We start from the raw sequence: 111,308 nt of genomic DNA, 5'->3' as shown, positions 1-111,308 counted from the left end.
CGTTGAAGCGCACGCCGAACTGGTTCTCGGCGCCGAATCGACGGCTGATGTCCAGGTGTCCCCCCACTTGGGAGTCCGACGCATAGCTGGTGGTAAAGCGGGTCAGGCTTTCGGCCAGCGGCCGCTTGGGAACGATATTGATCACCCCGCCGACACCGCTGTTGGGCGAAATCCCGTACATCAGGGCACCCGGTCCCTTGAGCACTTCGACACGTTCGGCGTATTCGGTGAACACCCGGTAATTGGGCGCCACGCCATACACGCCATCGTAGGCCAGTTCGCCAAGGTTGCCCTCGCCTACCGCAAATCCGCGAATGAAAAACGAGTCGACGATGCCACCTGTCTGGCCGGTGGAGCGCACGGAAGGGTCTCGCTCCAGGGCATCGGCCACGGTTACCGTTTGCAGGTCGGCCAAGGTTTTGGCGGTGTAGCTGGTGACACTGAAAGGTGTGTCCATTACGTCCTTGTTGCCCAACATTCCCAAGCGGGCGCCACGGGCAACCTGACCACCGGCCAGCACGGGCGGGAGTGCGGTCGGGCCATTGTAGACACCGTCAATGTTGGTCACACCGAGGGTCAACCCGGCAGCAGTGTCATCGGCCAGCGGCACCGCCGAACTGTTCGAGGTCTTGTCGGCGGGAGCCTCCTGCTCGGGGGCGGCGGCCCAGGCGTTGGCGCTTCCTGCGACCAAAACGAAACTCAGCGTGGCGGTGCGGATTGCGAGCGATAACGCGCACTCACCGCAAGGTCGACTTGCAACAGACATGACGTAAGGATCCTTTTCAGCAAGGGAAAATGGTAATCACTCCTATTGCCAGTCGACCTGCGAAAAAGTATCACCCCCCTGAGTTTTATTTTTTCCAGATCTTATCTGTCGTGCGATATCGGGTTGGAAATCCGTCAGCGAAATACCAGGGAGCTGTTTTCCCCTGATCACAAAGCACGTAGTCTGCTGATCCGCGATTGCGGCGATGGCGCCCTGCACCGAGGGCATTTTGAACCTCACGCCTGATGCCGTTTAACCACCGAGACTGACTCATGTCCCATGCAGGTGTCATCCAGGGTTCGAATGTAAGAATCCTGATTTATCTTCTGTTCGCGATCCAGCTCATCTCCATGGGCGCGATGGAAATGAGCGGGCCGTTCTGGCCCGTCCACCTGCGTGGGCTGACGTCCTCGGAGTCGGTTTTCAGCTTCGCCAGCATCGCCGTGTACGTCGGGCCGATGCTGGGCATCATTCTGACCAGCGCATTCTGGGGCCGTATCGGTGATCGCTACGGCCACAAGCTGATGATGATCCGTGCCCTTGCCGGCTTGTCGTTGACCCAGCTTGGGCTGGCACTGTCCGGTGACATTTGGGTCATCCTGGTCCTGCGATTCCTGCAAGGTGCCTTCGCCGGGTATATCGCCCCGGCACAGGCTTACGGTGTGAGTATCGAAGCGCCTTCGCGGCGGGCGCGGCTGTTTGCGATCCTGCAGATATCGACCAACGTCGGTTCGTTGCTGGGCGCGGTGGTCGGCGGGTTGATCCTCGATTACGCGACGTTCTTCTGGATCAACATCATCGCTTCGGCACTGTGCGCGATTTGCACCGTGGTGGCCGCCGTGACATTGCCGGATGTGCCGCCGGTGAAGAAAACACCGGCCGCCCAGACCCCGGCCAAGGCTGATCGGACAGGCAGCGTCTGGCAAGGATCACCGTTATTGTCGTTGCTGTGCGTCATGGGCATTCTGCTGTTGGCGCGGATGCTGCCCCAGACAGCGTTCTCGTTGTACGTCAGCTCGATATTCGAGGTCAGCAATTCGGTCGTCGGCCTGTGCTACGGCTTGCTGGCACTGGGTTTCATTCTTTCGGCGACGGCCTGGTCACGCTACTTTGAACACCGCAGCCAGCAAGACACCCTGCAGCGCATCAGTTACATCGTCATCGGCTGCATTGCCCTGACCGCGGTGGCCGGTGTCACACGCAACGCCATGGTGTTTGTCGCTGCCTATTTCATCTGGGGGGTGCTGCTGGGGGCCACCACACCGGTACTGATGTCCCTGATCTCGAAAACCGCCGACAGCTCACGACAGGGCCACGTGCTGGGGATTGCCCAGGGCACCGCGCAATTCGCTTCGATTGCGGGCATTTCGGCCGGTGGACTGCTCAGCCAGGTCTATGGCTTGCAGTACACCTATCTGTTCGTTTGTCTGGCTTATGCGGTGGCACTGCTTCCCATTGTCGCCTTGCGATACCGGCCCGTGGGCGCGCACCCCAATCGCGACCCATGCGGGGATTGATCAAGGCGCCTGGATTGAATACGGGATACCGAATCCCGCTTGCTTCACAGGCGAGTTGTCAATTAGCATTGGGAATACTTCTCAATTGCAAAAAAAACTGCAGCCATGAGCGAAATCCTGCCCGCGAACAACGATAATCATCTGCGCGTGATCGAGGCCCTGTACAACGGTCATCATGGCTGGCTGTATGCCACGCTGAAGAAAAAGCTGGGTAACGCCATGGATGCGGCGGATCTGGCGCAGGACACCTTCACTCGCATACTCGCCTCCCAGGTCACCGCCATCGAGCAGCCCCGAGCCTACCTGAGCTGCGTGGCCAAGGGCATTCTGGTCAACTGGTATCAGCGCAAGGCACTGGAACGCGCCTACCTGGATGCACTCACGCACCTGCCCGCCCCGCAAGTGCCATCGCCTGAATTACGTTTCATGGTGCTGGAGACCCTGCACGAAATCGACGCGATGCTCGACACCCTTCCTCCGCTGGTCAAGCGCGCATTTCTGCTGTCGCAGATCGGTGGCCTGAAATACGACGATATCGCCAAACAGCTGAACGTCTCGCTGATCACGGTCAAGCGCTACATGAAACAGGCTTTCGTGCAGTGCCTGATGCTGGTGGAATGAATGTTCACCCGCCGCAATGAACCGCCGCTCGACCCCGAAGTTCTCGAAGAGGCCGCCGAGTGGTTGATGCGGCTGAGTGAAAACGACCTCAGCGATACCGAACGCGCCGAATGGGAATGCTGGAAGGTCAGCAGCCCTGAACGTGATCGGGCCTGGGCCCGCGCGCAGTTACTGCAAAGCAAGCTCGACGGGTTGCCTCCCTCACTGGCGATGTCGGCACTGGATCGCCCGAGCAGTCCCGAACGTCGCGCGGCCCTGGGCAAACTGGCCCTGCTGCTGGCGGCGGTCCCTGCCGGTTGGGGCAGCTGGCACCTGGCGCAATCGCAGCAATGGTCGGCGGACTACCGCACCGCCGTGGGTCAGCGCCGCGAGTTGACCCTGGCCGACGGCTCGCAGATCACCCTCAATACCGACACGGCCATCGACGTGCTGTTCGACGCCAATCAGCGACTCATCAACTTGCGCGCAGGTGAAATACTGGTACAGACCGCGCCGGATGTTTCACCGCTGGCCCGCCCCTTTCTGGTCACCACCCGCCAGGGCCGGATGCAGGCCCTGGGCACACGATTCACCGTTCGCGAACTGATGCCCCGCACCCAGCTCGCCGTACTGGAAGGTGCTGTGCGGGTTGAATTGGCACAGAGCAGCCATGCAGCGCCGATGATCATCAACGCGGGACAGCGTACGGATTTCTCATCACAGGCCTTTGGCCAGGTCATGGCGACAGATCGCCACGTGGGTGCCTGGACCCAAGGCATGCTGATGGCCGACAAGATGCGGCTGGCGGATTTCGTTGCCGAATTGGCGCGCTATCGCAGAGGCTTCGTGCGCTGCGATCCGGCCATTGCCGATGTGCGCATTTCCGGCGCATTTCCCATCAACGATACCCAGCGCACGCTGAACATGCTGGCGCAAACCTACCCGGTGCTCGTCACCGGCCACTTGAGTGGTTACTGGGTGACGCTTTCTCCCGCCTGACCTCAGGCAAAAAAAATCGCCGCGCAGGTGATACTTTTTTTGATCTCGGCTGGCAAAGAAAGGAACAACCTTTACTACCTCGTCCATAGGGTCATCCATTCATGCTCGTTGCACGGCCCCTGCGTCCGGATCATCCGCTCAAGCCAGTTTTTCGCAGTGTGTTGTTAAGCCTTGCCCTGAGCGTTGCCACTTGCCCGCTGGCCCTGGTCGCTGCTGCCATGCAACTGGACGCTGTCGCCATCCATGCCTACAACATTGCGCCCGGACCGCTCGGCGCGACCTTGTCGAGTTTTGCCGTGGACGCCGGCATTGCCCTGTCGTTCGAGCCCGCCTTGACCGAAGGCTTGATCAGCCCGGGACTTTCCGGCTCTTACTCCACACAGGAAGCCGTCACCCGCTTGCTGGCCGGCAGTGGCCTGGACATGGTGGCGCGCGACGACGGCAGCTATACGTTGGTGGCACGCCGGGTGACGCTGGAGGAAACCACCGTCGACGGCATCGACCGACGCAGCGGCAGCTTGCCACCCGTGTACCCGGGCGGTCAGGTCGCCAGCGGAGCGCGCCTGGGCATGCTGGGCAATACGGATGTGATGGACGCGCCCTTCAGCATCAGCAGCTACACCTCGGCGATGATCAAGGATCAACAGGCGGTTACCGTGGGCGATGTGCTGGAGCGTGACTCTTCCGTGCGCTCCACGGGCCAGACTGGCGGCATTGTCGATTCATTCTTCATCCGCGGCTTTCCCGTCGGCGAAGGCAATCTCGGTGAACTGGCGTTCGACGGTGTGTACGGCGTGGCTTCCAACTACCGGGTGTTCACCGAGTACGCCGAACGCATCGAAGTGGTCAAAGGCCCCGGGGGCCTGCTCTATGGCATGTCGCCCAACAGTGCTGTCGGCGGCGTCATCAACGTGGTACCCAAGCGCTCTCTGGACGAGGATTTGACCCGATTCACCGCCAGTTACGCCATGGATTCGCAACTCGGCGGTCACATCGACGTCAGTCGGCGCTTCGGTGAGGAGCGCCGCTTCGGTGTGCGGATCAACGGCAGCGTCCAGCAAGGCGATACGCCCATCGACGATCAATCCCGGGAGGTCGGCATCGGCGCCCTCTCCCTGGACTATCAGGGTGATCGCCTGCGGACCACCCTGGACCTGATCAACCAGAAAGAACAATTCGACGCCGCGTCCCGACCGTTTCTGATCGCGCCCGGCGTGCAGATTCCCTCCGCCGCCAATGGCCGCAGCAACGTGAGCCAGGACTGGGGCTGGTCCGAAACCCGTGACAAATCGGCGCTGCTCGGTGGTGAATACGACGTCAACGATGCCCTGACCCTATTCGCCCACGCCGGTGGCGGCAAATCGGATGTAGCGCGCATGTCCGATCAAACCCCGACCATCATCAACGCCGCCGGCTACACCTCTTCAACCCCCGGCTACTACAAGTTCGAAGTGCAGCGTTACACGGTCGACGCCGGTGCCCGCCTGCGCTTCGACACCGGGCCGGTCAGTCACAGTACCGCCCTGCAAGTCACCCGTTATCGCGATGAGTTGTCCCGAGGCATCATTTCCGGCCCGGCCATACTGTCGAACATCTACCATCCGGTCCATCGCCCCAAGCCCTCTATCGCCAAACCGGATACGCCGACAATCTCCGAGAGCGAACTGTCCGGTGTGGCATTGGCCGATACCCTTTCGGTGCTGGACGAGCGCTTGCAAGTCACCGTCGGTTTGCGCCAACAGAACATCAAGTCCGACAACTACAATGCGGCCGGGGCCGTCACCACCTCCTACGACAAAAGCGATACCACGCCGCTGTTCGGTATCGTCGCCAAACCCTGGGACCACGTGTCGTTCTACTACAACTACATCGAAGGCTTGAGCAAGGGCGATGTCGCACCGTCCGCCGCTTCGAACGCGGGGGAGATTTTTTCACCTTACGTCTCCCGGCAACAGGAAGTCGGGGTCAAGGTCGACTACGGCAACCTCATGTCCACACTGGCCCTGTTCCAGATCAAGAAACCCAGCGGTGAGCTGTCGTCCGGGGTGTTCTCGGTACAGGGCGAGCAGCGCAACCGTGGCGTAGAGCTGAACATGTCCGGCCAGATGACCCCGCGCACGCGCCTGATCGGTGGTGTGACCCTGCTCGATGGGGAACTGACCAGCACCGGCGTTGCCGCCAACCGTGGCAATAAACCCGTCGGTGTCCCGGAGGTTCAGGCCAACCTTTGGGCCGAGTGGGATACCCCGGCTGTCGAAGGGCTGACACTGACCAGTGGTGCGATCTATACCGGCAGCCAGTACGTGAACCAGGCCAATACCCAGGAACTCGATGCCTGGACCCGCTTCGATGTCGGCGCGCGCTATGCCACTCGCATCGCGGATCGACCGACCACATTCCGCGCCACCGTGCAGAACGTGCTCGACCGCGAATATTGGTCGGGCGTCGCCTCCTACGGGGCGTTCTCCCAAGGTTCACCACGCACCCTGCTGCTGTCGGCCACCATCGATTTCTGAAACGTCCGGTCCGGCGCGGCGAACTGAGCCGTTATCCGGTCCGGCTTCTGCAAAGGCATACAACATGGTTTCGATTTTTAGACGCAGCCACACTGTCGCTGCACTGCTGTTCACCGGACTGCTGGGTTTGTCGCTATTGTCGCTGACGCCGCGCAATGCCCACGCCGCCGATCCGGACCCCGCCCTCGGCACAGTCACCGACTTGCTGGGCCGCAAGGTCAAGGTTCATCTGCCGGTCAGGCGGGTCATCCTCGGCGAGGGTCGCCAGTTGTACCTGGTCGCCGCGCTGGATACGCAAAACCCCATTGAACGCATCGTCGGCTGGCGCAAGGACTTGATCCAGTCCGACCCGGATACCTACGGCGCCTACCTGCGCAAATTTCCCGATATCGCCAAGATACCGACCTTCGGCGGTTTTGAGGACGGCACCTTCGACATCGAGCAAGCGATCTCACAGCGACCGGATGTGATCATCCTGAACATCGAGGCCCAACATGCCACCGACGATGCGCGTTACATCGAGAAACTCGATGCCCTCGGCATCCCGGTGGTCTACGTCGACTTTCGCAATAACCCGATGCAAAACACCGAGCCGACCATGCGCCTGTTCGGCCAGCTGTTTGGCAAGGAAGCTCGCGCCGAAGCGTTCATCGACTTTCGCAACCAGCAGATCCGCCGTGTCACCGATGTCATTGAAGCGAAGCACCCTGCCCGCCCCAGCGTGTTCATCGAACGTATCGGTGGCTACACCGATGATTGCTGCCTGAGTTTCGGCAACGAGAACTTTGGTCTTTTTGTCGATTTGGCCGGTGGCAACAACATTGCCGGACGCATCATTCCCAACACCTTCGGCCAGTTGAACCCCGAGCAGGTCATCGTCGCCAACCCGGCCCACATCGTCGTCACCAGCGCCAACTGGGAAGCCTTCGCGCCCGGCGGTCATTGGGTCGGCGTCGGCCCCGGCGCGGACATGGCACAAGCCAGGCACAAACTGGCGTGGTACACCCAGCGTCCGGCCTACACCGGCATCAAGGCTCAGGACGATCAAGCCTTCCATGCGATCTGGCATCAGTTCTACAACAGCCCCTACCAGTTCGCGGCCATCCAGCAACTGGCGAAGTGGATTCATCCGACGCTGTTTGCCGATCTGGATCCGGACGCGTCGTTTCGCGAACTGCATGAGCGGTTCCTGCCAGTCCCTTATGAACCTGGCTACTTTGTCAGCTTGCGCACGCCGGAGGTCAAACCATGAGCTCACTGAACGAAGCACGGGTTGTCCAGGGCGAGACTTACCGTCGCCTGGTACTGCGCAAACGCCTGATCCTGAGCGGACTCGTGGTGTTGCTGATTTGCAGTGTGCTGCTCGATCTGGCCCTCGGTCCGGCACGCTATAGCCTTACCGAAGTGCTGGGTGCGCTGTTTTCGCCGGATAGCGCTTCGCCGCAGGTCCGGGTGGTGATGTGGGATATCCGCCTGCCGGTGGCGCTGATGGCCGTCGCGGTCGGTGCGGCGTTGTCGCTGGCCGGTGCACAGATGCAGACGATCCTCAATAACCCGCTGGCCAGCCCGTTCACCTTGGGTATTTCCGCCGCTGCCAGCTTCGGCGCGGCGATGGGGCTGGCGTTTGGTGTCGCGCTGTTTCCGTTGGCCGCGCAGTACATGGTGCCGGTGAACGCCTTCATCATGGCCATGCTCTCAGCGTTGTTGATCCACTTCCTGAGCATGCGTCGCGGCGTAACGGCCGAAACCATCGTGCTGCTCGGCATTGCCCTGGTGTTCACCTTCAATGCGCTGTTGGCCCTGGTGCAGTTTTTTGCCACCGAGCAAGCCGTGGCGGCCGTGGTGTTCTGGACAATGGGTAGCCTGACCAAAGCCACCTGGCCCAAGCTCGGCGTGATTTGCCTGGTGATCCTCATCACCCTGCCGATCTTCGCCAAACGCGCCTGGGCCTTGACCGCGCTGCGCCTGGGCGATGACAAGGCCGCGAGTTTCGGCATCAACGTGCGCAGCCTGCGTTTCCAGACGCTGATCATGGTCAGCCTGCTGGCCTCTTTTCCGGTGGCGTTTGTCGGCACCATCGGCTTTATCGGGCTGGTCGGTCCCCACATTGCCCGGATGCTGATCGGTGAAGATCAACGCTTCTTCCTGCCGGCCTCACTGCTGACCGGCGCACTGATTTTGTCCGCCAGTTCGGTGGTCAGCAAAACCCTGATCCCCGGGGCAATTTTCCCCATCGGCGTGGTCACGTCGCTGATCGGCGTACCGTTCTTCATATCTCTGATTCTCAGCGGGAAGAAAAACTCATGGTAAAGATCCGGCTTGAGAATCTCGGTGCCTGCTACGACCAGCGCACGATCATCAGTGGTGTCACAACGGCAACCTTTGCCGGCGGCCAGGTGGTCGCGGTGGTCGGCCCCAACGCGGCGGGCAAGTCCACCCTGTTCAAACGGATGGCGGGGCTGATCGACGGTCCCGGACAGGTTGTCTTGCAGGACTCGATAAAGGGCACGCCGGGCATCTGCTACATGCCCCAGGGCCTGAATGCCAGCGCCCGGCTGACGGTGTACGAATCGGTACTGCTGGCCCGCAAACAACTGACACCGGGCTGGGTCGTCCACGATGATGAGTTGAAGTTGGTGGACGAGATACTCAGTGCGCTCGGCATCACCGAATTGTCCTTCCGCAACCTCGGTGAACTCAGCGGCGGTCAGCAACAACTGGTGTCAATCGCCCAGACATTGGTGCGCGAACCGGAAATCCTGCTGATGGACGAACCGACCAGCGCCCTCGACATGCATCGCCAGGTACAGGTGCTGAATTTCATGCGCGCACTGGCGCGCAAGCGCGAGGTCATTGTGTTCATCGCCATCCATGACTTGAATCAGGCACTACGCTTTGCCGATCAAGTGCTGGTCATCGCCGACGGCACCGCGCAAGGCAGCGGCCCGAGCAGTGAAGTGATCACCGAGCTCATGCTGCGCAACGTCTACAAGGTCGAGGCTCGGATCGAGCAATGCAGCCGCGGGCAACACCATATCCTGATCGACGATATCGTTGGTTAGCACGATCTCCCGCCTGACAAAAAACAACTGTGGGAGCGAGCCTGCTCGCGAAGGCGGCCTGACATCCGCCCTTGATGTCGACTGACACGGCCCCTTCGCGAGCAGGCTCGCTCCCACAGGGGGGATTGGGGACGTCTGCAAAAGTCAGGTCGGCTGTCAGGCCGCCTCGGTTTGGCTGTTCGCGGTACATGCCCCTCCACGCCCTGAGCCTGTCCCTCAACCTGTGACGCCCCCCATTGCGCTGATTCCGCTGAACTGCGCCAAGGACAGACGCAACAGCGACTAATCTGAACAGAACACGATCAGCAATACGTCTCCAGCCTCTTGCTCCGGGGGAAACGGGATGACCGGAATAACAGCGCGTCAATGCTCGTCATGGGTCCTGCCTTCGTTGCTCGCGATCAACCTGGCGCTGATGGCGGGATGCGCAGACAAGCCTCCCCCTCAATATGCAAGCCCGAGCATAGGCTCCAACTGCTACGCAAAAGCCCTGCCCACGGTTGGCGAAGGTGGCCTGGCGTGGGGCGTCACCTTGAGCATCGCCCGGCAAAAGTCCCTGAACAATTGCATACGCTATGCCGGCCGATCCGGCGGCACGCCCGATACCTGCCAAGTGGTGTTGGCGGAGTGCAGAAACTGATAGTGACGTCGGGAAGCTTATTCCAACAGCGAAACCAGGCGCGGCTCGATCGTGTGTTCATGCACTTCGAGCAGCGCCAGTGTCACCGGCAATTTGAATCGCCGCGGACCCGCGCTGCCCGGATTGAGGTAGAGCCGTTCGCCGCGCCATTCCACGCAGGGCTTATGGGAATGGCCGGTGATCACCAGCCGGGTGCCCGTCTCCAGCAACGCCGGGACATCCGCCATGTCATGAACCAGCAGGGTCGGCCATCCGTTGAGGTCGAAGCGTTGGTGGTCGGCCAGATGCCCAGCCCATGCAGCCTGCAGATCATTGTTCCCGCGCACCACATGCAGCACGGCAATGGCGGCCAGTTGATCGAGGATTTGCGGTTTACCGATGTCGCCGGCGTGGATGATCCGTTCACAACCCGCCAGAGCGGCAAGGGCTTCGGCACGGAGCACACCGTGGGTATCGGAGATCACGCCGACTTTCATGCAAGACTCCTGACCGAACTCGGGTACTCGTAGATAGGAGAAATTACGCCCAGGGAGCGCCCACGGAAAACCGCTCTTCAATCCACTGCTTGAACGCAGCGGTCGCCGCCGTGCTGTACCTGGCCGATGGACGCACCAGATACACACCCCCTTCGGCATCCAGTTGCCACTGCGGGAGCACCCGCTGCAGAACACCGGAATCGATCTCCCTTTTCATCAACCACTCACCGCCAGCGAGAATGCCCAGACCGGATCGAGCGGCGACCAGCAGTGCTTCATTATCGTTACTGACCATGCTCCCACGCACCCGGACAGACTTCTGCTCGCCCTCTCGCGTCAGTTTCCATTCCGGCCAGGCGTGCAGTCCGGTGAAGCCCAGACAGTTGTGAGCAGCGAGGTCTGCCGGCGTGCGCGGCGTGCCCTTGCTATGCAGATAGCCTGGCGTGGCGCAGAGGATTCGACGGTGGTCACTCAGTTTTTTGGCCACCAGCCGACTGTCGGCCAGCTCACCGATGCGGATGGCCGCATCGAAGCCCTCGGCGACGATGTCCACGAATCGCTCCGCGTATTCGACCTCCAGTGAAATTTCGGGATAGGCCAGTGCGAATTCCGACACCATGGCGCTGAGCCATAGCCGTCCCATGGCCGCCGGCAAGGCTATCCGCAATCGGCCTCTGACCACGGCCGCACCTTGCGCAGCATCCTGTTCCGCCTGGTTGATCAGGTTGACCGCATGACGCAACTGGGTGACCAGGCGCTCCCCCTCGTCGGTGAAGCGCAGTTGCCGTGTGGTGCGTTCGACCAGGCGGATACCCAGTCGCAGCTCAAGGGCGTTCAGTCGTTTGGAAAGGACTGAAGGGTGGCGTTGCAGTACCCGTCCCGCCGCCGCGAATGAGCCATGCTCGGACAACGCCATCAGCGTCGCAAGCTCATCCGCCTGGCGGCTATCGAAAAGATCCATGCAAGCAACTACCTCACGGGGCCAAACAACTCAAGTCTCCAGCACGATCGCGCCTTGCGAGCGGCCACTCTCCAGATCGGCATGCGCAAGCGCTACATCGGCCAATGGATAGCGACGCCAGATTCGTGGCTGGATGATACCCGCTGCGAAAGCCTGCAACACCTCTCTGGCACGCGCTTGATACTCATCCACCGTGGCGGTGTGGACAGCGAGCGATGGCCGGGTCAGGAACAGCGAGCCCTTGGCATTCAAGACGCTGATTTCCATCGCGGGCACCGGACCCGAGGCCATGCCAAAGGACACCAGCAGGCCACGGGGGCGCAAGCTATCCAGGGACGCCTCGAAGGTCGCCCGGCCGATCGGATCATAGACGACATCGACCTTTTCGCCTTGGGTCAATTGCGCCACCTGATCGGCCAGCGTGGTGGCATCGAACACCAGCACTTCGTCACAACCGGCCGCCCTGGCGCGCTCGATACTTTGCGCTTTTGACACCACACCGATCACGAAAGCCCCCAGGTGCTTGGCCCACGACACCATGATTTGCCCCAACGCCCCCGCCGCCCCATACAACAACACCCGAGTGCCAGGCCCCACCGGATACGTGGTCTTGAGCAGATACTGGGCGGTGATGCCTTTGAACATCACCGCAGCCGCTTCGGCGAAGCCCAGTTCATCGGGAATCCGCACCAGCCGGTTGGCCGGATAGAGACGCCCACTGGCGTAGGCACCCAGCGGCCCTGTGGCATAGGCAACCCTGTCACCTACCGCGACTTCACTGACACCCGCTCCAATCGCCGCCACCCGCCCGGCGCCTTCAAGACCGAGCGCAGACGGCAAGGCCATACGCACCGCACCGGATCGCTGACTCAGATCCAGAGGGTTGACGCCGATCGCCACCTGTTCCAGCCAGACTTCGCCGGCACCCGGCGGCTGAGTGGTGGTTTGCTCCAGACTCAAGACTTGGGGCCCGCCGACATCATGAATCCTGACGTTGTTGATCATCTTGCACTCCTCGATTGGTGTTGCCGAAGAGTGTAATCAGGCAAGTGACAGAGACTAGACGGGTAAATTGAAGTTCATACGTGCACAGGATGCAGCAATAAATCCAAGGGCTCCGTATAACACTCTGGTTTACCTGGTGGCTGAAGGTTGGCAGCAGATCAATTTCGACACCTCCAGCACGGCACGATTGATTCGTTTTTCAACTAGATGCCATTAAGATTATGCGTTTGTCCTCTGAGTAGCGATCACTGAGTATCGTGCCCTTCACGAACCCAGTCGCCAGCTATTCAAGGCTTCCCGATGATCAAAGCGGTACGGTTTTTTCCCGTCGCCAAAGTGGCCCCCTCCAGAATCAATCAGTTACGGCTGGCGTCAGCGTTGATAGCCGGTTTTATTGTTCAGCCCAGTATGGCTGCCCGCTACGAACTGCCTTCCGATGGAAGTTCAGTGGTGGGTAGCAAGCAATTCGTTATCGCGCGTTTTGAAGACACCTTTGCTGATTTGGCCGAGCGCTACAATCTTGGGTATCAAGAAATGCTGGATGCCAATCCCGGTGTGGATGCCTGGTTGCCAAAGGTCGGTACGAGCATTCAGATCCCTACGCAATTCACCTTGCCTGAGGGTCCGAGGGCGGGTGTGGTTATCAACCTGGCTGAACTTCGCCTGTACTACTTTCCTGCCGGAACCCGGTACGTTTACACCTATCCGGTAGGAATTGGCCGTGAAGGCTGGTCGTCCCCTTCAGGCACGACTCGCATTACCGAGAAAGTCGCCAACCCTTCGTGGTTTCCTACCCCTTCCATTCGTGCCGAACATGCGGCGGACGGGGATCCATTGCCGAGCCGTGTCCCCCCCGGGCCAGACAACCCACTTGGTCCCTATAAAATACGTTTGGGACAGTCGACATACCTTATCCATGGTTCAAACAAGAAATTCGGCATCGGCACACGTACCAGTCATGGTTGCTTTCGCATGTACAACCACGATATCGAAGAGTTCTTTTCGAGAGTACCGGCAGGTACGACTGTGCGAATCATCAATTAAAGCCAAAGGCTCAGTAACTGAAATCATGCCCCAGCTCTTTCTGCATCCACTCCAGGAAACGCCTTACCCGAGGGAAGTTCGAATGGGCACGGGGAAACACCAGGTGGTGGGCGGTGATCGGCGCGCTCAACTCGGGCGCCACCTCGACCAACGCACCGCGTGCCAGATAGTCCTGCGCCAGCAGCGTGCTTTCGAGGGCAAAGCCGAGCCCGTGACTGGCGGCCTCCAGCGTCATGTAGGAACGATCGAAGCTGAGGGTGTAGGGCTTTTCGGGGCGTGACACGCCATGTTGGGCAAACAACTGCGGCCACTTGATCAATGTGGCTTCCGACAGGATCAGGTTGTTGTCCAGCAAATCCGTGACCGTGCGGATCGGGCGCTTCTCCAGCAGTTTCGGCGAGGCCATGACTGCGATCTGCTCATTGCGAATCGTCCGTACTTCATAGCTGGGCCAATTGGGCATGCCATGGCGGATGTCGACATCGATCTTGTCGCGACTGAAGTGCAGCGACTCATAAGAGCACGAGAGATTGAGCTGGATATCCGGGTGACTCTCGCGAAACTGCTCCAGGCGCGGCATCAACCACAGCAGCCCGAAACTGGGCGATGAGTGCAGGCGCAGGCAATCGAGACTGACATCGCTGGAGGCGCGTTCGGTGGCCACGGCGAGGCTGTGCAGGATGCCGGAAACCTCCGTCAGGTACTGCTCGCCGACCGGCGTCAAGGTCACGCCTCGGGCCGTTCGGAAAAACAACTGTCGCCCGATCATCGCCTCCAGCTTGGCCAACTGGTGACTGACTGCCGAGGGGGTCAGGTCGAGCAATTCGGCGGCGCGCGCGACATTGCCGAAGCGGGCGGTCTGCTCGAAGGCCTGAATGGCTTTCAGCGGTGGCAGTGTTGCAGGTGCGTCGTCATTTGAACCCATGATGATTGTTGTTCCGCTGCAAGTGGCATGAAACGGGGGTTAAGCCATTCAAGCATCCGGACAGGCCGTTGGCGAGTGCTGAATTTTTTTCAGCATCCAGTGAAGTTCGCGTTATTGCTCAGGGTCGGTGTGGAGAACAAGCTGAGTCATCGATTCGATTTGAGTCGAACCCATAAAAACAATCTCAGAGGTACTCCTCCATGCTTCTTCAAGGCAAAGTCGCGATCATCACCGGTGCAGCTTCCGCACGGGGCATTGGCCGCGCTACCGCGACCACCTTCGCGCAACACGGCGCCCGTGTGGTGATCCTCGATCTGGATGAATCCGCTGCACGCGATGCCGCTGCGACCCTGGGTGAAGGCCATCTCGGTCTCGCGGCCAACGTCGCAGACGAATCCCAGGTTCAGCAAGCTGTCGCGAAAATCATCGAGCACTTCGGTCGCATCGACATTCTCGTCAACAACGCCGGCATCACCCAACCCCTCAAGACCCTGGACATCCGCCCTTCGGATTACGACAAGGTGCTGGATGTCAGCCTGCGTGGCACTTTGCTGATGTCCCAGGCGGTGATTCCGGTCATGCGTGAGCAGTCATCCGGCAGCATCGTGTGCATGTCCTCCGTTTCCGCTCAACGCGGTGGCGGCATTTTCGGTGGCCCTCATTACAGCGCGGCCAAGGCCGGCGTGCTGGGTCTGGCCAAAGCCATGGCCCGGGAACTGGGGCCGGACAAGGTCCGCGTGAACTCCATCGCCCCCGGCCTGATCCATACCGATATCACCGGTGGCCTGATGCAGGACGAACGCCGTCACGCCATCATCGACGGCATCCCGCTGGGTCGTCTAGGCGAGGCGCAGGATGTGGCCAACGCGGCCCTGTTCCTGGCCAGCGACCTATCCTCTTACCTGACCGGCATCACCCTGGATGTGAACGGCGGCATGCTGATTCACTGATGACACCTGACGGGCCTGGCGGCCCGTGCGGATCTGGATCGACGACACAGCCGGGCCTCATCGCCTGGCGGTCAATAAAAACAAGAGATCAGACCATCATGACTACCCTGTCGCTCGAAGCGGTTTCGACCGTGCGCTCCAACGCCTACCGCAAGACCGCGTGGCGCCTGATGCCCTTTTTGATGCTGTGCTACCTGTGCGCCTACCTGGATCGGGTCAACGTCGGCTTTGCCAAGCTGCAAATGATGAACGACCTGGCGCTCAGCGAAACCGTCTACGGACTGGGCGCCGGCATGTTCTTCATCGGCTACTTCCTCTGCGAAGTCCCCAGCAACATCATCCTGCACAGGGTCGGTGCACGTGTGTGGATCGCCCGCATCATGATCACCTGGGGCATCGTCTCCGCCCTGTTCGCCTTCGTCGAAACCGCCTGGCAGTTCTACGCGCTGCGCTTTCTGCTCGGGGTTGCCGAAGCCGGCCTGGCACCGGGGCTGTTGCTGTATCTGACCTACTGGTTTCCGTCCTACCGGCGTGCGCGCATGACCGTATTGTGGTTCATCGCCATTCCGCTGTCGGGCATGGTCGGTGGCCCGCTCTCGGGCTGGATCATGAACCACTTCGCCGGCATGCACGGCTGGGCCGGCTGGCAATGGATGTTCGTCCTGGAGGCGGTGCCGACGGTGGTTATCGGCCTGCTGGTGCTGAGTTATCTGAAGGACGGCGTGCATCAGGCCACCTGGCTCGACGAGGACGAAAAAGCCTTGATCAGCCGTGAGCTGGCCGAGGACGACCAGCAGAAAGTGACTCATGCCTCGGTAGGCGAATTCATCCGTGACCGGCGTCTGTGGTTGCTGGCCGGCATCTACTTCTGCGTGGTGATGGGGCAGTACGCAATCACCTTCTGGCTGCCGACCCTGGTGCGTAACGCGGGGGTTTCCGATCCGCTGCACATCGGCTTCCTGTCCAGCCTGCCCTATCTCTGCGCGATTGTGGCCATGCTGTATGCCGGACGCAGCGGTGACAAACATCGTGAGCGTCGCTGGCACCTCATCGTACCGATGATCGCGGGTGCTTTCGGGTTGAGCCTGGCTGCCCTGATGGGTGGAAATGTACTGCTCTCCATTCTCAGTCTTTGCCTGGCCGCTTCCGGAATCCTGTCCGCGACGTCGATGTTCTGGATGTTGCCCACCACGTTGCTGGGTGGGGTGTCTGCCGCCGCCGGCATCGCGGCGGTCAACAGCTTCGCCAACCTCGCCGGCTTCTGTTCGCCTTACCTGATCGGCTGGGTCACCACACAGACCGGTTCCAGCGCCATCGGCATGTATCTGATCACCGGCGTACTGCTGTTCGGTGCCACGTTGGTACTGCGCATCCCCGCCGCCTCGGTCAATCGTTGATTCATTGGAGTTTCACCATGACTGCTCATCCTGCATTCACGTCATCTACGACGCTGGCGCAACGCGCTCATAACATTCGCCGCCATGCCTTGCGCATGGGCCAGGTTCAGGGGCAAGGCTACGTCGGCCAGGCCCTCGGCGCCGCCGACCTGCTGGCTGTGTCTTACTTTCACGCCCTGAGCTATCGGCCCGAAGACCCGGAATGGGAAGGACGCGACCGCTTCTATCTGTCGATCGGTCACTACGCCATTGCCCTGTACGCAGCCTTGATCGAAGCCGAAATCATCCCGTTGGACGAATTGGAAACCTACGGCGCGGACGACAGCCGCCTGCCGATGTCGGGCATGGCCGCCTACACCCCGGGCATGGAGATCACCGGTGGTTCGCTCGGCCAGGGTCTGGGCATCGCCGTCGGAGCCTGCCTGGGACTCAAGCGCAAAGGCTCACCCGCCTTCGTCTACAACCTGTTGTCGGACGGCGAGCTGAATGAGGGCTCGACCTGGGAAGCGGTGATGTCGGCGTCGCACTGGAAGCTCGACAACCTGATCGCCATTGTCGACGTCAACAACCAGCAAGCCGATGGCCATTCCAGTGAAATTCTTTCGTTCGAACCCATCGTCGATCGTTGGCAGGCCTTCGGCTGGTTCACCCAACGCGTCGATGGCAACGATCTGGAAGCTCTGGTCACCGCGTTCGATGCCGCACGCAACCATCCCGGCACTCAACCACGGGTGATCATTTGCGACACCAAAATGGGCAAAGGCGTGCCCTTCCTCGAAACCCGCGAAAAAACCCACTTCATCCGCGTCGAAGAACACGAATGGGATCTGGCACTCAGCAACCTTGAAGAAGGAAACAACCAATGAGCAACGCAGCCCACACGCCGACTTCCACGGTTACGCCTGCCAAAAAACGCCTGACGACTTCGGCGATGATTGCCTCAATCGCCTCTGAGGGCCAGGCCGCGAAATCCGCACCGTTCGGCCATGCGTTGGCCGCATTGGCGGATCAACGCCCGGACATCGTCGGCCTGTCCGCCGACCTGTCCAAGTACACCGACCTGCACATCTTCGCCAAGGCCCATCCGGATCGTTTCTATCAAATGGGCATGGCCGAGCAACTGCTGATGAGTGCGGCAGCGGGCATGGCCCGGGAAGGCTTCGTGCCCTTCGCCACCACCTATGCCGTATTCGCTTCGCGCCGCGCCTATGACTTCATCTGCATGGCGATTGCCGAGGAAAACCTCAACGTCAAGATCGTCTGCGGCTTGCCCGGCCTCACCACCGGCTACGGCCCCAGCCACCAGGCCACGGACGACCTGGCGATCTTTCGCGCCATGCCCAACCTGATGATCGTCGATCCGTGCGATGCGCTGGAAATCGAACAGGCGGTGCCCGCCATTGCAGCCCATAACGGGCCGGTGTACATGCGTTTGCTGCGCGGCAATGTGCCGCTGGTGCTGGACGAATACGGCTACCAATTCGAGATCGGCAAAGCCAAGACCCTGCGTACCGGTAACGATGTGCTGATCATCTCCACCGGTTTGATGACCATGCGCGCCCTGGAGGCGGCGAAAGAGTTGCAAGCGGATGGGGTTGATGTCGCCGTGTTGCACGTGCCGACGATCAAACCCCTGGACGAGCAAACCATTCTGGCTGAAGCCCGCAAACCGGGTCGCCTGGTGGTCACCGCAGAAAACAGCTCCATCATCGGTGGTCTGGGCGAAGCGGTCGCCAGTGTGCTGCTGCGCAACGGAGTGACGCCGACCTTCCGGCAGATCGCATTGCCCGATGCGTTCCTCGATGCTGGGGCCTTGCCAACGCTGCATGACCGCTATGGCATCTCGACCCAGGCGGTCTGCGCGCAAGTCAAAGCCTGGCTTTGAGCGCTGACTGACAGAGAGCGCCCAGGGACGGGCGCTCGCAATGGGTCCGGATGATCTGATCAAGCCATCAGCCCGGCATCGATTCCCGGTTGAATGCCTCCACTTCCTTCACCAGCCCCTCGGCGGCCAACATCACCAGTGCCCGGCCTTTTTCCGCTGTCGCCTGCGCCGGGTCCGAGCCCATGCGCCCGTCCGGATGGCGTGCGCGGAAATCCCGGGCTTCGCGGATGGGGCCCCAGTTAGCGATCTGCGGCGAATAGCCCGCCGACTTGATCGAGTCAGGATAGGCCCACTGGGTGACGGCGATTTCCGAAGGCGTTGCATGCACACCGTGCCCCGTCGGGAACTGTTCCTTGGCAAGGTCATTGACCCCTTCCAGATCCCACCAGTTGCACAACTTCAGCGCGAACCCCGCTGGGCGTCGGGCGAAACTCGCTTCGGCGTAAAGCTCCGAGAATGCCGCCTCAATCGATGCAACGTTGCCACCGTGGCCATTGAGAAACAGGATCTTCTCAAAGCCGTGCGCGGCCAGCGATCGCACCCAGTCGCCAATGGCGGCGATGAACGTTGAAGGGCGCAGTGAAATGGTGCCCGGGAACCCGAGATGGTGTTGCGCCATGCCGATGTTGAAGGTCGGCGCGATCAGGATGTCGGCCCTGCTCTGAGCTTCGTGGGCAATGATTTGTGGACACATCCAGTCAGTGCCCAACAGGCCGGTCGGGCCGTGTTGTTCATTCGAACCGATGGGAATCACGATGGTGCGGCTGCGTTCAAGAAACTGGCCGATCTCGGCCCAGGTCGACAGGTGTAGAAGCATGGAAGTGCTCTCCTTTGGATGGTTCCTTGCGGAACGCGACGATTCAATTTCAGGGTTCAAAGTGACTGATCAGCCTGCACTGTATTGAGGCGCGACGTGTTCAGTCGAGAGTGATCTGTTGAGCGTGATGATAAGCACCGCGCACAGGGAGGCGCAGCCGACGACTACGATGCCGAGGTTCATGTTTCCGGTAGCGGTTTTTGCCCAACCAATGACCGCCGGCCCCCAGAAGCCACCGCACAGGCCGATGGTGTTGATGAAGGCAATGCCTCCCGCCGCCGCCTCACCCTTGATGTGTTCCGAGGGCATGGCCCAGAACACGGTATACGCCATGAAAATCGTAGCGGTCGCCCCGGTCAGCAGCGCCAGCGACACCAGAACATGTCCCTCGGCAAAAGGGAACATCAGCAGGCACAAGGCGGCGATGCCCGCCGGTACCGCGCAGTGGTAGCGGCGCTCACCGAGCCGGTCGGAGCGGCGTCCAATCAGGTACATGCCAATGGCGGCGCCTACGTAGGGAATGGCGGCGTACCAACCCAGCTGCAGGGTGTCATTGACTCCTTGGGCCTTGAGAATGGCTGGCAGCCAGAAGCTCATGGCGTAGATCGAGAAGATGATGCAGAAGTAGGCCGACGCCAGGATGTAGGTTTTCGGGTCGCGCAACACGGCCCGGAACGAATGGACCTGGCTCGTCGATGTCCCCAGTTCAGCCTCCAGCAGATGCTTTTCCTCGACACTCAGCCAACTGGCCTCCGAGGGTCGATTGGCAAGCACGAAGTACGTAAGGATGCCGAGGAACACGCAAGGCAGGCCTTCAAGCAGAAACATCCACTGCCAGCCGGTCATGCCGCCCACACCGGCCAACGTGGTGATCAGCCACGCGGACAGCGGGCCACCGATAATGCCGCCTACGGGGCCGGCGATAAAGACGATGGCAATGGCGCGGGCCATCCGTGTCGGGCCGTACCAGCACGACAGGTAATAGATCATGCCCGGGGCAAAACCGGCTTCGAACACACCCAGCAGAAACCGCATCACGTAGAACGTCGGCACGTCGCGTACAAAGAGCATGCACGCCGAGGTGATGCCCCATAACACCAGGATGCGGCTGAAGGTCTTGCGTGCGCCAACCCGTGGCAGCATCAGGTTGCTCGGCAGCTCAAACAACACATACCCCAGAAAGAAGATGCCCGCGCCCGCGCCATAAGCCGCGTCGGAAAGCCCCAGATCACTCTGCATCTGCAGTTTGGCAAAACCGACATTGATCCGATCCAGATACGCAAACACATAGCAGATGAACAGCAGCGGCAGCAGCCGCCAATTGAGCTTGCGGTACAGGGCCGCAAGGGCCTTGCTTCTTGCCGAGGTGTCGAGGGTTGACATGCACGTCTCCGGTTCTTCTTGTTGATCTACGGTCGTGCCAGGGATGTTGCCCCCACAGCCAAAGCCCAGCAAGAGCAACTAAGTTCGCGTATCGTTGCCCTACGAGCAACGCTGAAACAACGGAGAGACGTCAGCCATGCGCGAAATAAACCAACAACGCCTGAGGTATTTCCACGAAGTGCTGGTCCACGGCTCGATTCGTGGCGCGGCAGACAGCATCAACACGTCGCCATCGGTGATTACGCGCCAGATCAAGCTGCTGGAAGAGGAACTGGGGGCGACACTGTTCGAACGCCAGGCGCGGGGTGTGCAACCGACCGAAGCGGCCGCGCACTTGCTGGAGTTCTGGCGCGGTTATCGATCCCATCAGGAGAAGCTCGAAGACCAGTTGCAAGCGATCAAGGGCCTGCAGCAAGGCCATGTGCGGGTGGTCATCAGCGAGGGTTATGTCGATGCGTTGGTTGACAACGTACTCGCGCCCTTCTGCAAGCAATACCCGAAACTCAACGTCACGCTGGACACGCTGCCGGTCGTCGACGTACTCCACGAAGTCGCCGAAAACCGTGCGCACATCGGCCTTGCCTACAACCCGCCCCTGCATGCGCACATCGATTTTCGCGCAACCTCATCGCAGCCGGTGATGCTGCTGGTTCGCCCCGATCACCCGCTGGCCTTGCGAGGGGGGCCGGCGACGGTCGCGGACATTCTCGACTGCCCGTTGGTGTTGACGCCCACCACCTTCGGCATCGGCCAGGCGATAGAGATGCTTGAGTACGCGGAAAAGATCGAGATCCGCCCGGTGCTGGTCAGCAACTCCCTGGCAGCACTCAAGCGTCTGGTGGCCGCCGGGGACTTCGCCTCGTTGCTCGGAGAATTCGCCGCCTACAGAGAAATCGCCCAGGGCAGCCTGGCCGCCATTGCGGTGGAACATCCGCTGTTTCAGGGGGTTGAGGCGAAACTGCTGGTGAAGTCCGGTCGACCGCTGGCGGCCCCGGCTCAGGAGTTGCTCAACTGGATGCTCAAGCGCCTGCCGATGTTTTCGCCTGACGGGTGCCCGGGCCCGGAAGGAAAAGTGACGACCTGAAGCGGAGGCTCCGGGGCCGAGCAACCGATGCAAGCGTTCACTGAAAATCACATTGTGGGAGCGAGCCTGCTCGCGAAGGCGGTGTGTCATTCAACCTGGATGTTGAATGGTACGTCCTCTTCGCGAGCAGGCTCGCTCCCACAGTGGGTCCGGTACATCTGTCAGGCCGCCTTCGCGAGCAAGCTTCGCTCCTACAGGTTTTAGTCCGCCAACCGGACCTGCAACCGGCTGCGATGGGACAAACCGGCCTGCAAGGCAAAGGCGACGATCACCGTTGCGGGCGCGGAAAAGCTACTCGCTGCGCCTGCGGAAAACATCAATGCCAGCCCCAACGCCGTCGCACCAAACCACGCGGTCAGGCCCACTGGATTGAACGCGGCCACACGCTCCAGCGCCGCTGCGTCATAGCGCCCGTAAACGATCTGCGCCAAGGCCACGCCGACCCAGGCCACCACGAAAATGCCCTGATAGGCCAACGCCTTGAGCAAGTACGCAAACACATCCGCCAGCATCAGGCCGTAGACGATCACACCGACCGCCAGCGCCCACATCAGGTACGAACCCCGCAGACCGAAACGAGCGAAGAACGCCTGCATGTTCAAGGTCGCCAGGTAGTAATTGGCGGTGTTGATCCGGGTTTGCGTGGCCCATACAAACAACAGGCCCCACAGCCCCATCAACTGCAGGATCGCCATCACCACCGACACTTCGTTGAGCGCGCCTTCGTGGGGAATACTGCTGACCAGGTAGATGCCCGCCGCGCCGTTGAGCAAAAACGTCACCGCGTAGAACGGCATGCCGAAGTTCCAGCGGCCGTGATATTCGGCGTCCTCGATCTTGCCGAAACGGGCGTAGTCGAAAGTGAACAGCATCAGGATCCACACGCCCATGTAGGCGACGAAGCAGTCCCACCAGCCGAAGGCGCTGGGGGTTGCCGGGCCGAAATCCAGCCATTGCGGCTGGTAGCCGTAACGGCTGATCGACAGCCCCACCGCCACCAGCAAGCCACCCAGATACACCGGCAGCAACACGCCGTTGAGCTTGTCCAGCCAGTGCTGCACGCTGCCCAGGATCATCGGCACGCTGTACAGCACCACCAGCAATGCGGCCAGCGGATAGACCAGTTCCGGGTACAGGTGATTGAGCGCCACGGCGATTACCGAGCCTTCGAACACGGCGTAGTAGATCGCCGTCGAGAAGAAGATCAAGGTCGCCAGGCAGGCGCCGGTGCTGCCGAACAACAGCCGTGAAAACAACGCGACCGACAAGCCGCTGCGGATCGCAAAGCGACTGAGCACGGTGTTGACCAGCCCGTAGCTGATCACCGATAGCACCATCCCGATCAGCGCATTGCGCGCGCCATAGGACAACGCCAGGGAAGCGCCGACCACGATGTAGAACATCGCGCTGCACACCGCCCACCAGGCCATGGTCAGCGACAGTCGGCCCATGCGCGCGCCGGTTGGAACGGGATGATTGGCCGGGTCTTGCCCGGTTTGACTCGATTGCGATAAAGCAGCCATGTGCGTGCACTCCAGAACCAGTCAAAGGTTGAAGCGCGGGCAGCCGTCACCGCACCGAAGTGCGGCGTTGGCTCACCGTTTGGCTTTACCCGCGCAGAGCGACGGGCAGCATCAGGAAGGGAACAGCTTGCTCAAGCAGCTGAGTTTTTTCTTATAGGAACGTCGCGCTTCCAGCGCTTCTTCGAGGGTCACCGCCACGAAACGGGCTTTCTGGTTGGGTTGCATCTGGCCGATCAGGTCGAGGTCGGCGCTGATCACCGTGCCGATCATCGCGTAGCCGCCACCGGATACCGCATCGCGGTGCAGCACGATGGGTTCGAGCCCGGCGGGCACCTGGATCGAGCCGATCGGGTAGCAACTGTCGACGATGTTCGACGGATCGGAACCGGCACCGAACGGCTGCTCACGGGGCTGAAAGCTCAGCGGGCTGCCGCCCTTGAAGCGATAACCGATGCGGTCCGCCTCCGAGCCGACGGTCCAGGCCTCGGCGAAAAAGCTGTCCGCCGCCGCTGGGGTCAAGCGGTCGTAGTACAGCCCCGGCACCACGCGCAGGGTGATTTCACCCCCCAGGGATTGGCGCAACGCCATGGGCAGGCTGGCCCCGGCGCGGCCCTTGCCGCTGGCGATGCCCACCGGCAATTCGTCCCCGGCAATCAGGCGACGGCCCTGAAAACCACCGAGTGCGCCCAGGGCATAGGTGGAACGACTGCCGAGCACCACCGGCACATCAATGCCGCCGGCCACCGCCAGGTAAGCGCGGGCACCGGCCTTGGGGAAATCAAAACGCAGCACTTGCCCGGCCTTCACCTCGAAAGCGGTGTCCAGGTGCATGTCCACGCCATCGACCTTTGGCGTCATGTGCGCACCGCACACCGCCACCAGCGCGTCTTGCCGGAACTCCAGTTCCGGCCCCAGCAACGTGCATTCCAGCGCCGCCGAATTGGCCGGGTTGCCCACCAGTTGATTGGCCGCGCTCAGGGCGTACTGATCCAGTGCGCCGGAAGGCGGAATGCCCAGGTGGTAATACCCTTCGCGGCCCAGGTCCTGTACCGAGGTGGCGAGACCGGGTTTGAGTACCTTGATCATGCCAGCACCTCCTGCAGCGACTTGGGATAGCCGATCGGGTCGGCGAGAAACGCATCCAGCGAGAATTCCACCGGACGAATCCGCAGATCGAAGCGCCCGGCTTCGACCTCGGCCACGGCCTGGTCATAGGCCTCCCGGTCCATCGGCTTGAACTGCACGATGTCCCCCGGACGGAAGAACACCATGTGCTCTTTCAGGTACGCCAGGTTTTGCTGCGGGTCGTAGATCGGCGCCGGCGTGACGCCGAACATCTGATAACCACCGGCACCGCGCACCGAGTAGATGCAGCCGAAGCAACCGCCGTGACCGAGGGTCAATTTAGGCGTGTCAGTGCGCGGTCGCAGGTACTTGGGCACCTGCAACTGACGCTCGCGCTCGACCATCTGGAACATAAACGGCAGGCCGGCAACGAAGCCCACCATCGAGACAAACCACGGCGCGCCACTGTGGGCGGCGATGAACGCCTCGACGTCGGCCAGGCCGTTGATCCGTGCGGCGTATTCCAGGTCCGTGGCGCTCGGATCCTGATGGCGGTCGCGAAAACGCATCAGGGTTTCATGGGTCCAGGGATCGTTGTACAGCACCGGAATTTCGATGATCCGGGTCTGCAAGGTGCGCTCGGCAACCGCCTCGGCTTCTGCGCCTTTCACCGCTTCGAGCAGGTCGGAAGGCGCGATGCGGTCCGGGTCGAAACGGATCTGGAACGAGGCATTGGCCAGGCACACATCGAGTACGCCATCCAGTGCCAGTCGCTCCACCGCACGGGTCACGGCCATGCCCTTGAAGAACGCTTCAAGGGACATGCTGTCGCTGACTTCGGCAAACAGATGCTCATCGGCGCCAAAGCTGTAGCGGATTGGATTGCTCATGCTTCACCTCCGCTGCGGCGCGCAGCCAGCCAGGTTTCCAGGGTGCCGGTGTGGAAGTCGGCGCTGTGCAGCCAGGGTTGCTCCAGCAGTTCAGCGTGCAACGACAGAGTGCTCGCCATGCCGGTGAGCGTGGTCTGCTCCACTGCAAGGCGCGCACGGGCCAAGGCTTCGTCGCGATCCCGACCGTGAACAATCAGCTTGGCCAGCAACGAGTCATAGTAAGGCGGCACGCGGTAGCCTTGATACAGATGAGTATCGACCCGCACGCCCTCGCCTTGCGGCCAGACCAGCGATTCAACCAGACCGGGACTCGGGAAGAAATCCCGCGCCGGGTCTTCGGCATTCAGGCGCATCTGCAACGCGGCGCCATTGAGCTGGATATCGCTTTGCTGCAAGCCCAACGGCTCGCCACCGGCAATGCGCAGCATGGCCTGCACCAGGTCGATGCCGGTGATCAATTCGCTGACCGGGTGCTCCACCTGAATCCGCGTGTTCATCTCGATAAAGAAAAACTCGCCGGTGGCGTCGTCGTACAGATATTCCAGGGTGCCGGCGCCCTTGTAGCCCAGGGCTTCGGTCAAGCGTACGGCACTGGCGCACAGCGTTTCGCGCTGTTGCGGGTTGAGAACCGGCGACGGCGCCTCTTCAAAGATTTTCTGCCGACGACGTTGCAGCGAGCACTCGCGCTCAAACAAATGCACCGCGTGCTTACCGTCGCCCAACACCTGCACTTCGATGTGCCGGGCCTTGCCGATGAACCGCTCCAGGTACACCGCGCCATTGCCGAATGCTGCCTGGGCTTCGCGCTGGGAACGGGGGAACTCTTCGCTCAGTTGTTGTGCGTTTTGCGCCAGACGAATGCCACGCCCACCGCCACCGGCCGAAGCCTTGATCAGCAGCGGAAAGCCAACGGACTCGGCCGCCTTGAGTGCCGACTCGACGTCGAACAGCTCACCGGGGGAACCGGGCACCACTGGCACACCGGCCGCTTGCGCAGTGCGCCGGGCTTCGGCCTTGTCGCCCATGCGCCGGATCGTCTCGGGGCTCGGCCCGACGAAAATAGCACCGGCGGCGAGGACCGCTTCGGCAAAATCCGCGTTCTCCGACAGAAAGCCGTAACCGGGGTGGATCGCATTGGCACCCGTGGCTTTCAAGGCGCCGAGCAATGCCTCGACGTTCAGATAGCTTTTATCGGCGCGGGCCGGGCCGAGGATGTGAACCTCGTCGGCCATGCGCGCGGCCTGGGAGTCGACGTCCGCCTCACTGCATGCCGCAACGGTGGGGATTCCCAGTGCTTTGGCGGCACGGATGATCCGCACGGCAATTTCGCCACGGTTGGCGATCAGTAATTTACGAATAGCTTGGGTCATGATCGTGCCCTACCCTCAATGGCCGTCGAGTGTTGCGATGACCTGACCCGGCTCCACCGGATCACCGTCTTCCACCACAAACGCACTCAGGCGACCGGCCGTCCCGGCGGTCAGTTCGGAAAACTGCTTCATGACTTCGATCAGGCCGATGACGGTGTCGGCGCTGACTTCTGCGCCCTCCTCGACGTAGTTCGCCGATTCCGGTGTGGCTTTGCGATAGAAGGTCCCGGGCAACGGGGTAATGATGGTGTGTTCGGCCATGTCTGTTCCTCTTGGAATAGTTGTAGAAAGGCAGGCAAAAAAGATGAATCGTGTGCAAACCCTGGCGTCTCTGTGCCGGGTGTTTCGTTCTGATCAGCGCGGTGCGCGAACCTTGATTCCCGCGTCATCGAGCGCTTTACGCGTGGCTTCGACCAACGCCAGGGCACCCGGTGTATCGCTGTGCAAACAGATGGAATCAAATTCGATCGCCAGGTCTTCGCCTTCGACGGTGCGCACCACGCCTTCCTGACAGGCACGCAGCACCCGCGCCGCGACCTGGGCCGGATCGTAGGCACGCACGTTGCGGGTAAAGACGATGGAACCGCTGAGGTCGTATTCGCGGTCGGCGTAGAACTCACGGATCACCGGTTGGCCAAGTTCCTTGGCGACGCGCCAGATCACGGAGTTGGGCATGCAATACAACAGCAGTTCAGGTTCCAGGCGCTGCAGGTTTTCCACCAGCAAACGCGCGGCTTCCTCGTCCCGGGCCAGGTGCATGTACAGCGCACCGTGGGGCTTGATGTGTTGCAGGGCCACGCCTTGAACCCGGGCGAGTTCACGCAGCGCCCCCAACTGATACAGCATGTCGTCCACCAGCTCCTGGGCCGGTGCATTGATGTGCCGGCGGCCGAAGCCGACCAGGTCGCGAAACCCCGGATGCGCGCCGATGGCCACGCCCAGGCGCTTGGCCTGCTCGACGGTGCGGCGCATGGTGCCGGGATCGCCGGCATGGAAACCGGTGGCGATGTTGGCGGTGCTGATGAAGCCCATCAGCTCATTGTCGACGCCATCGCCGATGGTCCATGGGCCGAAACCTTCGCCCATGTCCGAGTTGAAATCTACTGCCTGCATGACGCTTGCTCCTGACGCTTGTGACTTCATGCAGACCACGTTAAATTCCAGCCAACCCCTTGGGAAGATCTATTATCAGATAGGTCATCTTCTGAAAAACAGATAGCTCTAAAAACAGAAAGCCCTGAAAAACAAAAAGCCCGTCCACCGGAGTGTTCATGTCACTGACCCTGCGCCAGGTCCGCTATTTCGTCGCCACCGCCGAGATCGGGCAAATCTCGCAAGCCGCGATCCATCTGAACATTTCCCAATCGGCGGTGACCACGGCGATCAAGGAACTGGAAGGCATGCTCGGCACCCTGCTGTTCCAGCGGTCGGCCCAGGGCATGAGCCTGACCGATGCCGGGCGGCACTTTCTCAATCGGGCCTACGTGATCTTGCGCAGCGTCGACGACGCCCTGAACAGCCCGCTGCCCGACGTGCGCGCCAGCGGGCTGCTGCGCCTCGCCGCCAGCTACACGGTGATCGGTTACTTCCTGCCGCACCATCTGCAGCGACTGGAGCACTGGCACCCGGACGTGGCTATTGAAGTCCACGAACAGGAACGGCAAGCCATCGAACAAGGCCTGCTCGAAGGTCGGTTCGACATGGCGGTGGTGCTCACCGCGAACCTCACGCACCCGGACATCGTCTCCGAAACCCTGTTCAACTCCGAACGCCGGCTGTGGCTGCCCAGCCACCATCCGCTGTGCGAACGCTCGGCCGTCAGCCTGGCCGATGTGGCCAAGGAACCCTACATCCTGCTCACCGTCGATGAAGCCGAACAAAGCGCCATGCGCTACTGGGAACATGCTCATCAGCAGCCCAACGTCAGGGTCCGCACCAGCTCCGTGGAGGCGGTGCGCAGCATGGTCGCCAACGGCAGCGGCGTGGCGATCCTCTCGGACCTGGTGCACCGCCCCTGGTCGCTGGAAGGCAAACGCATCGAAACCGTGACCATCACCGACAAGGTCACCCCCATGAGCGTCGGCCTGGCCTGGCATCGCGAGCGCGAATTCAGCCCGGCGATGCAGGCGTTCCGCAATTACTTCCACGATGCATTTCTGGCACCGCAGCAGCATTCGGCACGGCGGTGAAGGCGAGTGGAAAAAGACTGTGGGAGCGAGCCTGCTCGCGAAAGCGGAGTGTCAGTTGACATAAACCTCGCCTGATACACCGCCTTCGCGAGCAGGCTCGCTCCCACAGGAGTTAAAGTGTTCAATACACCGACCCGATTGGTTTCCCATTTTTTAAGGATGATCAAGGCATGTCCACCCTCGACACCTCCCTGCAAGACTCCGCCGCGCCGGATGGCGTTTGCTACGGTTGCGGCGGCCGCAATCCCCACGGGCTGCACATCAAGAGCTACTGGCATGAAGACGGCGAGCACGTCGTGGCCGAGCATGTGCCGGATGCCATGTACTGCGGCTGGCCGGACCTGGTGTACGGCGGCTTGATCGCGATGCTGGTCGACTGCCATTCCAACTGGACGGCGATGGCTTATCACTACCGCGCGGAACAACGCGAAGTCGCCAGCCTGCCCCGCATCAACTGCGTCACCGGCAACCTGGGCATCAAGTTCATCAAACCGACACCGATGGGCGTGCCGCTGATCCTGAAGGCAAAAGTGGAAGGCGATGTCGGGCGCAAGACCCGTGTCATCTGCGAGGTCTACGCCGGGGACGTGCTCACGGCGGTGGGTGACTCGGTGTTTGTCCGGGTTGATACCGAACAACTGGCGGATGCGGCACATGGTCGGTAATCCAACCGTGGGAGCTAGCCGGCTCCGGGCTGCGCTCCGACGAAGGGGTTGTGTCATGCAGCATAAATGTTGACTGACACACCGCTTTCGCGAGCAGGCTCGCTCCCACAGGGGATTGGGGTATATCCGTAATAGTCAGGTCGGTTGTCGGGCCGCCTCGCTTTGGTTGTTGCGGTGTACGCCCCCTCTCAATTTGAGGCCCCCAACCACCCGCCCCATTTCGGCTAACCTCTCAATGCGCCTTCGCCTCAATAACCCTGTACCCTGCGCACCGAAAACCCAGCGTAAATGAAACGGAGATCTTCCATGCTCAAGCGTACCCTGGCATTGGCCATCGGCTTGACCCTGTCGGTTTGCAGCGTGCTCGCGCAGGCCGCGGACACCCTGAAAGTCAGCGCCATTCCCGATGAGGCACCGACCGAACTGCTGCGCAAATTCAAGCCGCTGGGCGCCTACCTGGAGCAACAGTTGGGTATGAAGGTCGAGTTCGTGCCGGTGAGCGACTACCCGGCCGTGGTCGAGGCGCTGGCCACCGACCGCCTCGACCTGGCCTGGCTCGGCGGTTTCACCTTCGTACAGGCACGGCTGAAAACCGGCAATGCCATTCCATTGGTGCAACGCGAACAGGACGCGAAGTTCACCAGCAAATTCATCACCGCCGACCCGAACGTCAAGTCCCTGGCCGATCTCAAGGGCAAGTCCTTCGCCTTCGGCTCGGTGTCGTCCACGTCGGGCAGTCTGATGCCGCGTTACTTCATGCTCAAGGACGGCATCAAGCCGGAAACCTATTTCAGTCGCGTAGGCTATTCCGGCGCCCATGACGCGACAGTCGCCTGGGTGCAGGCCGGCAAGGTCGACGCCGGGGTCCTGAACGCCAGTGTGTGGGAAAAACTGGTCGCCGCCGGCAAGGTCGATACCGACAAGGTCAAGGTGTTTGCCACCACCCCGGCCTACTTCGACTACAACTGGACCGTGCGCGGCACCCTCGACCCGGCGCTCGCCGGCAAGATCAAGGCCGCGTTCCTGGCACTCGATCCGGCGAAGCCTGCGGACAAGGAGATCCTGGATCTGCAAGCCGCCAGCCGCTTCATCGAAACCAACCCCGAGAACTACAAGGGCATCGAGGAAGCCGCACGCGCCGCCGACTTGCTCAAATGACCATGCAATTGACCGGGGTCACCCTGACCCACGCCAACGGCGTCCAGGCGCTGCGTGGCGTGGACCTGCACATCGGTGCGGGCGAACAAGTAGCTATCATCGGCCCGTCTGGCGCAGGCAAGTCGAGCCTGCTCAATCTGCTGGCCACCGCTTTGCGCCCGGGCAGCGGTGAGTTGCAAGTGCTGGGCGAACACGCCTGGCAGCTGTCGGCCCGCCAGCGCCAGCGCCTGCGCGCCCGTATCGGCCTGGTGCATCAATCACCGCCCCTGCCCCCGCGCCAGCGCGTCGTCACGGCGGTACTCGCCGGCAAACTGGGGCAGTGGGGTCTGGGCAGGAGCCTGCTGAACCTGCTGCACCCGGTGGACATTCCCGGCGCACGGGCGGCACTGGCCCGGCTGGACCTCGGTGACAAGCTGTTTGCACAATGCCAGCAACTGTCCGGAGGCCAGCTCCAGCGTGTCGGCGTGGCCCGGGTGCTGTATCAGGCGCCCGAGGTGTTGCTGGCCGATGAGCCGGTGTCGGCCATGGACCCGGTGCTGGCCGGGCACACCCTGTCAGTGCTCTGTCGCCATGCCCGGGAACACCGCGTCACCCTGGTCGCCAGCCTGCATGCGGTGGAACTGGCCCTGGCGCACTTTCCACGGATCATCGGCCTGCGTGACGGACAGATCCTGTTCGACCTGCCGGCCAGCGCCGTCGACCACGAGCTGCTCGACAAGCTCTACGCCAACGAGCAACTGCAATCGCCACCGGCGCCCCCGCCGCCCTTGAGCGTGCAGATTCCCCGATGCTGACCCGCGACTCCCGAGACCCCGCCACCCGCCCCCGCCTGCTGCTCAGCTTGCTGGCGATTGCCTTGTTGTGGCCTGGCATCCACTTCAGCGAACTGGATCTGGGGGTACTGCTGGCGACCGACAGCCAGAGCGAAATGGGCCGCTTCGTCTCGACCTTCTGGCCTCCCGCCTATGGCGAAGAATTCCTCCAGCTCTTGTGGCAAGCCACCTTGCAAACCCTGGCCATCGCCACGGCCGGCATGACCCTGGCGTTGCTGCTGGCAGTGCCCGCCAGCCTGCTGGCCAGCCGTGCCCTGTCGCTGTCGGCGGCCTCTCGCGCCGGTCGCCCAAGTGACCTCGGCCGCCTGTTGCGCTGGCCGGTGCGCGGCTTGCTGATCTTCCTGCGCAGCGTGCCGGAAATCGTCTGGGCCTTGCTGTTCGTGCGCGCGGTGGGCCTGGGTCCGACCGCCGGGGTCCTGGCCATCGCCATTACCTACAGCGGCATGCTGGGCAAGGTTTACGCGGAGATTTTCGAGTCGGTGGACCAGCGTCCGGCCCACGCGTTGCTGCAAGCGGGCAGCGGTCGGCTCGCCTCGTTTTGCTACGGCATCCTGCCCAATGTCGCGGCGGAGCTGCTGTCGTACACGGTGTACCGCTGGGAATGCGCCATCCGCGCCTCGGTGGTGATGGGCTTCGTCGGAGCCGGCGGCCTGGGCCAGCAAATGGACCTGTCGCTGCGCATGTTCGCCGGCGGTGAAGTGGCCAGTCTGTTGCTGACCTTCCTGTTGCTGGTGCTGCTGGCCGATCAACTCAGCCGCCTGTTGCGCTGGAGGCTGGAATGAATCGCCTGATCAATCTGACCTTGCTGCTGTGCATCGGCGTCGCGGTGGTTACCTCCTTCAGCTATCTGGGCATCGACCTCGGTGCGCTGGGTGGCAGTGACAACATCAAGCAGATGGGCGCCTATGCGCAGCGCTTTCTCAGCCCGGACCTGAGCCCGGCCCACCTGCAGGCCATCGGTCATGGCGCGCTGGAAACCCTCGCCATGTCCGCCCTCGGCACGTTGCTCGCGGCGGTGTTCGGGCTGATCCTGGCGCTGCCGGCGGCGGGTCGGTTCGGCTGGCCGTTCAAGAGCGTATCGCGCCTGGTACTCAACGCCCTGCGGGCGATTCCGGAACTGGTCTGGGCCGCGCTGATGGTGTTGGCCGCCGGCCTGGGTCCGAACGCCGGCACCCTGGCGCTGGCCCTGCACACCACCGGTGTACTTGGCCGCTTGTTTGCCGAAGCGCTGGAGAACACCCCGCCGCAACCCGCCGAAGCGATCCGTCTGCAAGGCAGCAATGCCGTGTGGGCATTCTGTTACGGCACCCTGCCCAACCTGTTGCCCCAGCTGCTGGCCTATATCCTTTACCGCTGGGAAAACAATATCCGCATGGCCAGCGTGCTCGGCTTCGTCGGTGCCGGCGGCCTGGGGCAGATGTTGTATGTCAGCCTCAGCCTGTTCCAGGAAGCCCAGGCCAGCACCGTGATTCTGGCCATGCTGTTGCTGGTGCTCGCCGTCGACTCGCTGAGCAGCTGGAGTCGCCAGCGCTGGGTCAAGGCCTGACCTCAGGCTTCGCTGATCTGGTTGACGCTGGTGATCTGCCGGTTCCAGATCATCTCGTAATGGGCGCTCTGGACAATCGACAGAACCGCCCGTGGGGTCATCAAAGCCCAGCAATGGCTGCCTGGCCTGCGAACGGAGTGATAACGCAGCCCCGGACACCCGGCCTTTCGAATGGCTTTGCCGAAGTGATGGGAGTCGGTGTAATCGTCCGGGTCATAGATCGGATCGGTCATCGAAATGGCCGTCGCATCTTTCATCGCCTTGTCCACGAAAGCACAGGACAGCCCCCGAAAAACAAAGCGCTCATAGTTGAGGTTGCGCACGTTGGACCAGTACCGCGTTTGATGATGCTGCACCTCGGCCAGCGCCGTTTCCATGCTGTCGGCCAGGTACAACACGCCAAAGCTGCCATCGCTGAACCGCGACCCCGCCGGGTTGACGTGGGTAAAGGGCGCGGTGGCATACGAGCAGCCGGGAATACCGAACGGGATCTCACTGCGGGCGACCAGCTCAAGTTGCCCGACCTCGTTTTTCAACCGCGGATTGGTCAGCGCCTGAATCTCATACAACACGTCGAATTCGTCGGCATCGGCCACGTCATCAAACATCGCAATCGGCGGAAACTTCGAATTAACCAGCCGATAGGCTTGCAACGACTCACCGGCAAACACCGGCAGCCGGTTCAGCCTCACCATTGTGCGCCCCGCAGCGCGTCGATCCGCCGAAACGTCTCGTACAGCGAAATCATGTCCCCTTGGGCCATGATCTCCAGCGGGGTCCGTCCGTTGAAAAACTCGTTGTCGTTGGCCATCGACGCAAACCCGTAGACGTTTTCCGGGTTATCGAAGATCAGGCGCAAGGTGGCGTGGATGTTCAGCACAAAACTGATGCGTTGCATCTGGTCCGCGTCCAGGGCCACGGCCCAGTCGGGATCGCGCTGCCTGGCGCGGGTGTAGGTACTGCGGGAAATGCGCAGAATGCGGCAGGCCTGCTCGCTGGAGGCCGCCCATTTTTCGAGGATGCCGACAGCGGCGCGCAGCCCGGTCACACACTGGTTCTTGGTAAACCCCTGCTGCGCCTGAAGGGCAACTGGCATGTAGAACATCTCCTTGCTAATCCATAGACTCAAACATAGGTATTTTGAATCTGTAGATCAACCACGCTTCGACCAGTGGTACAGGCCATATTTCGCCCCCATGCCATGCTGACTACCAAGGATCGCTTCGCGCCCCTCGGCTGAGGTAATGAAGATGAAACACGAATTCGCGGCTGCCCTCGCCCTTTGCGTTTGCGCCCTCTTCAACGTGGCTTCAGCCGATGACAGCGTCCGCCCTTTCAAGGTCGCCATTGAAGAAAAGGTCCTGGTCGACCTGCGCCAGCGCATCGCAGCCACCCGCTGGCCGGACAAGGAAACCGTCGGCGATGCATCCCAGGGTGCGCCACTGGCACAGTTGCAACCCCTGATGCGCTATTGGGGCACCGATTACGACTGGCGCAAGGCCGAAGCGCAACTCAACGCCCTGCCGCAATTCGTCACGACCATCGATGGTGTCGACATCCATTTCATCTGGGTGCGCTCGCCGACGCCCAACGCGCTGCCGATGATCATGACCCACGGTTGGCCGGGCTCGGTGTTCGAATTCATCCAGGTCATCGGTCCACTCTCCAACCCGCTCGCCCACGGCGGCAAGGCGAGTGATGCCTTCGACCTGGTGATTCCCTCTATTCCCGGCTACGGCTTTTCCGGCAAGCCCGAAGGCACCGGCTGGGACCCGGATCGCATTGCGCAGGTCTGGGCGCAGCTGATGCAGCGCCTCGGTTACCCGCAGTACGTCGCTCAAGGCGGCGACTGGGGCGGGCCCATCACCGGTGCCATGGCGCGCCAGGCGCCAGCGGGGTTGCGTGGCATTCATTTGAATTTGCCGGCGACGATACCGCCCGAAGCGGGTGCCGCGCTGGCGGTGGCGGGTCCGGCACCGGCGAGTTTTGATCCGCAGGAACGCGCGACCTACGAGGCCGTGGCCACCCTGATCAAACAGGGCAACCTGGCGTACAGCGCCATGATGGCTGCCCGACCGCAGACAATCGGCTACGGCGTTGCGGACTCCCCGGTCGCCCTCGCCGCGTTTCTGCTGGTGCATCCGGGTTTCTCGCAATGGACCTATGGCACTGACGCGCAACAGTCGCCATCCCGGGATCAGGTGCTGGACGACATCAGCCTCTACTGGCTGACCAACAGCGGCGCTTCGTCCGCCCGGCTGTACTGGGAAAACAAAGGCCGCAGCCCACTGTCCTCCAGCGCCCAGAAGACCAGCGAAATCTCATTGCCGGTGGCGATCACGGTGTTTCCGGGCGACGTCTACTGCCCACCGGAAAGCTGGGCCCGACGCGCCTACAAAAACCTGATCTACTTTCGCCAGGCAGAAAAAGGAGGCCATTTCGCAGCCTGGGAACAGCCGCAGCTGTTCACCGAGGAACTGCGCACGGCGTTTCGGTCGTTGCGTTGAAAGCCGGCAAAAATCCAAATGTGGGAAATCCTCCCCTGTGGGAGCGAGCCTGCTCGCGAAGAGGTCCTCACATCCAACATCTATGCTGACTGACCCGACGCTTTCGCGAGCAGGCTCGCTCCCACAGGTCGATGTACAGCCCTCGCAAGCAAGCTCGCTCCTACTCGGACACCACCACCTGGTTGCGCCCCCGAGCCTTGGCCCGATACAGCGCCTTGTCGGCGTTGCTCATCAAACTGTGCAGGTCCTTGTCACTGGAATCCATGGACGCCACCCCGACGCTCGCCGTGATGCAGTGCACCGGCCCGGTCATCAGCCCGGCAATGGAATGCACCAGTTCCTCGGCGATGTTCTGCGCAGCTTCAAGGGACGTGTCCGGCAGCAATACGGCAAACTCCTCCCCGCCCAACCGGCCATAAACATCGGTTTCGCGAAATGACCGACAGATGACCACGCCCATCTGCCGCAGCACCTGATCGCCGACCTGATGCCCATAGGTGTCGTTGATGTGCTTGAAATGGTCCATGTCCAGCATCACCGCACACAGCGGCAACTGGTAGTTCTGGCAATGGTTATAGAGCCGCTGGGCATGCTCGAAAAACGCCCGGCGATTTTTCAGGCCCGTCAGTTCATCGGTCTGTGCGGCGCGGGTGGAAATGCTGTGCGCCAGCTCCATTTCACGGGTTAACCGGAAAGCCGTTTCCAGGGCATCGGAGAGCTTGCGCGTCGCGCTGCACACAAAGGAGGCAAACACCAGAACGGCCAGGCCCATGCCGACCTGAAGGGTCGTCGACTGCAACAACAGCCAAAACGTACAGGGCAACAACACCAGCGCGATGGACACCACCGTCATGTAGCGATAGGCCGAGTAACAGGACACCGCACTGACCGACATGCCGACGGTAAACAACATCACCAGCGCCTGGGCCAACAGGTCGTCGGCCGGCATCACGGCCAGCGCGCCACCGCCCCAGATACTGGCGGACAGCACCAGGGTGACCAGATAAATGCGCTCCCAGCGTTGCGGCGTGCGCGCCGCTTCCGGGCTGTGGAAATACACCACGAACATCGTGATGCGCACCAGCGTCGAGGCCGTCAGCAGGGCTACCCACCAGGCGACGACGACATGATCAAAACGCTCCCAGCACAGCCAGCAGAGCATGACCATTGCCAGGAAACTACCGAAAACGGCTGAAACCGACTGCCGAAACAGCTGTTGCAATCGGTCTGTACGCACCTGCTGGGCGATGAAGCGTTCCTGCTCTTGCCGAAATCCAAGGCCATCCATTGAGTTCGCCTGATAATGCTGCGGTAACGTTAACCATTGTGGCACATCGCTCGGGGGCGACTGCAAATCTGCGTGGGAGGCGCGCATTTCTCCTGCCGCCCCCAAATACCGAGGCCGGCACAATCCCCTGTGGGAGCGGGCTTGCCCGCGAAGAGGCCGGTACACCCAACATTGATGCCGGTGGACACCGCTTTCGCGAGCAGGCTCGCTCCCACAGGAGTGCGTTTGGTGAGTGGTTATATCCGCTTACATAAACCGCAGGCAATGAACGACTACCTGCCCAGGGCTTGCAGTTATCGGATAGCGCAGCGTGACGCCACTGAGCATCATCGCCGCGTCAAATTCAAACGGTAACTTGCTGATGCGCGCCAACCTCCTGATTTCTCTAGTGTTTCTTACTGCCTTGACGGGCTGCACAACAATGCCCGCTCCCGAGACACGACACACCGGATTCCTCGAAGACTACAGCCACCTTTCGAAGGATCCGAAATGGCCCGATAGCGAATACTGGGTCAAACCGACACTGGATATAAAAAAGGACTACCAAAAGCGCATCTACCTTGAACCGCCGCGCTTTTACTACGTGGGCAAAGACATTGAACTGGTCACGGAACAGCCCACCGATACCGCCACGATGTTGAAATATCTGCACCAGGCGATCCTCCTTGAGCTACTGACCAGCGGCTACGATGTCATCGCCCGCCCCGAACCCAATACCCTACGATTGCGCACGGCGGTCACCGGCACCGAGCGCACCCCACGGGATCTGTCCATTCCAGAATACCTGCCAGTGGGATTCATTGTCGGAGGCGTCATGCAACTGACCGGCACACGGGATGAGAGCTTGCGGATCTTTTTTGAAAGCGAACTCAGGGACGGCAAGACCGGAGAGTTGCTGGCGCAATCCGTCAGTGCCACGACGGGAAATGAAATTTCGCCTTCCGATAAAACCAAAATCGAAGACACCTTCCCGGCCCTCGATGCCTGGGCCAGGCAATTGCGCGAACGCGCGGACCAGGCATTTGCCGCCAACTGAGACCTTGGCGCTACTTCAAGACAATGGACTGTCTTGAGTCGCCGATTGAACAAGACCCGATCCTTGGCCCATCCAAATCGTTCCTATACTCTGCGCGAGCCCCTTTAACAGAGGATGTCCATGAACTACGCCTTCAAGTTGAAAAATGGTGCGACGGCTGTGTTCGATCCGCAGAACGCAACGTTGTCCATTACGACACCCCATGGCGATGTTCAGAACTCCCCGCTGGCGCGAGCCGAGGCGCGATTGCTGGAATTGCTCCTGATGGAGCCCGGTGTCACCAAAACCCGTGACGAGATCATCGAATACACCTGGAATGATCGCATCGTCGCCTCCGGCAGCCTGAATCAAGCGGTTTTTTCCCTTAGAAACATACTCAATGACAGTCGGGACCATGAAATCCTGATGACCATTCCTCGACGAGGCTATTGCTTCAATCGCAACTATGTCATCAGTGAAACAGCCGACTCGCATTTGCCCCTGGATCAACCAGAGACGCCAGTTGTACCCTCCCCCGAAGAACAAGATCCAACGCATCGGGCTGAGCATCCCTTACCTGGGACAAAACCGGACACGTTGAGCAACGCTACAAAAGTCTTGCTGGCGGGTTATACCCTGACCTTCTTGGTGTGCGCGTTCACCCTCTCCCGCTTCGACTTTTCCTTCGACACGCCGACCATCGAGGTCTCCAGCACCCGGCAGAACCAGATAACCCTGCATGCACTGGGCGACAGTGTGGCTGACGCCCAATCGCTCAGGGACAGTTCCGCCCGGCAAGCTCAAACATTGCCACCACACCTCAGCGGTGAAGTCTGGATCAATCGCGTCAAATCCAGTTATTCCATCTCCTGCATTCGCGCCGACCTGAGCACGGCCAACCTGCAGTCAGACAGTGAACAAAAAGAACTCGCACCGTTGATTCGGCAATGCCTGGAAGCGGCCCTATGACGTTGCCGAAGCCATCAATCATCCAGTGGGTAGCACTTGGAGCCATCAACCTGCTCTGTCTGGTTGCACTGGCCTGGTCGCCGTCGCCCTATAAAGAAAATGCCAGTTACCACACCACAACCCGACTGTGGCTCGCCGACCATAGCCAGCTCAACACAGAGGAATACCTCACCCTCGGGCACGGCCGATTTACCCACTCGGTACTGGAAAGCATGAATGGAAAAATTCGCAACGCCACACTTTCCGCAGAAGTGACCCGGGCGAGCAAAGACCGCATCCAGGTGAAAATCACTAACGTCAAGCTCAGCCAGGATGACGAGTTATTCGCTATCGACAAGAGTCCGGATCTTTTCTTCAAGCGCCAGTATGTTTTCCAGGAAGGCGCCATTCTTAACTATCAGTTTCTACCCTCCCCGAATGACAAGTCGGTGTGCTTTTACATTCATGAGCTCACTCGCTTGCGCTGCTTGAATCATTAAACACAAACAAAAAATAATAATCATTGATTTGAATTAAAACCGACGCTCTTCAAAAATCCTCGCACCCGTTACTTTTGGAGTCGAGCGTGCTTAACCTTCCGCTGAACAAGTTGCCACTCAGGCATAAAATCGTGTTCGCCGTTCTTGCATACACCAGTGGACTGGCACTGGGGTGGATACTGGATTATTGATTCCGCCTACAACCATTACTCGATAAACAAAAGGAACAGTGATTCATGGCCAACCCATGGCTGCGCATCTTGCTGGTCGATGAAGATCATTCCACGCGGATGAATATCGAAAAGAATCTCGCCAGTCTCGGCTATCACCGCGTCGCACCGCTGAGTTCGCTACATGAACTGTTGGTCATCATTGACAGTGCCCTGTGCACATTTGATCTTCTGATCATCAATGAAGCGATATTAAAGCGTGCTGGCCCAATACTTGATCAAGGTATTCGCGGCTACCCGGACATCCGGCACTCACTTATTTATCAGGACGCGAGCTTGCACTTCTCGCCCTTCGTTGACTGCTCGATGTCAGCGATGAATTTCACCCTGTCCGGCCCCCCGGACAGAGCATCCATCAACCAGGTCATGAATTTCATTGATAAACCGGCCTGCTTGAAAACCACGGCCAAAGCGCCCGCGTGACCGTGGAAATACCAATTTTTGACTGTGATTAACGCCACCGCCGCTGAAAAATCCACACGCTGACCATTTGGAAAACCTGCTTAAGGAAGCACCCCCATGCTGCTCAAAAACATTGCAATCATCTCGTTCGCCTCCTTGCTTTCTTTCAAGGCAATGGCGGATGACAAAGGACTCTATGTGGGTGCCGGCGTCTCCAGCATCGAGACCGATAAAAAGACCCTGAGCGATGAAGAGACAGGATATAAGGTTTATACGGGTTATCGCATGAATGATTTCTTCGCCTTCGAAGGTGCAGTCGTCGATTTGGGAAACTTCAAAAACGAGAATATTAAGTTCGAAGGCAAGTCGGCGCAGATCGCGACCCATATTGGCTTCCCCATCGGACAACGCATTCGTGTGTTTGGCAGCGTCGGCGCTCACGCCTGGGATGCTGACGGGAATGCCACGGATGATGATACCGGGGTTGATCTGACTTACGGGGCCGGGGTCGAACTGGATGTATTCCGTAATGTCGGACTGCGCGCCGAATACGAGGTATTGGAAGTTGGCAAGATCGAATTAAACCAGACATCCGCATCAGCCTATTTTCTCTGGTAAATCATCTGCCGGGAGCGGTCCGATTGATCGCTCCTTAGACTCCAGGCAATTTTTCAATCGCGTTAATGTTGAACTTCATGACCCTTGCAAAATCGGTTAAAACCCTTGGCGTCCGCCACATTCCAGAAAGACAAAAGATCGCGATTAAAGCCATCGAATACATTCATGAAAACCTGAACGCTTCGCTCAACATGAACACATTGGTAGAACAACTTGAAACTACCAATCGCACCTTGCACCTGGGCTTTTTCGAGGCATTCGGCATTTCGCCGATTGCCTACGCCAAGAACCTGAGACTGGCGTATGCCCGGCGGGACCTGATCAAGAAAACCTGGCCAACCGTCACCGAAATCGCCATGCATTGGAATTTCCAGCACCTGGGTCGTTTCTCCCAGGATTACCAGCAAGCCTACGGGGAACCGCCGTCGGAGACGATCCGGCGCAAATTTGTGAAGCCGTAAGCCCCTTCAGCGACGCATTGCTGTTCACTTAACGGTGCACCCACATTTGTGGCGAGGGGATTCATCCCCGTTGGGTCGCGAAGCGGCCCTAATCCGGACAACACGGTCTATTTGAACGGGCACTGGGGGGCCGCTTCGCAGCCCAACGGGGATGAATCCCCTCGCCACAGGTTTCTTGTCTTAAGTGAACAGCATTTCCTTCAGCGACGGCACCATTCCCCTCGCAGCCCCCTAAGAGATTGCGCCTATCATCGACTAATACTCGCGCTATTAGCTGACTTGCCTTTACGGGTCTACCTTTATTTAGCGTCGGCGTAGTCTGGCCGGCACAGACCTGATGTGAAGATAAGAATGAGTCGGAAACTGACCAGGCGTAGTGAGGGTCGTCACCACAACGATCAACGGATCGAAATGCGGGTCCGGCAACCTGAGTCATTGATTTCGCTCGCTTCTATTCCAGGCCCGCATCGGGCCGGGTAGCTGAATGAACTCGACCGAGGGTAGCTCACACATGGCAAATGAATCGAAATGCCCGTTCAACCACGCCGCCGGTGGTGGCACAAGGAACCGCGATTGGTGGCCGAATCAACTCAACCTGAACATCCTGCACCAGCACTCGCCCCTGTCCGACCCCATGGGCAAGGACTTCAACTATGCCGAGGCCTATAAAAAGCTGGATTTTGCGGCCGTCAAAAGAGACCTGACCGCACTGATGACCGACTCGCAGGAATGGTGGCCCGCCGACTTCGGCCACTACGGTCCGCTGTTCATCCGCATGGCCTGGCACGCCGCCGGCACCTACCGTACCGGTGACGGCCGCGGTGGCGCAGGCTCCGGCCAACAACGCTTCGCTCCGCTCAACAGCTGGCCGGACAACGTCAGCCTCGACAAGGCCCGCCGGTTGCTGTGGCCGATCAAGCAAAAGTACGGCCGCAACATTTCCTGGGCCGACCTGATCGTGCTCACTGGCAACGTCGCGCTGGAGTCCATGGGCTTCAAGACCTTTGGCTTCTCCGGTGGCCGTCCGGACGTCTGGGAACCGGACGAAGACGTGTACTGGGGCTCGGAAAACAAATGGCTGGGCGGTGACGTCCGTTACGACAAAGCACAAAAACCCGTGCAGGCACCCGGCGATGTTCCACTGGTGGCCGAACCCGGGAGAAACGAGGACAGCCGCACCGACCAGGGTCGTAATCTGGAAAACCCGTTGGCCGCCGTGCAGATGGGTCTGATCTATGTGAACCCGGAAGGTCCGGAGGGCAATCCCGATCCGGTCGCCGCCGGCCTGGACATCCGCGAAACCTTCGGCCGCATGGCGATGAATGACGAAGAAACCGTGGCGCTGATCGCCGGTGGTCACGCCTTCGGCAAAACCCATGGCGCCGGTCCTGCCGATAACGTCGGGGCCGAACCGGAAGCCGCTGGTCTGGAGCAACAAGGCCTGGGCTGGAAAAGCAGCTTTGGCAGTGGCAAGGGGCCCGACACCATCACCAGCGGACTGGAAGTGACCTGGACCACAACGCCCACAAAATGGAGCAACAATTTTCTGGAAAACGTGTTCGGCTTCGAGTGGGAACTGTCGAAAAGCCCGGCGGGCGCTCATCAGTGGGTACCGAAAAACGGTGCGGGTGCCGGCATTATTCCGGACGCCTTTGATCCGTCCAAACGCCGTAACCCAACCATGCTGACCACCGACCTGGCCCTGCGCTTCGACCCGATCTACGAGCCGATCTCGCGGCGCTTCCTGCAGAACCCGGATCAACTGGCCGACGCCTTTGCCCGCGCCTGGTACAAACTGATCCACCGTGACATGGGGCCACTCTCGCGCTACCTCGGCCCGGAAATGCCCAACGAAGAACTGCTGTGGCAAGACCCGATCCCAGCGGTTGATCATCCGCTGGTCAACGACAGCGACGTCGCCGCGCTCAAGAGCAAGATCCTTGCCTCGGGCCTGAGCGTTTCGCAGCTTGTGTCGACAGCCTGGGCAGCGGCTTCCAGCTTCCGTGGCTCCGACAAACGCGGTGGCGCCAACGGTGGGCGCCTGCGCCTGGAGCCACAAAGATCCTGGCCAGCCAACCAGCCTGATCAACTGGCCAACGTGCTGGCAAAACTCGAAGGCATCCAGAAGGAGTTCAACGCCGGGGGCAAGAAAGTTTCGCTGGCGGACCTGATCGTGCTGGCCGGGTGTGCCGGCGTCGAGCAAGCCGCGAAGAATGCCGGGCAAACCGTCACGGTGCCATTCACGCCAGGGCGGACGGACGCGAGCCAGGAACAGACGGATGTCGAGTCTTTCGGCTTCCTCGAACCCATCGCCGACGGCTTCCGCAACTACCTGAAAACCCGTTACAAGGTATCGTCCGAGCATTTGTTGATCGACAAGGCGCAGTTGCTGACATTGACCGCACCAGAAATGACCGCGCTCATCGGCGGCCTGCGCGTGCTCGACACCAACGTCGGCCAAACCGCCCACGGCGTCTTCACCACCCGCAAGGAAGCGTTGACCAACGACTTCTTCACCAACCTGCTGGACATGGGCGTGGAATGGAAACCCATCTCGGACAGCAATGAAGAATTCGAAGGTCGCGACCGCAAGACCGGCCAGCCGAAATGGACTGCAACCCGTGTGGATCTGGTGTTCGGCGCCAACGCACAGTTGCGGGCGCTGGCGGAGTTCTATGCCAGCGCCGACAACAAGGAGAAGTTCGTGAAGGACTTTGTGGCAGCGTGGACCAAAGTGATGAACCTGGATCGCTTTGATGTGAAGTGACATAGCAGGCAAGACCCTTGGCCACCTCGGCATTGAATGCCGGGGTGGCCATTTTATTTCCCGCCCCCCCCCCGAATGATCGACCAGTGCATTCTTTGAATTGAGCAGCGGGACTACCTCTGCAACCTCAGCTCAATATACTATCCCGGCTATAATAGCCAGCACTGCGAAGACACTTATAACAATATGCATTAACACCACCAACCTTGTATTGTCCGGCTTGTTCAGATCCAAAAGTGGTGAGAACTGAGTGGGCACTGTCTGTGCCAATTGCCCCTTGTAGCTTTGTATTGAATTCCAAATTATTACTGCTTCCGCCTGCGACGAGGCAACCAACCGACAATTAAAAAATGAAAACATTACATAACCAAGCACAAACCAAAACAGTAACCCGGCTTCGGGACCATCGACTGACCAAGCGACCGCAACCGCTGCTGCTGTTACAGCTTGATAATAACCCCAGAACTTGTGCGTCTGATCCGTAGTGTTTCGAAGGTACGAAATTGCATCAGTCAGTTCCATGATCACTCCCGTATTCCTGCTTAGCCACCCATTACGATCCCATTGAAATTTTAGCGCCAGATCAATCCATTCATAATCATTCACCTGACCCATCAACGCTTCCAGATCAATATAGGTGGTAAAACAAAATCCGCCACTTTACCAGTCGCCTACTCCAGCCCCGGCAATGATGCCTTGCCAGTGAATTAAGGCACTAAAGGGCCCAGGCCAGCGGGAGTCCGACCTGGACTTTTTCTATATTACTTCGCCCTATTTACATAATTGCGGAGTGATATAAGAAACAACCCATAGTCATCTATCTTTTCATGGAGTGATCGAGACTCCGTGGACTGCCCCTCTGCTCCACTAAAGGAAATATCGAGATCAATTAAAAGGGGCAATTAAAAGGGACAGTTTTATTTTCTCCTCAGGTCAAAATAGATCCGCCCCTTCCGACCTATAGTGCAACCCTAGACTGAAGTGACATTCATCATGCCGCCATCCACGCTAACCAAAACTTCTATTGCGCGCCGCTCCGCTACCCATCCTCCGTGACAGCCTCCCACCGTCAACCTCCCACTAATCGCGAGTCCGCTCCGTGCCGTATCCGAGCGCTCACATGCGACGGATAGACCTGACACGGTGAATGATCATGAAGATCCTGCTGATTCTTGGTGTGTGCCTGTTGACCGCCTGTACTGGCAACACCCCGATTCGAGACGACAAAGTGACGACATGCGACAAAGTCGAATCTTGCAGCAACAGCTACTACGAGCAGCATCCTAACTACGAGATTGGCTTCGTCGAGTACAGCGAGCGGGGCAACGATTTCGCCCCGGCGAGAACACAAAAGCTGCTCGATCGCCTGGAGAAGTATTCCGCCAGCGGCAAACTCGCCATGGTGGTCTTTATCCACGGTTGGAAGCACAACGCCGAGCAGAAAGATCCAAACGTCACCAGTTTCACCAAAGCGCTCGCCAACTTATCCAAATCTGGCGTACTGGGTGATCGCAAGTTGGTTGGCATCTATGTTGGTTGGCGTGGCTTGTCCCTGCACGGACTCGGGAGCGAGAACATTACCTATTGGGACCGAAAGTCGGTAGCGGAGGAAGTCGGCCGCGGTGGTGTCACCGAATTGCTCACGCAGTTGGAACAAATCGACCGTAACCAGGAAACGAATTATCTAGTCATCGTCGGCCACAGTTTCGGTGGCGCAATCGCCTTGAGTGCCTTGCATGATCAGCTACTCGAACGACTGCAGAATCAACAGGATGGACATCCGGTAAAAGCTTTCGGCGATGCTGTGATCATGCTGAACCCCGCGATTGAAGCCAACATGGGACTGCTGCTCAAGGAGAACAGCCTGAAGGTTGGCGCCTCAAAGGTGCGTGCACAGCCACTGCTTTACGTCATCAGTTCGGAGGGGGACGAAGCCACCCATTATGCTTTTCCGGCGGGACAGTGGCTGGGGGTCAATTTGACGTGGAGCCAGGTCGACCTCAACAGAAACTACAACGGCCAGGCCTATTCGATCAGGGAAGAAAAGATGGACACCACCGCCATCGGCAACTACACCCTGTTTCACACCGCACTGATCAAAGATCCTGACCTTAAGCAAACACATCCCCAGCCCACTGCCCTGGACTCCGCGACAGTCGTCAACAAGGCGATGGCCACACCCAAGGTACTGGAGGACACGAAGTTCGGCGACTGGGAGCTCGTAAGCTACTGCACACCTGATGGCAGCAATGGCGACCCCAACGTACCGCGCATGCCCTGCTATAGAAATGAGCCGGTAAACTTCATCTATACAGCAGACTCCTTCATCGATAACCACAACGATATCTTCAACCCTGCGGTGATCGCGTTCATGTCCACGGCTGTCAGCAAGGCCATCTACGAACGCACGAACGGAGAGTCTCGTTTCGATCAATGCCTGGATGAATCCAAGCTGCGGTTCAGCTTCAGCCTTTGTTACAACCACCACTTCACAGCGGCAGAGAAGGCAGAAAAAGAACTGAAGGAGCTGAATAAAGGCTAACCCATTTCATGGCCGGCAAAAATCCAATTGTGGCAAGGGAGCTTGCTCCCGCTGGGTCGTGCAGCGGCCCCAAAAAGCTGCGGCTGCTGCGCACCCGAACGGGACGGTGCGGCGTTCCGACAAGCTCCCTCGCTACAATGATTCCGTTTACGGCGGATCTATCTGATCCAGCACCCGATTGGCCGTGATCTCCGCCAGCATGATGCTGTTGGAAATCCCCAGCAGTGCATTGCGCGATCCACCGTCCAGATGGTCCACCAACTGATGCACCATCACATCCACCGAAGCCAGTGTCTCGACCAGATACACCATCAGCGTTTCGGTCGTGGTTTCCGGGTTCACGGTAAACAGCGTGCTGGGTGTACGCGGGGTGGCCTTGATGTCGGCGGTCGAGGGGAAGTGGAAATCGAGGGCGCGCTCGGCGGCGTCGTTGAGCTTTTTTGAGTCGGGTTCGTAGGGGGATACGGGATCGGTGTCTGGGGGATTGGGTGTTGGTTTGAACATGGATGAAGCTCCTGGATATGAATGGGGAGTCACCATCCTTCGCTACCAAACGGAGGGTGGTGACCATACACAGGTTGGTAGACCGGTCCAGGAACCCGGCGCATCCGAAGACGCCCTGCGCACGGCCACCATAAAAAGCAGAGTCGAATCAGCCTCTGCAAAAGGCAGCACTGCGCACCTGAATAAACCGGGCTACCAAACCCGATCGCTGTTTTTCAGCGACCGGCAAACAATAGAAGCCGCCCCCCAGGCGCACAAGCCGGCGGATTCTGGCGTAACCGTAGGCAACGACGCAAGGCTTTGTAGCTTTCAGGAAATGAGCGTAAGACCCGTTAAACACGCGACACTCGAAGATGTTTAAGAGGCGGTTCAACCCCTGAACGCAGGAACGATAATCCTCCTCTACCGATCTGCTCTAACCCCCAGAAAGCACGGCCGGATCTCCCGAACGCCAGACGTTGTCCACCGTAACGCTCTGGATGAGCCAGCCCTCGCCTTCTCTCACCAGCTTTACGTCGTAGCGGTTCTTCATCAGGTAGTGGCGTGAGTGATCATTTTGCGGCACGTGCTGGGCTTCCACGAGTGCATCAAGCTGCGCCCGATCCCCGTCAACACTGACTCGGGGATTGCTGACCGAGTGTGTGGTGTCGATCCGCGCGAGTGAGCCGGACAGCGCCGCGACGATAGTCTCTCGACCTGCCAGTACCGGGTATTCAAACCCGGCCTTTGCGGCGGCAGGCCTGAAGTCGGATATCGCATCTTCGGTAAACGCCGATGCAAGCAAGGCGTTGTCGCGCAAGTCGATACCGGCGGCAAACCGGTAAAGCGTTTCCACCACCGCGAGCTGGTCTGCGGTGTCCTGGGAGTATGTGGCTGACATGATTGACGCCTTAAGTGAAGTGAATCCGCATGGTATCTGTTGTATACCTGATATCAATTACGCACTTTGAAGTCATCAGGTATATCGGAGGAAACCCCATGGGCGAAATTGGAGACCGCACGCCGGCTCAAACCGGCTCGCACACCGACGCCAAAGTCGACTGTTCGAGCCGTTTTTTGCTGGATCAGATCGCGGATAAATGGTCAGTGCTGATCCTCGCCGCGCTGTGCCAGAAGCCACTGCGTTTCAATGAACTCAAACGAGGCCTGGAGGGCATCACCCAAAAGGCGCTGACGCAGGCGCTACGCCGGCTGGAGCGCAATGGCATTCTGGCTCGCCGGGTAATCCCCTCCTCGCAGATCGCGGTGGAGTACAGCATCACGCCGCTGGGCCGCACGCTGGAGGAACCGTTCAGGGCTTTGCATGCCTGGACCATCAATTACGTGGACGCCGTGGTGCAAGCGCAGGCGGATTTCGATGCACGCGACACCGAAGCGTTGTAGCGCTCTAGTATTCGGTGATGGTGGTTCCGTAGATGGTCTCGGCGAATCCGCTGCCGAATACCCGGGCAGGCGTTTCGAACCCCGGCCGTCGATCGCCCTCCAACACTCGCCGCGCGGCTTCAACAGCCACCAACGGTGTGTAGGAGTAGCCGTTGACGGTTTCAATGATCGAGCGCGCCACGCGGCCATCGCCTGAGACTTCCACCACCGCTCGGGCACGATGCGCTTCGCGTTGTTCGACGCTTGGGCCATCAGGCAATTGCGACAGATCGCCTTGCGGGAACGCATCGCCGCTGACATGCACATACATGGCAATGTCGGGTATGCCGGTGGAGTGCCAGGCGGTCACCAGGTCACCGAACGACAGCGGCGCGCACAGCACCGGGCCGTCACCAAAATCGAAGTGCCGCGGCGGCGCGTCGGGGGTTGCAACCAGCAGTCCATCGACCCGCGCCAGAAGGCCTGCATCCATGATTTCGCTGACACTCAGGGCCGATCCCCGTGACATGGAACCTGCGACTTGCAGTGCGATCCTGAGTGAATGCGGTTCCTGCACACGTCTGGCGACCTGCATTGCCAGGCAATCCGTGGGCACCACATCCCAGCCGACACCGGGCAGTAACATGACCCCCGCCCCGGTGGCCTGGGCGCCGAGTTGCTCCGCCTGCCGATAGACGTTGATCTCCGCCGTGATGTCCAGGTAGTCGACGCCAGCGTTGATACACGCCTGCATCAAAACGTCCGCCGTATGAGCGAACGGCCCTGCGAAGTTCAGCAGCACCGCGATGCCCTCCAGTGCATTCGCTGCCTGGGCATCAGGGCTGAACACGCGATAAGGAACGTCCAACTGCGCGGCGAGCGATTGCAGTTTTTCGGCATTGCGCCCCGCGATGACAACGTCCAGCCCCTGCCCCTTGGCATGCTCGACCGCCATGCGACCGGTGTACCCCGTCGCCCCGTAAATCATTAATGTGCTCATGGGGTGTGCTGCCAGTTTTTGTAGACGAATTCGAGACTGTAGCCGTCGGGGTCGAGGACATTGGCGGCGTAGTAGTTGGGGTCGTAATGCAGACGTGCGCCCGGGGCACCGTTGTCGACAGCACCACTTTGCAGCGCCGCCGCATAGGCTGCGTCGACGTCGGCCTGACTGCTCGCCACAAAGCCGACATGCACCGCCCGCCCCTCCACCACGCCTTCGCGCAACCAGAAAAACATGCGTCCATGGGCACCGAAACCTTTCAGATCGGGATGCCCTCGCGGCCCGTCCTTGCCGTCGTAATCGAGCCGTGCGGTGATGCCCAGCGGGGTCAGTGCCGCGGTGTAGAAACGAACGGAACGGTCGATGTCACTGACCGACAGAAAAATGTGATCAAGCATGGAGAAGCCTCGCAATCGGATACTGATTCAAATGAAATAGCCGCCCGCCACTTCGATCGATTGGGCGTTGATCCAGCGCCCTTCTTCGGACAGCAGCATGGCGATCACCTGAGCGACGTCCTGCGGTTCGCCCACTCGGCCGAGCGCCGTTTGCGAGGCAAGCAACGCCTCGAGATCATCATTCAAACCGCCACCCAGCTCCGTACGAATAGCCCCCGGCGAAACAGCGTTGGCGCGTAGGCGTCGATCCGCGAACTCCTTGGCCATGTAACGGGTCAGCACTTCCAGCCCGCCCTTGAAGGCTGCATAGGGCGCCACACCGGGGGTGGCGACGCGGGTGGTGGCGCTGGTCAGATTGACGATGCTCGCGCCCTCGCCCAGCAAGGGCAGCAGGGTTTGCGTCAGAAAAAACGGACCTTTGAGGTGAACATTGAACAGGCCATCGAACTGCGCTTCGGTGATCGACGCCAGCGGGTTGAACAGGCCATGACCCGCGTTGTTGACCAGCCCCGTCAGCGTTTCCACGCCCCAGGTTGCCTGCAGGGTCTGTCGCACGTTTTCGCGGAAATGGCCAAATTGGCTGACATCCCCAACGTCCAGTTCAAGCGCCACGGCGTTGCCGCCCGAAGCCTGGATACGCTGGACCACGGAATTGGCCGCAGCGACATTGCTTTTGTAGGTCAGAATGACGCCCATGCCCTGCCGGGCACAATGCTCGGCCGTACTGGCGCCGATGCCCCGGCTGCCGCCGGTAATAACGATAACGCTCATGCGCTGCTCCACTGTCACTGAGGTGAGTCACCACAGTAGCCACCTGCCTCGCGGCGAGCGCAGCCGTTCCTGCTCGAAACCTGCCTGTTTCTGCTTTTTGCTTGCGTGCCCGCCTGCGCGTGAGTTCAGATGAACGCCATGAAAACCCAACTGACAGAACTTCGCGCCTTGGCGCACCGCGCCGAAAACCGCCGCACGGACACAGGCATCCCGCGCGTCGCCATGGTCCAGGGTGAAATCCCTGAACACCTGCTGGCCGCCGTTTACGAACCGATGATCAACCTGATTCTGCAAGGCAGCAAATCCATGACCATCGCCGACCGCACGCTTCGATATGACCCGGCGACTTACTTCGTCATGTCCATCGACCTGCCCGCGGTCGGCCAGGTTCACCCCTCTGCAGGCGGCGAACCTTACCTGGCGGTGAGCCTGACACTGGATCCGGTTGTCCTGACGACGCTACTGGCCGACTTGCCCAAACCGCTCGGACAGCATGAACAGGAAGCCGGCTTTTCGGTGGCCGCTGTCACGCCGGAATTGATGGATGCCTGGGTGCGGCTGCTGCGCTTGATGAACAAGCCCGAAGAAATCGCAGCCCTCGCGCCGGTCTACGAGCGAGAAATTCTGTACCGCGTCCTGCAAGGCCCCCACGGCTGGATGCTGCGCGACATCGCCGCCCCCGACAGCGCCATGGCCCGCGTCAACCTGGCCATTGCACACATCCGCCAGGACTTCGCCGACCCCATCCGGGTGGACGCATTGGCACAGCTGGCGTCAATGAGCGTGTCAGCCTTCCACCGCCACTTCAAAGCCGTCACCGCGCTGAGTCCATTACAGTATCAAAAACGGGTTCGCCTGCTACAGGCACGGACACTGATGCTGGCCAATGCCAAAAGCGTCACAGGCGCGGCGTTTGAAGTCGGTTATGAAAGTGCTACGCAATTTAGTCGAGACTATGCGCGGGTGTTTGGATTGCCGCCTTCGAGGGATGCGGCTCGGATACTTGGGGAGATTCGGAGGGGAGCTGGGGGTGGTTGAGTTGGTTTGGGGGGTTTTTGTGTATGTTCTTAAAACTGGCGAAGAGCGTCCGTTTGGTCGGATTACACCGTTTGTGGCTGGGCACGATCGGCCAAAAGCGGCCCTTCACTTTAAAGTCTGAAACGCATGAAAAAGCCTTTTCCTTAACTGGCCTCCACACATGTGAGAAAGCCCGCTTGCGGCTCAGCCGCAAGCTGTGCTCTTGCTGTTTAGTGGCAGTGGTAGTCGTTCGTTTTATGGTTACGATGGCAACCTTTTGAATCAGTACCGCCACTGTGCGCGAAGACAGTAACGGACGTAATCGAAAGTAAAACGGCGATCAAAATGGCGGACAGTTTCATCAGGGTTTGCTCCATGCTCATGTTTTTTTATCCGTGAGATATCTCACGCTTCGCAGCGTATGGCTAATTGCCTTCATTGGGCAAGCGACTTCCTAACTGTCTACCCAACATTAGATGAACGGCTGAGCGCCTACTTCTTGAGCAGAAAAAGCAGAAAAAGGCGGACAAGGGATCTCGGTCACTCACCGGTTTTGCGCACACCGTAAATCTACTGTGGGAGCGAGCCTGCTCGCGAAAAACGCCCGGACAACGCGATCGTTCGGAAAGCACGCGTTATCGTTGACCTCCATCGCGGCGATGCGGCGACCCGACAAGCCCGCTCCCACAGGGGAAGGCGAACAGCAGACAGGTCGAGTGTCAACTCGCCTCGCTTGCTTTTGATCTGCCCGCCCCTCCACCCCTGAGCCTGTCCGTCAACCTGTGACGACCTCCATCGGCGCCTCTACCAACGTTGATCCGCGCCGCGTTAAAGCCTGTAAGTAAGCCTTTTGGTTCCTTTTTGGCGTTTGAAAAAGGGACTCGCCGTAAGGGCGAAACCATAAGTCGCCGTTACCGCAGTAATGGATATGTACACCATCAAAAACTATGTCTCCTGACAGAAAGCCTTCGCGAGCAGGCTCGCTCCCACAGTTTTTTTCGGTGGATGCTCAGGCGGCCAGCCCACCATCAATCAGGTAGATCGCAGCAGAGAACGTCACGATCGAAAGCACGGTACTAAGAAAAAAGGGGGCATAAGAAAAAAGGGGGCAGATTTATTTTTCTGAAAAATAAATCTGCCCCTTTTATGGTCTTGTTTTTTCGGTATGGGCTCAGGGGTTAATCGTTTTGTTTAACTCCCATCTGCGGGATGTTGTGCCGGGTAAATTACGGCGTAAAACTTTTTGTTCTAGCTCAAGCTTTTTCAGAATTGTGAAAGCATATGAGGGGTTTATACTTAGCGCTTGGCTAAGTTGCATAGTTGTGGCTGGAGTGTCTTGAAGGAAGTCTATAATCTGATCGCTTCGTGAACGTGATGCGGCTTCATCGATGGTATTTACGACGGTTGTTTTCGCTTTTTCTATTTCTTCTCTGGAAAGGTGGCTACCTTTTTTGTTGAATTCTGCAAAAATTTCCTCGATTTTTATCGAGACGGTTTCTTTCATTTGGTTAGCTTCAAGATAGTGATTTTGGTCTTCGAAATCACTCGGGGCGTACAGTACGGTATTTTTGTAATAGAGGACGAAAAAAAACAAAGCCACTATTCCTGACGGAAAGGCTATTACGAAGTAAACAAAAATTTGTTGTATTTCTAGTGGTAGTTTTACTAGTGCAACACACGCAAGCGTTTCGGCTAGACCCGCGAAAATAGCGATAATTGTCAGTGGGTTGCTGACTTTCATATGATGACTCCATAACACGTTTATTTTATTCAAAGGGAAGTGGCATATTGTAATAAATAGATCTGTCACCTTTATCCTAGTCAAATCGGTATTTCACTGGTCGGCTTGGGATCGCTCAGGGACAAGTCTATTACCCATAAAACTAAATCTGTCCCCTTTTCCCTTGCAATGAGAATTTTCAATGACTTTGGAGCCAGGCACTAAACTTGTGTCGGCACTTTCCGATTGAGCACCAAGTGATCTTTCGAAAATTACGTTCGTACCGGGTAAATGTGGTAGCGATTGGCCCCTGTCTTTTCAATTATTACCTTGCTGCCGGCAGACAAGGAATGGGACTTGAAAAACTCCCCAACCCATGAGCGCTTTCTGAAAATCTTCTTGTCACCAGCAATATCTGTGAAAACCGGCTCCGCAATACCGCAGTGAATCTCTACCTGCGTGCCGATCTCACTTGCATTAGGACCGCCGATGGACTCAGCCGGAAAAAAGCCTATAACGCTGGAGAGGTACAGATGATTATTATCAAGATTACCTTGCGTGAGTTCTATTACCCGATATAGCACGACTTTCTCCTTGGATCAAAAAATTAAGCTAATGGACCAACAAATGTGTCGCCTTTGCGAGTCAAGCGAATTAAACGAAAAGTGTCAATCGCATTTTTTTGTTGGCGAGTGAAAAAACTCAATTGCCCTAGTAACTGACTCAACCTGCTGTAAGTTCGAACTGGAAACGGCCTGATGTAAAAGTCCAGACAAAATAGCGCTGCGCGTAGATTCAGGTATTACACAAGGGCTCAACACGCCTCTGGATTGTGGGTAATCGCCCCAATGAACGCCCAAGGCCTTACTTCCACCATTATGTTGGTTCTTGTGATCATACCAACCAATAATGAGGACCAACCCTTCATCAACATGGATTTCTTCATGATTTTTCCAGTATGAAATCATGTTCATGCAGCATTCCTCATAAGACTGGGTGGATAGTGGCCGGGCTTAGTCCACTGGCTTGCATCACTACAGCAAGGCACTGGCGCTCGCGCGAATCGAGCATAGTAGCTTAGGCGCTTACCAAATATAGCACTTGCTTCGAAAAATAAACTTCAGGCTTGAGTCAAAAGCCTTTGTAGAGATATGGGATCAGACCACGACTCACAAACGTGATCTGCCCCGATTACGTATTTAGTCATCGCAACTGCTGCGACCCAAAGCCTTAATAGCAGTTTGTTTGGACAGTCGCCCCATAAGAAGAGCTTGTACAGTTTATATTTTTGCTGGCGCCATTATTCAGTCGATCAAGGTTTTTATTATTATTGTCATTAATCATCTGCATGGCTCCCATAAAGTTTTTATCTGCAGCCTCTCGCCGCTGTTGGGCCAATGCGGCCTCCGCGCGCTCGTCACTTGCGTCTCTGTACGCCTTTGCCCGTTCATCTTCAGCTCTCTGCTGCTGTAGCTGAAGTAAGCAATTACCAAACTCAGGGGTGTTTGGTGTGAACCCAAAGTCTTGCTGACATGTTGCCTTGGCGTTTTGAATACTTGCCTTCATCTGGTGGTTTTTGATGTCGTCCATTTGTTTTTGTTTTAATTCCGCATCCTTCGCGCTCATGCACTGAAAATTTATATCGGCTGTTGCATAGCGAGCGGGGCCAGAAGGCTCTGACATTATCTTCCCTATGACGGGTGGAGCACCATTGCGTTGACAGAACTGTTCGATTTTTTTGCGGCATGTCTCGACTGCATTGTCCGCTGAAAAATCAAAAAAACTCCCGGTGGCACTACATCCGTAACGACTTTCGCTCAGTGTATTTATTGTGCCAGACGCACAACCAGTCAAAATCGCAAACGCTGCAGCGGCCAAAATTATCTTCATCTCTTCCTTCCTGAGTTGTCGGAATACTTAAGAGCAAGCAGTGTGAAAACTCTAGACGAAACCCGGATCACTTGCCGCTTGGCCTGCACATTTGCGCCGCGTCGGACTCAAATGCCATCGATATGGCAGTTGTAGCCACCCGGTCGCAGCCTCGGAGCCAATCCAGGAGTTATCGTCAACAAAGGAGGCGGATCTATTTTTCCGGGTTGCAGGGCTTTTCGTAAGAACTCCGCCTCCCCTTCTCACTCATTTGTCGACGCTGACGCCAAGTGCGATCAATTCGTACTCGAACACTGGCTTGAGCAGCGTCACACATACTTGAGTACCAGGCCCTAATACCCATGTATCCACCGCCATTACCAACGCATAGCAGACGCCACCGGCCGGTTCTTTAAACTGGGTCCTTGCCGGCGCAATCAGCGACGGCGTCGATCGCGCCGGCGCCACAGACTCCCAGTCAAATCGGCGTCAACGACAAACAAGTCCCTCTTTGGAGTAAACCCATGAGTGCATCTCAAAAGGTTGTCATCGTCACCGGCGCGTCACAAGGCATCGGTGCCGAAGTCGTCAAGGCGTTTCGAAAGCTCGACTACCGGATCGTCGCAACGTCTCGTACGATCAAGCCGTCCGACGATCCGAACATCCTGGCGGTAGCGGGCGATATCGGTGATCCGGCAACGGCGCAGCGTGTCGTTGGCGAAGCGGTCGAGCGATTCGGCCGGGTCGACACGCTGGTGAACAACGCCGGCATCTACATCGGCAAGCCTTTCACCGAGAACACCCTCGGAGACTTCAACGCCGTCATGAATGTGAATATGGCGGGCTTCTATCACATCACCCAACTGGCCATCGCCGAAATGGAAAAGCATGGGAGCGGCCATGTGGCGACCGTCACCGGCAGCGTAGACAACGGCATCAGCGGCGCGCACACGGCATTGGCGGCGCTGACCAAGGGTGGCTTGAACGCCGTTACCAGGGCGCTGGCGATTGAGTACGCCAAGCAAGGCATCCGCATCAACGCCGTTGCGCCGGGCATCACCAAGACGCCAATGCACAACAAGGAATACTACGAAATGCTGGGCACCCTCCATCCGCTGGGGCGTATGGGTGAAGCCAGCGAAGTCGCCAGCGCCATCGTGTTCCTGGATTCGGCAGAGTTCATCACGGGAGAGATCCTGCACGTCGACGGCGGCCAGAGCGCCGGTCGGTAACGGACGCAGATAGGGTCCTTTGCAGCCTTCGCGAGCAGGCTCGCTCCCACAATGGATCTCGGTCACTCACCGGTTTTGCGTACACCGTAAATCTACTGTGGGAGCGAGCCTGCTCGCGAAAAACGCCCGGACAACGCGATCATTCGGAAAGCACGCGTCATCGTTGACCTCCATCGCGGTGATGCGGCGACCCGACAAGCCCGCTCCCACAGGGGAACGCGAACAGCACACAGGTCGAGTGTCAGCTCGCCTCGCTTGCTTTTGATCTGCCCGCCCCTCCACGCCCTGAGCCTGTCCGTCAACCTGTGACGACCTCCATCGGCGCCTCTACCAACGTTGATCCGCGCCGGGGTGAAGCCTTTTGGTTCCTTTTTGACGTTTGAAAAAGGGACTCGCCGTAAGGGCGAAACCATAAGTCGCCGTTACCGCAGCAATGGATATGTACACCATCAAAACTATGTAGCTTGGCACAAAGCCTTCGCGAGCAGGCTCGCTCCCACAAGGGACCGGGTGCATCCGACAAAATCACGTCGACTGTCAGGCCGCCTTCGCGGGCAAGCCCGCTCGCCCAGTTGGATGTTCAGGCGGCCAGCCCACCATCAATCAGGTAGATCGCAGCAGAGAACGTCACGATCGAAAGCACGGTACTGACCAGAATGGAGGTGGCGGCTTCACTCTGGTAGGCGCCGGTCTGGTTCGCAAACATCGCCGGAATCGTCGCCGATGGCAGCGCGCAAAGCAGGATCATCTGCTGTGCGTAAAGGCCATGGGTGCCCAGCAGAACAGTGGCTGCGAACATCAATACCGGGTGAATCAACAGCTTGAGCCCAAGGTTGCCCCACACCTCGCCGGACATTTTCAGTTTCTCCGAGGACATGATCAATCCCAGGCACAGCAGCGAAACGCCAGGTGTCGCCTTGCCCAGAAGATTGAATGATTCGGCAGCCAGAGGAGGCAGTTTGACCTGCAGCAGGGAGAGGATAATGCCCAGGGCCGGTGCCCACATCAGTGGGCGGCGTACCGCCCCCGACAGGCTCGACACAAAGGCCTGGGTGCCACTGCCCTTTCCATCGGCGAGGGTGAGCAACATGGTGGTCAGCGGGATCATCACCAGGCTCGCGACGAGGTTCAGCACGAGCACCGAATAGATGCTGCCCGATCCGAACATGGCGCCGAGGATAGGGATGCCCATGAAGGCAGCGTCCGGATAACCGTTGACGAAGCCCTTGAGCGTTGCAACCTTGAGATCGCGTGTGGTGAACCAGCCGATCGCCAGCGCTATCGTGTACATGCCCATGATGCCGATGAACGTGGCCACGATGAACTTGAAGTCGAAAAGCTGTTCACGAGGCGTGCTGGCCATCCCGACAAAAAGCAGCGCCGGGAATATCCACCCGAGTACCAGCCGGCTGATCAGCAGGCTGTCCGACTGGGTGAGCCGCCCGCGCTTGCCGGCGATGTACCCAAGGGCGATCACAAACGCCACGGGCAGAATGGGCCCTACGATTCTGTCTAACATGTCCTCAATCCTCGTATTTATTTTTATCAAGAATGTCGCCATGGCTGATCGAGGCCGGCGCAACGGCTGTTGCGGCGGCGTCGATCAAACGGCATTTGTGGTCAGGGCTTGAAGCGATAGTCGCGAATGACGTCCGGGTCCGGCTCGATGCCGAGTCCCGGCCCTTGCGGCACGTCGATGCGACCGTTACGCGGAATGATGGCGTCGCCGTAGAGTTGCGCTTCGAGATCGAAATAACGCCATTCCACCAGTGACTTCGCACCGCCAAGGGCGGCACTGCCATGCACGGCGGCCAGCAGGCCGGGGCCGTCGTAAAAGGCGTGGACCATCACGGTGACGCCATGGGCGTTCGCCAGTGCGTAGACTTTTTGCAGTTCGGTGATGCCGCCCATTTTTGCCGGGCTGGGCTGAATGAAATCGACCGCGCCGGCTTCAAGCAGATGCTGGAAGTCCATCAGCGTTGAAGCATTCTCGCCGGCCGCCACCGGAATGCCGCCTTGCTTGCGCACCGTCGCCAGGCCCGCATAGTTTTCCGGCGGCCACACCGGCTCTTCGATCCAGCGCAGGTTCAGGGGGCGAAGCTTGTCGGTCATATCCAGCGCTTCGCGCACTGACCACGGGGCGTTGACGTCGAGGGTGATTTCCACCCCAGGACCGGCGGCTTCACACGCCGCGCGGATGACCTCGACATCAACCTCGTGCAGCTTGAGGTGGCGGAAGCCGCTGTTGACCGCGCGCTGCACATTGATGCGGATGAGTTCGGGGTCGGCATAGCGGATCAGGCTGGCATACGCCGCCAGCGACGTGGCCTCGCTGCCGCCAAGCAGTTGGTAGATCGGTTTGCCGGCCGACTTGCCGGCGATGTCCCACAGCGCAATATCAATCGCCGACAGGCCATAGATGAATGCGCCGCTGCGACCGAAGACGTGGAATTTCTTCTGCAGGTCGCCCTGCAACTTCTCGCGCCGCGTCACATCACTGCCGATCAATTCAGGCGCGAGGATCGTGTCGATGACGATTTTCACTGCCGGGATCGCGGTGAAGCCGAAGGTTTCGCCCCAGCCGACGATACCGTCATCCGTGGTGATCTTGACCACCAGGGAATCGACCATCTGCAGGTCTTTCGGCCCCCAGACCCCGCCCGCCGACTTGCCTCCGGTGGTGAAGGGAATCCGAAGCGGAAAGGTTTCAATGCTGGCAATTTTCATAGGACTTCGCCTCAAGCAGGTTGCAAAGATGTCGCGGCGATTTCGGGTTTCGCCAACGCCAGGTTGAGGACAACGTACATGACGTCCTGTTGTCCTTCAACTGAACAACCAGCTCTCTCCTACAGACTTTCGTCTACTTATCTGCCAACCAATTGATTTAATTGACGTTATTTATCTAACAGATTTCGTAATTTCAGTTTTAACTGACGGGAACAAGTCTCCTGATGTAGATTAAGAAGACAAGTGAGAGGGATGAACGAACATGAGTGAAATGACTGTGCAACCCGTGGAGCGGCGACCTCATCTGGCCGAGCACATCGCCAAATCGTTGAGCGACGAGATCGCTTCTGGACGCCTGCGGCCCGGAGACCGCTTGCCGACCGAACAGTTTCTCTCGCAAAACTTCGGCGTCAGCAGGAACGTTGTACGCGAGGGCATCGCGACGCTTCGAGCACAGGGGTTGATACAGTCGCGCCAGGGCGTGGGCGTATTCGTCTCGGCCGCTCCCCCCTCTGCGGAGCCGTTGGCACCGCGCGAGAGCGCGCCCTTGCTGGACGGCGACAATACGATTCGCAACATGTTCGAAGTGCGGGCCGTACTGGAAAGCCAGGCTGCCGCCCTGGCGGCGTCGCACATGACGCCCCGCACGCTGAAAACGATCCAGGCAGCGGTCCTTCGCATGCAATACGAAGGCGAACCGACCCTGGACACGGTCAACGCGGACCTCGACTTCCATCGAGCGGTGGCCGCAGCGTCAGGCAATGACTATCTCGAAACGATGATTCGCACGGTGCTAGAGCCGATGCGCGCCCTGATCACGATGAACTTTGCACGCCGAGGCCCGGTGTTCAGCAATATCCCCCATGCCGCACGCGGCGAGCATGAAGAGCTCGTGCAGGCACTCACCGACCGGAATGCGGCGGCGGCGCGTCAGATCATGGGACAGCACATCGTCAGCGCGGCTTCACGGTTCGGCTATGAGATCAAGTTCTACTGACCTCAGCTGTCTTGTTGTTCTACAAGTAAAGAACAAGTGAGGTTCTGCGCGGTATGCGCCGCCTTCCTTGCTACTGCGCAAACTCGTCCCGATAACACACCGGCGAGCTGGCGCCCTGGAAGCGATCAAGCTCATCTTCCAGCCATTGGGCGAGCACGACGCCAGGGTTTTGCAGTGGATCATCCGCCGTGAACACCAGCGTCAAACGCTCTGATTGCCCGTACTGCAAAAGCGTCCACCAATGCGTCGGCTGGGCGGCCAGTTCCCGGCGATAGGCGGCAGTGAATCCGGCAAAATCCAGCTGCCCGGACATGAACGCCTGGTGTACATCCGCCGAGGGCGCGACGTCGGGGAGCCAGGCATCGAACGGCATAGGCTCCTTGGGGCAATCTTGCGGCCATAGACGGTCCACCAGAATCCGCCGCCCGTCTTCGGGCGCGGCAGGGTCGCAGGTGCGTTTGCACTGAATCATGATTACTCACCCCCTCCACTCTCGCGGACTGACCCCGGTTTTACGGCGAAATGCCCGGGCCAATGCCGACGGGCTTTCGTAGCCGACTTCTTCGGCAATCAACGCAATCGGCTTGCCTTCGCGCAAACGCTTTTGAGCCAGGCTGATGCGCCAGCTCACCAGGTAATCCACCGGTGCCTGGCCGACGACGCGCTTGAAGTGCTCGGCGAAGCTGGCCCGGGACATGTTGGCCAGCACCGACAGCTCAGCCACGCTCCAGGCCTTGCCCGGCGCTTCGTGCATCTGGCTCAAGGGCCGCGCCAGACGCGGGTCAGCCAACCCGGCCATCATGCCCGGCTGCTGATTGCGCGTGCTGAGGATGTAGCGCAGCAACTGAATCACCAACAGTTCGAACAAGCGATCCATCATCGCTTCACGGCCACAGTTGCCTTCAAACGCTTCGGCGAACAACCATTGCAGGGTAGCGGCCAGGGTCGGAATTTCATCGAGCTTGAGCACCAGGTACTCGGGCAATGCCGCCGCCAGGGCATTGCCCGAGCCGCCATCGAAGTTCAGCGACGCGCACACTAACTGCGTGCCGCAAGCTTCGGTGGCGAACAAGCGATGACGGTAGGGTCGCGGGAAAAAGATCAGTGTCGGTTCGCTAAGGCGCAGTTCGCGCTCATCGGCCAGTTTCAGCACGACCTCGCCGGCCTGCAGCAAATGCACATGACCGCATGCCTGGCTGCCGTCGAAGGCCGTCGTGCCGCAAAACGTCCCGCTGTGAAAGGTGCCAGCGTTGACGCCGAAATGCGCAAGCAAGGTGGACAAGCGATCCATGGGCGGGCTCCCGAAAGCAGTTCTGGACGATCTGTTGCATATCGTCGACGATTCGCATCCAATAAACCAGCACGAATCACTAGCATGGACTCCGTACCCAGCGCCTGTCGCGCTTCACATCACGGAGATTCACCATGACCCGCATTGCCCCTGTCAGCCTTGAACACACCACCGACGCCACCCGCCCCTTGCTGGAAGGCGTGCAGAAGAAAATCGGTTTCCTGCCCAACGTATTCCGGGTGCTGGCCCACGCCCCCGCAGTGCTGGCCTCGTACCTGCAAAACTCGGCGGCCCTGGGTAAGACCTCACTGAGCGCCACGGAGAAAGAGGCGATCTCCCTCGCCACCTCGCAGGTCAACGGCTGCGATTACTGCCTGGCGGCGCACACAGTGTTTGCCGGCAAGGCCGGGCTGTCCAGCCAGGAAATCCGCAGCGCCCGTGAAGGCCGGCTCGACGCCTATGCCCTGCTCGCCCGGCAGATCACTGAAAGCCGCGGCCACCTGAGCAGCGAACAGATTGCCGTCGCCCGCGCCGCCGGAATCAACGACGCGAAGATCATCGAAGTGATTGCCCACGTAGCTTCGCAGACGCTGACCAACTACCTGAACAACGTCGCCCTGACCGATATCGACTTTCCGGCCACTGACGCCTGATCAAACCCTGTTGCAGAGGATCAATCCATGAGCACCGTAACCCTGTACACCACCGACACCTGCCCGTACTGCCGCAGCGCGAAAACCCTGCTGGCCAGCAAAGGTATCGCAATGCAAGAGATCAACATTCAACGCGAACCCGGCAAACTCGAAGAAATGCTCGAGCGCAGCGGACGACGCACCGTGCCGCAGATTTTCTTCGGCGACAGGCACATCGGCGGCTTCGACGACCTGGCCAAGCTGGATCGCCAGGGTGGGCTGATGTCGATGCTGGCCTGAACCGATTCTGAGGCACACCCAATCCCTGTGGGAGCGCGGCTTGCCCGCGATGGTGTTAGTCCAGTCAATATCAATGTGACTGACCCAACGCCATCGCGGGCAAGCCGCGCTCCCACAGGGGATCTGTGTCGGGAATAAAAATCGGTGTTTGATCAGGTATTGGTCTTGAGCTTGGTCCACAACCGTGTGGTCAATCGCGCAATGGACGCCGGCAGGTCTTCCACGGTGAACAGCTTGTCCATCACCGTTTTCGGCGGATAGATTGCCAGGTCCTGTTTCACCGCAGGCACCACATAGGCATCCGCTGCGCTGTTGGGATTGGCGTAGTGGATGCTGTTGCTGATGTTGGCGATCACCTGCGGCTGCAGCAGGTAGTTCATGTAGCTGTAGCCGTTCTTCTCGTGGGGTGCGCTCTTGGGCATCACCACCATATCGAACCACAGTGTCGAGCCTTCGTCGGGGATCGAATAGGCAATGTCGATCCCGTTCTTCGCTTCCCTGGCACTGGCCGCTGCCTGCACGATGTCGCCGTTGAAACCGATCACTGCGCAGACGTTGCCGTTGGCCAGGTCGCTGATGTATTTGGAAGCGTGGAAGTACTGCACGTACGGGCGGATCTTCAGCAGCGCCTGTTCAGCTTTTTTGTAGTCGGCAGGCGTGTGGCTATGGGGTGGCAGTCCCAGGTAGTTCAGGGTGATCGGCAGCACCTGGGTCGGGTTGTCGATGATTGCCACGCCGCATGCGCTGAGTTTCTTGATGTTGGCCTCGTCGAAAAACAGGCTCCAGGAACGGGTGACGTCGGTGTTGCCGAAGAGCGCCTTGATCTTCTCGACGTTGTAACCGATGCCGGCGGTGCCCCACATGTAGGGGTAACCGTACTGGTTGCCGGGGTCGTTGACTTCGAGCTTTTTCAGCAGCGCCGGGTCGAGGTTTTTCCAGTCCGGCAACTGGCCCTTGTCGAGCTTCTGGATGGCGCCGGCCTTGATCAGGCGCGACAGAAAGTGGTTCGACGGACTGACCACGTCGTACCCGGTGTTGCCGGTCATCAACTTCGACTCCAACACTTCGTTGCTATCGTGGATGTCGTAAGTGGCCTTGATCCCGGTTTCCTTGGTGAAGGTGGTCAGAGTGTCGTCGGCGATGTAGCCGTTCCAGTTGGAAATGTTCACGGTTTCATCGGCGTAAGTGGTGGCGCAACAGGTCGAGAGCAGAGCCACCAGGGAAATTGTATTGACGCGCATGTTCGATCACCTTCGTGCAGAAGTGTTTTTGTTGGTGTTGAAAATGGGTGTTTCAGATTTCTGATTTGGCCCGGGCCGTTTCGATGCGCATGCGCAGCATGGCACCGATATCGAGCAGAGGCTTGGGCGGCAGCCAGCCGGGCCGGGCGCGCGCCATGACTGATTGCAGCAAGGGCGAGCCACCACCCGACGCCAGTTCCGCGAGCAACCGTCCCCACAGCGTGCCCCGCGCCACGCCGGAACCATTGCACCCGGCCACGGCGAAGACGCCCTCCTCGACCTTGGCGAAATACGCTTGCCCGGAACGCGATGCGCTGAGGTGACCGGTCCAGGTGTACTGGATGTCCTGTTCGCCCAACATCGGAAACCGGCGCTGCAAACCCAACACGTGATGCTGGCGGCGGGTTGCCAGCTCACTGAGGGACAAATCCTGCGCGCGGTATTCGGCGGTGTTGCGGATCATCACCCGTCGATCCGGAGTCAGGCGCACCGTGGCCCCCAGCGGCCGGGTCGACAGCACGCCCCAGGGCTGCGGCGCACCGATGGCTTGGAATTCTTCGTCGCTGAGCGGCCGGGTGAGGCTGGCACTGAGCTCCATCGCGAAGGTGCCGCTGTCGCTGATGCCCGAACGAGGAATGAAGGCGTTCAGGCAGACCAGCACCTGCTTGGCCTCGACGCAGCCATTGCGGCCGTTGGCGCGAACCCGGCCGTTGCCCATGCGTTCCATACCGGTGATCTCGGTGTTCTCGAACAGCGTCACCCTCTGCGGCAGCGCATCGAGCAACCCCTTCACGTATTTCGCTGGCTGCAGCAGTGCGTTGCCATTGCCGCACCAGATTGCCGACTGGTAGTGCCGGGTGCCCAGCTTCTGGTGCAGTTGCTCGCCCTGCAGAAAATGCGCGGACGCACCGACGGCACGCAGGGTCTGCAACTTGGCTTCGACATCGGTCAACTTGCGCGGATCGCTGACCGCAAAGAAGTAGCCCGACTCACGGAAATCGCACTCGATGCCATGCCGGGCAATGCGCTTGCGCACCTCATCGCTGGCGGCGCGGGAAATCGATGTGTCCACCTGGAAACCGGCGAACCCGGCATTGCCTTGCAGCTCGCAAGCGCCCGGGTGTTCATGGGCCACCACAAACCCGGAGTTACGCGCCGAGGCCCCTTGCGCGGCGCGTTGCCGGTCGACCACCACGATCCGCGCCTGGGGATGCATTTCGGCCAGTGAATGGGCAGCACACAACCCGGTGATGCCGGCGCCGATGACCAGCCAATCGGCCTGTTGCGTACCGCTCAAGGGATCGCGCAGCGGAGAATCCCCGGCCTGCGCAATCCAGCCACATCTGTTTTCCATGCATCACCTCGTTGACGTTCGTTCCGCAACTGTCAATTCGTATGCACTCATTGCATGAATGGTTTGAGATGACAGCGGCCAGAGCTAGAATCTAAAGCGTCTTCATGGCCACAACCAACGTTATTAAATCATCCAGGTATTCTGAAAACGCATGGATAAAATTCGCCACGTTCCCTCGCTCCAGGGCTTGCAGGCGCTGGTCGAAGTCGCCGATTCGGGCAGCTTCACCCAAGCGGCGCAAACGCTGTGCCTGACCCAAAGCGCGGTGAGCCGCAAGGTTCAGCAACTGGAAAGTCACTTTGGTGTGGCGATGTTCGTCCGCAGCAGCCGCAGCCTGCGGCTGACGCCCGAGGGCGAACAGGTGCTCGCCAGTGCGCGCATTATTTTCGAACAACTGAAAACCCTCGAAGACCGCATCGCCCCACAGAAACGCCCGTTCCGCATCCGCATGCATGTGTCGCTGGCGGTGCGTTGGTTGCTGCCCAAACTCAGCGACTTCTATCGCCATCACCCGGAGGTTTCCCTGGCCATCGAAACCGTGGCCACCGAGGTGGTGGAACCGGCCAGCGACAGCGATGCGTACATCCTCTACCTGCCCGAACCATCCGCAGCCCCGGACTGCCTGACCTTGTTCGAAGAAGCGCTGGTGCCGGTGTGTGCGCCTGGTTTGGCATTGGCGTCGCAGGAGGACCTGGCAGACTTTGCGCTACTGCATCGTTCGAGCGATAAAAACGACTGGCGGTATTGGCTGGCGACCAACGATGGCAGGTCACTGGATGAGTTTCGCCACATCCCCTTCAACCTCGACGAACTGGCACTGGATGCCGCGGCACGGGGATTGGGCGTGGCCATGACCGACATGACCCTGGCGGGTGAATCGATTGAACGCGGTGTGTTGCACATTCCTTTCGGCGAGCCGTTGAAGACGCGGGGGATTTACTCGCTGTGCCTGCAGCCTTCGGCGGCCTCGCATCCGGCGTGCGGGTTGGTGATGCAGTGGTTTGCCGGACAGACACGTTAAGTTACCCCCCCACAAGGGAGTTGTGCCGGGCACAAAAATTCCGCCTCCCCCCAATCCACTGTGGGAGCGAGCCTGCTCGCGAAAGCGGTGCATCTGTCCCATCCATACTGAATCTGCTGCCGTCTTCGCGAGCAGGCTCGCTCCCACAGGGTCAGCGCGCGGAGTCAATCATCCTCATGCAACTTGATCCCCCGCGCATGCAGCAGGTGCGGCACTATCAGTACCAGCAACGTCAGGGCCAGGAAAAACGCCGAGATCGGCTGCGTGAGAAAAATCATCCAGTCGCCCTCGCTGATGGACAGGGCATTGCGCAATTGCTTCTCGGCCATCGGCCCCAGCAGCATGCCCACGATCACCGGCGCGACCGGAAAGTCGAAACGCCGCATCACCACACCGGCCCAACCAATCCCCAGCATAAGCAACAGGTCGAAGGAAGAATGGCGCATGCCGTACACGCCGATGGTGGCGAACACCAGAATCCCGGCGTTCAGGTAGGGCCGGGGGATTTGCAGCAGCTTGACCCACAGCCCCACCAGCGGCAGGTTCAGCACCAGCAGGATGAGGTTGCCGATGTACAGCGAGGCGACCAACGTCCAGACCAGCTCGGCGGAGGTTTCGAACAACAGCGGCCCCGGTTGCAGGTTGTAGTTCTGGAACGCCGCCAACAGAATCGCCGCCGTGGCGGACGTCGGTATGCCCAGGGTCAGCAGCGGCACCAACGACCCGGTCGCACTCGCATTGTTGGCCGCTTCCGGCCCGGCAACACCTTCGATGGCGCCTTCGCCTTTATTGGCGGAAAACTCTTTCGGAAATTTGCTGAGCTTGCGTTCGGTGGAATAGGACAGAAACGTCGGGATTTCCGCACCACCGGCCGGGATCGAACCGAACGGAAAGCCAATCAGCGTGCCGCGCAACCAGGCGGGCACCGAGCGCTTCCAGTCGGCGCGGGTCATCCACAACGAGGTCAGGCGATGCCGGCCCTCCGCTTGCTCCTGCTGATACAACAAGCTGTACAGCGCCTCCCCCACCGCAAACAAACCGACCGCCACCAGCACCACTTCGATGCCGTCCACCAATTCGGGAACGCCCAGGGTGTAGCGAGCGATGCCCGAGGTCGAGTCCAGGCCGATCATGCCGATGGTCAGCCCGATCCCCAGTGACGCGAAACCCCGCAACATTGAAGCGCCGAGTACCGCCGATACTGTGGTGAAGGACAGTACGAGGATCGCGAAGTATTCCGCCGGCCCGAAGTTGAGCGCCAGCCGGGCCACGACCGGGGCAAACAAGGTCAGCAAGATCGTCGCGATGGTCCCGGCCACGAAAGAGCCAATGGCAGCCGTGGCCAACGCAGGCCCTGCCCGGCCATTGCGTGCCATGCGGTTGCCTTCCAGGGCCGTGACCATGGAAGACGATTCGCCGGGCGTGTTAAGCAGAATCGAGGTGGTGGACCCGCCGAACTGCGCGCCGTAATAGATCCCGGCAAACATGATCAACGCCCCGGTCGGGTCGACCTTGGCGGTGATCGGCAGCAGCAATGCCACTGTCAGTGCCGGGCCGATACCCGGCAACACGCCAATCGCAGTGCCCAGCAGGCAACCGATGAACCCCCACATCAGATTGATCGGCGTCAGCGCCGCGCTAAACCCCATCAACAAACTTGAAAGAATGTCCACGCAATCGATCTCCTTGGCGCTGGATCAAATCCAGGCATTGACCAGCGGCGGCAGGGAAACCCCCAGCCCGGCGTTGAACAACCAGTAGATCGGCAGGGTCAGGGCAATGCCGATGGCCAGGTCCCGCAGCGGATGACGACTGCCAAAGCCCCGCGCCGAACAGGCAAACAGCAAGGCCGCGGCCAGCACAAAGCCGATCAGGTTGATCAACAACGCCACGCCCAGTAACCCGCCCGTCACCCAGGCCGCGCCGGTTTTACCGCCGGGAATCACGCCGTTACGGCTGTCCAGCTCGCGAAAACCGCCGGTGAGTGCCTGATAACTCAGCAACAGCCCCACCACGGCGAGAAACCCGGCGACGAGGTAGGGATAGACGTAGGCCGGCAGAATCACGAAACCCATCTCGGGCGGAAAGCGGTAAGCCCCCACCGCCAGCACGGCGCTGAGGGCGATCAGGCCAAGGCCGATCGCCAATTGCGTCGGCACGATTGCGCGCGGCCCGGTCATTCTTTAAGCAGTCCGACCCGGACCAGCATCGCGCGCAACCGCACGTGCTCTTCATCGACGAATTTGCCGAACTCATCACCGGTCACAACGTTTGCCGTCCATGCGTTGGTCTGAATATTCTCTTGCCAGACTTTGCTTTTGCTGGCGGCCAGGACCGCATCAGTCACTTCCTTGCGCTGCTCGGGTGTGAGGTTGGCGGCGCCATAGACCCCGCGCCAGTTGCCGATGATCACGTCGTAGCCGCTTTCCTTGAGGGTTGGGGCATCGATCCCGGGAACACGCTCGGGCGCACCGATGGCAAGGACGCGGATCTGCCCGTTCTTGATGTATTGACCCAGTTCGGCGTAGCCCCCGGTGAGCACCTTGATCTGCCCGCCCAGGGTCTGGGCCACAATTTCACCCCCGCCGCCGGTGGCGATGTAATTGACCTTGTTGACCGGAACATCCAGCTTGCCAGCCAGCTCGGCAATGCCGATGTGGTCGATCGACCCCTTGGAACCACCGCCCCAGGTGACACTGGTTGGTTTTGCCTTGAAGTCTTTGATCAGGTCGTCGAGGGTCTTGTAGGGCGAATCCTTGCGCACGGCAATCACGTTGTATTCAGTGAATAGCCGGGCAATCGGCGTCACGTCCTTCAGAGTGATTTGCGGTTTGTTCTGTTCGATGCCCGCGACCATGATCGCGCCGACCACCAGCAGCGCATTGGGATCGCCCTTGGTGCTGTTGGCGAACTGCGCCAGGCCCAGGGTTCCACCTGCACCCCCCTTGTTTTCAAAGGTGGTGGATTTGGCCGCGTTGGCTTCGATCAGGGCCTTGCCCAGCACCCGTGCGGTCTGGTCATAACCGCCACCCACGGAACCGGGAGCCATGAACTTGACGGTGTCCAGCGCAAGCGCGGGGGTGGTGAGTGCGACAGCGGTCATGCCGACTGCCAGGTAACGACTGAAGCGGCGCAACAATGCGGACATGGTGTATCTCCCTGGATTGTTTTTATAGGTGCCGTCAGCCCGTCGATCAGGGGGTCAGTCCTGTTCAAGGAACATTGGCCTGCGCATAAGCGTAGGACATGGTTGCGTTTATTGACGTTCTTTCAAACGAAGGCCCGCCGGCCCCCGCGAGGCCTGCGTCACAGATGGAAACATTCCTTTGGTCCGGGTGTGTCAGGCCACGAAATGCGCCGACTATCCTGAAAAACATCGACGAACACGCTGTCGGGCATCCCTCTACGACTTAAACAGGAGAACGTGTCATGAACGTCATGCTCAAGGGCTTTGGCGCGACATTGCTGCTGGTTGCCACAGCGGCATTCGCCCATCACGGCTGGAGTGAGTACGACTCCAGCAATCCATTGAATCTGACCGGCACCATCGAAGCGTCCGGATACTCCCATCCCCACGGTTTCGTGAACCTGAAAACGGCGGACAAAACCTGGAACGTGGTACTCGCGCCCCCGTCGCGTATGGAAAACCGTGGTCTGTCCAAGGAGATGCTGGCGGTCGGCACCCAAGCGACCGTGGTCGGTTACGCCAACCGCAACAAACCTGATGAGATGCGCGCGGAACGCATCACGATCGGCGGCAAAACCACCGAGTTACGCTGATGCAAGCCTCGCAGAACTGGATGGACTGGCTGAACGACTCACCGCTGGGCGAAGCCATGCGCGGCGATCTGTGGCTATACCCGCTGGTTGAGGTGATGCACATCGTTGGCTTTACGATACTGGTCGGTGCGGTGGTGATGTTCGACCTGCGGGTGCTGGGGCTGTCGCGCAGCATTCAGGTCACCGCCCTGGCCCGCCATCTGCTGACCTGGGCCATCATGGCGCTGCTGTTGATCGTACCGGCCGGGCTGATGATGTTCACCGCCCACCCCCACGATTTCGCCTCCAATGACATTTTCATCCTCAAGCTGTGCCTGATCGCCACGGCGGGCCTCAATGCCTTGCTGTTCCATGTTGGCGTGTACCGTTCCGTCCCGGCGTGGGACACCGGCGCACCGGCGCCCGGGGTGGCCAAATTGCAGGCGCTGTTTTCGATTGTGATATGGGTCAGTGTGATTCTGTGTGGGCGGTTGTTGGCTTATACCTGAGGGAGCAGAAGGATCACGGGGCTGACAGCCGACCTTATTTTTTGCGGATATACCCAATCCCCTGTGGGAGCGAGTCTGCTCGCGAAGGCGGTCTCGCAGTTGCCATTGATAGCGGCTGACACGGCCCCTTCGCGAGCAGGCTCGCTCCCACAGGTCCGTGCAGGACGAAACCGCAAGCCGCCATCACCTAAGAAATGGATATGTACTCAATTCAAATCAAAAGGACAACCCAACCAATCGCGCCGCCAACGCCTTGGCCTGACTCGCCACATCAGTAACAGCCGTACTCTCCCACCAAACCCCACGCAACGGCGGCCCCATGGCAAACAGCCGACTCGCCGCCCGCCCCTCTTCATCCAGCACCGCGCCATCCACCTCTGCCGCAATCCCCAACGCCAACGGCCCCGGCTTGATCAAACCGCGCGCCAGCAACTGCTGTGGCAGCGGCCGCGCAACCCGACGCCAGTCGTATTCAATGCCGCTGGAGTTGATCAGCGCCGCGCCACTGACCACAACGGTTTCAGCTTCACCCCGACGCCGGATGCGAATGCTCACTTCACCGCCAGAAGCAGGCTCAAGCCCTTTGAATGACGCTGCGTGAATCCGCAACCGCCCTTCCCCGTGCAGGCGCGCCACCAATTCGGCGCTCAAGGGTGGCGAGCGATGGTGATGACTCTCCCACCAGGGTCGCACATGCCGCACGAATTGCCGGCGCTGCACGTCGGTGGCCTGGTTCCACAAGCGGCCGATATGTGCCCGCACCGTGTCCAGCGGCGCCTGCCAGTCGATGCCCTGGGCGATGGCGTCGCGGCAATGCCGGCGCAGTTCGCGCACCAGCTGTCGCGGCGAGCGAATGCCGTGATCCTCCGCGAGAAAGTCCATCCACGCCGGTGGTTGCCGTCGCACATGGGGCAGTAAGCCGTGCCGGGAAAACACCTCGATCGGCCCGCGATGTCCGGCCTGTTCCAGCGACACCACGGCATCGACCATGGTCAGCCCCGAGCCGATGATCAATACCGTCGACTGCGGATCCAGCTGCTGCATCGCCGTCACATCCCACGGATCGAGCGCCGCCGCATTCAAGCCGCTGGACTCGGTTTGCGGCGTGCGCGCGGCGGGAAACATGCCGGTGGCGAGCACGGCAAACGCGCCCTGCAAGCGTTGACCATCGCTCAAGGTCAACCGCACCGCCTGCGCGTCGGTTTGCAGGTCCACCACCTCGGCCCGCACATGTTCGACCGTCGAACCGTTGCGCGCCCCCACCGCTTGCGCTTCTGTCAGACGCTGCTGCACGTACAGGCCGAAAATCCCCCGAGGCGGAAACAGCTCACTGACCGGCACATGTTGCTCATCCGATTCCGGCCAGCCGCCGGCGACGATGTAGTCGGTCAGCCACTGCGTCAGGTCGTCGGCGTTGTCCGGGTCGACGCTCATGCGTGCCGCATTGCCGTTGAGCGTATGGCCCAACTCCACGGCGCTGTAGGCCTCGCCACGGCCGAGTTCGGCGCGGGGCTCGATCACCAGCACCGAGCGCTTGCCGGGCAGACGCAACAATTGCGCCGCCAGCATCGTGCCACTGAGGCCACCGCCAACGATCAGGATGTCTGCGTGACGGATGGCGTCGGTCGCCTGTCCGTTCTGGATTTCACTCATGCCGTTCTCACTGATCCTAGATAGAAGTCATGCAGATCGCCCCGGGCCAGCAATGCCTCGCTGCTGCCCGACAACACCACCCGCCCGGTGTCGAGGACAAAGGCGCGGGATGCGTACTTGAGCGCCACATTAATGTTTTGCTCGGCAATCAGGAAGCTCACCTGCGCCTCGCGATTGAGCTGGGCGATGATCTCGAAAATCTCCTGGACGATAATAGGCGCCAAACCCATGGAAGGTTCATCGAGCAGTACCAAAGTAGGACGTGTCATCAGCGCCCGGCCGATGGCGACCATCTGCTGTTCGCCGCCGGAGGTCAGCCCGGCCTGGGTCTTGCGCTTGGTTTTCAGCCGCGGGAACCAGGCGTAAATCCGTTCCAGGTCCCGGGCCATGTCCTGCCGGCTCAGGCCCCGGACAAACCCGCCACTGCGCAGGTTGTCCTCCACCGTCAATTGCGCGAAGACGTGTCGTCCTTCCAGCACATGCACCATTCCTTGGCGTACCCGCACGCTCGGATCGACCCCTGCGGTATCGCGGCCGAGAAACTCGATGCTGCCGCGACTGACCTCGGCCCGCTCGGCGCGCACCAGTCCGGAGATGGCCTTGAGGGTGGTGCTTTTGCCTGCGCCATTGGCCCCGAGCAAGGCGACGATGCCGCCCTTGGGCACCGTTAGCGACACCCCGGCCACGGCCAGGATCGCCCCGTCGTAGATCACCTCGATGTCGTTGACATGCAACAGGTCATTGGCGGCGATGTCACTAGCGGCTTGGCTCATGGCTTATTCATCCCCGGTGCAGGTGCGTGGCGTCAGGCCTTTTTCCTTGGCGAAGGCCGCGGATTTTTCATCGATCAACGGCCGCAGCAGCGCACGGTCGGCGGCGATCCAGTCGCTGATCAGCGTCCAGTTGGCGCCGTCCCACTGCTGAACCCGCGCCGAACCGCCGCCCTCGTGGTCTTTGCAGGACAACTTGAGGTTCTGCATCAAACCGAAGTAGCCCATGTCCTTGAGCCGCGCATCGTCGATGTTCAAGTGTTCCAGCCCCCAGCGCCCTTCCTCACCATTGAGCGGACGCTTGCCGAACTTGCCCTGGGCGGTGCGGATCGCTTCCACCGCCACAGCGGCGTTTACCAGTCCGGAGTTGTAATAGACGCTGCCGAAATTCTTCAGGTCCTTGAGGTCGCTCTTGCCCTTGTCGAGGATGTATTGCTTGAGGCGTTTGTGGATCTCGAAGTCAGTGCCGGCCGGGTACGGGGTCAGTGCCAGATAGCCCTTGGCAGCGGCGCCCGCGGGCAATACGTCCTCGCTGGAACTGGCCCAGATGTCGCCGACAATGTGATCCACCGGGAAACCGAAACGCGCCGCAGTCTTGACCGCCACCGGCGTCGACACACCCCAGGTTCGCAGGAACACCCACTCCGGGTTGAGCTGACGGATCTGTCGCCATTGCGCCGACTGTTCGTTGCCTGGATCGGCCACCGGGATCTGGATGTTCTCGAAACCGTATTTCTCCGCCAGCAGCTTCAGCGGGCCGAGGGTTTCGCGACCGTAGGCCGAGTCGTGGTAGACCGTGGCGATTTTCTTGCCCTTGAGTTTGTCGAACCCGCCTTCGCGCTGGGCGATGTAGTTGATCAGGCTCGACGCCTCGCTATAGAAGGTCAGCATCACCGGGAAGTTGTACGGGAATACCGTGCCGTCGGTGGCTTCGGTGCGGCCGTAGCCGAGGGTAATCAACGGGATCTTGTCCACCTCCGCCCGTTCGCTCAAGGCATAGGCCGCCGGTGCACCGTTGGGTTGATAGACCGCTACCGGCGCGCCATCCAGGCCCTTCTTGAAGCGCTCGTAGCACTCGATGCCCTTCTCCGCCGTCCACTCGGTCTCGCATTCCTGCCAGACCAGTTTCACGCCGTTGATCCCGCCTTCCACCTCGTTGATGTAGTTCAGGTAATCGATCATCCCGGCCCACACCTGCACACCGCTGGAGGCGTAGGCGCCGACCCGGTAAGTGGCCAACGGGAAGAACTGCTGGTCCGGCGAAGCTGACACCTGTGGCACTGCACTGCCGAAAACCGCCAGCGCCAACGCAGCGCCGACCAGTGAACGTTTCAAGGATGCACGCATGTTGTCTCTCTAATCAGTCGATGGATTCAGAAACGCAGCGGCCAGTGCCTCAGCCGCTCACGAAGGTTGCCCAGCAGGCGGATCAAGCCTTCCGGCTCCTTGATCAGGAACAGGATGATCAGCACGCCGAAGATGATTTTTTGCAGGTTTTGCAGCTGGCCGGCATCCACCGCGCCGCCGAGCAAGGCTTGCCCGGCATGGCTGAGCAGGATCGGCAGCAGGCTGATGAAGGCCGCGCCGACGAAGTTGCCGGCGATGCTGCCCATGCCACCGATAATGATGATGAACAGGATCTGGAACGACCGATTGATATCGAAGCTGCTGGCACTGGCGGTGCCCAGATAGGCGAAGGCCCACAGGGCACCGGCAATGCCCAGGTAGAACGAACTGACGGCAAACGCCAGGTGCTTGTAGCGCGCCACAGGAATGCCGATCACGGCGGCTGCGGTGTCCATGTCGCGGATCGCCATCCAGTTGCGGCCGATCTGGCTTTTCACCAGGTTCACCGCGACCCAGGTCAACAGCAACACCGTCGTCAGCGTCAGCAGATAGCGTCCCACCGGCGTGTTGAGGTCATGGCCGAACAAGGCCAGGTTCGGCGCGGTAATGGTCCCGGAGGAACCGTAGTTGTAGAACCAGGGGAATTTGACGAACAGCCACTCGAGGAAAAACTGCGCCGCCAGGGTGGTGACCATCAGGTAAAAACCCTTGATCCGCGAACTGGGCAGGCCGAACACGAAGCCGACCACGGCGCTGATCAGACCACCGCCGAACAACGCCACCGGCAATCCCGACTCAGGCAGACGCAAGAGAAAACCGTAGGTGGCAAACGCCCCGACCGCCATGAACCCGGCCGCGCCGACCGAGGTCTGGCCGGTGTAGCCGGTGAGCAGGTTCAGGCCAAGTCCGGCCAGGGACAGCACCAGGAATGGAATCAGAATGGCGTTGAGCCAATAGTCATTACCGGTCAGCGGCACCACCACAAAGGCGATCAGCAACAGACCAACCAGACCGTAGGGGATGCGACGCTGAAGCAACACCGCCGGCGCGGTTTCACGGGTCAGGGAAATCGACATGGGTTCAGACTCGCTCGATGGCGCGCTCGCCGAACAGGCCGGCGGGACGCAGGTAAAGGAAGGCCAGGGCCAGGACGTAGGCGAACCACGGCGTGATGCCGCCGCCGATCAACGGGCCGATGTAGACCTCGGCGAGGTTCTCCGCCGCACCGACGATCAGCCCGCCGACAATGGCCCCGCCAATCGAGGTGAAGCCGCCGATGATCAACACCGGCAAGGCCTTGAGCACCACCAGCGACAGGGAAAACTGCACCCCTTGCCGCGCACCCCACAGCAGTCCGGCGACCAGCCCGACCACCCCGGCCACCGCCCACACGATCTGCCAGATCCGGTTGAGGTTGATGCCGATCGACAGCGCAGCGGTGGTGTCATCCGCCACCGCCCGCAGCGAGATACCGATGCGGGTCTTGTTGAACAGCAGCGCCAGCACCGTCACCAGCACAAGGGCGGTCGCGGCGGCGATCAGGTCGAACTGGCTGACCATCATGCCGCCGATGAACAGCGGCACGTCGTCGATCCCCAGGTCCAGCGCCCGCACCTGCGACCCCATCAGGCCCTGAGCGAGGCCTTCGATGATGAACGACAACCCGAGGGTCGCCATGAACAGGGTGATCTGCGAGCGATTGACCAGGGGCCGCAGCACCAGGCGTTCGATCAGCAGTGCGCCGATGATCATCACCAGCACCGTCAGCAACAGCGCCAGGACAAAGGGCACGCCCTGATCGTGCAGGCTGACGAAGGTCAGCGCGGCAAACAGCAGCATCGCGCCCTGGGCGAAATTGAACACACCGCTGGCCTTGTAGATCAGCACGAAGCCGATGGCGACCAGCGAGTACATGGTGCCGGCGAGCAACCCGCCGAGCAGGGTTTCAAAGAAGAACGTCATCAGTGCACCACTCCCAGATACGCCGCGATCACCTCGGGATTGGCCTGCACTTGGGCGGGCGTGCCGTCGCCGACCTTGCGTCCGTAATCCAGCACGACAACGTGATCGGACAGCTCCATGACCACGCCCATGTCGTGCTCGATCAACACCACCGTCGTGCCGAGGTCGCGGTTGATGTCGGCGATGAAACGCGCCATGTCCTGTTTCTCTTCGGCGTTCATCCCGGCCATGGGCTCGTCGAGCAGCAACAGGCTGGGGCCGGCAATCAGGGCGCGCCCCAGCTCCACACGCTTTTGCAGGCCATAGGACAGGTTGCCCACCGGCACCTCGCGCTGGGCTTGCAGGTCGAGGAATTCGAGGATGCCCTGGGCCTGGTGGCGAAAGCGTTCGGCTTCACGCCGTGCCCGTGGCAGGTTGAGGGCCTGTTCGATGAAGTGACTGCGCGAGTGGCGGGACAGGCCGGTGAGAAGGTTGTCGATTACGCTCATTTTCTTGAACAGCGCGTTGTTCTGAAACGTGCGGCCAATGCCCCGGCGCGCGGCGGTCAGCGGGTCGATGCGCTTGAAGGGCTGTTGCTCGAAGACAATCGAACCAGCGCCGAAGCGATACACGCCATTGAGTACATTGAGCAACGAACTCTTGCCCGCGCCGTTGGGGCCGATCAGCGCGCAGATCTCGCCACGACGGACATCGAAGGACAGTTCGTTGATCGCCTTGACGCCTTTGAAGGACAGGGAAATGCCGCTGACTTGCAGGATGGAATCGGTGGATGTCATGCGATGTCCCGTTTGAATTCGGCGAGCCAGACAGGTGTGGTTTGCGCCGGTGCCGCGCGCGTGGCCTGCCAGATGAACCGCAGGTTGTGAAAGCCCAGCAATCGACGAACGCGGTTTTTGATCAGCCGCTGCAGGCCTTTTTCCGGATGGGCGATGGCCCAGTCGCACAGGCGTCGACGCCAGGTGCCCGGCGTGGCGAGACGGCTGTCGATTTCCGTCGCCAGCCGTTGCAGGCGCTCGGCGGAGAGCAGCAGGCCTGACGGCGCCACTTCACGGCGATCACGACTGGCGCTGCCGGGGCTTTCCGGGAAGGCCAGGGTTTGCCCGCTGCTCAGCCAGTGCTCCAGCAACACTGTCAGGCCGTCCTGCCACTGCGTACCCTCCTCGCTCCACAACTGCCCGCCAGAGAGGCCGAGGCGCAGGCGTTGCGGGGGTTCGGCAGACCCAAGCAGCCCGGCGAAATCGAGCAGTGACTGACCGTGGTTGAGCCAGAGTTGCTGTGTTTGCCGCCCCTGGACAAAGGCATGGGTGGGCTGGCTGTGCCACAGGACGTGGTGCAACGCTGGCGCGTCGAGATCGTCTGCGACGGCCAACAACTCACCGCCCACCTGTTGTGCCGCCAGGGCCAGCAGCAACAGGTTGGGCTCAAAGGGACCGCTGACGGCCAGGCGCGAATCCTCGCCGAAACCCTGCTGACGCAAACCATCGGCCAGGCGCTCGACATCACGCAAGGCATCGATCCAGCGCCAGACAAACCATTGCCCGTGGCGCTTGTGGCGCAAGGCCGGTTGCAACGGACTGACCTGCGCCCAATGACGCAACTGCTCCAGCGCCCTGGGCGCGCTGACCTGCCATACCCTGATATCCGCCACCGGCGGACGCTTGAGTTCGTGCACGCTCATGGATTGACCTCCTGTTCATGGGCAAAAGCGTGCGGTGGTCCGCTGGGCTGTGATCTATGCATTGTGGGAGCGAGCCTGCTCGCGAAGAGGCCATCACTTTCAACATCTTCATTGACCGCTACACCACCTTCGCGAGCAGGCTCGCTCCCACAATCAATGGCGATAGACGCCAAACTTGTGAACGACTGCGCGCCCCTGTGGGAGCGAGCCCGCTCGCGAAGAGGCCATCACATTCAACATCTTCACTGACTGACACACCGCTTTCGCGAGCAGGCTCGCTCCCACAATGAATGGCGATAAACGCCAAACTTGTGAACGACTGCGCGCCCCTGTGGGAGCGAGCCTGATCGCGAAGAGGCCATCACTTTCAACATCTTCACTGACTGACACACCGCTTTCGCGAGCAGGCTCGCTCCCACAATGAATGGCGATAAACGCAAAACCTGTGAATGACTGCGCCCCCCTGTGGGAGCGAGCCCGCTCGCGAAGAGGCCATCACATTCAACATCTTCATTGACCGCTACACCGCCTTCGCGAGCAGGCTCGCTCCCACAATCAATGGCGATAAACGCAAAACTTGTAAACGACTGCGCCCCCCTGTGGGAGCGAGCCCGCTCGCGAAGAGGCCATCACATTCAACATCTTCACTGACTGACACACCGCTTTCGCGAGCAGGCTCGCTCCCACAATCAATGGCGATAGACGCCAAACCTGTGAATGACTGCGCGCCCCTGTGGGAGCGAGCCTGATCGCGAAGAGGCCATCACTTTCAACATCTTCATTGACCGCTAAACCGCTTTCGCGAGCAGGCTCGCTCCCACAATGAATGGCGATAAACGCAAAACTTGTAAACGACTGCGCCCCCCTGTGGGAGCGAGCCCGCTCGCGAAGAGGCCATCACATTCAACATCTTCACTGACTGACACACCGCTTTCGCGAGCAGGCTCGCTCCCACAATGAATGGCGATAGACGCCAAACTTGTGAACGACTGCGCGCCCCTGTGGGAGCGAGCCTGCTCGCGAAGAGGCCATCACTTTCAACATCTTCATTGACCGCTACACCGCCTTCGCGAGCAGGCTCGCTCCCACGGGGGCATGTGCTGGATTCAGGCAGACACCGCTTTCTTCTCCTGCTGCCGCAACCCCGCCAGATCGCGATAGCCACTGCCCGGATGTATCTGGGGCAATCTCGCCCCTTCCCCGAACAACTTCTCGCGCAAGGTCCCCGGTGCATATTCGGTCTTGTACACCCCGCGCTTCTGCAACTCCGGCACCAGCAGTTCCACGGCATCGATGAAGGTTTCGTGGGTCAGTGCGTAGGCCAGGTTGAAGCCGTCCACATCGGTCTCCTCAACCCATTCCTGCAACAGATCCGCGACGGTTTCCGGGCTGCCGACAAACAACGGGCCGAAACCGCCGATGCCCACCCAGTCCGCCAGTTCGTTAGGCGTCCAGACCTTGTTCGGATCCGCTGTGGAGAACGCCTCGACCGCCGACTGAATGGCGTTGGTGTGCACATGCTTGAGCGGCTCATCCGGCTTAAACTGGCTGAAATCGATCCCTGTCCAGCCCGAGATCAACGCCATGGCGCCTTCGTAGCTGACCCAGGTCTTGTATTCCTCGAACTTGGCTTTCGCCTTGGCATCGGTCTCGCCGAGGATCACCGTTTGCAGGTTGAAGATCAGGATCTTCGACGGATCGCGCCCGGCCTCTGCCGCGCGGCGACGGATGTCCGCGACGGTCTTCTTCAACAGCACTTTCGACGGCGCAGCGACGAATACGCACTCGGCATGTTCGGCGGCGAACTGCTTGCCTCGGCTCGACGCACCGGCCTGGTAGAGCACCGGGGTGCGTTGCGGCGAGGGTTCGCACAGGTGAATGCCCGGCACCTGGAAGTGCTTGCCGAGGTGCCGGATCTCATGGATTTTGCTCGGGTCGCTGAACACCCGACGTTCACGGTCGCGCAGGATTGCACCCTCTTCCCAGCTGCCTTCCCACAGCTTGTAGCAAACCTCCAGGTACTCCTCGGCGAAGTCGTAACGGGCATCGTGTTCGGTCTGGGTTTTCTGCCCGAGGTTCTTCGCGCCGCTCTCGAGGTAGGAAGTGACGATGTTCCAGCCGGCACGGCCCTTGGTCAGGTGGTCAAGGGTCGACAGGCGCCGGGCGAACGGGTACGGATGCTCGAACGACAGCGACGCGGTCAGGCCAAATCCCAAATGCTCGGTGACCAGCGCCATCGGCGGGATCAATTGCAGCGGATCGTTGACCGGCACCTGCGCCGCCTGACGAATCGCCGCATCGCCATTGCCGTTGTAGACGTCGTAGATACCCAGCACATCGGCGATGAACAAACCGTCGAACTTGCCCCGTTCAAGGATCTTCGCCAGATCAGTCCAATACTCCAGATCCTTGTATTGCCACGAGCGATCCCGTGGATGCGCCCACAGCCCCGGCGACTGGTGGCCGACGCAGTTCATGTCAAAAGCGTTGAGACGAATTTCACGGGCCATCAAATGGCTCCCTTTACAGAGGCAGGAAAAATGGGCGGATGAATGCCGTTGAGGCGGAAGTTGCCGATCAAGTGAAGTTTCCAGCGCAGCGGATCGTCCAGCGAACCGGGCAACGCGGTGCGCTGGCCGGTGAGTTCGAATTCGGCGTCACTGACGGTGCTCAGGGCATCAAAGCTGGCCAGATGGGATTCGGCGATGGCGATGCTGGTTTCAATATCGTCCTGCTGACCGGCCAGAAATGCTTCGGCGCGCTCCAGCAGCGCGGCGGCCACCTCGACGCGGATCTGCAAGTCGCCGAAACGGCTGATCACGTAAGGGTCATCCGTGGCCTGAGTGTGCTGGCGAACGAACCGCAGGGTCGCATCGAGCAAACTGCGGGCGTTGTGCAAGTCGTGCTGACTTTTCGCCAGGGGCTGTCCGGCGGCTATGGGTTGGGTCAAGGCGTTCATGGGGAGCTCCTCAGTTCCAGGCGTGGCGCGCGGGCTTCACGCCGTTGAGCAGGTAGTTACCGATCAGATGGAATTTCCAGCGCGCGGGGTCGTGCAGGGTGTGAGTCCGGGCGTTGCGCCAGTGGCGGTCGAGGTTGTACTTGCCCGACACCGAGCGGGTGCCGGCCAGTTCGAACAGCTTGCTGCTGGCGAGCAAAGCGATCTCGGCAGACAAGACCTTGGCCTGGGCCACCACCACCGAGGCATGGGCCACGGTGTCTTCATTGGCCTCTTGCAACGCAGCGTCGATGGCCTGGCCGGCCTTTTTCAGGATTGCTTCGGTGCCGTGGACCCGCCATTCCAGATCGCCGATGGCAGCTATGCTGAACGGGTCCTGCCACCCGTGATCCTGCTGACTGTCGATCCATGGCCGCGCTTCACGGGCGTAGCGCTTGGTTTCTTCCAGGGCACCGACGGCAATGCCGGTGTCTACGGCGGCCTGGATGATTTGCGAGATCGGGCCGTCGGCGGTCGGCTCATCAAAGGCCTTGTGCGCCGGGATTACCGCACTGAGCGGAACCCGGACCGCGTTCAGGGTCACGCCGCCGCTGGCGGTGGTGCGTTGGCCGAAACCGTCCCAGCTGTCGATCACGGTCAAACCGGGGTTGTCGCGCTCGATGAAGGCAATGAACGCCTGGTTGTGTTCATTGACCGCCACCGCCGGCACGATGTGCGCAAACAAGGCACCGGTGCAGTAGAACTTCTCGCCGTCGATTTGCGCGGTGCCGTCGTTGAAGCGGATGCGGGTTTCGAAAGCCCCGGCGTTTTTGCTTTTCGATTCGGAGAAGGCATTACCAAAACGGTATCCCTGCAAGACTTTGCCGAAGTAGTACTGCTTCTGCTCCTCGGTGGCGGTCTGCAGGAGGATGTCGAGCACACCCAGGTGGTTTTGCGGGATCTGGCCGAGGGACGAGTCGGCGGCGGAAATGATCTTGATCACTTCGGCGACGGTCACATACGACACTCCGGCGCCGCCGTAAGCCTTCGGAATGGTGATACCCCAGAGGCCGCTGGCGGAGAACTCGTCAAGCTCGTCGACCGGCAATCGGCGCTCGCGATCTCGCAAGCTGGCGTCGACGGCGAAACGCGCCGCCAGCTTGTGGGCGACGGCAATCGCTTCCGCATCCGAGCGGATCACATGGGCAGTGCGGGTGGATTGGGCTGGGGTTGTCATGGGCCGACTCCGGGTTCTGGGTGAATGCACCAGAGCTTTTGCAGGAGTCGTGCCTGAAATTTAATTCGTTATTTATCAGATAGTTAGCGAATCATCCAAGAAAGCCTTACAGGTCTAGAACAGCAAAGTGTTTATCCAGTGTTGATCGACCAACACTTCAGATCACCACGTTGCGCACAAAGCGCACCGCCACCGGCCCATCGTTGCGATAGGAATGCGGCTGGTTGCTGGCGAACATGAAGAACTCGCCGGCGCTGATGCGGTGGGGCACGTCGCCGACCATCAGGGTCAGGCAGCCTTCGAAGACATAAAACTGTTCGCTCCAGCCATCGGCATCAGGCTCCGAAGGGTAGTGCTCGCCGGGTTCGAGGCGCCATTCCCAGAGTTCGACTTCCCGGGTCGCGTTGGCCTTGGCCAGCAATACCGCCTTGCTGCCGGGGATCGTGCCGGCCCAGGCCAGTTCGTTGATGCGGCTGTGGTCGCGCACTTCCGGGGCCTGGATCAGGTCGCTGAAGGCTACGTCCAGCGCCTCGGCCACGCGGTCGAGGGTGGTCAGGCTGACGTTCTTTTCGCCGGCCTCGATGGCCACCAGCATGCGGCGGCTGACCCCGGACTTCTCCGCCAGGGCGGTCTGGCTCATATCGGCGGCATGGCGCAAACGGCGAACGTTCTGGCTGACGTGCTGAAGGACCGAAGCCCGTTGCGTGGAATCTTTGTGCACTATATTGCTCACTTGGTGGTGTTGCGCAGTATACTGCCCAACTTCGGGCGCATTGTGCGTCCCCCTCAAATAGTGTGCAAGATCATGACGTCGGTGAACTCCCCCCAGGCTTCCTCCCGTTTCCTGCGGCTCAGCAAGGCTGAGTGCGTGCTGGTGTTGATCACCATGGTCTGGGGCGGGACCTTTCTGCTGGTCCAGCATGCGATGACCGTCAGCGGCCCGATGTTTTTCGTCGGCCTGCGCTTTGCCGCTGCCGCGAGCATCGTCGCCCTGTTTTCCTGGCGCAGCCTGCGGGAACTGACCTTGTTCGAACTCAAGGCCGGGGCCTTTATCGGCGTGGCGATCATGCTCGGCTACGGCTTGCAGACCGTCGGCCTGCAAAGCATTCCCAGCAGCCAGTCAGCGTTCATCACCGCGTTGTACGTGCCTTTTGTGCCGTTGCTGCAATGGCTGGTGCTGGGGCGTCGTCCGGGCTTGATGCCCAGCATCGGGATCATGCTGGCGTTTACCGGTTTGATGCTGCTGTCGGGGCCTTCCGGCGCGGCGTTGAATTTCAGCCCCGGTGAAATCGCCACACTGATCAGCGCCATCGCCATTGCCGCAGAGATCATCCTGATCAGCAACTTTGCCGGTCAGGTCGATGTGAAACGGGTGACGGTGGTGCAACTGGCGGTCACGTCGCTGCTGTCGTTCCTGATGGTGGTGCCGACCCAGGAGCACATTCCTGACTTCTCCTGGTTGCTGTTGTGCAGTGCGCTGGGGTTGGGCGCGGCCAGTGCGGCGATCCAGGTGGCGATGAACTGGGCGCAGAAAAGCGTCTCGCCAACCCGCGCGACCCTGATCTATGCCGGCGAGCCGGTGTGGGCCGGGATTGTCGGGCGCATTGCCGGGGAGCGGTTGCCGGCGATTGCGTTGGTGGGGGCGGGATTGATCGTGGCGGCGGTGATTGTCAGTGAGTTGAAGACCAAGGGTAAGGTTGCCGCGACGGAGGAAGAACTGGAGCGCGAAGTAGAAGGTTAAGGTTTGGTATCTGCAGTGTTTGAAAAATTGCTATCGCGGGCAAGCCCGCTCCCACAGGGTCTGAAGGTGTATATGGGTTTTGTGTACAACCACAAAACTGTGGGAGCGGGCTTGCCCGCGATGGTGTCGGCACAGGCAAAATCACTCTTCCCGAAACAATGTTAAACAGGCTTTTTCCATCTACCTTGTAGGATTCTGCGACAGCTTGGCGTTTGGTGATCCGGGAGCTGGCACGTATGATGCTTCACAAACTTCCGCAGATTAGAAGCCTATGTCCCTGATAGTTCTACTGCTTCTGCCTTTTTTAGGCAGCTGTCTGGCAGCCGTGCTGCCACACAACGCGCGTAATACCGAATCCCTCCTGGCGGGCCTGGTTGCCCTGGTCGGCACCGTCCAGGTCGCCCTCCTGTACCCGCAAATCGCCGATGGCGGCGTGATCCGCGAAGAGTTCTTCTGGCTGCCGAGCCTGGGCGTGAACTTCGTCCTGCGCATGGACGGCTTTGCCTGGCTGTTCTCGATGCTGGTGCTGGGTATCGGCACGCTGGTGTCGCTGTACGCCCGCTACTACATGTCGCCGGACGATCCAGTGCCGCGCTTCTTCGCGTTCTTCCTGGCGTTCATGGGCGCCATGCTCGGGCTGGTGATCTCCGGCAACCTGATCCAGATCGTGTTTTTCTGGGAGCTGACCAGCCTCTTCTCGTTCCTGTTGATCGGCTACTGGCACCACCGCGCCGATGCCCGGCGCGGCGCCTACATGGCGCTGATGGTCACCGGGGCCGGCGGGTTGTGCCTGCTGGCGGGGGTCATGCTGCTTGGCCATGTGGTGGGCAGCTATGACCTGGACAAGGTCCTGGCCGCCGGCGACCTGATTCGCGCACACGCCCTCTACCCCATCCTGCTGCCCCTGATCCTGATCGGCGCGCTGAGCAAAAGCGCACAATTCCCCTTCCATTTCTGGCTGCCCCACGCCATGGCCGCGCCGACGCCTGTCTCGGCCTATCTGCACTCGGCGACCATGGTAAAAGCCGGGGTATTCCTGCTGGCGCGGCTGTGGCCGTCGCTGTCGGGCAGCGAAGAATGGTTCTACATCGTCAGCGGCGCCGGGGCTTGCACCCTGTTGCTGGGCGCCTATTGCGCGATGTTCCAGAACGACCTCAAGGGCCTGCTGGCCTACTCGACGATCAGTCACCTGGGCCTGATCACCCTGCTGCTGGGCCTCAACAGTCCGCTGGCAGCGGTGGCCGCGGTGTTCCACATTCTCAATCACGCCACGTTCAAGGCCTCGCTGTTCATGGCCGCCGGAATCATCGACCACGAAAGCGGCACCCGCGACATTCGCCGGCTCAATGGCCTGTTCAAGCTGATTCCGTTCACCGCCACTCTGGCCATGGTCGCCAGCGCCTCGATGGCTGGCGTGCCGTTGCTCAACGGCTTTCTGTCCAAAGAGATGTTCTTCGCCGAAACCGTGTTCATCAACGCCACGGCCTGGATCGAAGCGACCTTGCCAATCGTTGCAACCATCGCCGGCACCTTCAGCGTCGCCTATTCCCTGCGCTTCACTGTGGATGTGTTTTTCGGCCCGACTGCCACCGACCTGCCCCACACCCCGCACGAGCCGCCGCGCTGGATGCGCGCCCCGGTCGAATTGCTGGTATTCGCGTGCCTGGTGGTGGGGATTTTCCCGGCACAAGTGGTCGGCCCCTTGCTCGCCGCTGCCGCGCTGCCGGTGGTGGGCGGCACGTTGCCGGAGTACAGCCTGGCAATCTGGCACGGTTTGAACGCGCCGATGATCATGAGCCTGATCGCCATGTCCGGCGGCATCGTGCTGTACCTGCTGCTGCGTAAACAACTCAAGCGCGGGCGCTTCCACTACCCGCCGCTGATTGGCCGCTTCAACGGCAAGCGTCTGTTCGAGCGCAGCCTGGTGATCAAGATGCACCTGGCCCGACGCCTGGAGCGGCGGATCAGCACCCGGCGCCTGCAAACCCAACTGTTCCTGATGGTGCTCGCCGCCGTGCTGGCCGGGCTGATCCCGATGCTGCACAGCCATTTGAGCTGGGGCGACCGGCCGAAAATTCCGGGCTCGATCGTGTTTGTCATCCTGTGGCTGTTGGCGATTGCCTGCGCCCTGGGTGCCGCCTGGCAGGCCAAGTACCACCGTCTCGCCGCCCTGACCATGGTCAGCGTCTGCGGCCTGATGACCTGCGTGACCTTCGTCTGGTTCTCGGCGCCGGACCTGGCCCTGACGCAACTGGTGGTCGAAGTGGTGACCACGATCCTGATCCTGCTGGGATTGCGCTGGCTGCCGCGACGGATCGAAGAGGTCTCGCCATTGCCGAGCAGCCTGCGCAAGGCTCGTATCCGGCGGATCCGCGACTTGCTGCTGTCGACCGTGGTCGGCGGCGGCATGGCGTTGCTGTCCTACGCGATGCTGACGCGCCAGACGCCGAACGACATTTCCTCCTTTTACCTGAGCCGTGCCCTGCCCGAAGGCGGTGGCAGCAACGTGGTCAACGTGATGCTGGTGGACTTCCGCGGCTTCGACACCCTCGGCGAAATCACCGTGCTGGCGGCGGTGGCGCTTACCGTATTCGCCCTGTTGCGCCGTTTCCGCCCGCCGAAAGAAAGCATGCAGTTGCCGGCCCAGCAGCGCTTGCTGGCGCCCGACGTGGTCACCGACCTGGTCAACCCGCGTCACGCCAGCGATACCGCGCTGGGTTTCATGATGGTCCCGGCGGTGCTGGTGCGCCTGCTGTTGCCGATTGCCCTGGTGGTGTCGTTCTACCTGTTCATGCGCGGCCATAACCAACCCGGCGGCGGTTTCGTCGCGGGGCTGGTGATGTCGGTGGCGTTCATCCTGCAATACATGGTGGCCGGCACCCAGTGGGTCGAGGCGCAGATAAGCCTGCGACCATTGCGCTGGATGAGCACCGGCCTGGTGTTCGCCACGGTCACCGGCGTCGGTGCGATGGTGGTCGGCTATCCGTTCCTGACCACCCACACCTGGCATTTCCACTTGCCGTTGCTGGGCGACATCCACCTGGCCAGCGCGCTGTTCTTCGACGTCGGCGTGTACTCGGTGGTGGTCGGTTCGACGCTGCTGATCCTCACCGCCCTCGCCCACCAATCGGTCCGGGGTCACAAGACCGCCGCCCAACCCAAACCCCTCGCCATCAAGGAGGCCGTCTGATGGAAGAAGTCATCGCAATCGCCATCGGCGCACTGGCCGCGTCCGGCGTCTGGCTGATCCTGCGGCCACGGACATTCCAGGTGGTCATGGGTCTGTGCCTGCTGTCCTATGGCGTCAACCTGTTCATCTTCAGCATGGGCAGCCTGTTCATCGGCAAGGAGCCGATCATCAAGGACGGCGTGCCGCAGGACCTGCTGCATTACACCGACCCGCTGCCGCAGGCGCTGGTGCTGACCGCGATCGTCATCAGCTTCGCCATGACCGCGCTGTTTCTGGTGGTCTTGCTGGCCTCCCGGGGCCTGACCGGCACCGACCATGTGGATGGCCGGGAGCCTAAAGAATGAATGCGATGACGCACTTGATCGCGGCACCGATCCTGCTGCCGCTGTTGACCGCCGCCATCATGCTGATGCTCGGCGAAAAACACCGTCCGCTCAAAGCCAAAATCAACCTGTTCTCCAGCCTGATGGGGCTGGGCATTTCGCTGTTGCTGCTGCAATGGACGCAAACCACCGGCGTGCCCGGTTCCATCGGCGTGTACCTGCCGGGCAACTGGCCAGTGCCGTTCGGCCTGGTGCTGGTGGTCGATCGTCTGTCGGCGCTGATGCTGGTGCTGACCGGGATCATCGGCGTCAGTGCCCTGCTATTCGCCATGGCGCGCTGGGACAGTGCCGGTTCGAGCTTCCACGCGTTGTTCCAGATTCAGTTGATGGGCCTGTATGGCGCCTTCCTGACCGCGGACCTGTTCAACCTGTTCGTGTTCTTCGAAGTGCTGCTGGCCGCGTCCTATGGATTGATGCTGCACGGTTCGGGTCGGGCGCGGGTGTCGTCGGGGCTGCATTACATCTCGATCAACCTGCTGGCTTCGACCCTGTTCCTGATCGGTGCGGCGTTGATCTACGGTGTCACCGGCACCCTGAACATGGCCGACCTGGCACAGAAGATCCCCTTGGTATCGGAGGCCGATCGCGGGCTGCTGCACGCCGGCGCGGGCATTCTGGCCGTGGCGTTCCTGGCCAAGGCCGGGATGTGGCCGCTGAACTTCTGGCTGGTGCCGGCGTATTCCTCGGCGAGCGCGCCGGTGGCGGCCATGTTCGCGATCATGACCAAGGTCGGCGTCTATACCTTTTTGCGCCTGTGGACCCTGCTGTTTTCCGGCCAGGCCGGGGCGTCGGCGTACTACGGCGGTGACTGGCTGATCTACGGCGGCATGGCAACCATCGTCTGCGCGGCCGTGGCGATTCTCGCCGCGCAACGCCTGGAACGCATGGCCAGCCTGAGCATTCTGGTGTCGGCGGGGATTCTGCTGTCGGCCATCGGTTTCGCCCAGCCCAACCTGATCGGCGCGGCGCTGTTCTATATGGTCAGCTCGACCCTGGCCTTGAGTGCGCTGTTCCTGCTGGCCGAGTTGATCGAGCGTTCGCGCTCGGCCAACGAAATCCCGCTGGAGGATGAAAACGAGATGCTGCCAAGACCGTTGGAATCGTTGCATCCGGCCAAGGGCGTCAACCTCGACGATGATCAGAAAGCCGTGGTCGGCCAGGTGATTCCCTGGACCATGGCGTTCCTCGGCTTGAGCTTCATTGCCTGCGCACTGTTGATCGTCGGCATGCCGCCGCTTTCCGGCTTCATCGGCAAACTCGGGTTGCTCAGCGCCCTGCTCAATCCACTGGGCCTGGGCAATGGCAGTGACGCGCCGATCTCCAATGCCGCGTGGGGCTTGCTGGCGTTGCTGATCCTCTCCGGCCTGGCCTCGCTGGTGGCTTTTTCGCGGCTGGGCATCCAGCGTTTCTGGACACCGACAGAACGGCCGTCGCCGGTGCTGCGTCGCCTGGAATGCGTGCCGATCTTCGCCCTGCTGGGCTTGAGCATTGCACTGACCTTCAAGGCAGAACCGCTGTTGCGCTACACCCAGGCCGCCGCCGATGCCTTGAACAACCCGCAACAGTACGTGGCGGCCGTGCTCGGCACCCGGGTCGTTCCAAACCCGCAGGCCCGGGCTGCGCTGCTGGAGGTACAACCATGAAGCGTCTGTTTCCCGCGCCGTGGCTGTCGCTGGCCCTGTGGTTATTGTGGTTGGTGCTGAACCTGTCGATGAGCCCCGGCAACTTGCTGTTGGGCGCCGTGCTGGGTTTCTGCGCACCCTTGATGATGCGCAAATTGCGCCCGCTGCCGGTTCGCATTCGCCGCCCGGGGGTGATCCTGCGCCTGTTCCTGGTGGTGGGTCGCGATGTTGTGGTGTCCAACCTGGCCGTGGCCTGGGGCGTGCTCAACGCCGGCCGCCGTCCACCGCGCTCGCGGTTTATCAAGGTGCCGCTGGACCTGCGCGACGCCAACGGGCTGGCGACGCTGTCGATGATCTGCACCGTGGTGCCGGGTACGGTCTGGTCGGAGCTGGCGCTGGACCGCAGCATTCTGTTGCTGCACGTCTTCGATCTGGACGACGAAGCGCCGTTCATCGAGCACTTCAAGGCGACGTACGAGCGCCCGTTGATGGAGATATTCGAATGAGCACCCTGTTGTCGAATGCGATCATGCTGAGCCTGTTCCTGTTTTCCGTGGCGATGATCCTGACCCTGGTGCGCCTGTTCAAGGGGCCGTCGGCCCAGGACCGGGTTCTGGCGCTGGACTACCTGTACATCATCGCCATGCTGATGATGCTGACCCTGGGCATCCGCTATGCCAGTGACACGTACTTCGAGGCGGCGTTGCTGATCGCGCTGTTCGGCTTCGTCGGCTCGTTTGCCCTGGCGAAATTCCTGCTGCGCGGCGAGGTGATCGAATGACGTCTGAACTGTCGTTGTGGGTGGAAATCCCGGTGGCGATCCTGCTGGTGCTCGGCAGCCTGTTCGCGCTGATCGGCGCCATCGGCCTGGTGCGGATGAAGGACTATTTCCAACGCATGCACCCGCCTGCCCTGGCCTCGACATTGGGTGCGTGGTGCGTGGCGCTGGCCTCGATCATCTACTTTTCGGCACTCAAGTCCGGGCCGGTGCTGCACGCCTGGTTGATTCCGATCTTGCTGGCGATTACCGTGCCGGTGACCACGCTACTGCTGGCGCGGGCGGCGTTGTTCCGCAAGCGCATGGCTGGGGATGATGTGCCGGCTGAGGTGAGTAGCCGGCGGACTGAAAGTGGCGTTTGAATTCAAAATTTGTGTTGATTGAACTGGCCCCATCGCGGGCAAGCCCGCTCCCACAGTGACGGATGTCGTACATACATTTTATGCCCGACCCCGCCCCCTGTGGGAGCGGGCTTGCCCGCGATTGCAATAGATCAGCCAGCACAGGAAGACCAGCCTGCCTCAAACCCAAGCCACCGCCAACAACCCGGCCCCCAACACCACGCACAGCGGCGAATAGACCCAGGTATCCCACCGCGCAAACCGGGAATCCTTGACCTCCTTGAAAAACCCCACCAGCTCCGAATCGCCAATCGCCCGGGCGAACAACAGGATCGCAATCGCACTGATCACCCATTGCAACGCCCGATGCTGTACCTGCGGCAGCCACCAGCCGACCCGCAAGCACACCAACAGCGCAATCACCAGCAACGCGGTGGCTACCAGCAGGGTGATCCAGCCTTGCGGCTCAAAAGCCGGATGCAACTGCACACCGCCCTCCACCGGTACCTGGGGCACAGCGGCCACCGTCGCCCACTCACCCCCCAACGCCCAATACACGTGTACCAAACTGATCGCTGCAAATATCGTCACCAGCCATTGAGCCAACGCAAAGGTCATGGTTGAAGATCCTTGAAAGAGATTTGGACAGAATCATCCTAGTCGGCATTTTTTGAAGTGCACGACCGGTCGGCGGTGGAGTAAAGTGCCGCCCCATGAAATTCTCCCGAACCGATCGCTCACTGTTGGCCTGGACGCTCTACTGCTGCGTTCTGCTCAACGTGTTCGCCTGCAGCATCGGTCACGGGCAAATGGTCGGGATGCAGCTCAACGGTATCGGCGGCCAATTCTGTGCGGTCGATCCGGCCACCCAGGCACCGGTCTCGACCAATTCCTCCCAGGACCAGCTGCCGACGCTGTCCAAGTCCTTCGGCTGCCCGTTGTGCTCCACCGGGGGCATGGGACCGGCGTTCAATTCCAGCCTGACCCTGGCGATCCTTCCCGAGCAACACAGCCCGCCATTGGCGCCGATCGCCAGTGCCGACCTCCCTGCCCGCTTCATCTGGCCCGCGGCCAATCCGCGCGCGCCGCCGCTCGCCTGAATTTCTTCGCCTCTACCGACCAGCCCACTTCGCCAACGCGAGGCGTTTGCGTGTGCGCTGCTTGCTAACCGAGCATTCAGGATTCATCGATGACACGTTTTTCTTTCGTTACCAGCCCTTTGCTGGCGAGCCTGTTCGGCTGCCTGTCCGTTAATGCCTGGGCGCAATCCACAGTCGATCTCGCCCCCATCACCATTGATGGCGATCAAAACGCCGCCTCCGGCCTCAACATCGACCAGTCCAGTGGCATGGCCTCGCGCCTGGGTTTGAGCGTGCGGGAAACCCCGGCCTCGGTGGCCATCGCCAACCGCAACGACATCGAGCGCCACGGCGCACAGAACTTCCAGGACGCCGCCAACACCCTGCCCGGCGTGAATGCCAGCGCACCGCCGGGCTTCGGCGGCTTCGTCTCGTACCGGGGCTTCACCAGCAGTCAGATCACCCAGATGTTCAACGGCGTCAATGTGTCCGGCGGTCTCGCCCGGCCGGTGGATGCGTGGATTTATGACCGGGTGGAACTGGTTGGCGGTCCATCGTCGCTGATCAATGGAGCCGGCTCCGTGGGCGGCTCGCTGAATTACGTGACCAAACTGGCGAGCCGTGAAGAGCAGGCGCTTGAAGGCCGGGTCAGCTACGGCACCTACGACACCACAGAAACCGCCTTCGGCCTGAATCACGCACTCAGCGAGGCCGGCGCGGACGTGCAGCATTACGCCCGCCTCGACGTCAGCCACAACACCGGCAACGGCTACATCGACCGCCAGGAGCGCGATGCCTGGAGCGTGGCGTTCTCGCTGCTCAGCGACTTGACGCCGAACCTGTCCCACACCCTGGCCCTGGAATACCAGGACGAGCACGAAGACAGTCCCTACTGGGGCACTCCAGTGCTCAATCCCAAGGCCGGTGAGCTGAAAATCGACAAACACAACCGCTTCAACAACTACAACGTCGAGGACGGCCGCTACGAGCAACGGACGATCTGGGTGCGCTCGATCATCGACTACCGGATCAACGACAGCACCACCTTGCGCAACATGCTTTACCACCTCGACAGCCAGCGCGATTACCGCAACCTGGAGACCTATCAGTACAACGCCGACAACAGCGCGGTGAACCGCTCCACGGCGTATCAGGTGCGGCATCAGGGCGAGCAGAACGGCAACCAGTTCGAACTGCGTCACGACAACACGCTGCTGGGGCTGGCGACCACTTGGTCCGGTGGCTTCGAGTACAAGGTCAACCAGACCACCAACTCACCCCTGAACGTCAAAGGCGCCAGCACTGTCAATCCGGATAACTATGAGCCAGGTCACTTCTACGACATTCCTGGCACTCAACAGGGTTTCATCAGCGACAAAACCAACGAGGTCACCACCAAAGCCTTGTTTGTCGAGAATCGCCTGGCGCTCACCGACAAGCTGTCGTTGCTCACCGGCCTGCGCTACGACGACATCGACCTGGACGTGACCAACCATCGCGTCGTGACCGCGAGCAATCCACGGCACCTCAAGCGCAGCTGGGAACCGGTGACCGGGCGGGTCGGCCTGACTTACCAGATCCTGCCTTCGGCGAATGTCTACGCGCAGTACAGCACCGCCGCCGAACAGCCCAATGGCACGCAAGACTTTGACGTGTCCACGGGCAAGCAGTGGGAGATCGGCAGCAAGTTCGATTATCTGGACGGTCGCGGTGCAGCGACGGTGGCAGCCTATACGATCGAGCGCAAGGACTTCGCGGTGACCGACCCGCTGGACCCGACCTTGAGCATTCCGGTAGGTCAGCAAACCTCCAAAGGCATCGAAGTGGCCAGCTCACTGCGGGTCACCGACAAGCTGTTGGTCGAAGGCAACTTCGCCTGGGTCGATGCCCGGTACGACGAATTCACTGAGAAGAATGCGGCCGGCGTGGTGGTTTCACGCAAGGGCAACACGCCGACCAATGTGCCGGACCGGGTGGGCAATCTGTGGCTGACCTATGACTTCGCGCCGCAATGGCAAGGGGGTGTCGATGCACGCTACGTGGCGTCGGTGTTTGCCGACAGCGCCAACACCATGACCGTGCCGTCGTACACGCTGTTCGGTTCGTTTCTGAGCTACAAGGTTGATCGACACACCACCGTTACCGGCCGGGTGCGCAACCTGACCAACGAGGTGTATGCCGAGTTTGCCCATGTATCGCCGGCGTACTATTTGGGTACGCCGCGGACTTTTGAGCTGGCGGTGCAGACCAGGTTTTAAAAGCAAAAGCTTCGCGAGCAGGCTCGCTCCCACAGGAGATCGATGGTGTTCACAGACCCCATGTGGGAGCGAGCCTGCTCGCGAAGGCGGCTTCGAGTTCACCCCATCACTTCAGTTCGGCAGACACCTTGTCCGCCACATCCTTGGGCACCCAGGCCTTCCACACATCCGGATGCTTCTTCATGAACTCCTGCGCTGCCTGGCGCGGCGGGGTGTGTTTTTCGCTCATATCCGCCAGGGCCTTGTTCAAGGGATCGATGGGAAAGTCGACCTTGGCGAAGAACTCGGCAATCTGCGGATACTGCTTCTGGAAGGGTGTGGACACACCGATGGACAGTTTCGAGGGCAGCGAACGGGTGGGCTTCGGGTTCGGGTTGTCGGCGTCGGTCAGGGTTTTCCAGGCTTCGGCGTCGAATGGCGGCTCTTCCAGCTGAATCAGTTTGAAGCGGCCGAGCAACGGCGTGGGTGACCAGTAATAGAACAGCACCGGTTTGCCCCGGCGGATCGACGAACTGATCTCGGCATCCAGCGCCGCCCCCGAACCGCTGCGGAAGTTCACGTAGCTGTCATCCAGGCCGTACGCCTTGAGCTTTTGCTTGTTGACCACTTCCGAGGTCCAGCCAATGGGGCTGTTGAGGAAGCGTCCCTTGTTCGGCGCTTCCGGGTCCTTGAACACGTCCTTGTATTTGGGCAGATCGCTGACACTGCGCAGGTCCGGCGCCATCGGCTTGATGCCCTTGGCCGGGTCGCCCTTGATCACGTATTCCGGTACCCACCAGCCTTCGGTGGCGCCCTTGACCGTATCGCCGAGGCTGGCAACCTTGCCTTCGGCCTCGGCCTTGACCCACACCGGACTGCGCCCGGCCCACTCTTCGCCAATGACCTGAATGTCATTGTTGGCCAGGGCGGTTTCCAGGGTGATGGTGGTGCCTGGCAACGTGTCCGTGGGCAGGCCGTAGCCCTTCTCGACAATGATCCGCAGGATATCGGTGATCAGGCTGCCGCTTTCCCAGTTCAGATCAGCAAAATGGATCGGCGCCTGGGCGGCCAGCACCGGAACGGGTGACGCCAACAATCCGCAAGTGGCCAGGACAGCAGCCAGCAACCGTCGAATACCTTTCATGCTTTTGCACCTCGTGCTGATCACAGCAATAGCAGGATGGCCAGGCAGAAGACCGCAAAGCCTCTGAAACTTCAGTCAATTGACTGTAGTAGAGGTTCCTGTTTTCGAGGGACGCGGATTAATTTTCGGAATTTTCCTGCAAAAGCACCAGTTCTCGTCTGACCATGCTGGCGTACTCCGCCGGACGCAATGCATAGAGCTGTGAGGCCACCCAATTCAGCCAGGCTCCCTGCAGAACAGGCTTGTGCTCGAACAGCCTCAGGGCTTCGGCTTGGGCACTGGCCTGATTCTGCTGGTGGAAGTCGGCGCGGGTCAGGTTCATCACTCGCTGGCCTTGAACATCACCAGTTCGCCTTTGCGCCACTTGGCGGCCTTGGCGGTCACAGCCTTGAGCGTCTTGGTCAGGCCTTCCTGCAATTGCTGGTGGGCGGCGAACACCGTCACCACGCTGTGACCTTCCTTGAATATCACCGCCTGGCCATCGGCGGTGGTCACAAAGGCGTAGTCGCCCAGGCCGTAGACCGTCAGTTTGATTTCGCGGAACTTGATTTCCAGCTTGCCGCCTTCGCGACTCGGCAGGACCGAGGCGCTGAAATGGTCGCCGACCTTGAGTTTGAGCCCCGGCTTGTCGTCCACCACCAGCGCCGATTCGGTGTCGATTTCGGCGACGTAGATGCCTTCGGCGTTCTGTTCGGTGATGTAAACGAAACGTGACTGAAACTGTTTAACCAGCTTTGCGCGCAAATCACCCAGCACGAACAAAGCATGCATATCGAGATTACTTACTGCCAAGGAACCATCCCCACATCTGTAAATGATGCCGCACGCTTGAAATGCGCACAGCCGAAAAAAGCGGCAATGCCGAGGGTGAAGCCAGATAAACCCGGGTCGAGATCCTGAATGAGCAGAGGGCTCATCCATCCGGAGGCTTGAGCAGACTACTGGACGCCGCTCGCCTCGTCCTGCCTGGCATTCGTCAAAGGTTGAAGGAAAACGCCCTTTGTACGGCCAGAGAAATACGGACTATCAACTTCAGGGAAAAAACTCTCAAAAAAAAAGCACTTTTCCGACATATCGCCAGGCAAAAATTGCTTTAGATAATCACAGATCACCCACCAGTGAGGGTGATTCTAGAGCAGCCATGCTCGCCGAGACTACCCATAACGACGTACATAAGTCGGTAAAACAACGAAAAGGACTTCCTATGTGCACGTTGACTCACTTCGATCATCCCTTGGCAGCTCCATCGACTTCCCGTTCGCAAGGGTTCCCACACGCTGAACCTCAAACCCGATACCCCGTCTTTCCGAGGTTTCAAGTGATATTGGCTGGCAATGCCTTCTTCCACATCAAAGAAATTTCCACGGGGCATGTAAGAGGTTTCCGCGCCAATCATAACGAAGCCTGCGCCCTCGCCCGCTCGCTCGAGTCACGTATTTGACACGACGCGCTTTGCTCCTTCAAAGAGACGTTTCGTCATGCCGGTGACTTAACTCAGCCGCCGGCCCGCAACTGCTGCCATACTGCCCGACCAATCAATAGCGTCCCGTCACCGCGGGGCGTCATTGAACACAACAATATATTTCCAAGGGAAGGCCGCAAAGTGACGGAATTTGATATCGGCGAGTTTTTTATCCGGGGCGAAGCCAGAGAAGTCGACGGCGAGTTCCAGGCCGTGATTGTCATGCGCGCCAAGCCACCGCTGAAAACCGTGAGCTATCACCAGGTCGAAAAAGACCGCTGGTTCAAGTCCACGGAGATCGCTGCCCTCGCCGCCCAGGAGTCCGCCAAGGAGCTCAAGGCGGCTGTCGATGCCGGCGCATTGAAAGCCTGATACCCGGTTTTGCGGTCTATGCTCACTCCTGCGTTTGAATATAGTTTTCGAACTCCTGAAGCGTGGCTCCCTCAGAAGTAATGGAGCCGTTGCTCAGACCTCGAACCCTCTTCGCCCCTGCAAGGAGATGAAAATGGAGTCACCGACCCACGACTTGAAAGGTTTGTTCGACCAGCTCGGCCTGGATTCCACCCAGACAGCCATCGACGATTTCATTGCCAGCCACTCGCCGATGCCCGATGACAAGAAACTCATCGATGCCGAGTTCTGGACCCCGCAACAGGCAGGTTTCCTGAAAGAACAACTGCGTGAAGACGCCGACTGGGCGCGGGTGGTCGACGACCTGAACTTGCGCATGCACCAGGTGCACTGACCTCTCGGTTCAATGCAGGCTGTCCGGGATTTCGGCGTTCAATTGCGCCAACCAGGCAGCCTTGCACTCCTCCGCTTCATCGCGACTGGAGAACGCCGTACCCCGGCGTTCTCCGTTCAACAACACCACCCAGCACACGCTCTGGCCCAAGGCTCGCAAACTGGCGGGCACACCGCTGCCAATCATCACCGCGACATCGACTCTGCTTTGCATGTTGCGCTTCGAACTCCGTTAGCAACCTAACTATGTAGGTAGGGTAATGAGTTCGATGCCGGGGAAACAGCGACGACTTTGTAGAGATCCGTTGTCGAAGTCGTAACAATCTCGTGGTTTAACGGGGCGCCTGGATCAAAGGCAAAAGCGAGGCGGCCTGACAGCCGACCTGGCTTTGGCAGATGTGCTCATTCCACTGTGGGAGCGAGCCTGCTCGCGAAAGGGTTGTATCAGTCAACATTTATGCTGCATGACACACTGCTTTCGCGAGCAGGCTCGCTCCCACAGGTCCGCGTATTTCCACAATTTTGTGCAAGTGCCGACTGCTTCTGCTCTTGCTCTGGCGTCGGCTCTTGCCCTGGCTTTTGATCTTGATCTGCCCCATCGAGAGGCCGAGCGCAGGTTCTGCGCAGTGGGCAACCCGGCATGGATGCCGGGTTAGCCGCCCCCGGCCATGGATGGCCGATGGCGGCGGGCCCACGAAGCAGGACCGGAGCGAGGGCATGCCGAGCATTAGCGAGGCACCGAACGAAAGGGGCGAAAGCGCTTTGGTTACTTTGGCGCTTTTCCAAAGTGACTCGCCGTAAGGGCGAAACCATTAGTCGCCGTTACCAAATCAACGGATATGTACACCAACCCAAATCCAAAACCTAGCGAACCGTCTGCGGCTTATACCCCAACCGCAACCCACCCCAATGCCGCCCCCTGACCACAATCGGCACCGACAAATCATGCATCAGTTCCCCGGTGTCCCGGGTGTAAGTCTGCAACAACACCGCCTGCTGATGACTGCCACAGCGAATCCCGGTGCGGTCGGCGAATTTCCGTTTGGTGCGGTTCTGCAACGTATCGACCTGCACATCACCGGTCAGCGGCTGGCTGAAGACGTTGTTGTGGGTTGGCACATAACCCTGCTGGGTGCAGGCAATCGCGAACACCAGGCCTTCATGACGCGGTAGCAGCGGTTCCTGGATCGCCGGCAAGACCTGATCGGTGTAGCGGTCGAAACGCGTCTGGTATTTGGCCGGGCTGGTGTCGGGGATCGCCTGGTAATTGCGGTCGAACAAATCGTCGAGGCTGACACGGCCTGCGTCGATGTCCGCTTCGAAACGCGCTGCAATCTGACTCGCGCCTTCGCGCGCCAGGTCGTAGATCCGCTGGTGATAATCGTCCAGCCCGACTTCGGCCAGTCGCTCGCTGATGGTTTCCGCCTGCCCTTCCATCTGCACCGCCGCCTCGGCCAGGCGGCGGGTTTGTTGATCGCTGATGGCCAGGTCACTGCGCATCTGTTCGATGGCGTGGAACAGGCTGTCGAGTTGTTCGCGATTGGTCTCGGCGCCGCGGGCGATTTCCCCGACCTGGGTTTCAACGCTGGCCGCCAGGCGGGCGATGTTTTCCAGATGCTGACCGGTGTGCTCGACCTGCTCGACACCGGTGTCGAGATCACTGGACAGCTGGCGGATCTGCTCCACCACCTGCGCGGTGCGTTGCTGGATATCGGCCACCATCTCACCGACTTCCCCGGTCGCGGTCGCCGTGCGCGCGGCGAGTCCGCGAACCTCATCGGCCACCACCGCAAAACCGCGCCCGTGCTCCCCGGCCCGCGCCGCTTCGATCGCCGCGTTCAGGGCCAACAGGTTGGTCTGGCTGGCGATGGACTGAATGACCAGGGTCACGCGTTGGATATCGTCGCTGCGCAGGCTCAGGGCTTCGATCAGTTCACGGCTGCTATTGGCCCGTTCGCTGAGTCGGTGCATCCGCGAAATCGACTCGATCAACTCGCTTCGCCCGGCCGCGCCGCTGCGATGCGCCTCACTTGCAGCGCTCAGCGCCTCGCGACTGAGGGTCGAGGTGGCCTGTTCGGTGGCAATCATCACTTCGGCGTTGCCGACGATTTGCGCTGCTGCACCCAGTTGCGATTGCAGCTTGTCCGCCAGTTGCTTGACCGAAAAGGCCACGCCGGCGGCGGACAGCGCGTTATGACTGGTGGTGTAGGAAAGATCGCGGGTCAACGCGGCGATGGCGCCGGAGGTATCGGCAGGAACGGATTCGGGCGTTGCGCGTGAGCGCAGGCGAGGCAGCCAGATAATCAACACGGCCACTGGCAAGCCAAGGTAAAGCGACCAGCCGCCAAGTGTCATGCCACACAGCAACAGCATCAGGGCGATGCTTTGCAACGTCGGTGTCAGCCAGCGGTTTTTCGGCAAAAGTACAGGCGCAGGCACTGCCGCCACCAGAGAACCTTCTCTCGTCATCGTAGTCACCCCAAAAAAATCTTCTAATTGTTGTCTTCGCATTAAGCGCCACTAAAAAGCCATTATCCATAAGCCTTTAGTCGCGGATGTTGCAGCAGATCAATAGAAGATTTCGTGGACGACAAAAAGCACCGCGGGCAAGCCAGCTCCCACAGGGTTCACGATAATCCTGTGGGAGCTGGCTTGCCCGCGATGGGGGCGCTGACGAATCAGGCCTGACGCTGGTGCTTGTCGATCTGCTCGTGACGCTCTTGAGCTTCGATGCAGTACTTGGTGGTCGGGCTGATCAGCAGGCGCTTGAGGCCTATCGGCTCGCCGCTGTCGTCGCACCAGCCGAAGCTGTCTTCTTTGATACGTTCCAGGGCTTGTTCCAACTGAGGCAGCATGCGCTGGTCGCGATCGATAGCGTTTACCAACCAGGTACGCTCTTCTTCCACGGAAGCCGCGTCAGCCGGATCGGCCGGGGTGTCCAGGCTTTCGATGGCGATGCGGTTCTGTTCGATGCGCTCATGGGTTTCGACTTTCATGTTCTGCAACAGCTCGGAGAAAAAAGCATGTTGCTCGGCATTCATGTAGTCATCCGCCGGCATGGCCAGCAACTTGTCCTTTGTCATTGATATCTCTATAAAAAAACGTGCATTAAGGCGAATAAGGGAGCGTTCCGGCGGACCTGGGCAGGCCATCGGAAAGGCGCCGTTTGTTCCAAGCGCCACCCGGCACTCAATTTACGAGGGGCGGCAGTCTAAGGCCGACTTGAGGCCTCAGCAACTGAAAAGACAGCGAATTTGTCCGACAAGGCCTCGAAAATGCGCTATGGCAGGCATCCAGGCGGATATCGGAGTGCGTTTATAGCAAGAAATTCAATCCAGCGGAGGTATATAGAAGACAAACGGCTGAGCAGCAGGCCCCCTTTTGCAGGTCGCGCAGGCTCGGCTAAGGTTGTACCTCCCGAAATGGCAAACCCAAGGAGCGGTTAAATGAAACTGATCGGCATGCTGGATTCGCCCTATGTGCGACGCGTCGCCATTTCTGCCAAACGCCTGGGCATTGCCCTGGAGCACGAATCGGTGTCGGTGTTCAGGACGTTCGAACAGTTCCGGCAAATCAACCCGGTGGTCAAGGCCCCCACCCTGGTGCTGGATGACGGTCAAGTGTTGATGGATTCCACGCTGATCATCGATTACCTGGAAGCACTGGCTGGCCCGGAACGCACTTTGATGCCTGCCCCCATCTGTCACGACGCATTGACACGATGTCACGATGACTTGACATGTACATCTCCTAAGCGCACCAACTCAATGCAAAAATGACTCATACCTGATCCAATTGGCTCAGGTGGTTATTTTACAGAGCATTTGAACGCCCCATCGATCTGGGAGAGAGTGAATTCTCCTGCCGCACGAAACGCGCATCTGGTGAGCAGCGAGCGAAGTGCCTGACGCGCCAGGCGTCAACATTGCTATGGCTTGATTATAAACGCCAAATTGAATGATTACGTTTAAGCATGGCTCTCCTTCGCTGTGAAAATTCGATTCCAATCTCGAGCCAGCAATGTCCGACACGCCATCTCTGATCCCCCGAAGCAGCGTCTTGAGACCGTCTGCATTTTTGCTTCTGTTACATAGCAAATTGACTCACCATTTTCATTGAGCAAAATGCCACCCGCACCTCGCAACAACGCGTGTCCTGCAACGACGTCATGTGCAGAAACCGCGTACAGAGAAACTCCGCAGACGCCATCTCCTGCGGCGACTTTTGCAAGCCTATAGGCAATTGAGGACATCGCAACAAAATTGCTGGGGGTGCAAAGCTCACGATTGATCTCTGGCTTGAAAATCGCGGCTGCACTCACCATCACGTAGGAGTTGCTCGACAACGCCAGTCCAGAGAGTTTTCTTGCCACTGGCTGTCCATTGCGTAACAAATTGGGTAGTCCCTCAGACCAGGCGATGCAATCAGGCGAGCCCTCAACAGTGACTGGTGCGTAGACCACCCCCAATACCGGAATTTGCTTATGCAGAAGGCCGACAGAAATGGCAGACCCTTTGAGACCTTTGAGAAAATCACTCGTGCCGTCATTAGGATCGACGACCCAACACCAGGAATGTCCCGTGAGGCTATGTCCGGTTTCCTCGCCCCAGAAGTCACAAGAAAAAAGTCCTAGAAGTTGCTGGCATAGAACGCGTTCGATTTCTATGTCTACTATGGCTTTATCCCCCTTCCCTCGCGGTCCATTTACCCTCGCCCATTCCTCAATAAGTAGCTGTCCCGCGCGGATAACGACCTCGATAGTCTGAGTGAGCAGCATTGGAAGATCTGATTTGTGCATGGGGCTCTCAATATCGGAAGAAATACTGGGGCGCTTGATGAGGGTTAGGCTGTCAGCTAGGCGATTCAGATTTGTCTATGCATCCAGGGGTCATTATCTGACCACATGTAATGCGTCGAAAGTAGGCGATTGGAGCCGCGGTCACCTTGAGCATTAGGGTTATGCTAGCCACCCGCAAGGCGCCCAATAGGTTCATGTTCTATTCCGAATTGCAAGGCCGCATCAAGAAATCTATGTGCAGCGTCATTAGATCTATTTGCCATCATGCGCTGAGCTTCGGCCTCAAATTGAGCCTTTAAAAACCACTTAGACGTTTTGACTTTGCGTCTTCCTTTCATGGCCGTCTCTCGTGAACACTGTTGGGTAAGGGGGCTTCGTCGTCGCTCGTCTTGGCCTATCGCAGGCAGCGATGATTAGCGTCGAAGTCCATAAGTTTGAAAGCCAGAGGTATCCGTACCCTCCGACCCGGTTTGATCTGCAAAAAGGTCTCCTTTGGAATTGAGCTACGGTACCAATGGAGAGCCGACAACTACTCAGAGGCATCCTCCTCATCAGGTAGATTTACTGCGTTGACCATTCGAGTGATGACGATAGACAACCAGGTTTGATGGGCGACAAGCTCTGGATCAACGTCACCATCCGCATTGGACGTTTTATAGAGTGATCTCCAGCCCAGGATATCTGTAGGGTCGACCTTTTCGTTGTCTCTGAATACAGATTTTGAAGCAAGGCGGTAGGCGTATGTATCTAAGCAAGCGCCATCCGCTAACCCTAGCTCGACTCGGCCAAAATCAAAGACATTCTCAGCGATCCACCGCGGAGAGCCGTTAAGTTTTGGAGGTATTGCCAGCAGGACACCAACGATGGCCTTATCTGAATCAGGCCGATCCATTTCGTTGAACAGGTCGATCAGTTGTTGGCCGGAGAAGCGTTTGATTATCTCTATGCCCTGCTCCGGCTGAGCAATGTTCGCCACCGCGACCATAAGCATGGTTGAAGGATTGTGCTGAATACTCGTCGCAGACAACTGACGGGCGCTAATCTGAAGTGCGGGCATAAAACTCTCTCAAAATGAACACTATAGATTGTAGCTCTATAGAGCTCACAAAGGCTTCATCGTTCCTTTTGTGGATTAAGCAAAATGGAACTGAAGGAAGCGTTCGCCATTGCGTTACGTAACACACGGCTTCGCCGGGGCTTGACCCAAGAAGATTTTGGAATCGTCAGTAGCAGGACATATCTCAGCACGCTGGAGCGCGGCCTTAAGAACGTTACATTGGAGAAGGCATCGGAGCTTGCCGACAGAATGGGGGTGCACCCGCTTACCCTCCTCCTTGAGAGTTTTTTGCTCCTCGATCCGGATACAGATTTAGACTCGCTGTTTGAACGCATTCGGCGTGAGATCAATACGAACCAAAACTCTTAGCTCGGAGCCGGTCATGTCGAATTATTGCGGAGCGTTGTCTGGCGTCTCGTACTGAGTCAGGTATATCGACCTTGAGCAACTTGAGGTTTCCGGGGAAGCCCACTAGTCAATCTCAAGGTATGCGAGAATCTCCAGTATGGCCCCGATGGCGTGCCGGCCAGGTAGGCGACTGGTTTTCTGGCGATATGTCACCTGCCGTTGACCAGCCTCTCCCCGCGGCCGGTCCTATCTGCAAAGTGCTGATGCGCGATAGAATCAGAATGCCAACCCTTCTGCTAACTGAATCAGCATCTCCTCAACCCGACGGGTGCCCTGGATGGTTTAAAGCATCGCAATTGGGCTTTTACCCGAAAGCAATCCTTGGACTTGGAGAGCCAGTGCTTGGCCTTTTCGTCGCCCCCGAAGAGCGTCTGGGCCGTGGCGATGATGTGTGCAACACGAAACAGGCGATCGCTCTCGTCCACCGTCAATCGCTGGCCGCGCGCCAGCCTAGTTTTGAGAGCTTTGGGCGAAATTATCTGGTCGCGCTCTAGCGGAATTATTCCGCCAAAGTCGCAAAGGACTTTGACATTACCAGCCGAGAAACCAGCTTCGATCAGTTCGTGGATGTCCCAATCTGAAGCGTCCGTGGGGATTTGGAGAAGTGCTTCCAACCGTACCCGGTAGGCACCATAGACATTCTCACGCAGAATTTCAGCAAACATAGGACACCCTCTTGTTCGGCATTTGCCGTGCACCTTCGCGACAGGCAGTGACCGTCCATGACCGGCCAATAATATCCGTTCGAGTAGAAATAATCATGAGCATAATGAAACGTCCCCTACGATGGAATGAGAGCTAAACGATCATGAGCGAAAACGAACGCTGGACAGTCAGATGCCAGGAAACCGCGGATGGAACTGGCGACGTCATCGTTGATCTGCCACCAGAAATGCTTGCGAAATTAAGTTTAGGCCTTGGTGACGAGTTAACTATCGAGATGGTAGATGGTGCGATAGTCCTGAAACCGAAGCACACTACGTCGTCCTCGTCCTGAACTTTGCTTTACTCGTTAGAACTACCTCGTTTTCTCGCTCAAGGCATCGGTTCGACTGAATGCGGTTGAGGTAACCGTAGATATAGATCTTCAGCAGGATCGCAGGGGGGGGGAGTATGCAGGTCTGCCGGTTTCGGCTGGAATGTCGCCATCAAAACCCAGCTTGGCCAGGTTGAGTTCATCGACGAAAACGTCAACCACGCGTACCGGATTGGTATCGCTGACATAGTCGTCGAGGCTTTCGGGAAGTAAGGTGCTTTGACCTCGGTGTTCACCCTGGATAAACCGTATCATGGGGTTCCCTTGCGATGAAATTCTCAGAAATCATAGCAAGGGTTTGTCCGGGCGTTTTTACACACTCTGGGCCAGAAGCAGACACTCAAAAGCTGAACGATCAGGTTCTCATCTCATGAAATCATCCAGCTGTCGTACCATCGGCTCATCGACAGAACGGAGGTTGACATGGAAATGGTCAGGACAAACGAGTCGTTGTCATTGGTGCGGGCATCGTTGGCGCGTCATTGGCGTATCACTTGGCAGGTAAAGGCGCGAATGTCACTTTGGTAGAAGCTGAAAATATAGCGTCGGGAGTGACTGGCAGCTCATTCGCTTGGCTCAATGCCTCACACCCCGAACCTGACCCAATTGCGCAACTGCGCGGTTCTGCCATCAAGGAGTACCGCCGACTCGAAGCGCATCTGCCAGGTCTGGAGATAAGGTGGACAGGTGCCTTGTCTTACAGCGTGATGGCGATTGGAGCGCTGCCGATCTAAGGTCACCAAGCTTCGGCAAACCTGGTGTCTCGATCGCAGATTCTCGACTTGGAACCAAATCTCAAGCCCCCCATTCTGCTCTGTATGCGGCTGAAGAAGGAGCGCTGGACGCAGTGGCAGCTACGCATGCGTTGATCGCAGGTGCCCAGGCGTATGGGGCGAAGATTCTCACTCAGACGCGAGTGCTCGGTTTTGTAACCCAGAGTGCAACGGTGACCGGAGTCGAAACAACAATAGGCATCGTCGATGCCGATATTGTCGTACTCGCAGCCGGGACAGGCATCACGAAACTGACAGACATGCTTGGAGTGTCCCTGCCAATAGAGGCCTCGCCTGCCATTTTCATTCGTTACAAGTCACAACCCAACCTCGTGCACACCCTCATCTCCAGCCCTGAAATGGAAGTGAGGCAAAGTTCGAATGATGCGTTGCTGGCGGCAGAAGATTACCTGGACGACGCCATGGAAAATCAGCCGGCAGCAATAGCGCTTCGAACTGCCAAGACAATCCGGAACGAACTCCATGGTGTTATTTCCATAGATCCGGAACGGGCTTGTATCGGTCTCAGGCCCATGCCTGCCGATGGCATCCCCATCATCACACCCAGCTCCAAGTCGTGCGCACCTTCGTAAAATCATTCACCTTCACGGACGCATTGCGGACGGCACGGGAACGCCCAACGCTAAGGTCAAGTCGGCAGCATGTCTACATCTCAAGAGCAGCAACATCTGGCGCTTACCATAGATTGCATTTTGTACCCCTCTGTATCCAGAGCCTTCATATACTTACAAACATTCAAAACAACCGATTTCGGACATAATCAGAGTACCCCCTCCTGCAAGAATTCTCCACGTCAACCATCCATTGACCAGCGTTTAGGTTCGGACAGTTGGCATTGCATCTTGGTCTGTCAATGTTCGCGACGATGTCGTATGGCGCGCTCTTTTCGCCAAGAAACTCAGTCAGACACGGGTGTGACGACCCAAGTAGGTGTGCCTCGGTCTCCGTTTCAGTGATAACGAATAGCGGTGGCTGATGTTCGGAAAAGCACGGTGTGGTCTCCCGTATCGCAGCAGATGGATCGCAGGCTGCAGCAAAAGTCGTCCGACTCATTGGGCGACAACAAACCTTACCTAGAGGAGTACTTGCCATGAATATTCAATCCAAGAGTTTGCGAAGCTGGCAGTTATTCAGCCTGATCGCAGCACTGGTTATGGCGATGAGCGCTACGGCCATAGCAATCCAGCCAGACCTAATCGACGGACTTCGCAGTGCCATACGCGCAACAGCACGCTCATCCTTCGTGCTCTTCCTGATCGCCTTTACGGCCTCTGCCTTCGCCGTACTGGTACCGTCACCGCTCTCAAAAGCTTTGGTCCGTGAGCGTCGTTTCATTGGCTCATCATCTATTGCGACCCAGGCCATCCGGCCGGAAATTTTCTCGCCATGACCGCCCGCAGATATGCCACCGCCGGGCGCATGCCCGGGGCTATTGGTACGCCGGTCTTCACTCAGTATTCGTTAGCACTGTATCGCCGCCCGAACTTTTACTACACGAACCAGAAACTGAATATGCCGGATGCGGCGCGTTTCTTTCTCAAGACCACCGACGCCTTGCTCGGCGGTGCCCGGATCGCGCCGACTCAGGCCGATATACCGGCCGAGGCGTACGCCGCCTGGATTCAACCGGAGCTGGACCGTTTCTTCGGTGAGGGGCTGATCAAGGTTGTAATCGATGCAACCCTCGCCGCCAAGGCCATCGCCGGGGCGAGCCGTATACGCCTGCGGGCCAGCTCGCTGTTTTCGGAGCTGTATAAGAATCAGTTGTTGCAACACGAGGCTTTCGTGCATGTGGTGACGGCACAAAACGGTGCATTGCAACCTAACTTCAAAAGCCTGGGCCTTGGACGCCACGAACCACCCAGACTAAGGAGGGTATCGCCACTCTGGCCGAGCTGTTCACTGGGAGCATGGGTATCAACCGCCTGCGGCGCCTGGCGCTGCGGGTGCTCGCGGTGCAGCAGGCGCTGGATGGCGCCGACTATTCAAGTAGTTGAAGGTTTTTGGGCGGGTGGGCACTCGCAGGAAGAGTCGTTCTGCTCGACGCAACGGGTTTTCCGAGGCGCTGACCTGCGGGGTGACTCGGCGTTTACCAAGGATGCTGCTTATCTGACGGGGATGCTTGGCGTACATATGCTGTGGCGCATTGCGATCCGGGATAACCGGCCGGATTTGGTGGGGCATTTGCTTGCTGGGCGACTTAGCTTGGGGATATCCACGTTCGGATCGCCGAGCAATACAAGCACATGCAAGTGGTTATCTGCCTGTGTTTCGGGGGCGAAATCCATGAGGCTATGGATACCGTCGCGTCTGGGGACTGCTGCGTCGTGCGCGTGAAAAACGGTCGCTGCCTGCGGTCAACGTGAAACGGGTTTACCGGGTGATGCGTGACCACAACCTTTTGCTTGAACGCCGGATCAAACAGCTCGGCGTGCCGCGTCGGCACGAAGGCCGTATTGCCGTGGAAAACAGCGATACGAGTTGGTACTCGGACGGCTTTGAGTTCCGTTGTGAGGACTGCGACAAAATGAGCGTCACCTTCGCCCTGGACTGCTGTGATCGCAGCCATCGGCTGGATCGCGAGTCCGACCGGGTAGAGCGGCTATGATATCCGCGCCTTGATGCTGGAAAGCGTGGAGAAGCGCTTTGGTGATCAACTGTCCGCCACGCCGGTGCAATGGTCAAGCGACAACGGCTCGGCGTACACTGCCGAACAGACACGCCTATTTGCTCGACAAATCGGCTTGCAGCCGGTGACAACACCGCTGCGTAGCCAGCAAAGCAACGGCATGGCCGAGAGCTTCGTGAAGACGATCAAACGTGATTATGTGGCGCACATGCCCAAGCCGGATCGAGAAACGGCGCTGCGTAACCTGGCAATTGCCTTCGAGCATTACAACGAGCAGCATCCGCACAGCGCCTTGAACTATCGCTCACCGAAGGAGTTCAGGCGCTTGGCAGTAGCATCAATTTAACAGGGAATTGGTGTCCGGTTTTTTAGGGACAAGTCCAGTCATACCAGCCCCTTCCCCACGAAATACTCAATCTGCAATTCACAGCTTGTAGCCAATCTGCCGCAACAAGTCCTTGCCACTCAGGATGACTTCATCGCTTTCAAGGTCATTGTCACAGAAGCCATCCACTACGCCAAGGATCGCTAGCCTCTGTTCCGTCTGGGCGATATTCACTTCCGTTTGATTGGCTGTGCGCAAAAATAAGGCACAGCTCTGGAACAATCTTGAGGGTGTTCAACCTGTACTGCGTTTCTTACACCACAATGACACCAGTATGCCTGTGGTAATCGACACCAGTGGAATACTTGAAGCCACGCCCAGTGTTGGAAACACCAGCAGTATTTGCGAGTCGTTACCGCCGAGCATCATCGAAGCCCCAATCCCCATCAAAATACCAGACAACAAATGAATGCTAGCCTTTGATGGAGTAAAGGCCTCGAAATGGAATATTTTCCTGTAAAGGGTAAAACTCAGCATGCCAGCCAGCAACATAAAAAACACCGCAATTCGCCGGGCGCTGATTGCCATATCGGCTTGCCAGATCATCTGCGAAACATTGTAAAAAAAAACACTAGGCGTCCATAACGGCTCAAACGAATAGAGCGCACTTGTCAAGGCACCCAGCAACATACTGGAGAAAACCAGATGTTTATTACCATGTATGCCGACTAAAAATATTAGCACCAGCGCCACTACTCCGATCAACAGCCAGTAGTGGGGGCTGGAAATTTCCGGCATCAGAATGGTCTTCTGTTCGGGTATAATACGCATGTAATACCAGAATATGATCCCCAGGACCCAGCCGATCATCGTGAACAGTTTATTGAAATTGCCAGAGGCGAATTTGGTCAGCGTGCCTACGCTGCAACCGTTGTTCAGCACCGATGCCACTCCAAACAACAAGCCTCCAGAAATCAGTAAAGGATAGGACATACCAGGCGAGTACAGCGGCAGGCTGACCTCGGAGAAACGATAAAGTGGGGCCAATATCAACCCGAACAATCCACACGATGTAAGTGCCACAAACAACGTCGGGCGTCCCTCCAGCAGCTGTTCGCTCGCTTTGACAAGGCACATACCCGTGCGCTGCGAAATCCAGCCAATCAGGAACGCTAATATCAACGCCATCAGTAAAGAGAAAACCATGTTCGTACGCCACCGCTGATTTGGATGGACTGAGACCAACTAGGCATTAGCGTAGCTCTTCATCAGGCTGCCCGGTATCTGACACAGCCTTAAGATGGCGGTCGCTTTGTATCGCTCCCTGTTTTTGTATACGTTGAATGGCTGATCTTGGCATGAAGCCTCTCGCGATGTGGCTCGGTGAATTGCAGTAACGCCGGCATATCTCCGCTCTCGCCATAAACGTGAAAAGGTCGAAATGTTGTTTGCCCACCTCAAGCGCATCCTGAAATTGATCGCTTGTGACTACGTGGCATGAGTGGCGCGAGGAATGAAGTCACGCTGGCCGCCGCAGCGCAGAATCCGCGACGGCTGGTCAAATTTTCATCTCAAGGGCCACCGGTCACTAGATAGGTGCACCTGCACCAAGCAAAAAACCTCAAATTAACCCTCAATGTGCCCGAGACGATGACTTCTGGAGCCAAGGCTGACGGGCGTTTTAATAACGATGTCGTCTATGACGCGGCAAAAAACGAATATATTTGCCCGGCTGGAGAGGTGCTGATCTAGCGCTATTCCTACGTGGAAAAAGGCCTGTTGCTGTATCGTTACTTGAGTTCGAAATTCCAGGGCTGCGCGTTGAAATTAAATTGCACACCGAGCACGGAACGACGGGTTCGACGCTAGGAGCATGAAGACGTATTGGAGGAGCTGCAGCTTCGGCTGAGTAAAGCACCAGAGATGATGCGAGTCCGAAAACGGGCTGTTGAGCATCCCTTCGGGACGCTCAAACAATGGATGGGTGCAACCTTCCTGATGCGAAAGCTGGCCGGGGTGAGCGCGGAGATGAGCTTGAATGTGCTCGCCTACAACTTGAAACGGGTCATGAAAATCATCGGTACAACAAAGGGTCATCATGACTTGATCAGGCGACGAAGCCAGACAGCTTTTAAGATCGAAGCGGGATCTAGCTTTTTTACACATTCCCAGCCAGGAGCGGACAGCCTGCCCTATTAATAACCCCCCTTTCGGTCTTTACCGCTCTTTACCGGCTCGTTTCCTTCACCTCGCTCATGGTTAGACAACTGATTGGTTTGGTCTAGCCTTTTATCAGATCATCCAGGGAGAAAACGCCATGTCCCTAGCTTTTAGAAACCTGTTCGTCTTTGCGTGGGTAGGCTTTTTTTGCCTGGCAGCATTCGGCCAAGAAGAAGCAGCTACCAATCACCCTCCGGCAATTCTCCCATTGGAGTCAGAGTTGCCGCCAAAACTCGTAGCCTTTGCGCCGCTTGCCGAGCCGCTTGCCCGTGGTGTCGTCATTATTCAGTTTAGGATAGAACACGCCAGAATCATGCCTGTATTTGGCAAAGCTGCTGCTGACGTCTCACCGCGTCTGGGCCACCTCCACGTGACCGTCGATGACTGGAAAGGTACATGGGCGCATTCCAGTGAAGATCCGATTATCTTAGTTGGACTGACGCCCGGTATTCACAAGGTTCTCCTGGAAGTGGCCGACCCGACTCACCAAATCCTCACCAGCTCCACAGTGAGATTCATAGTTCCCGAGAAGAAATCATCGCATGCCCATCACATGGACGACATCCACACGGTAAAACCATGAGGAATTCTTGAATGCACGTTAGTGCATATACTTAGTAGGAAGCTGCTGTGCACAAAGTTTGTGCTTTAAGGCGCTCGATGACTTTCGAGTCGAGCAGAGACCGGCGAAAAACTGAAATTTAGATCGCCGCTTAGACCAATTTACACGTTAACCAGGCGCTCCAGAACAGGCTGCTGAAAAATCGGGTAGCGTCCCCCAAACCCGCATCATGCCAAAACTACTGAACATCCACCTCAGAATGTGGAGGGTCAGCGCCTTATGAATTTTTCCAAGTTTGACTTTCACTTGATCCGGCCTGGCTCCACGCTGCCTCCAACGTTGTCCCGGGCGGCGAGCAGTAACGACTGGCCGGCATAGGCATATTGATTGCCGGCAACAATCAGCGGAGCCCCGGTTCCAGACGAGCCCGAATGGATCGCAGAATTTCTTCCTTGGCATCATCCCAATCGAGATGATGGAATACACCGATCAAAGTGGCTGCGTCGTATGACTCATCTGCGGCCAAGTCTTCAGCGTGCCCAAGGTACACTCCCGTTCTTTCAAGCACGTTATTTAGGGCTAACTCCTGTTTCGCGATTTCCAGCATCGGTTCCGACGGATGAACGGCGATGAAGCAACAACCCGGCTCAAGCCTGACCATCGCGATGATCTCCTAGGCCGCACCTCCAGCGCCAACTACCAGTATTTTTGCCGAGCGCATATTTCCAAAGCTTGCCGCGAACATGCACGCCACCAAGTCCTGACAGGCCTCATAACCTGCCAGTGCGATACGACTCTGCCGTATGCGTCCGGCAAAGTCATCTAGCCCGCCCTGAAAAGGCAGGACATGGTGTGCACTTAAATTTAAGTGGACACCATTTCTAGCCTTTTAAGCGGGTCTTTCATGCAGCCACAACGCCGTTCCTAC

The 111,308-nt window shown here is 59.4% G+C and carries 110 protein-coding genes and 12 pseudogenes (1 of these 122 running past the window's edge); 61 read left to right on the top strand and 61 right to left on the bottom strand.

Features of this window, described 5'->3' with window-relative positions; translation table 11 throughout:
- A protein-coding gene (locus CKW21_RS22575) for a TonB-dependent siderophore receptor (RefSeq protein ID WP_095196114.1) crosses the window boundary here: on the bottom strand, positions 1-766 show its start. The gene continues 1,472 nt to the left of window position 1, outside the view; 766 of the gene's 2,238 nt are visible here — the first part of the coding sequence; its start codon is at positions 764-766; the stop codon falls past the left edge of the window.
- 272 nt (positions 767-1,038) lie between these two features.
- On the opposite strand from CKW21_RS22575, the gene CKW21_RS22565 reads away from it, so the two are divergent.
- From CKW21_RS22565 to CKW21_RS22530, 8 genes are all read left to right on the top strand, one after another.
- The gene (locus CKW21_RS22565) at positions 1,039-2,283 is read left to right on the top strand and encodes an MFS transporter (protein ID WP_095196112.1); all 1,245 of its coding nucleotides are present in this window, start codon (positions 1,039-1,041) and stop codon (positions 2,281-2,283) included.
- A 105-nt stretch (positions 2,284-2,388) separates the two neighbouring features.
- On the top strand, positions 2,389-2,904 hold the full coding sequence (locus CKW21_RS22560) for a sigma-70 family RNA polymerase sigma factor (protein WP_095196111.1): 516 nt from the start codon (positions 2,389-2,391) through the stop codon (positions 2,902-2,904).
- Entirely contained in the window at positions 2,905-3,882 is a 978-nt protein-coding gene (locus tag CKW21_RS22555) for a FecR domain-containing protein (protein ID WP_095196110.1), read from the top strand.
- Between the two features lie 101 nt (positions 3,883-3,983).
- Positions 3,984-6,398: a TonB-dependent receptor gene (locus CKW21_RS22550; RefSeq protein WP_095196109.1), complete on the top strand. Its 2,415-nt coding sequence runs from the start codon at positions 3,984-3,986 to the stop codon at positions 6,396-6,398.
- A 64-nt stretch (positions 6,399-6,462) separates the two neighbouring features.
- Positions 6,463-7,650: an ABC transporter substrate-binding protein gene (locus CKW21_RS22545; protein ID WP_095196108.1), complete on the top strand. Its 1,188-nt coding sequence runs from the start codon at positions 6,463-6,465 to the stop codon at positions 7,648-7,650.
- Positions 7,647-8,708: an iron ABC transporter permease gene (locus CKW21_RS22540; protein ID WP_095196107.1), complete on the top strand. Its 1,062-nt coding sequence runs from the start codon at positions 7,647-7,649 to the stop codon at positions 8,706-8,708. The genes CKW21_RS22545 and CKW21_RS22540 overlap by 4 nt, the downstream gene beginning before the upstream one ends.
- Complete coding sequence (locus CKW21_RS22535; protein WP_095196106.1) at positions 8,702-9,460, top strand: ABC transporter ATP-binding protein; 759 nt, start codon at positions 8,702-8,704, stop codon at positions 9,458-9,460. The genes CKW21_RS22540 and CKW21_RS22535 overlap by 7 nt, the downstream gene beginning before the upstream one ends.
- 343 nt (positions 9,461-9,803) lie before the next feature.
- Positions 9,804-10,100, top strand: coding sequence for a hypothetical protein (locus CKW21_RS22530; protein ID WP_095196105.1), 297 nt, complete (start codon positions 9,804-9,806; stop codon positions 10,098-10,100).
- Positions 10,101-10,117: 17 nt separating this feature from the next.
- Here CKW21_RS22530 and CKW21_RS22525 read toward each other — a convergent pair whose 3' ends face one another.
- Genes CKW21_RS22525 through CKW21_RS22515 form a run of 3 tightly spaced genes read right to left on the bottom strand, consistent with a single transcriptional unit; the run spans position 10,118 to position 12,542 of the window.
- On the bottom strand, positions 10,118-10,576 hold the full coding sequence (locus tag CKW21_RS22525) for a metallophosphoesterase family protein (RefSeq protein WP_095196104.1): 459 nt from the start codon (positions 10,574-10,576) through the stop codon (positions 10,118-10,120).
- 43 nt (positions 10,577-10,619) lie between these two features.
- Positions 10,620-11,537, bottom strand: coding sequence for a LysR family transcriptional regulator (locus CKW21_RS22520; RefSeq protein ID WP_095196103.1), 918 nt, complete (start codon positions 11,535-11,537; stop codon positions 10,620-10,622).
- A 30-nt stretch (positions 11,538-11,567) separates the two neighbouring features.
- Complete coding sequence (locus tag CKW21_RS22515) at positions 11,568-12,542, bottom strand: quinone oxidoreductase (protein WP_095196102.1); 975 nt, start codon at positions 12,540-12,542, stop codon at positions 11,568-11,570.
- A gap of 300 nt (positions 12,543-12,842) precedes the next feature.
- Between CKW21_RS22515 and CKW21_RS22510 the strand changes: the two are divergent.
- Positions 12,843-13,583: pseudogene (locus tag CKW21_RS22510) on the top strand (L,D-transpeptidase family protein); the annotation flags it as partial.
- A gap of 13 nt (positions 13,584-13,596) precedes the next feature.
- On the opposite strand, the gene CKW21_RS22505 reads toward CKW21_RS22510, so the two are convergent.
- Positions 13,597-14,511: a LysR substrate-binding domain-containing protein gene (locus CKW21_RS22505; RefSeq protein ID WP_095196101.1), complete on the bottom strand. Its 915-nt coding sequence runs from the start codon at positions 14,509-14,511 to the stop codon at positions 13,597-13,599.
- 200 nt (positions 14,512-14,711) lie between these two features.
- Here CKW21_RS22505 and CKW21_RS22500 point away from each other — a divergent pair, with 200 nt between their 5' ends.
- The 4 genes from CKW21_RS22500 to CKW21_RS22485 all read left to right on the top strand — a co-directional run bounded on the left by CKW21_RS22500 (position 14,712) and on the right by CKW21_RS22485 (position 18,743).
- A complete protein-coding gene (locus tag CKW21_RS22500; RefSeq protein WP_095196100.1) occupies positions 14,712-15,461 on the top strand; it encodes an SDR family NAD(P)-dependent oxidoreductase in 750 nt (249 codons plus the stop codon).
- A 98-nt stretch (positions 15,462-15,559) separates the two neighbouring features.
- Positions 15,560-16,858 (top strand): MFS transporter, encoded by a 1,299-nt coding sequence (locus CKW21_RS22495; protein WP_095196099.1) that lies wholly within the window; start codon positions 15,560-15,562, stop codon positions 16,856-16,858.
- Between the two features lie 17 nt (positions 16,859-16,875).
- Positions 16,876-17,724, top strand: coding sequence for a transketolase (locus CKW21_RS22490; RefSeq protein WP_095196098.1), 849 nt, complete (start codon positions 16,876-16,878; stop codon positions 17,722-17,724).
- On the top strand, positions 17,721-18,743 hold the full coding sequence (locus CKW21_RS22485) for a transketolase family protein (protein WP_095196097.1): 1,023 nt from the start codon (positions 17,721-17,723) through the stop codon (positions 18,741-18,743). The genes CKW21_RS22490 and CKW21_RS22485 overlap by 4 nt, the downstream gene beginning before the upstream one ends.
- Positions 18,744-18,810: 67 nt before the next feature.
- Here CKW21_RS22485 and CKW21_RS22480 read toward each other — a convergent pair whose 3' ends face one another.
- On the bottom strand, positions 18,811-19,560 hold the full coding sequence (locus CKW21_RS22480; RefSeq protein WP_095196096.1) for a creatininase family protein: 750 nt from the start codon (positions 19,558-19,560) through the stop codon (positions 18,811-18,813).
- 69 nt (positions 19,561-19,629) lie between these two features.
- Positions 19,630-20,943 carry an MFS transporter gene (locus CKW21_RS22475; protein ID WP_095196095.1) on the bottom strand — a complete coding sequence of 438 codons (1,314 nt, stop codon included), beginning with the start codon at positions 20,941-20,943 and terminating at the stop codon, positions 19,630-19,632.
- A 136-nt stretch (positions 20,944-21,079) separates the two neighbouring features.
- Here CKW21_RS22475 and CKW21_RS22470 point away from each other — a divergent pair, with 136 nt between their 5' ends.
- Entirely contained in the window at positions 21,080-22,027 is a 948-nt protein-coding gene (locus CKW21_RS22470) for a LysR family transcriptional regulator (protein WP_095196094.1), read from the top strand.
- A gap of 200 nt (positions 22,028-22,227) precedes the next feature.
- Here the strand turns inward: CKW21_RS22470 and CKW21_RS22465 are convergent, their stop codons facing one another.
- The 6 genes from CKW21_RS22465 to CKW21_RS22440 all read right to left on the bottom strand — a co-directional run bounded on the left by CKW21_RS22465 (position 22,228) and on the right by CKW21_RS22440 (position 27,988).
- Positions 22,228-23,550 (bottom strand): cytosine permease, encoded by a 1,323-nt coding sequence (locus CKW21_RS22465; protein ID WP_095196093.1) that lies wholly within the window; start codon positions 23,548-23,550, stop codon positions 22,228-22,230.
- Positions 23,551-23,661: 111 nt separating this feature from the next.
- Positions 23,662-24,636 carry a biotin-dependent carboxyltransferase family protein gene (locus CKW21_RS22460; RefSeq protein ID WP_095196092.1) on the bottom strand — a complete coding sequence of 325 codons (975 nt, stop codon included), beginning with the start codon at positions 24,634-24,636 and terminating at the stop codon, positions 23,662-23,664.
- A complete protein-coding gene (locus CKW21_RS22455) occupies positions 24,633-25,505 on the bottom strand; it encodes an allophanate hydrolase subunit 1 (RefSeq protein WP_095196091.1) in 873 nt (290 codons plus the stop codon). The genes CKW21_RS22460 and CKW21_RS22455 overlap by 4 nt, the downstream gene beginning before the upstream one ends.
- Positions 25,502-26,875, bottom strand: a complete 1,374-nt coding sequence (locus tag CKW21_RS22450; protein ID WP_095196090.1) for an acetyl-CoA carboxylase biotin carboxylase subunit — start codon at positions 26,873-26,875, stop codon at positions 25,502-25,504. The genes CKW21_RS22455 and CKW21_RS22450 overlap by 4 nt, the downstream gene beginning before the upstream one ends.
- A gap of 15 nt (positions 26,876-26,890) precedes the next feature.
- Complete coding sequence (locus tag CKW21_RS22445) at positions 26,891-27,136, bottom strand: acetyl-CoA carboxylase (RefSeq protein ID WP_095196089.1); 246 nt, start codon at positions 27,134-27,136, stop codon at positions 26,891-26,893.
- A gap of 93 nt (positions 27,137-27,229) precedes the next feature.
- Positions 27,230-27,988, bottom strand: coding sequence for a 5-oxoprolinase subunit PxpA (locus CKW21_RS22440; protein WP_095196088.1), 759 nt, complete (start codon positions 27,986-27,988; stop codon positions 27,230-27,232).
- Positions 27,989-28,146: 158 nt separating this feature from the next.
- Here CKW21_RS22440 and CKW21_RS22435 point away from each other — a divergent pair, with 158 nt between their 5' ends.
- The 6 genes from CKW21_RS22435 to phnE (CKW21_RS22410) all read left to right on the top strand — a co-directional run bounded on the left by CKW21_RS22435 (position 28,147) and on the right by phnE (CKW21_RS22410) (position 33,266).
- Positions 28,147-29,064 (top strand): LysR family transcriptional regulator, encoded by a 918-nt coding sequence (locus tag CKW21_RS22435; protein WP_095196087.1) that lies wholly within the window; start codon positions 28,147-28,149, stop codon positions 29,062-29,064.
- Positions 29,065-29,234: 170 nt separating this feature from the next.
- Positions 29,235-29,729 (top strand): PaaI family thioesterase, encoded by a 495-nt coding sequence (locus CKW21_RS22430; protein ID WP_095196086.1) that lies wholly within the window; start codon positions 29,235-29,237, stop codon positions 29,727-29,729.
- 306 nt (positions 29,730-30,035) lie between these two features.
- Positions 30,036-30,887, top strand: coding sequence for a putative selenate ABC transporter substrate-binding protein (locus CKW21_RS22425; RefSeq protein ID WP_095196085.1), 852 nt, complete (start codon positions 30,036-30,038; stop codon positions 30,885-30,887).
- Positions 30,884-31,681, top strand: a complete 798-nt coding sequence (locus CKW21_RS22420) for a phosphonate ABC transporter ATP-binding protein (protein ID WP_095196084.1) — start codon at positions 30,884-30,886, stop codon at positions 31,679-31,681. Before CKW21_RS22425 ends, CKW21_RS22420 begins: the two co-directional genes overlap by 4 nt.
- Positions 31,675-32,502, top strand: coding sequence for a phosphonate ABC transporter, permease protein PhnE (gene phnE, locus CKW21_RS22415; RefSeq protein ID WP_095196083.1), 828 nt, complete (start codon positions 31,675-31,677; stop codon positions 32,500-32,502). Before CKW21_RS22420 ends, phnE (CKW21_RS22415) begins: the two co-directional genes overlap by 7 nt.
- Positions 32,499-33,266 carry a phosphonate ABC transporter, permease protein PhnE gene (phnE, locus tag CKW21_RS22410; RefSeq protein ID WP_095196082.1) on the top strand — a complete coding sequence of 256 codons (768 nt, stop codon included), beginning with the start codon at positions 32,499-32,501 and terminating at the stop codon, positions 33,264-33,266. Before phnE (CKW21_RS22415) ends, phnE (CKW21_RS22410) begins: the two co-directional genes overlap by 4 nt.
- Before the next feature lie 2 nt (positions 33,267-33,268).
- Here the strand turns inward: phnE (CKW21_RS22410) and CKW21_RS22405 are convergent, their stop codons facing one another.
- A complete protein-coding gene (locus CKW21_RS22405) occupies positions 33,269-33,961 on the bottom strand; it encodes an RES family NAD+ phosphorylase (RefSeq protein WP_095196081.1) in 693 nt (230 codons plus the stop codon).
- Positions 33,955-34,362, bottom strand: a complete 408-nt coding sequence (locus CKW21_RS22400) for an antitoxin Xre-like helix-turn-helix domain-containing protein (RefSeq protein ID WP_095196210.1) — start codon at positions 34,360-34,362, stop codon at positions 33,955-33,957. The genes CKW21_RS22405 and CKW21_RS22400 overlap by 7 nt, the downstream gene beginning before the upstream one ends.
- A gap of 154 nt (positions 34,363-34,516) precedes the next feature.
- Between CKW21_RS22400 and CKW21_RS22395 the strand changes: the two genes are divergently transcribed.
- On the top strand, positions 34,517-35,773 hold the full coding sequence (locus tag CKW21_RS22395; RefSeq protein ID WP_095196209.1) for an epoxide hydrolase family protein: 1,257 nt from the start codon (positions 34,517-34,519) through the stop codon (positions 35,771-35,773).
- Positions 35,774-35,933: 160 nt separating this feature from the next.
- Here CKW21_RS22395 and CKW21_RS22390 read toward each other — a convergent pair whose 3' ends face one another.
- On the bottom strand, positions 35,934-37,061 hold the full coding sequence (locus CKW21_RS22390; protein ID WP_095196080.1) for a diguanylate cyclase: 1,128 nt from the start codon (positions 37,059-37,061) through the stop codon (positions 35,934-35,936).
- A 310-nt stretch (positions 37,062-37,371) separates the two neighbouring features.
- On the opposite strand from CKW21_RS22390, the gene CKW21_RS22385 reads away from it, so the two are divergent.
- The 7 genes and pseudogenes from CKW21_RS22385 (at position 37,372) to katG (ending at position 44,002) form a co-directional block, all read left to right on the top strand.
- Entirely contained in the window at positions 37,372-38,097 is a 726-nt protein-coding gene (locus CKW21_RS22385) for a DUF3313 domain-containing protein (protein ID WP_095196079.1), read from the top strand.
- A gap of 120 nt (positions 38,098-38,217) precedes the next feature.
- On the top strand, positions 38,218-39,045 hold the full coding sequence (locus tag CKW21_RS22380) for a winged helix-turn-helix domain-containing protein (RefSeq protein ID WP_095196078.1): 828 nt from the start codon (positions 38,218-38,220) through the stop codon (positions 39,043-39,045).
- On the top strand, positions 39,042-39,524 hold the full coding sequence (locus tag CKW21_RS22375) for a hypothetical protein (RefSeq protein WP_095196077.1): 483 nt from the start codon (positions 39,042-39,044) through the stop codon (positions 39,522-39,524). The genes CKW21_RS22380 and CKW21_RS22375 overlap by 4 nt, the downstream gene beginning before the upstream one ends.
- A gap of 236 nt (positions 39,525-39,760) precedes the next feature.
- Positions 39,761-40,177 carry a histidine kinase gene (locus CKW21_RS22370; RefSeq protein WP_095196076.1) on the top strand — a complete coding sequence of 139 codons (417 nt, stop codon included), beginning with the start codon at positions 39,761-39,763 and terminating at the stop codon, positions 40,175-40,177.
- A gap of 96 nt (positions 40,178-40,273) precedes the next feature.
- The gene (locus CKW21_RS22365; RefSeq protein WP_095196075.1) at positions 40,274-40,774 is read left to right on the top strand and encodes an outer membrane beta-barrel protein; all 501 of its coding nucleotides are present in this window, start codon (positions 40,274-40,276) and stop codon (positions 40,772-40,774) included.
- Positions 40,775-40,893: 119 nt separating this feature from the next.
- A pseudogene (locus tag CKW21_RS22360) lies at positions 40,894-41,235 on the top strand (helix-turn-helix domain-containing protein); the annotation flags it as partial.
- Between the two features lie 511 nt (positions 41,236-41,746).
- Positions 41,747-44,002 (top strand): catalase/peroxidase HPI, encoded by a 2,256-nt coding sequence (gene katG, locus CKW21_RS22355; protein WP_095196073.1) that lies wholly within the window; start codon positions 41,747-41,749, stop codon positions 44,000-44,002.
- A gap of 132 nt (positions 44,003-44,134) precedes the next feature.
- Here katG and CKW21_RS22350 read toward each other — a convergent pair whose 3' ends face one another.
- Complete coding sequence (locus CKW21_RS22350) at positions 44,135-44,617, bottom strand: hypothetical protein (RefSeq protein WP_095196072.1); 483 nt, start codon at positions 44,615-44,617, stop codon at positions 44,135-44,137.
- 538 nt (positions 44,618-45,155) lie between these two features.
- Here CKW21_RS22350 and CKW21_RS22345 point away from each other — a divergent pair.
- Positions 45,156-46,544, top strand: a complete 1,389-nt coding sequence (locus CKW21_RS22345; RefSeq protein WP_141233007.1) for an alpha/beta hydrolase — start codon at positions 45,156-45,158, stop codon at positions 46,542-46,544.
- Between the two features lie 147 nt (positions 46,545-46,691).
- Here the strand turns inward: CKW21_RS22345 and CKW21_RS22340 are convergent, their stop codons facing one another.
- Positions 46,692-47,048, bottom strand: coding sequence for a DUF6124 family protein (locus CKW21_RS22340; protein ID WP_095196070.1), 357 nt, complete (start codon positions 47,046-47,048; stop codon positions 46,692-46,694).
- On the opposite strand from CKW21_RS22340, the gene CKW21_RS22335 reads away from it, so the two are divergent.
- Complete coding sequence (locus CKW21_RS22335) at positions 47,047-47,409, top strand: hypothetical protein (RefSeq protein ID WP_095196069.1); 363 nt, start codon at positions 47,047-47,049, stop codon at positions 47,407-47,409. The genes CKW21_RS22340 and CKW21_RS22335 overlap by 2 nt on opposite strands.
- Positions 47,410-47,463: 54 nt before the next feature.
- Here the strand turns inward: CKW21_RS22335 and CKW21_RS22330 are convergent, their stop codons facing one another.
- Complete coding sequence (locus CKW21_RS22330) at positions 47,464-47,928, bottom strand: nuclear transport factor 2 family protein (protein ID WP_095196068.1); 465 nt, start codon at positions 47,926-47,928, stop codon at positions 47,464-47,466.
- A gap of 98 nt (positions 47,929-48,026) precedes the next feature.
- On the opposite strand from CKW21_RS22330, the gene CKW21_RS22325 reads away from it, so the two are divergent.
- Positions 48,027-48,431, top strand: coding sequence for a helix-turn-helix domain-containing protein (locus CKW21_RS22325; protein WP_095196067.1), 405 nt, complete (start codon positions 48,027-48,029; stop codon positions 48,429-48,431).
- Positions 48,432-48,435: 4 nt separating this feature from the next.
- Here CKW21_RS22325 and CKW21_RS22320 read toward each other — a convergent pair whose 3' ends face one another.
- The 3 genes from CKW21_RS22320 to CKW21_RS22310 are packed head-to-tail and all read right to left on the bottom strand — an operon-like array spanning position 48,436 to position 50,579.
- Positions 48,436-49,410, bottom strand: coding sequence for a trans-acting enoyl reductase family protein (locus CKW21_RS22320; protein ID WP_095196066.1), 975 nt, complete (start codon positions 49,408-49,410; stop codon positions 48,436-48,438).
- Complete coding sequence (locus CKW21_RS22315) at positions 49,407-49,808, bottom strand: VOC family protein (protein ID WP_095196065.1); 402 nt, start codon at positions 49,806-49,808, stop codon at positions 49,407-49,409. Before CKW21_RS22315 ends, CKW21_RS22320 begins: the two co-directional genes overlap by 4 nt.
- A gap of 27 nt (positions 49,809-49,835) precedes the next feature.
- Complete coding sequence (locus CKW21_RS22310) at positions 49,836-50,579, bottom strand: SDR family NAD(P)-dependent oxidoreductase (protein ID WP_095196064.1); 744 nt, start codon at positions 50,577-50,579, stop codon at positions 49,836-49,838.
- Between the two features lie 138 nt (positions 50,580-50,717).
- Here CKW21_RS22310 and CKW21_RS22305 point away from each other — a divergent pair, with 138 nt between their 5' ends.
- Positions 50,718-51,617: an AraC family transcriptional regulator gene (locus CKW21_RS22305; RefSeq protein ID WP_170948711.1), complete on the top strand. Its 900-nt coding sequence runs from the start codon at positions 50,718-50,720 to the stop codon at positions 51,615-51,617.
- A gap of 209 nt (positions 51,618-51,826) precedes the next feature.
- On the opposite strand, the gene CKW21_RS22300 is transcribed toward CKW21_RS22305, so the two are convergent.
- The 5 genes from CKW21_RS22300 to CKW21_RS22280 form a co-directional block, all read right to left on the bottom strand.
- On the bottom strand, positions 51,827-51,958 hold the full coding sequence (locus CKW21_RS22300) for a YHYH domain-containing protein (RefSeq protein ID WP_095196207.1): 132 nt from the start codon (positions 51,956-51,958) through the stop codon (positions 51,827-51,829).
- Between the two features lie 809 nt (positions 51,959-52,767).
- Positions 52,768-53,337, bottom strand: a complete 570-nt coding sequence (locus tag CKW21_RS31605; RefSeq protein ID WP_177437273.1) for an ArsR family transcriptional regulator — start codon at positions 53,335-53,337, stop codon at positions 52,768-52,770.
- Between the two features lie 251 nt (positions 53,338-53,588).
- Positions 53,589-53,900 carry a hypothetical protein gene (locus CKW21_RS22290; protein ID WP_095196063.1) on the bottom strand — a complete coding sequence of 104 codons (312 nt, stop codon included), beginning with the start codon at positions 53,898-53,900 and terminating at the stop codon, positions 53,589-53,591.
- Between the two features lie 84 nt (positions 53,901-53,984).
- Positions 53,985-54,290 carry a hypothetical protein gene (locus CKW21_RS22285; protein ID WP_095196062.1) on the bottom strand — a complete coding sequence of 102 codons (306 nt, stop codon included), beginning with the start codon at positions 54,288-54,290 and terminating at the stop codon, positions 53,985-53,987.
- A 256-nt stretch (positions 54,291-54,546) separates the two neighbouring features.
- The gene (locus tag CKW21_RS22280; RefSeq protein WP_095196061.1) at positions 54,547-55,206 is read right to left on the bottom strand and encodes a hypothetical protein; all 660 of its coding nucleotides are present in this window, start codon (positions 55,204-55,206) and stop codon (positions 54,547-54,549) included.
- A 503-nt stretch (positions 55,207-55,709) separates the two neighbouring features.
- Between CKW21_RS22280 and CKW21_RS22275 the strand changes: the two genes are divergently transcribed.
- A complete protein-coding gene (locus CKW21_RS22275) occupies positions 55,710-56,417 on the top strand; it encodes an SDR family NAD(P)-dependent oxidoreductase (RefSeq protein WP_095196060.1) in 708 nt (235 codons plus the stop codon).
- 580 nt (positions 56,418-56,997) lie between these two features.
- On the opposite strand, the gene CKW21_RS22270 is transcribed toward CKW21_RS22275, so the two are convergent.
- Together CKW21_RS22270 and CKW21_RS22265 are read right to left on the bottom strand one after the other, a co-directional pair.
- Positions 56,998-57,978, bottom strand: coding sequence for an AEC family transporter (locus tag CKW21_RS22270; protein ID WP_256590313.1), 981 nt, complete (start codon positions 57,976-57,978; stop codon positions 56,998-57,000).
- Positions 57,979-58,037: 59 nt separating this feature from the next.
- Positions 58,038-59,144 (bottom strand): mandelate racemase/muconate lactonizing enzyme family protein, encoded by a 1,107-nt coding sequence (locus tag CKW21_RS22265; RefSeq protein ID WP_095196058.1) that lies wholly within the window; start codon positions 59,142-59,144, stop codon positions 58,038-58,040.
- 262 nt (positions 59,145-59,406) lie between these two features.
- On the opposite strand from CKW21_RS22265, the gene CKW21_RS22260 reads away from it, so the two are divergent.
- Positions 59,407-60,141: a FadR/GntR family transcriptional regulator gene (locus tag CKW21_RS22260; protein WP_095196057.1), complete on the top strand. Its 735-nt coding sequence runs from the start codon at positions 59,407-59,409 to the stop codon at positions 60,139-60,141.
- A gap of 70 nt (positions 60,142-60,211) precedes the next feature.
- Here the strand turns inward: CKW21_RS22260 and CKW21_RS22255 are convergent, their stop codons facing one another.
- The gene (locus CKW21_RS22255) at positions 60,212-60,613 is read right to left on the bottom strand and encodes a DUF488 domain-containing protein (RefSeq protein ID WP_095196056.1); all 402 of its coding nucleotides are present in this window, start codon (positions 60,611-60,613) and stop codon (positions 60,212-60,214) included.
- A 6-nt stretch (positions 60,614-60,619) separates the two neighbouring features.
- The gene (locus tag CKW21_RS22250) at positions 60,620-61,432 is read right to left on the bottom strand and encodes an AraC family transcriptional regulator (protein WP_095196055.1); all 813 of its coding nucleotides are present in this window, start codon (positions 61,430-61,432) and stop codon (positions 60,620-60,622) included.
- 134 nt (positions 61,433-61,566) lie between these two features.
- Between CKW21_RS22250 and CKW21_RS22245 the strand changes: the two genes are divergently transcribed.
- Entirely contained in the window at positions 61,567-62,085 is a 519-nt protein-coding gene (locus tag CKW21_RS22245; RefSeq protein WP_095196054.1) for a carboxymuconolactone decarboxylase family protein, read from the top strand.
- Positions 62,086-62,112: 27 nt separating this feature from the next.
- Complete coding sequence (gene grxC / locus CKW21_RS22240) at positions 62,113-62,364, top strand: glutaredoxin 3 (RefSeq protein WP_095196053.1); 252 nt, start codon at positions 62,113-62,115, stop codon at positions 62,362-62,364.
- 152 nt (positions 62,365-62,516) lie between these two features.
- Here grxC and CKW21_RS22235 read toward each other — a convergent pair whose 3' ends face one another.
- Together CKW21_RS22235 and CKW21_RS22230 are read right to left on the bottom strand one after the other, a co-directional pair.
- Positions 62,517-63,605 carry a polyamine ABC transporter substrate-binding protein gene (locus tag CKW21_RS22235; protein ID WP_095196052.1) on the bottom strand — a complete coding sequence of 363 codons (1,089 nt, stop codon included), beginning with the start codon at positions 63,603-63,605 and terminating at the stop codon, positions 62,517-62,519.
- 52 nt (positions 63,606-63,657) lie between these two features.
- Positions 63,658-64,959: an FAD-binding oxidoreductase gene (locus CKW21_RS22230; protein WP_095196051.1), complete on the bottom strand. Its 1,302-nt coding sequence runs from the start codon at positions 64,957-64,959 to the stop codon at positions 63,658-63,660.
- Between the two features lie 151 nt (positions 64,960-65,110).
- Between CKW21_RS22230 and CKW21_RS22225 the strand changes: the two genes are divergently transcribed.
- Positions 65,111-65,980 carry a LysR family transcriptional regulator gene (locus CKW21_RS22225; RefSeq protein ID WP_095196050.1) on the top strand — a complete coding sequence of 290 codons (870 nt, stop codon included), beginning with the start codon at positions 65,111-65,113 and terminating at the stop codon, positions 65,978-65,980.
- 164 nt (positions 65,981-66,144) lie between these two features.
- On the opposite strand, the gene CKW21_RS22220 is transcribed toward CKW21_RS22225, so the two are convergent.
- From CKW21_RS22220 to CKW21_RS22210, 3 genes are read right to left on the bottom strand one after another with little or no spacing between them, the layout of a single operon-like run.
- The gene (locus CKW21_RS22220; protein WP_095196049.1) at positions 66,145-67,653 is read right to left on the bottom strand and encodes a tripartite tricarboxylate transporter permease; all 1,509 of its coding nucleotides are present in this window, start codon (positions 67,651-67,653) and stop codon (positions 66,145-66,147) included.
- A gap of 24 nt (positions 67,654-67,677) precedes the next feature.
- Entirely contained in the window at positions 67,678-68,160 is a 483-nt protein-coding gene (locus CKW21_RS22215; protein ID WP_095196048.1) for a tripartite tricarboxylate transporter TctB family protein, read from the bottom strand.
- Complete coding sequence (locus CKW21_RS22210) at positions 68,157-69,128, bottom strand: tripartite tricarboxylate transporter substrate binding protein (RefSeq protein WP_095196047.1); 972 nt, start codon at positions 69,126-69,128, stop codon at positions 68,157-68,159. Before CKW21_RS22210 ends, CKW21_RS22215 begins: the two co-directional genes overlap by 4 nt.
- 281 nt (positions 69,129-69,409) lie before the next feature.
- Between CKW21_RS22210 and CKW21_RS22205 the strand changes: the two genes are divergently transcribed.
- Positions 69,410-69,760, top strand: a complete 351-nt coding sequence (locus CKW21_RS22205; RefSeq protein ID WP_095196046.1) for a DUF6152 family protein — start codon at positions 69,410-69,412, stop codon at positions 69,758-69,760.
- On the top strand, positions 69,760-70,248 hold the full coding sequence (locus tag CKW21_RS22200; RefSeq protein WP_095196045.1) for a DUF6644 family protein: 489 nt from the start codon (positions 69,760-69,762) through the stop codon (positions 70,246-70,248). Before CKW21_RS22205 ends, CKW21_RS22200 begins: the two co-directional genes overlap by 1 nt.
- 216 nt (positions 70,249-70,464) lie before the next feature.
- Here CKW21_RS22200 and CKW21_RS22195 read toward each other — a convergent pair whose 3' ends face one another.
- The 11 genes from CKW21_RS22195 to CKW21_RS22140 form a co-directional block, all read right to left on the bottom strand.
- Positions 70,465-71,901, bottom strand: coding sequence for an FAD/NAD(P)-binding protein (locus tag CKW21_RS22195; protein ID WP_095196044.1), 1,437 nt, complete (start codon positions 71,899-71,901; stop codon positions 70,465-70,467).
- Positions 71,898-72,674: an ABC transporter ATP-binding protein gene (locus tag CKW21_RS22190; protein ID WP_095196043.1), complete on the bottom strand. Its 777-nt coding sequence runs from the start codon at positions 72,672-72,674 to the stop codon at positions 71,898-71,900. Before CKW21_RS22190 ends, CKW21_RS22195 begins: the two co-directional genes overlap by 4 nt.
- A 3-nt stretch (positions 72,675-72,677) precedes the next feature.
- On the bottom strand, positions 72,678-74,018 hold the full coding sequence (locus tag CKW21_RS22185; protein ID WP_095196042.1) for an ABC transporter substrate-binding protein: 1,341 nt from the start codon (positions 74,016-74,018) through the stop codon (positions 72,678-72,680).
- A 26-nt stretch (positions 74,019-74,044) separates the two neighbouring features.
- Positions 74,045-75,094 carry a branched-chain amino acid ABC transporter permease gene (locus tag CKW21_RS22180; RefSeq protein ID WP_095196041.1) on the bottom strand — a complete coding sequence of 350 codons (1,050 nt, stop codon included), beginning with the start codon at positions 75,092-75,094 and terminating at the stop codon, positions 74,045-74,047.
- Between the two features lie 4 nt (positions 75,095-75,098).
- The gene (locus CKW21_RS22175; RefSeq protein WP_095196040.1) at positions 75,099-75,980 is read right to left on the bottom strand and encodes a branched-chain amino acid ABC transporter permease; all 882 of its coding nucleotides are present in this window, start codon (positions 75,978-75,980) and stop codon (positions 75,099-75,101) included.
- Entirely contained in the window at positions 75,980-76,756 is a 777-nt protein-coding gene (locus CKW21_RS22170; RefSeq protein ID WP_095196039.1) for an ABC transporter ATP-binding protein, read from the bottom strand. The genes CKW21_RS22175 and CKW21_RS22170 overlap by 1 nt, the downstream gene beginning before the upstream one ends.
- Positions 76,753-77,658: an AMP-binding protein gene (locus CKW21_RS22165; protein ID WP_095196038.1), complete on the bottom strand. Its 906-nt coding sequence runs from the start codon at positions 77,656-77,658 to the stop codon at positions 76,753-76,755. Before CKW21_RS22165 ends, CKW21_RS22170 begins: the two co-directional genes overlap by 4 nt.
- Before the next feature lie 1,106 nt (positions 77,659-78,764).
- A complete protein-coding gene (locus CKW21_RS22155; RefSeq protein ID WP_095196036.1) occupies positions 78,765-80,168 on the bottom strand; it encodes an LLM class flavin-dependent oxidoreductase in 1,404 nt (467 codons plus the stop codon).
- Positions 80,168-80,617, bottom strand: a complete 450-nt coding sequence (locus CKW21_RS22150) for an acyl-CoA dehydrogenase (protein ID WP_095196035.1) — start codon at positions 80,615-80,617, stop codon at positions 80,168-80,170. The genes CKW21_RS22155 and CKW21_RS22150 overlap by 1 nt, the downstream gene beginning before the upstream one ends.
- Positions 80,618-80,627: 10 nt before the next feature.
- Positions 80,628-81,830, bottom strand: coding sequence for an SfnB family sulfur acquisition oxidoreductase (locus tag CKW21_RS22145; protein ID WP_095196034.1), 1,203 nt, complete (start codon positions 81,828-81,830; stop codon positions 80,628-80,630).
- Positions 81,831-81,987: 157 nt separating this feature from the next.
- Positions 81,988-82,551 (bottom strand): helix-turn-helix domain-containing protein, encoded by a 564-nt coding sequence (locus tag CKW21_RS22140; protein ID WP_095196033.1) that lies wholly within the window; start codon positions 82,549-82,551, stop codon positions 81,988-81,990.
- Here CKW21_RS22140 and CKW21_RS22135 point away from each other — a divergent pair.
- The 7 genes from CKW21_RS22135 to CKW21_RS22105 all read left to right on the top strand — a co-directional run bounded on the left by CKW21_RS22135 (position 82,546) and on the right by CKW21_RS22105 (position 89,906).
- Positions 82,546-83,571: a DMT family transporter gene (locus CKW21_RS22135; protein WP_095196032.1), complete on the top strand. Its 1,026-nt coding sequence runs from the start codon at positions 82,546-82,548 to the stop codon at positions 83,569-83,571. The genes CKW21_RS22140 and CKW21_RS22135 overlap by 6 nt on opposite strands.
- Before the next feature lie 271 nt (positions 83,572-83,842).
- A complete protein-coding gene (locus CKW21_RS22130) occupies positions 83,843-86,761 on the top strand; it encodes a monovalent cation/H+ antiporter subunit A (RefSeq protein ID WP_095196031.1) in 2,919 nt (972 codons plus the stop codon).
- Positions 86,761-87,105, top strand: coding sequence for a Na+/H+ antiporter subunit C (locus tag CKW21_RS22125; protein ID WP_095196030.1), 345 nt, complete (start codon positions 86,761-86,763; stop codon positions 87,103-87,105). The genes CKW21_RS22130 and CKW21_RS22125 overlap by 1 nt, the downstream gene beginning before the upstream one ends.
- Positions 87,102-88,787, top strand: a complete 1,686-nt coding sequence (locus CKW21_RS22120; protein ID WP_095196029.1) for a monovalent cation/H+ antiporter subunit D — start codon at positions 87,102-87,104, stop codon at positions 88,785-88,787. Before CKW21_RS22125 ends, CKW21_RS22120 begins: the two co-directional genes overlap by 4 nt.
- The gene (locus CKW21_RS22115) at positions 88,784-89,272 is read left to right on the top strand and encodes a Na+/H+ antiporter subunit E (RefSeq protein WP_095196028.1); all 489 of its coding nucleotides are present in this window, start codon (positions 88,784-88,786) and stop codon (positions 89,270-89,272) included. The genes CKW21_RS22120 and CKW21_RS22115 overlap by 4 nt, the downstream gene beginning before the upstream one ends.
- A complete protein-coding gene (locus CKW21_RS22110; protein WP_095196027.1) occupies positions 89,269-89,547 on the top strand; it encodes a K+/H+ antiporter subunit F in 279 nt (92 codons plus the stop codon). Before CKW21_RS22115 ends, CKW21_RS22110 begins: the two co-directional genes overlap by 4 nt.
- The gene (locus tag CKW21_RS22105) at positions 89,544-89,906 is read left to right on the top strand and encodes a Na+/H+ antiporter subunit G (protein ID WP_095196026.1); all 363 of its coding nucleotides are present in this window, start codon (positions 89,544-89,546) and stop codon (positions 89,904-89,906) included. Before CKW21_RS22110 ends, CKW21_RS22105 begins: the two co-directional genes overlap by 4 nt.
- A 159-nt stretch (positions 89,907-90,065) precedes the next feature.
- Here the strand turns inward: CKW21_RS22105 and CKW21_RS22100 are convergent, their stop codons facing one another.
- A complete protein-coding gene (locus CKW21_RS22100) occupies positions 90,066-90,503 on the bottom strand; it encodes a DUF3995 domain-containing protein (RefSeq protein WP_095196025.1) in 438 nt (145 codons plus the stop codon).
- Positions 90,504-90,598: 95 nt separating this feature from the next.
- On the opposite strand from CKW21_RS22100, the gene CKW21_RS22095 reads away from it, so the two are divergent.
- Positions 90,599-90,985 (top strand): DUF2946 domain-containing protein, encoded by a 387-nt coding sequence (locus CKW21_RS22095; RefSeq protein ID WP_095196024.1) that lies wholly within the window; start codon positions 90,599-90,601, stop codon positions 90,983-90,985.
- A gap of 89 nt (positions 90,986-91,074) precedes the next feature.
- Positions 91,075-93,222: a TonB-dependent siderophore receptor gene (locus tag CKW21_RS22090; protein ID WP_095196023.1), complete on the top strand. Its 2,148-nt coding sequence runs from the start codon at positions 91,075-91,077 to the stop codon at positions 93,220-93,222.
- Between the two features lie 106 nt (positions 93,223-93,328).
- Here the strand turns inward: CKW21_RS22090 and CKW21_RS22085 are convergent, their stop codons facing one another.
- From CKW21_RS22085 to CKW21_RS22075, 3 genes are all read right to left on the bottom strand, one after another.
- On the bottom strand, positions 93,329-94,345 hold the full coding sequence (locus CKW21_RS22085; RefSeq protein ID WP_095196022.1) for an ABC transporter substrate-binding protein: 1,017 nt from the start codon (positions 94,343-94,345) through the stop codon (positions 93,329-93,331).
- Positions 94,346-94,463: 118 nt separating this feature from the next.
- Entirely contained in the window at positions 94,464-94,667 is a 204-nt protein-coding gene (locus CKW21_RS22080; RefSeq protein ID WP_095196021.1) for a hypothetical protein, read from the bottom strand.
- Entirely contained in the window at positions 94,667-95,116 is a 450-nt protein-coding gene (locus tag CKW21_RS22075; RefSeq protein ID WP_170948710.1) for a hypothetical protein, read from the bottom strand. The genes CKW21_RS22080 and CKW21_RS22075 overlap by 1 nt, the downstream gene beginning before the upstream one ends.
- 433 nt (positions 95,117-95,549) lie before the next feature.
- On the opposite strand from CKW21_RS22075, the gene CKW21_RS31925 reads away from it, so the two are divergent.
- The 3 genes from CKW21_RS31925 to CKW21_RS22060 all read left to right on the top strand — a co-directional run bounded on the left by CKW21_RS31925 (position 95,550) and on the right by CKW21_RS22060 (position 96,552).
- Positions 95,550-95,786, top strand: a complete 237-nt coding sequence (locus CKW21_RS31925) for a hypothetical protein (protein WP_095196019.1) — start codon at positions 95,550-95,552, stop codon at positions 95,784-95,786.
- Between the two features lie 162 nt (positions 95,787-95,948).
- The gene (locus CKW21_RS22065; RefSeq protein ID WP_095196018.1) at positions 95,949-96,179 is read left to right on the top strand and encodes a hypothetical protein; all 231 of its coding nucleotides are present in this window, start codon (positions 95,949-95,951) and stop codon (positions 96,177-96,179) included.
- A 133-nt stretch (positions 96,180-96,312) separates the two neighbouring features.
- A complete protein-coding gene (locus CKW21_RS22060) occupies positions 96,313-96,552 on the top strand; it encodes a DUF2789 domain-containing protein (protein ID WP_095196017.1) in 240 nt (79 codons plus the stop codon).
- A 9-nt stretch (positions 96,553-96,561) separates the two neighbouring features.
- Here CKW21_RS22060 and CKW21_RS22055 read toward each other — a convergent pair whose 3' ends face one another.
- The 3 genes from CKW21_RS22055 to CKW21_RS22045 all read right to left on the bottom strand — a co-directional run bounded on the left by CKW21_RS22055 (position 96,562) and on the right by CKW21_RS22045 (position 99,634).
- On the bottom strand, positions 96,562-96,765 hold the full coding sequence (locus CKW21_RS22055) for a hypothetical protein (protein WP_095196016.1): 204 nt from the start codon (positions 96,763-96,765) through the stop codon (positions 96,562-96,564).
- A 650-nt stretch (positions 96,766-97,415) separates the two neighbouring features.
- Positions 97,416-98,639 carry a methyl-accepting chemotaxis protein gene (locus CKW21_RS22050; RefSeq protein ID WP_371917539.1) on the bottom strand — a complete coding sequence of 408 codons (1,224 nt, stop codon included), beginning with the start codon at positions 98,637-98,639 and terminating at the stop codon, positions 97,416-97,418.
- Between the two features lie 590 nt (positions 98,640-99,229).
- The gene (locus CKW21_RS22045) at positions 99,230-99,634 is read right to left on the bottom strand and encodes a TraR/DksA C4-type zinc finger protein (protein WP_007935965.1); all 405 of its coding nucleotides are present in this window, start codon (positions 99,632-99,634) and stop codon (positions 99,230-99,232) included.
- 363 nt (positions 99,635-99,997) lie between these two features.
- Between CKW21_RS22045 and CKW21_RS22040 the strand changes: the two are divergent.
- Positions 99,998-100,243, top strand: a pseudogene (locus tag CKW21_RS22040) (glutathione S-transferase N-terminal domain-containing protein); the annotation flags it as partial.
- A 275-nt stretch (positions 100,244-100,518) separates the two neighbouring features.
- Here CKW21_RS22040 and CKW21_RS22035 read toward each other — a convergent pair.
- Both CKW21_RS22035 and CKW21_RS22030 read right to left on the bottom strand, forming a co-directional pair.
- The gene (locus CKW21_RS22035; RefSeq protein WP_095196014.1) at positions 100,519-101,349 is read right to left on the bottom strand and encodes an inositol monophosphatase family protein; all 831 of its coding nucleotides are present in this window, start codon (positions 101,347-101,349) and stop codon (positions 100,519-100,521) included.
- 529 nt (positions 101,350-101,878) lie between these two features.
- Positions 101,879-102,406: a hypothetical protein gene (locus CKW21_RS22030; protein WP_256590304.1), complete on the bottom strand. Its 528-nt coding sequence runs from the start codon at positions 102,404-102,406 to the stop codon at positions 101,879-101,881.
- Positions 102,407-102,490: 84 nt separating this feature from the next.
- On the opposite strand from CKW21_RS22030, the gene CKW21_RS22025 reads away from it, so the two are divergent.
- The gene (locus CKW21_RS22025) at positions 102,491-102,775 is read left to right on the top strand and encodes a helix-turn-helix domain-containing protein (protein WP_095196013.1); all 285 of its coding nucleotides are present in this window, start codon (positions 102,491-102,493) and stop codon (positions 102,773-102,775) included.
- A gap of 284 nt (positions 102,776-103,059) precedes the next feature.
- Here CKW21_RS22025 and CKW21_RS22020 read toward each other — a convergent pair whose 3' ends face one another.
- Positions 103,060-103,479, bottom strand: a complete 420-nt coding sequence (locus CKW21_RS22020; protein ID WP_256590303.1) for an antitoxin — start codon at positions 103,477-103,479, stop codon at positions 103,060-103,062.
- Positions 103,480-103,622: 143 nt separating this feature from the next.
- On the opposite strand from CKW21_RS22020, the gene CKW21_RS32360 reads away from it, so the two are divergent.
- Complete coding sequence (locus tag CKW21_RS32360; RefSeq protein WP_095196012.1) at positions 103,623-103,811, top strand: AbrB/MazE/SpoVT family DNA-binding domain-containing protein; 189 nt, start codon at positions 103,623-103,625, stop codon at positions 103,809-103,811.
- Positions 103,812-103,842: 31 nt separating this feature from the next.
- Here the strand turns inward: CKW21_RS32360 and CKW21_RS22010 are convergent.
- Positions 103,843-104,105: pseudogene (locus CKW21_RS22010) on the bottom strand (transposase); the annotation flags it as partial.
- A 200-nt stretch (positions 104,106-104,305) separates the two neighbouring features.
- On the opposite strand from CKW21_RS22010, the pseudogene CKW21_RS22005 reads away from it, so the two are divergent.
- The 4 pseudogenes from CKW21_RS22005 to CKW21_RS31920 form a co-directional block, all read left to right on the top strand.
- Positions 104,306-105,183: pseudogene (locus CKW21_RS22005) on the top strand (NAD(P)/FAD-dependent oxidoreductase); the annotation flags it as partial.
- Between the two features lie 551 nt (positions 105,184-105,734).
- Positions 105,735-105,983: pseudogene (locus tag CKW21_RS22000) on the top strand (hypothetical protein); the annotation flags it as partial.
- 2 nt (positions 105,984-105,985) lie between these two features.
- Positions 105,986-106,852: pseudogene (locus CKW21_RS21995) on the top strand (tyrosine/phenylalanine carboxypeptidase domain-containing protein); the annotation flags it as partial.
- Between the two features lie 85 nt (positions 106,853-106,937).
- A pseudogene (locus CKW21_RS31920) lies at positions 106,938-107,619 on the top strand (integrase core domain-containing protein); the annotation flags it as partial.
- A gap of 78 nt (positions 107,620-107,697) precedes the next feature.
- Here CKW21_RS31920 and CKW21_RS21980 read toward each other — a convergent pair.
- Positions 107,698-107,896, bottom strand: a pseudogene (locus tag CKW21_RS21980) (adenosine-specific kinase); the annotation flags it as partial.
- Positions 107,893-108,804: a YeeE/YedE thiosulfate transporter family protein gene (locus CKW21_RS21975; RefSeq protein WP_095196009.1), complete on the bottom strand. Its 912-nt coding sequence runs from the start codon at positions 108,802-108,804 to the stop codon at positions 107,893-107,895. The gene CKW21_RS21975 and the pseudogene CKW21_RS21980, both read right to left, overlap by 4 nt.
- Before the next feature lie 145 nt (positions 108,805-108,949).
- On the opposite strand from CKW21_RS21975, the pseudogene CKW21_RS31915 reads away from it, so the two are divergent.
- The 3 genes and pseudogenes from CKW21_RS31915 to CKW21_RS21960 form a co-directional block, all read left to right on the top strand.
- A pseudogene (locus CKW21_RS31915) lies at positions 108,950-109,194 on the top strand (transposase); the annotation flags it as partial.
- A 30-nt stretch (positions 109,195-109,224) separates the two neighbouring features.
- Positions 109,225-109,683 (top strand): annotated as a pseudogene (locus tag CKW21_RS21965) (transposase); the annotation flags it as partial.
- Positions 109,684-109,915: 232 nt separating this feature from the next.
- A complete protein-coding gene (locus tag CKW21_RS21960; protein ID WP_095196008.1) occupies positions 109,916-110,401 on the top strand; it encodes a DUF6130 family protein in 486 nt (161 codons plus the stop codon).
- A gap of 130 nt (positions 110,402-110,531) precedes the next feature.
- Here the strand turns inward: CKW21_RS21960 and CKW21_RS21955 are convergent.
- Positions 110,532-111,224 (bottom strand): annotated as a pseudogene (locus CKW21_RS21955) (class I SAM-dependent methyltransferase).
- Positions 111,225-111,308 lie beyond the last annotated feature (84 nt).

It is taken from the genome of Pseudomonas sp. Irchel 3A7 (assembly GCF_900187565.1).
GTDB lineage: Bacteria > Pseudomonadota > Gammaproteobacteria > Pseudomonadales > Pseudomonadaceae > Aquipseudomonas.
Note: the sequence above shows the minus strand (reverse complement) of the source record. Positions and strands in the feature narration are given on the sequence as shown.

Bases quoted from the DNA above. Each gene is read 5' to 3' on its own strand.
- CKW21_RS22565 (WP_095196112.1), top strand. From the start codon at position 1,039: ATGTCCCATGCAGGTGTCATCCAGGGTTCGAATGTAAGAATCCTGATT.
- CKW21_RS22560 (WP_095196111.1), top strand. From the start codon at position 2,389: ATGAGCGAAATCCTGCCCGCGAACAACGATAATCATCTGCGCGTGATC.
- CKW21_RS22555 (WP_095196110.1), top strand. From the start codon at position 2,905: ATGTTCACCCGCCGCAATGAACCGCCGCTCGACCCCGAAGTTCTCGAA.
- CKW21_RS22550 (WP_095196109.1), top strand. From the start codon at position 3,984: ATGCTCGTTGCACGGCCCCTGCGTCCGGATCATCCGCTCAAGCCAGTT.
- CKW21_RS22545 (WP_095196108.1), top strand. From the start codon at position 6,463: ATGGTTTCGATTTTTAGACGCAGCCACACTGTCGCTGCACTGCTGTTC.
- CKW21_RS22540 (WP_095196107.1), top strand. From the start codon at position 7,647: ATGAGCTCACTGAACGAAGCACGGGTTGTCCAGGGCGAGACTTACCGT.
- CKW21_RS22535 (WP_095196106.1), top strand. From the start codon at position 8,702: ATGGTAAAGATCCGGCTTGAGAATCTCGGTGCCTGCTACGACCAGCGC.
- CKW21_RS22530 (WP_095196105.1), top strand. From the start codon at position 9,804: ATGACCGGAATAACAGCGCGTCAATGCTCGTCATGGGTCCTGCCTTCG.
- CKW21_RS22525 (WP_095196104.1), bottom strand. From the start codon at position 10,576: ATGAAAGTCGGCGTGATCTCCGATACCCACGGTGTGCTCCGTGCCGAA.
- CKW21_RS22520 (WP_095196103.1), bottom strand. From the start codon at position 11,537: ATGGATCTTTTCGATAGCCGCCAGGCGGATGAGCTTGCGACGCTGATG.
- CKW21_RS22515 (WP_095196102.1), bottom strand. From the start codon at position 12,542: ATGATCAACAACGTCAGGATTCATGATGTCGGCGGGCCCCAAGTCTTG.
- CKW21_RS22505 (WP_095196101.1), bottom strand. From the start codon at position 14,511: ATGGGTTCAAATGACGACGCACCTGCAACACTGCCACCGCTGAAAGCC.
- CKW21_RS22500 (WP_095196100.1), top strand. From the start codon at position 14,712: ATGCTTCTTCAAGGCAAAGTCGCGATCATCACCGGTGCAGCTTCCGCA.
- CKW21_RS22495 (WP_095196099.1), top strand. From the start codon at position 15,560: ATGACTACCCTGTCGCTCGAAGCGGTTTCGACCGTGCGCTCCAACGCC.
- CKW21_RS22490 (WP_095196098.1), top strand. From the start codon at position 16,876: ATGACTGCTCATCCTGCATTCACGTCATCTACGACGCTGGCGCAACGC.
- CKW21_RS22485 (WP_095196097.1), top strand. From the start codon at position 17,721: ATGAGCAACGCAGCCCACACGCCGACTTCCACGGTTACGCCTGCCAAA.
- CKW21_RS22480 (WP_095196096.1), bottom strand. From the start codon at position 19,560: ATGCTTCTACACCTGTCGACCTGGGCCGAGATCGGCCAGTTTCTTGAA.
- CKW21_RS22475 (WP_095196095.1), bottom strand. From the start codon at position 20,943: ATGTCAACCCTCGACACCTCGGCAAGAAGCAAGGCCCTTGCGGCCCTG.
- CKW21_RS22470 (WP_095196094.1), top strand. From the start codon at position 21,080: ATGCGCGAAATAAACCAACAACGCCTGAGGTATTTCCACGAAGTGCTG.
- CKW21_RS22465 (WP_095196093.1), bottom strand. From the start codon at position 23,550: ATGGCTGCTTTATCGCAATCGAGTCAAACCGGGCAAGACCCGGCCAAT.
- CKW21_RS22460 (WP_095196092.1), bottom strand. From the start codon at position 24,636: ATGATCAAGGTACTCAAACCCGGTCTCGCCACCTCGGTACAGGACCTG.
- CKW21_RS22455 (WP_095196091.1), bottom strand. From the start codon at position 25,505: ATGAGCAATCCAATCCGCTACAGCTTTGGCGCCGATGAGCATCTGTTT.
- CKW21_RS22450 (WP_095196090.1), bottom strand. From the start codon at position 26,875: ATGACCCAAGCTATTCGTAAATTACTGATCGCCAACCGTGGCGAAATT.
- CKW21_RS22445 (WP_095196089.1), bottom strand. From the start codon at position 27,136: ATGGCCGAACACACCATCATTACCCCGTTGCCCGGGACCTTCTATCGC.
- CKW21_RS22440 (WP_095196088.1), bottom strand. From the start codon at position 27,988: ATGCAGGCAGTAGATTTCAACTCGGACATGGGCGAAGGTTTCGGCCCA.
- CKW21_RS22435 (WP_095196087.1), top strand. From the start codon at position 28,147: ATGTCACTGACCCTGCGCCAGGTCCGCTATTTCGTCGCCACCGCCGAG.
- CKW21_RS22430 (WP_095196086.1), top strand. From the start codon at position 29,235: ATGTCCACCCTCGACACCTCCCTGCAAGACTCCGCCGCGCCGGATGGC.
- CKW21_RS22425 (WP_095196085.1), top strand. From the start codon at position 30,036: ATGCTCAAGCGTACCCTGGCATTGGCCATCGGCTTGACCCTGTCGGTT.
- CKW21_RS22420 (WP_095196084.1), top strand. From the start codon at position 30,884: ATGACCATGCAATTGACCGGGGTCACCCTGACCCACGCCAACGGCGTC.
- phnE (WP_095196083.1), top strand. From the start codon at position 31,675: ATGCTGACCCGCGACTCCCGAGACCCCGCCACCCGCCCCCGCCTGCTG.
- phnE (WP_095196082.1), top strand. From the start codon at position 32,499: ATGAATCGCCTGATCAATCTGACCTTGCTGCTGTGCATCGGCGTCGCG.
- CKW21_RS22405 (WP_095196081.1), bottom strand. From the start codon at position 33,961: ATGGTGAGGCTGAACCGGCTGCCGGTGTTTGCCGGTGAGTCGTTGCAA.
- CKW21_RS22400 (WP_095196210.1), bottom strand. From the start codon at position 34,362: ATGCCAGTTGCCCTTCAGGCGCAGCAGGGGTTTACCAAGAACCAGTGT.
- CKW21_RS22395 (WP_095196209.1), top strand. From the start codon at position 34,517: ATGAAACACGAATTCGCGGCTGCCCTCGCCCTTTGCGTTTGCGCCCTC.
- CKW21_RS22390 (WP_095196080.1), bottom strand. From the start codon at position 37,061: ATGGATGGCCTTGGATTTCGGCAAGAGCAGGAACGCTTCATCGCCCAG.
- CKW21_RS22380 (WP_095196078.1), top strand. From the start codon at position 38,218: ATGAACTACGCCTTCAAGTTGAAAAATGGTGCGACGGCTGTGTTCGAT.
- CKW21_RS22375 (WP_095196077.1), top strand. From the start codon at position 39,042: ATGACGTTGCCGAAGCCATCAATCATCCAGTGGGTAGCACTTGGAGCC.
- CKW21_RS22370 (WP_095196076.1), top strand. From the start codon at position 39,761: ATGGCCAACCCATGGCTGCGCATCTTGCTGGTCGATGAAGATCATTCC.
- CKW21_RS22365 (WP_095196075.1), top strand. From the start codon at position 40,274: ATGCTGCTCAAAAACATTGCAATCATCTCGTTCGCCTCCTTGCTTTCT.
- katG (WP_095196073.1), top strand. From the start codon at position 41,747: ATGGCAAATGAATCGAAATGCCCGTTCAACCACGCCGCCGGTGGTGGC.
- CKW21_RS22350 (WP_095196072.1), bottom strand. From the start codon at position 44,617: ATGGGTCAGGTGAATGATTATGAATGGATTGATCTGGCGCTAAAATTT.
- CKW21_RS22345 (WP_141233007.1), top strand. From the start codon at position 45,156: ATGAAGATCCTGCTGATTCTTGGTGTGTGCCTGTTGACCGCCTGTACT.
- CKW21_RS22335 (WP_095196069.1), top strand. From the start codon at position 47,047: ATGGATGAAGCTCCTGGATATGAATGGGGAGTCACCATCCTTCGCTAC.
- CKW21_RS22340 (WP_095196070.1), bottom strand. From the start codon at position 47,048: ATGTTCAAACCAACACCCAATCCCCCAGACACCGATCCCGTATCCCCC.
- CKW21_RS22330 (WP_095196068.1), bottom strand. From the start codon at position 47,928: ATGTCAGCCACATACTCCCAGGACACCGCAGACCAGCTCGCGGTGGTG.
- CKW21_RS22325 (WP_095196067.1), top strand. From the start codon at position 48,027: ATGGGCGAAATTGGAGACCGCACGCCGGCTCAAACCGGCTCGCACACC.
- CKW21_RS22320 (WP_095196066.1), bottom strand. From the start codon at position 49,410: ATGAGCACATTAATGATTTACGGGGCGACGGGGTACACCGGTCGCATG.
- CKW21_RS22315 (WP_095196065.1), bottom strand. From the start codon at position 49,808: ATGCTTGATCACATTTTTCTGTCGGTCAGTGACATCGACCGTTCCGTT.
- CKW21_RS22310 (WP_095196064.1), bottom strand. From the start codon at position 50,579: ATGAGCGTTATCGTTATTACCGGCGGCAGCCGGGGCATCGGCGCCAGT.
- CKW21_RS22305 (WP_170948711.1), top strand. From the start codon at position 50,718: ATGAAAACCCAACTGACAGAACTTCGCGCCTTGGCGCACCGCGCCGAA.
- CKW21_RS22300 (WP_095196207.1), bottom strand. From the start codon at position 51,958: ATGAAACTGTCCGCCATTTTGATCGCCGTTTTACTTTCGATTACGTCC.
- CKW21_RS31605 (WP_177437273.1), bottom strand. From the start codon at position 53,337: ATGAAAGTCAGCAACCCACTGACAATTATCGCTATTTTCGCGGGTCTA.
- CKW21_RS22285 (WP_095196062.1), bottom strand. From the start codon at position 54,290: ATGAACATGATTTCATACTGGAAAAATCATGAAGAAATCCATGTTGAT.
- CKW21_RS22280 (WP_095196061.1), bottom strand. From the start codon at position 55,206: ATGAAGATAATTTTGGCCGCTGCAGCGTTTGCGATTTTGACTGGTTGT.
- CKW21_RS22275 (WP_095196060.1), top strand. From the start codon at position 55,710: ATGAGTGCATCTCAAAAGGTTGTCATCGTCACCGGCGCGTCACAAGGC.
- CKW21_RS22270 (WP_256590313.1), bottom strand. From the start codon at position 57,978: ATGGCGACATTCTTGATAAAAATAAATACGAGGATTGAGGACATGTTA.
- CKW21_RS22265 (WP_095196058.1), bottom strand. From the start codon at position 59,144: ATGAAAATTGCCAGCATTGAAACCTTTCCGCTTCGGATTCCCTTCACC.
- CKW21_RS22260 (WP_095196057.1), top strand. From the start codon at position 59,407: ATGAGTGAAATGACTGTGCAACCCGTGGAGCGGCGACCTCATCTGGCC.
- CKW21_RS22255 (WP_095196056.1), bottom strand. From the start codon at position 60,613: ATGATTCAGTGCAAACGCACCTGCGACCCTGCCGCGCCCGAAGACGGG.
- CKW21_RS22250 (WP_095196055.1), bottom strand. From the start codon at position 61,432: ATGGATCGCTTGTCCACCTTGCTTGCGCATTTCGGCGTCAACGCTGGC.
- CKW21_RS22245 (WP_095196054.1), top strand. From the start codon at position 61,567: ATGACCCGCATTGCCCCTGTCAGCCTTGAACACACCACCGACGCCACC.
- grxC (WP_095196053.1), top strand. From the start codon at position 62,113: ATGAGCACCGTAACCCTGTACACCACCGACACCTGCCCGTACTGCCGC.
- CKW21_RS22235 (WP_095196052.1), bottom strand. From the start codon at position 63,605: ATGCGCGTCAATACAATTTCCCTGGTGGCTCTGCTCTCGACCTGTTGC.
- CKW21_RS22230 (WP_095196051.1), bottom strand. From the start codon at position 64,959: ATGGAAAACAGATGTGGCTGGATTGCGCAGGCCGGGGATTCTCCGCTG.
- CKW21_RS22225 (WP_095196050.1), top strand. From the start codon at position 65,111: ATGGATAAAATTCGCCACGTTCCCTCGCTCCAGGGCTTGCAGGCGCTG.
- CKW21_RS22215 (WP_095196048.1), bottom strand. From the start codon at position 68,160: ATGACCGGGCCGCGCGCAATCGTGCCGACGCAATTGGCGATCGGCCTT.
- CKW21_RS22210 (WP_095196047.1), bottom strand. From the start codon at position 69,128: ATGTCCGCATTGTTGCGCCGCTTCAGTCGTTACCTGGCAGTCGGCATG.
- CKW21_RS22205 (WP_095196046.1), top strand. From the start codon at position 69,410: ATGAACGTCATGCTCAAGGGCTTTGGCGCGACATTGCTGCTGGTTGCC.
- CKW21_RS22200 (WP_095196045.1), top strand. From the start codon at position 69,760: ATGCAAGCCTCGCAGAACTGGATGGACTGGCTGAACGACTCACCGCTG.
- CKW21_RS22195 (WP_095196044.1), bottom strand. From the start codon at position 71,901: ATGAGTGAAATCCAGAACGGACAGGCGACCGACGCCATCCGTCACGCA.
- CKW21_RS22190 (WP_095196043.1), bottom strand. From the start codon at position 72,674: ATGAGCCAAGCCGCTAGTGACATCGCCGCCAATGACCTGTTGCATGTC.
- CKW21_RS22185 (WP_095196042.1), bottom strand. From the start codon at position 74,018: ATGCGTGCATCCTTGAAACGTTCACTGGTCGGCGCTGCGTTGGCGCTG.
- CKW21_RS22180 (WP_095196041.1), bottom strand. From the start codon at position 75,094: ATGTCGATTTCCCTGACCCGTGAAACCGCGCCGGCGGTGTTGCTTCAG.
- CKW21_RS22175 (WP_095196040.1), bottom strand. From the start codon at position 75,980: ATGACGTTCTTCTTTGAAACCCTGCTCGGCGGGTTGCTCGCCGGCACC.
- CKW21_RS22170 (WP_095196039.1), bottom strand. From the start codon at position 76,756: ATGACATCCACCGATTCCATCCTGCAAGTCAGCGGCATTTCCCTGTCC.
- CKW21_RS22165 (WP_095196038.1), bottom strand. From the start codon at position 77,658: ATGAGCGTGCACGAACTCAAGCGTCCGCCGGTGGCGGATATCAGGGTA.
- CKW21_RS22155 (WP_095196036.1), bottom strand. From the start codon at position 80,168: ATGGCCCGTGAAATTCGTCTCAACGCTTTTGACATGAACTGCGTCGGC.
- CKW21_RS22150 (WP_095196035.1), bottom strand. From the start codon at position 80,617: ATGAACGCCTTGACCCAACCCATAGCCGCCGGACAGCCCCTGGCGAAA.
- CKW21_RS22145 (WP_095196034.1), bottom strand. From the start codon at position 81,830: ATGACAACCCCAGCCCAATCCACCCGCACTGCCCATGTGATCCGCTCG.
- CKW21_RS22130 (WP_095196031.1), top strand. From the start codon at position 83,843: ATGTCCCTGATAGTTCTACTGCTTCTGCCTTTTTTAGGCAGCTGTCTG.
- CKW21_RS22125 (WP_095196030.1), top strand. From the start codon at position 86,761: ATGGAAGAAGTCATCGCAATCGCCATCGGCGCACTGGCCGCGTCCGGC.
- CKW21_RS22120 (WP_095196029.1), top strand. From the start codon at position 87,102: ATGAATGCGATGACGCACTTGATCGCGGCACCGATCCTGCTGCCGCTG.
- CKW21_RS22115 (WP_095196028.1), top strand. From the start codon at position 88,784: ATGAAGCGTCTGTTTCCCGCGCCGTGGCTGTCGCTGGCCCTGTGGTTA.
- CKW21_RS22110 (WP_095196027.1), top strand. From the start codon at position 89,269: ATGAGCACCCTGTTGTCGAATGCGATCATGCTGAGCCTGTTCCTGTTT.
- CKW21_RS22105 (WP_095196026.1), top strand. From the start codon at position 89,544: ATGACGTCTGAACTGTCGTTGTGGGTGGAAATCCCGGTGGCGATCCTG.
- CKW21_RS22100 (WP_095196025.1), bottom strand. From the start codon at position 90,503: ATGACCTTTGCGTTGGCTCAATGGCTGGTGACGATATTTGCAGCGATC.
- CKW21_RS22095 (WP_095196024.1), top strand. From the start codon at position 90,599: ATGAAATTCTCCCGAACCGATCGCTCACTGTTGGCCTGGACGCTCTAC.
- CKW21_RS22090 (WP_095196023.1), top strand. From the start codon at position 91,075: ATGACACGTTTTTCTTTCGTTACCAGCCCTTTGCTGGCGAGCCTGTTC.
- CKW21_RS22085 (WP_095196022.1), bottom strand. From the start codon at position 94,345: ATGAAAGGTATTCGACGGTTGCTGGCTGCTGTCCTGGCCACTTGCGGA.
- CKW21_RS22080 (WP_095196021.1), bottom strand. From the start codon at position 94,667: ATGAACCTGACCCGCGCCGACTTCCACCAGCAGAATCAGGCCAGTGCC.
- CKW21_RS22075 (WP_170948710.1), bottom strand. From the start codon at position 95,116: ATGCATGCTTTGTTCGTGCTGGGTGATTTGCGCGCAAAGCTGGTTAAA.
- CKW21_RS31925 (WP_095196019.1), top strand. From the start codon at position 95,550: ATGTGCACGTTGACTCACTTCGATCATCCCTTGGCAGCTCCATCGACT.
- CKW21_RS22060 (WP_095196017.1), top strand. From the start codon at position 96,313: ATGGAGTCACCGACCCACGACTTGAAAGGTTTGTTCGACCAGCTCGGC.
- CKW21_RS22055 (WP_095196016.1), bottom strand. From the start codon at position 96,765: ATGCAAAGCAGAGTCGATGTCGCGGTGATGATTGGCAGCGGTGTGCCC.
- CKW21_RS22050 (WP_371917539.1), bottom strand. From the start codon at position 98,639: ATGATTGCCACCGAACAGGCCACCTCGACCCTCAGTCGCGAGGCGCTG.
- CKW21_RS22045 (WP_007935965.1), bottom strand. From the start codon at position 99,634: ATGACAAAGGACAAGTTGCTGGCCATGCCGGCGGATGACTACATGAAT.
- CKW21_RS22035 (WP_095196014.1), bottom strand. From the start codon at position 101,349: ATGCACAAATCAGATCTTCCAATGCTGCTCACTCAGACTATCGAGGTC.
- CKW21_RS22030 (WP_256590304.1), bottom strand. From the start codon at position 102,406: ATGCCCGCACTTCAGATTAGCGCCCGTCAGTTGTCTGCGACGAGTATT.
- CKW21_RS22025 (WP_095196013.1), top strand. From the start codon at position 102,491: ATGGAACTGAAGGAAGCGTTCGCCATTGCGTTACGTAACACACGGCTT.
- CKW21_RS22020 (WP_256590303.1), bottom strand. From the start codon at position 103,479: ATGTTTGCTGAAATTCTGCGTGAGAATGTCTATGGTGCCTACCGGGTA.
- CKW21_RS32360 (WP_095196012.1), top strand. From the start codon at position 103,623: ATGAGCGAAAACGAACGCTGGACAGTCAGATGCCAGGAAACCGCGGAT.
- CKW21_RS21975 (WP_095196009.1), bottom strand. From the start codon at position 108,804: ATGGTTTTCTCTTTACTGATGGCGTTGATATTAGCGTTCCTGATTGGC.
- CKW21_RS21960 (WP_095196008.1), top strand. From the start codon at position 109,916: ATGTCCCTAGCTTTTAGAAACCTGTTCGTCTTTGCGTGGGTAGGCTTT.